The 114,212-nt window shown below is 70.9% G+C and carries 101 protein-coding genes and 2 pseudogenes; 58 read left to right on the top strand and 45 right to left on the bottom strand.

The window, feature by feature from the left end:
* The first annotated feature begins 51 nt into the window (after positions 1 to 51).
* Positions 52 to 687 (top strand): TetR/AcrR family transcriptional regulator C-terminal domain-containing protein, encoded by a 636-nt coding sequence (locus ABD366_RS24120; protein ID WP_411293646.1) that lies wholly within the window; start codon positions 52 to 54, stop codon positions 685 to 687.
* Positions 688 to 711: 24 nt separating this feature from the next.
* On the opposite strand, the gene ABD366_RS24115 is transcribed toward ABD366_RS24120, so the two are convergent.
* From ABD366_RS24115 to ABD366_RS24105, 3 genes are read right to left on the bottom strand one after another with little or no spacing between them, the layout of a single operon-like run.
* Positions 712 to 1,890, bottom strand: coding sequence for an acyltransferase family protein (locus ABD366_RS24115; protein WP_324767196.1), 1,179 nt, complete (start codon positions 1,888 to 1,890; stop codon positions 712 to 714).
* Complete coding sequence (locus ABD366_RS24110) at positions 1,887 to 3,233, bottom strand: polysialyltransferase family glycosyltransferase (RefSeq protein WP_324767194.1); 1,347 nt, start codon at positions 3,231 to 3,233, stop codon at positions 1,887 to 1,889. The genes ABD366_RS24115 and ABD366_RS24110 overlap by 4 nt, the downstream gene beginning before the upstream one ends.
* Entirely contained in the window at positions 3,233 to 4,207 is a 975-nt protein-coding gene (locus ABD366_RS24105) for a glycosyltransferase family 2 protein (RefSeq protein ID WP_324767193.1), read from the bottom strand. The genes ABD366_RS24110 and ABD366_RS24105 overlap by 1 nt, the downstream gene beginning before the upstream one ends.
* A 198-nt stretch (positions 4,208 to 4,405) precedes the next feature.
* Between ABD366_RS24105 and ABD366_RS24100 the strand changes: the two genes are divergently transcribed.
* The 14 genes from ABD366_RS24100 to ABD366_RS24035 all read left to right on the top strand — a co-directional run bounded on the left by ABD366_RS24100 (position 4,406) and on the right by ABD366_RS24035 (position 21,785).
* Entirely contained in the window at positions 4,406 to 5,746 is a 1,341-nt protein-coding gene (locus ABD366_RS24100; RefSeq protein WP_324767192.1) for a DUF6716 putative glycosyltransferase, read from the top strand.
* 44 nt (positions 5,747 to 5,790) lie between these two features.
* A complete protein-coding gene (locus ABD366_RS24095; RefSeq protein ID WP_324767191.1) occupies positions 5,791 to 7,095 on the top strand; it encodes an N-acylneuraminate cytidylyltransferase in 1,305 nt (434 codons plus the stop codon).
* 14 nt (positions 7,096 to 7,109) lie between these two features.
* Positions 7,110 to 8,051, top strand: coding sequence for an N-acetylneuraminate synthase family protein (locus ABD366_RS24090; protein ID WP_324767189.1), 942 nt, complete (start codon positions 7,110 to 7,112; stop codon positions 8,049 to 8,051).
* Between the two features lie 70 nt (positions 8,052 to 8,121).
* Entirely contained in the window at positions 8,122 to 9,150 is a 1,029-nt protein-coding gene (locus ABD366_RS24085) for a hypothetical protein (protein ID WP_324767188.1), read from the top strand.
* Between the two features lie 734 nt (positions 9,151 to 9,884).
* Complete coding sequence (locus tag ABD366_RS24080; RefSeq protein WP_324771873.1) at positions 9,885 to 11,033, top strand: Cmx/CmrA family chloramphenicol efflux MFS transporter; 1,149 nt, start codon at positions 9,885 to 9,887, stop codon at positions 11,031 to 11,033.
* 171 nt (positions 11,034 to 11,204) lie between these two features.
* Positions 11,205 to 12,467: an amidohydrolase gene (locus tag ABD366_RS24075; RefSeq protein ID WP_324771872.1), complete on the top strand. Its 1,263-nt coding sequence runs from the start codon at positions 11,205 to 11,207 to the stop codon at positions 12,465 to 12,467.
* Positions 12,468 to 12,688: 221 nt separating this feature from the next.
* Positions 12,689 to 13,750 carry a BMP family lipoprotein gene (locus ABD366_RS24070; RefSeq protein WP_324771871.1) on the top strand — a complete coding sequence of 354 codons (1,062 nt, stop codon included), beginning with the start codon at positions 12,689 to 12,691 and terminating at the stop codon, positions 13,748 to 13,750.
* A 225-nt stretch (positions 13,751 to 13,975) separates the two neighbouring features.
* Entirely contained in the window at positions 13,976 to 15,031 is a 1,056-nt protein-coding gene (locus tag ABD366_RS24065) for a BMP family lipoprotein (RefSeq protein WP_324771870.1), read from the top strand.
* A gap of 162 nt (positions 15,032 to 15,193) precedes the next feature.
* Entirely contained in the window at positions 15,194 to 16,933 is a 1,740-nt protein-coding gene (locus tag ABD366_RS24060; RefSeq protein WP_324771869.1) for an ABC transporter ATP-binding protein, read from the top strand.
* A gap of 5 nt (positions 16,934 to 16,938) precedes the next feature.
* On the top strand, positions 16,939 to 18,063 hold the full coding sequence (locus ABD366_RS24055; protein ID WP_324771884.1) for an ABC transporter permease: 1,125 nt from the start codon (positions 16,939 to 16,941) through the stop codon (positions 18,061 to 18,063).
* Positions 18,063 to 19,331 (top strand): ABC transporter permease, encoded by a 1,269-nt coding sequence (locus ABD366_RS24050; RefSeq protein WP_324771868.1) that lies wholly within the window; start codon positions 18,063 to 18,065, stop codon positions 19,329 to 19,331. The genes ABD366_RS24055 and ABD366_RS24050 overlap by 1 nt, the downstream gene beginning before the upstream one ends.
* Positions 19,328 to 19,717, top strand: coding sequence for a cytidine deaminase (locus ABD366_RS24045; protein ID WP_324771867.1), 390 nt, complete (start codon positions 19,328 to 19,330; stop codon positions 19,715 to 19,717). The genes ABD366_RS24050 and ABD366_RS24045 overlap by 4 nt, the downstream gene beginning before the upstream one ends.
* A gap of 117 nt (positions 19,718 to 19,834) precedes the next feature.
* Positions 19,835 to 21,112, top strand: a complete 1,278-nt coding sequence (locus ABD366_RS24040) for a thymidine phosphorylase (protein WP_324771866.1) — start codon at positions 19,835 to 19,837, stop codon at positions 21,110 to 21,112.
* An 85-nt stretch (positions 21,113 to 21,197) separates the two neighbouring features.
* A complete protein-coding gene (locus ABD366_RS24035) occupies positions 21,198 to 21,785 on the top strand; it encodes a Uma2 family endonuclease (protein ID WP_324771865.1) in 588 nt (195 codons plus the stop codon).
* A 1-nt stretch (position 21,786) separates the two neighbouring features.
* On the opposite strand, the gene ABD366_RS24030 is transcribed toward ABD366_RS24035, so the two are convergent.
* Positions 21,787 to 22,713, bottom strand: coding sequence for an AEC family transporter (locus ABD366_RS24030; RefSeq protein ID WP_324771864.1), 927 nt, complete (start codon positions 22,711 to 22,713; stop codon positions 21,787 to 21,789).
* Positions 22,714 to 22,837: 124 nt separating this feature from the next.
* Here ABD366_RS24030 and ABD366_RS24025 point away from each other — a divergent pair, with 124 nt between their 5' ends.
* On the top strand, positions 22,838 to 23,224 hold the full coding sequence (locus ABD366_RS24025; RefSeq protein WP_324771863.1) for an STAS domain-containing protein: 387 nt from the start codon (positions 22,838 to 22,840) through the stop codon (positions 23,222 to 23,224).
* On the opposite strand, the gene ABD366_RS24020 is transcribed toward ABD366_RS24025, so the two are convergent.
* Together ABD366_RS24020 and ABD366_RS24015 are read right to left on the bottom strand one after the other, a co-directional pair.
* Complete coding sequence (locus tag ABD366_RS24020) at positions 23,132 to 24,112, bottom strand: sigma-70 family RNA polymerase sigma factor (protein WP_324771862.1); 981 nt, start codon at positions 24,110 to 24,112, stop codon at positions 23,132 to 23,134. The genes ABD366_RS24025 and ABD366_RS24020 overlap by 93 nt on opposite strands.
* 153 nt (positions 24,113 to 24,265) lie before the next feature.
* A complete protein-coding gene (locus ABD366_RS24015; RefSeq protein ID WP_324771861.1) occupies positions 24,266 to 25,564 on the bottom strand; it encodes an MFS transporter in 1,299 nt (432 codons plus the stop codon).
* 62 nt (positions 25,565 to 25,626) lie between these two features.
* Between ABD366_RS24015 and ABD366_RS24010 the strand changes: the two genes are divergently transcribed.
* Positions 25,627 to 26,622: a LysR family transcriptional regulator gene (locus tag ABD366_RS24010; RefSeq protein WP_324771860.1), complete on the top strand. Its 996-nt coding sequence runs from the start codon at positions 25,627 to 25,629 to the stop codon at positions 26,620 to 26,622.
* Between the two features lie 46 nt (positions 26,623 to 26,668).
* Complete coding sequence (locus ABD366_RS24005) at positions 26,669 to 27,814, top strand: hypothetical protein (protein ID WP_324771859.1); 1,146 nt, start codon at positions 26,669 to 26,671, stop codon at positions 27,812 to 27,814.
* Here the strand turns inward: ABD366_RS24005 and ABD366_RS24000 are convergent.
* On the bottom strand, positions 27,804 to 28,562 hold the full coding sequence (locus tag ABD366_RS24000) for an alpha/beta hydrolase (protein WP_324771858.1): 759 nt from the start codon (positions 28,560 to 28,562) through the stop codon (positions 27,804 to 27,806). The genes ABD366_RS24005 and ABD366_RS24000 overlap by 11 nt on opposite strands.
* 124 nt (positions 28,563 to 28,686) lie before the next feature.
* Between ABD366_RS24000 and ABD366_RS23995 the strand changes: the two genes are divergently transcribed.
* Positions 28,687 to 29,820: an adenosine deaminase gene (locus ABD366_RS23995; protein ID WP_324771857.1), complete on the top strand. Its 1,134-nt coding sequence runs from the start codon at positions 28,687 to 28,689 to the stop codon at positions 29,818 to 29,820.
* Positions 29,821 to 30,028: 208 nt separating this feature from the next.
* The gene (locus ABD366_RS23990) at positions 30,029 to 30,388 is read left to right on the top strand and encodes an ATP-binding protein (RefSeq protein WP_324771856.1); all 360 of its coding nucleotides are present in this window, start codon (positions 30,029 to 30,031) and stop codon (positions 30,386 to 30,388) included.
* 74 nt (positions 30,389 to 30,462) lie between these two features.
* Here the strand turns inward: ABD366_RS23990 and ABD366_RS23985 are convergent, their stop codons facing one another.
* The 5 genes from ABD366_RS23985 to afsQ1 form a co-directional block, all read right to left on the bottom strand.
* Complete coding sequence (locus ABD366_RS23985) at positions 30,463 to 30,663, bottom strand: PspC domain-containing protein (RefSeq protein WP_324771855.1); 201 nt, start codon at positions 30,661 to 30,663, stop codon at positions 30,463 to 30,465.
* 79 nt (positions 30,664 to 30,742) lie between these two features.
* Complete coding sequence (locus ABD366_RS23980) at positions 30,743 to 31,285, bottom strand: VanZ family protein (RefSeq protein WP_324771854.1); 543 nt, start codon at positions 31,283 to 31,285, stop codon at positions 30,743 to 30,745.
* Between the two features lie 79 nt (positions 31,286 to 31,364).
* On the bottom strand, positions 31,365 to 31,967 hold the full coding sequence (locus ABD366_RS23975; protein ID WP_324771853.1) for a hypothetical protein: 603 nt from the start codon (positions 31,965 to 31,967) through the stop codon (positions 31,365 to 31,367).
* The gene (locus ABD366_RS23970; protein WP_324771852.1) at positions 31,964 to 33,577 is read right to left on the bottom strand and encodes a HAMP domain-containing sensor histidine kinase; all 1,614 of its coding nucleotides are present in this window, start codon (positions 33,575 to 33,577) and stop codon (positions 31,964 to 31,966) included. Before ABD366_RS23970 ends, ABD366_RS23975 begins: the two co-directional genes overlap by 4 nt.
* Entirely contained in the window at positions 33,574 to 34,251 is a 678-nt protein-coding gene (afsQ1, locus tag ABD366_RS23965; RefSeq protein WP_161300939.1) for a two-component system response regulator AfsQ1, read from the bottom strand. Before afsQ1 ends, ABD366_RS23970 begins: the two co-directional genes overlap by 4 nt.
* A gap of 214 nt (positions 34,252 to 34,465) precedes the next feature.
* Between afsQ1 and ABD366_RS23960 the strand changes: the two genes are divergently transcribed.
* Positions 34,466 to 35,224 (top strand): SigE family RNA polymerase sigma factor, encoded by a 759-nt coding sequence (locus ABD366_RS23960; protein WP_324771851.1) that lies wholly within the window; start codon positions 34,466 to 34,468, stop codon positions 35,222 to 35,224.
* A 202-nt stretch (positions 35,225 to 35,426) separates the two neighbouring features.
* Here the strand turns inward: ABD366_RS23960 and ABD366_RS23955 are convergent, their stop codons facing one another.
* Positions 35,427 to 36,056, bottom strand: a complete 630-nt coding sequence (locus ABD366_RS23955; protein WP_324771850.1) for a uridine kinase family protein — start codon at positions 36,054 to 36,056, stop codon at positions 35,427 to 35,429.
* Between the two features lie 145 nt (positions 36,057 to 36,201).
* Here ABD366_RS23955 and ABD366_RS23950 point away from each other — a divergent pair, with 145 nt between their 5' ends.
* Positions 36,202 to 36,603, top strand: a complete 402-nt coding sequence (locus ABD366_RS23950) for a hypothetical protein (protein ID WP_324771849.1) — start codon at positions 36,202 to 36,204, stop codon at positions 36,601 to 36,603.
* Between the two features lie 7 nt (positions 36,604 to 36,610).
* Here ABD366_RS23950 and ABD366_RS23945 read toward each other — a convergent pair whose 3' ends face one another.
* Positions 36,611 to 38,101 (bottom strand): MDR family MFS transporter, encoded by a 1,491-nt coding sequence (locus tag ABD366_RS23945; protein ID WP_324771848.1) that lies wholly within the window; start codon positions 38,099 to 38,101, stop codon positions 36,611 to 36,613.
* A gap of 36 nt (positions 38,102 to 38,137) precedes the next feature.
* A complete protein-coding gene (locus ABD366_RS23940; protein WP_324771847.1) occupies positions 38,138 to 38,731 on the bottom strand; it encodes an NADPH-dependent FMN reductase in 594 nt (197 codons plus the stop codon).
* A 133-nt stretch (positions 38,732 to 38,864) separates the two neighbouring features.
* On the opposite strand from ABD366_RS23940, the gene ABD366_RS23935 reads away from it, so the two are divergent.
* The gene (locus ABD366_RS23935) at positions 38,865 to 39,614 is read left to right on the top strand and encodes a TetR/AcrR family transcriptional regulator (RefSeq protein ID WP_324771846.1); all 750 of its coding nucleotides are present in this window, start codon (positions 38,865 to 38,867) and stop codon (positions 39,612 to 39,614) included.
* Between the two features lie 70 nt (positions 39,615 to 39,684).
* Here the strand turns inward: ABD366_RS23935 and ABD366_RS23930 are convergent, their stop codons facing one another.
* Genes ABD366_RS23930 through deoC form a run of 3 tightly spaced genes read right to left on the bottom strand, consistent with a single transcriptional unit; the run spans position 39,685 to position 43,080 of the window.
* On the bottom strand, positions 39,685 to 40,635 hold the full coding sequence (locus tag ABD366_RS23930; protein WP_411293791.1) for an aldehyde dehydrogenase family protein: 951 nt from the start codon (positions 40,633 to 40,635) through the stop codon (positions 39,685 to 39,687).
* Positions 40,628 to 42,064 carry an aldehyde dehydrogenase family protein gene (locus ABD366_RS23925; protein WP_324771845.1) on the bottom strand — a complete coding sequence of 479 codons (1,437 nt, stop codon included), beginning with the start codon at positions 42,062 to 42,064 and terminating at the stop codon, positions 40,628 to 40,630. Before ABD366_RS23925 ends, ABD366_RS23930 begins: the two co-directional genes overlap by 8 nt.
* Positions 42,065 to 42,117: 53 nt before the next feature.
* Positions 42,118 to 43,080, bottom strand: coding sequence for a deoxyribose-phosphate aldolase (deoC, locus tag ABD366_RS23920; protein ID WP_324771882.1), 963 nt, complete (start codon positions 43,078 to 43,080; stop codon positions 42,118 to 42,120).
* A 506-nt stretch (positions 43,081 to 43,586) separates the two neighbouring features.
* On the opposite strand from deoC, the gene ABD366_RS23915 reads away from it, so the two are divergent.
* Entirely contained in the window at positions 43,587 to 44,201 is a 615-nt protein-coding gene (locus ABD366_RS23915) for a PH domain-containing protein (RefSeq protein ID WP_324771844.1), read from the top strand.
* Between the two features lie 87 nt (positions 44,202 to 44,288).
* On the opposite strand, the gene ABD366_RS23910 is transcribed toward ABD366_RS23915, so the two are convergent.
* The 4 genes from ABD366_RS23910 to ABD366_RS23895 all read right to left on the bottom strand — a co-directional run bounded on the left by ABD366_RS23910 (position 44,289) and on the right by ABD366_RS23895 (position 48,952).
* The gene (locus tag ABD366_RS23910; RefSeq protein WP_324771843.1) at positions 44,289 to 45,485 is read right to left on the bottom strand and encodes a hypothetical protein; all 1,197 of its coding nucleotides are present in this window, start codon (positions 45,483 to 45,485) and stop codon (positions 44,289 to 44,291) included.
* A 158-nt stretch (positions 45,486 to 45,643) separates the two neighbouring features.
* Positions 45,644 to 47,284: a phospho-sugar mutase gene (locus ABD366_RS23905; RefSeq protein WP_324771842.1), complete on the bottom strand. Its 1,641-nt coding sequence runs from the start codon at positions 47,282 to 47,284 to the stop codon at positions 45,644 to 45,646.
* A 53-nt stretch (positions 47,285 to 47,337) separates the two neighbouring features.
* Complete coding sequence (locus ABD366_RS23900) at positions 47,338 to 48,162, bottom strand: purine-nucleoside phosphorylase (protein WP_324771841.1); 825 nt, start codon at positions 48,160 to 48,162, stop codon at positions 47,338 to 47,340.
* Positions 48,163 to 48,514: 352 nt separating this feature from the next.
* Positions 48,515 to 48,952 carry a gamma-glutamylcyclotransferase family protein gene (locus ABD366_RS23895; RefSeq protein ID WP_324771840.1) on the bottom strand — a complete coding sequence of 146 codons (438 nt, stop codon included), beginning with the start codon at positions 48,950 to 48,952 and terminating at the stop codon, positions 48,515 to 48,517.
* Positions 48,953 to 49,039: 87 nt separating this feature from the next.
* Between ABD366_RS23895 and ABD366_RS23890 the strand changes: the two genes are divergently transcribed.
* Both ABD366_RS23890 and ABD366_RS23885 read left to right on the top strand, forming a co-directional pair.
* Positions 49,040 to 50,488, top strand: a complete 1,449-nt coding sequence (locus ABD366_RS23890; RefSeq protein WP_324771839.1) for an NAD(P)H-quinone dehydrogenase — start codon at positions 49,040 to 49,042, stop codon at positions 50,486 to 50,488.
* Positions 50,489 to 50,675: 187 nt separating this feature from the next.
* Positions 50,676 to 51,635 carry a DeoR/GlpR family DNA-binding transcription regulator gene (locus ABD366_RS23885; protein WP_324771838.1) on the top strand — a complete coding sequence of 320 codons (960 nt, stop codon included), beginning with the start codon at positions 50,676 to 50,678 and terminating at the stop codon, positions 51,633 to 51,635.
* Positions 51,636 to 51,849: 214 nt separating this feature from the next.
* On the opposite strand, the gene ABD366_RS23880 is transcribed toward ABD366_RS23885, so the two are convergent.
* A complete protein-coding gene (locus ABD366_RS23880) occupies positions 51,850 to 52,437 on the bottom strand; it encodes a TetR/AcrR family transcriptional regulator (RefSeq protein WP_324771837.1) in 588 nt (195 codons plus the stop codon).
* A gap of 149 nt (positions 52,438 to 52,586) precedes the next feature.
* The gene (locus ABD366_RS23875) at positions 52,587 to 54,359 is read right to left on the bottom strand and encodes an acetyl/propionyl/methylcrotonyl-CoA carboxylase subunit alpha (protein WP_324771836.1); all 1,773 of its coding nucleotides are present in this window, start codon (positions 54,357 to 54,359) and stop codon (positions 52,587 to 52,589) included.
* Positions 54,360 to 54,721: 362 nt separating this feature from the next.
* Here ABD366_RS23875 and ABD366_RS23870 point away from each other — a divergent pair, with 362 nt between their 5' ends.
* Positions 54,722 to 55,198: a hypothetical protein gene (locus ABD366_RS23870; RefSeq protein WP_324771835.1), complete on the top strand. Its 477-nt coding sequence runs from the start codon at positions 54,722 to 54,724 to the stop codon at positions 55,196 to 55,198.
* Here the strand turns inward: ABD366_RS23870 and ABD366_RS23865 are convergent.
* From ABD366_RS23865 to ABD366_RS23850, 4 genes are all read right to left on the bottom strand, one after another.
* Entirely contained in the window at positions 55,170 to 55,781 is a 612-nt protein-coding gene (locus ABD366_RS23865; RefSeq protein WP_324771834.1) for a nucleoside triphosphate pyrophosphatase, read from the bottom strand. The two genes, ABD366_RS23870 and ABD366_RS23865, sit on opposite strands and share 29 nt — an antisense overlap.
* 81 nt (positions 55,782 to 55,862) lie before the next feature.
* A complete protein-coding gene (gene mmpB / locus ABD366_RS23860; RefSeq protein WP_324771833.1) occupies positions 55,863 to 55,997 on the bottom strand; it encodes a morphogenic membrane protein MmpB in 135 nt (44 codons plus the stop codon).
* 75 nt (positions 55,998 to 56,072) lie between these two features.
* Entirely contained in the window at positions 56,073 to 56,279 is a 207-nt protein-coding gene (locus ABD366_RS23855) for an acyl-CoA carboxylase epsilon subunit (RefSeq protein ID WP_324771832.1), read from the bottom strand.
* Positions 56,280 to 56,299: 20 nt separating this feature from the next.
* A complete protein-coding gene (locus ABD366_RS23850; RefSeq protein WP_324771831.1) occupies positions 56,300 to 57,910 on the bottom strand; it encodes an acyl-CoA carboxylase subunit beta in 1,611 nt (536 codons plus the stop codon).
* 139 nt (positions 57,911 to 58,049) lie between these two features.
* On the opposite strand from ABD366_RS23850, the gene ABD366_RS23845 reads away from it, so the two are divergent.
* The 5 genes from ABD366_RS23845 to hutH all read left to right on the top strand — a co-directional run bounded on the left by ABD366_RS23845 (position 58,050) and on the right by hutH (position 64,572).
* Positions 58,050 to 58,922: a biotin--[acetyl-CoA-carboxylase] ligase gene (locus ABD366_RS23845; RefSeq protein ID WP_324771830.1), complete on the top strand. Its 873-nt coding sequence runs from the start codon at positions 58,050 to 58,052 to the stop codon at positions 58,920 to 58,922.
* A 554-nt stretch (positions 58,923 to 59,476) separates the two neighbouring features.
* The gene (locus tag ABD366_RS23840) at positions 59,477 to 60,604 is read left to right on the top strand and encodes an adenylate/guanylate cyclase domain-containing protein (RefSeq protein ID WP_324771829.1); all 1,128 of its coding nucleotides are present in this window, start codon (positions 59,477 to 59,479) and stop codon (positions 60,602 to 60,604) included.
* Between the two features lie 40 nt (positions 60,605 to 60,644).
* Positions 60,645 to 61,448: an enoyl-CoA hydratase/isomerase family protein gene (locus ABD366_RS23835; protein WP_324771828.1), complete on the top strand. Its 804-nt coding sequence runs from the start codon at positions 60,645 to 60,647 to the stop codon at positions 61,446 to 61,448.
* A 342-nt stretch (positions 61,449 to 61,790) separates the two neighbouring features.
* Positions 61,791 to 62,957, top strand: coding sequence for a GGDEF domain-containing protein (locus tag ABD366_RS23830; RefSeq protein WP_324771827.1), 1,167 nt, complete (start codon positions 61,791 to 61,793; stop codon positions 62,955 to 62,957).
* 64 nt (positions 62,958 to 63,021) lie between these two features.
* Positions 63,022 to 64,572 (top strand): histidine ammonia-lyase, encoded by a 1,551-nt coding sequence (hutH, locus tag ABD366_RS23825; RefSeq protein ID WP_324771881.1) that lies wholly within the window; start codon positions 63,022 to 63,024, stop codon positions 64,570 to 64,572.
* Positions 64,573 to 64,679: 107 nt separating this feature from the next.
* Here hutH and ABD366_RS23820 read toward each other — a convergent pair whose 3' ends face one another.
* Complete coding sequence (locus ABD366_RS23820) at positions 64,680 to 64,997, bottom strand: hypothetical protein (RefSeq protein WP_324771826.1); 318 nt, start codon at positions 64,995 to 64,997, stop codon at positions 64,680 to 64,682.
* Positions 64,998 to 65,105: 108 nt separating this feature from the next.
* Here ABD366_RS23820 and ABD366_RS23815 point away from each other — a divergent pair, with 108 nt between their 5' ends.
* From ABD366_RS23815 to ABD366_RS23785, 7 genes and pseudogenes are all read left to right on the top strand, one after another.
* On the top strand, positions 65,106 to 65,444 hold the full coding sequence (locus ABD366_RS23815; RefSeq protein ID WP_324771825.1) for a hypothetical protein: 339 nt from the start codon (positions 65,106 to 65,108) through the stop codon (positions 65,442 to 65,444).
* 288 nt (positions 65,445 to 65,732) lie between these two features.
* A complete protein-coding gene (locus ABD366_RS23810) occupies positions 65,733 to 66,986 on the top strand; it encodes a L,D-transpeptidase (protein ID WP_324771824.1) in 1,254 nt (417 codons plus the stop codon).
* Between the two features lie 116 nt (positions 66,987 to 67,102).
* Positions 67,103 to 68,608: an ABC transporter permease gene (locus ABD366_RS23805; protein WP_324771823.1), complete on the top strand. Its 1,506-nt coding sequence runs from the start codon at positions 67,103 to 67,105 to the stop codon at positions 68,606 to 68,608.
* 27 nt (positions 68,609 to 68,635) lie between these two features.
* Positions 68,636 to 69,319, top strand: coding sequence for an ABC transporter ATP-binding protein (locus ABD366_RS23800; protein WP_324771822.1), 684 nt, complete (start codon positions 68,636 to 68,638; stop codon positions 69,317 to 69,319).
* A gap of 230 nt (positions 69,320 to 69,549) precedes the next feature.
* A pseudogene (locus ABD366_RS23795) lies at positions 69,550 to 71,032 on the top strand (ABC transporter permease).
* 52 nt (positions 71,033 to 71,084) lie between these two features.
* Positions 71,085 to 71,771, top strand: coding sequence for an ABC transporter ATP-binding protein (locus tag ABD366_RS23790; protein ID WP_324771821.1), 687 nt, complete (start codon positions 71,085 to 71,087; stop codon positions 71,769 to 71,771).
* 105 nt (positions 71,772 to 71,876) lie between these two features.
* The gene (locus ABD366_RS23785; RefSeq protein WP_324771820.1) at positions 71,877 to 75,233 is read left to right on the top strand and encodes a S8 family peptidase; all 3,357 of its coding nucleotides are present in this window, start codon (positions 71,877 to 71,879) and stop codon (positions 75,231 to 75,233) included.
* Positions 75,234 to 75,459: 226 nt separating this feature from the next.
* Here ABD366_RS23785 and ABD366_RS23780 read toward each other — a convergent pair whose 3' ends face one another.
* A complete protein-coding gene (locus ABD366_RS23780; protein WP_324771819.1) occupies positions 75,460 to 76,395 on the bottom strand; it encodes a helix-turn-helix transcriptional regulator in 936 nt (311 codons plus the stop codon).
* 118 nt (positions 76,396 to 76,513) lie between these two features.
* Here ABD366_RS23780 and ABD366_RS23775 point away from each other — a divergent pair, with 118 nt between their 5' ends.
* Complete coding sequence (locus ABD366_RS23775) at positions 76,514 to 77,557, top strand: NAD(P)-dependent alcohol dehydrogenase (protein ID WP_324771818.1); 1,044 nt, start codon at positions 76,514 to 76,516, stop codon at positions 77,555 to 77,557.
* Positions 77,558 to 77,685: 128 nt separating this feature from the next.
* Complete coding sequence (locus ABD366_RS23770; protein ID WP_324771817.1) at positions 77,686 to 78,033, top strand: DUF1330 domain-containing protein; 348 nt, start codon at positions 77,686 to 77,688, stop codon at positions 78,031 to 78,033.
* 36 nt (positions 78,034 to 78,069) lie between these two features.
* Here the strand turns inward: ABD366_RS23770 and ABD366_RS23765 are convergent, their stop codons facing one another.
* Both ABD366_RS23765 and ABD366_RS23760 read right to left on the bottom strand, forming a co-directional pair.
* On the bottom strand, positions 78,070 to 80,928 hold the full coding sequence (locus ABD366_RS23765; RefSeq protein WP_324771816.1) for a family 43 glycosylhydrolase: 2,859 nt from the start codon (positions 80,926 to 80,928) through the stop codon (positions 78,070 to 78,072).
* 370 nt (positions 80,929 to 81,298) lie between these two features.
* Complete coding sequence (locus ABD366_RS23760) at positions 81,299 to 81,676, bottom strand: ATP-binding protein (protein WP_324771815.1); 378 nt, start codon at positions 81,674 to 81,676, stop codon at positions 81,299 to 81,301.
* Positions 81,677 to 81,801: 125 nt separating this feature from the next.
* Between ABD366_RS23760 and ABD366_RS23755 the strand changes: the two genes are divergently transcribed.
* Both ABD366_RS23755 and ABD366_RS23750 read left to right on the top strand, forming a co-directional pair.
* Positions 81,802 to 82,665: a helix-turn-helix domain-containing protein gene (locus ABD366_RS23755; RefSeq protein WP_324771814.1), complete on the top strand. Its 864-nt coding sequence runs from the start codon at positions 81,802 to 81,804 to the stop codon at positions 82,663 to 82,665.
* A complete protein-coding gene (locus ABD366_RS23750) occupies positions 82,637 to 82,918 on the top strand; it encodes a DUF397 domain-containing protein (protein WP_324771813.1) in 282 nt (93 codons plus the stop codon). The genes ABD366_RS23755 and ABD366_RS23750 overlap by 29 nt, the downstream gene beginning before the upstream one ends.
* 28 nt (positions 82,919 to 82,946) lie before the next feature.
* Here the strand turns inward: ABD366_RS23750 and ABD366_RS23745 are convergent, their stop codons facing one another.
* Positions 82,947 to 83,552 carry a DUF4291 domain-containing protein gene (locus tag ABD366_RS23745; protein WP_324771812.1) on the bottom strand — a complete coding sequence of 202 codons (606 nt, stop codon included), beginning with the start codon at positions 83,550 to 83,552 and terminating at the stop codon, positions 82,947 to 82,949.
* Here ABD366_RS23745 and ABD366_RS23740 point away from each other — a divergent pair.
* Complete coding sequence (locus ABD366_RS23740; protein WP_324771811.1) at positions 83,551 to 83,838, top strand: helix-turn-helix domain-containing protein; 288 nt, start codon at positions 83,551 to 83,553, stop codon at positions 83,836 to 83,838. The genes ABD366_RS23745 and ABD366_RS23740 overlap by 2 nt on opposite strands.
* A 77-nt stretch (positions 83,839 to 83,915) precedes the next feature.
* On the opposite strand, the gene ABD366_RS23735 is transcribed toward ABD366_RS23740, so the two are convergent.
* The gene (locus ABD366_RS23735) at positions 83,916 to 85,016 is read right to left on the bottom strand and encodes a hypothetical protein (RefSeq protein WP_324771810.1); all 1,101 of its coding nucleotides are present in this window, start codon (positions 85,014 to 85,016) and stop codon (positions 83,916 to 83,918) included.
* Positions 85,017 to 85,073: 57 nt separating this feature from the next.
* On the opposite strand from ABD366_RS23735, the gene ABD366_RS23730 reads away from it, so the two are divergent.
* Entirely contained in the window at positions 85,074 to 86,246 is a 1,173-nt protein-coding gene (locus ABD366_RS23730; protein WP_324771809.1) for a cystathionine gamma-synthase, read from the top strand.
* Between the two features lie 22 nt (positions 86,247 to 86,268).
* Here ABD366_RS23730 and ABD366_RS23725 read toward each other — a convergent pair whose 3' ends face one another.
* From ABD366_RS23725 to ABD366_RS23715, 3 genes are all read right to left on the bottom strand, one after another.
* Positions 86,269 to 86,523, bottom strand: coding sequence for a hypothetical protein (locus ABD366_RS23725; RefSeq protein WP_324771808.1), 255 nt, complete (start codon positions 86,521 to 86,523; stop codon positions 86,269 to 86,271).
* A complete protein-coding gene (locus tag ABD366_RS23720) occupies positions 86,520 to 86,987 on the bottom strand; it encodes a sigma factor-like helix-turn-helix DNA-binding protein (protein ID WP_324771807.1) in 468 nt (155 codons plus the stop codon). Before ABD366_RS23720 ends, ABD366_RS23725 begins: the two co-directional genes overlap by 4 nt.
* A 76-nt stretch (positions 86,988 to 87,063) precedes the next feature.
* Entirely contained in the window at positions 87,064 to 87,552 is a 489-nt protein-coding gene (locus ABD366_RS23715) for a MarR family winged helix-turn-helix transcriptional regulator (RefSeq protein WP_324771880.1), read from the bottom strand.
* Between the two features lie 175 nt (positions 87,553 to 87,727).
* Between ABD366_RS23715 and ilvA the strand changes: the two genes are divergently transcribed.
* The 3 genes from ilvA (at position 87,728) to ABD366_RS23700 (ending at position 91,084) form a co-directional block, all read left to right on the top strand.
* Positions 87,728 to 88,969: a threonine ammonia-lyase gene (ilvA, locus tag ABD366_RS23710; protein WP_324771806.1), complete on the top strand. Its 1,242-nt coding sequence runs from the start codon at positions 87,728 to 87,730 to the stop codon at positions 88,967 to 88,969.
* Positions 88,970 to 89,237: 268 nt separating this feature from the next.
* A complete protein-coding gene (locus tag ABD366_RS23705; protein ID WP_324771805.1) occupies positions 89,238 to 90,230 on the top strand; it encodes an ATP-binding cassette domain-containing protein in 993 nt (330 codons plus the stop codon).
* A complete protein-coding gene (locus ABD366_RS23700) occupies positions 90,227 to 91,084 on the top strand; it encodes an ABC transporter permease (RefSeq protein ID WP_324771804.1) in 858 nt (285 codons plus the stop codon). Before ABD366_RS23705 ends, ABD366_RS23700 begins: the two co-directional genes overlap by 4 nt.
* A gap of 82 nt (positions 91,085 to 91,166) precedes the next feature.
* On the opposite strand, the gene greA is transcribed toward ABD366_RS23700, so the two are convergent.
* Together greA and ABD366_RS23690 are read right to left on the bottom strand one after the other, a co-directional pair.
* Positions 91,167 to 91,664, bottom strand: coding sequence for a transcription elongation factor GreA (greA, locus tag ABD366_RS23695; protein ID WP_324771803.1), 498 nt, complete (start codon positions 91,662 to 91,664; stop codon positions 91,167 to 91,169).
* 178 nt (positions 91,665 to 91,842) lie between these two features.
* Positions 91,843 to 92,244 (bottom strand): DUF4307 domain-containing protein, encoded by a 402-nt coding sequence (locus ABD366_RS23690; RefSeq protein ID WP_411293790.1) that lies wholly within the window; start codon positions 92,242 to 92,244, stop codon positions 91,843 to 91,845.
* 131 nt (positions 92,245 to 92,375) lie between these two features.
* On the opposite strand from ABD366_RS23690, the gene mca reads away from it, so the two are divergent.
* The 3 genes from mca (at position 92,376) to ABD366_RS23675 (ending at position 94,171) form a co-directional block, all read left to right on the top strand.
* Positions 92,376 to 93,257 (top strand): mycothiol conjugate amidase Mca, encoded by an 882-nt coding sequence (mca, locus tag ABD366_RS23685; protein WP_324771802.1) that lies wholly within the window; start codon positions 92,376 to 92,378, stop codon positions 93,255 to 93,257.
* Complete coding sequence (locus ABD366_RS23680; protein ID WP_324771801.1) at positions 93,250 to 93,498, top strand: hypothetical protein; 249 nt, start codon at positions 93,250 to 93,252, stop codon at positions 93,496 to 93,498. Before mca ends, ABD366_RS23680 begins: the two co-directional genes overlap by 8 nt.
* A gap of 88 nt (positions 93,499 to 93,586) precedes the next feature.
* Positions 93,587 to 94,171 (top strand): dihydrofolate reductase family protein, encoded by a 585-nt coding sequence (locus ABD366_RS23675; protein WP_324771800.1) that lies wholly within the window; start codon positions 93,587 to 93,589, stop codon positions 94,169 to 94,171.
* A gap of 1 nt (position 94,172) precedes the next feature.
* Here ABD366_RS23675 and ABD366_RS23670 read toward each other — a convergent pair whose 3' ends face one another.
* On the bottom strand, positions 94,173 to 97,379 hold the full coding sequence (locus ABD366_RS23670) for a tetratricopeptide repeat protein (RefSeq protein WP_324771798.1): 3,207 nt from the start codon (positions 97,377 to 97,379) through the stop codon (positions 94,173 to 94,175).
* A gap of 118 nt (positions 97,380 to 97,497) precedes the next feature.
* Here ABD366_RS23670 and ABD366_RS23665 point away from each other — a divergent pair, with 118 nt between their 5' ends.
* The 5 genes and pseudogenes from ABD366_RS23665 (at position 97,498) to ABD366_RS23645 (ending at position 106,118) form a co-directional block, all read left to right on the top strand.
* Positions 97,498 to 99,528 (top strand): thioredoxin domain-containing protein, encoded by a 2,031-nt coding sequence (locus ABD366_RS23665; RefSeq protein ID WP_324771797.1) that lies wholly within the window; start codon positions 97,498 to 97,500, stop codon positions 99,526 to 99,528.
* A gap of 194 nt (positions 99,529 to 99,722) precedes the next feature.
* Complete coding sequence (locus tag ABD366_RS23660) at positions 99,723 to 100,952, top strand: glycosyltransferase (RefSeq protein ID WP_411293792.1); 1,230 nt, start codon at positions 99,723 to 99,725, stop codon at positions 100,950 to 100,952.
* Entirely contained in the window at positions 100,949 to 102,574 is a 1,626-nt protein-coding gene (locus ABD366_RS23655) for a phospholipid carrier-dependent glycosyltransferase (protein WP_324771794.1), read from the top strand. Before ABD366_RS23660 ends, ABD366_RS23655 begins: the two co-directional genes overlap by 4 nt.
* Positions 102,571 to 103,728 (top strand): glycosyltransferase family 2 protein, encoded by a 1,158-nt coding sequence (locus ABD366_RS23650; protein ID WP_324771793.1) that lies wholly within the window; start codon positions 102,571 to 102,573, stop codon positions 103,726 to 103,728. Before ABD366_RS23655 ends, ABD366_RS23650 begins: the two co-directional genes overlap by 4 nt.
* Positions 103,725 to 106,118: pseudogene (locus ABD366_RS23645) on the top strand (galactose oxidase early set domain-containing protein). Before ABD366_RS23650 ends, ABD366_RS23645 begins: the two are co-directional and overlap by 4 nt.
* A gap of 40 nt (positions 106,119 to 106,158) precedes the next feature.
* Here the strand turns inward: ABD366_RS23645 and ABD366_RS23640 are convergent.
* From ABD366_RS23640 to trhA, 3 genes are all read right to left on the bottom strand, one after another.
* Positions 106,159 to 106,767 (bottom strand): TetR/AcrR family transcriptional regulator, encoded by a 609-nt coding sequence (locus ABD366_RS23640; RefSeq protein WP_324771792.1) that lies wholly within the window; start codon positions 106,765 to 106,767, stop codon positions 106,159 to 106,161.
* Between the two features lie 5 nt (positions 106,768 to 106,772).
* Complete coding sequence (locus ABD366_RS23635) at positions 106,773 to 108,338, bottom strand: MFS transporter (RefSeq protein WP_324771791.1); 1,566 nt, start codon at positions 108,336 to 108,338, stop codon at positions 106,773 to 106,775.
* A 123-nt stretch (positions 108,339 to 108,461) separates the two neighbouring features.
* On the bottom strand, positions 108,462 to 109,145 hold the full coding sequence (trhA, locus tag ABD366_RS23630) for a PAQR family membrane homeostasis protein TrhA (RefSeq protein ID WP_324771790.1): 684 nt from the start codon (positions 109,143 to 109,145) through the stop codon (positions 108,462 to 108,464).
* Between the two features lie 286 nt (positions 109,146 to 109,431).
* Here trhA and ABD366_RS23625 point away from each other — a divergent pair, with 286 nt between their 5' ends.
* A complete protein-coding gene (locus ABD366_RS23625) occupies positions 109,432 to 111,321 on the top strand; it encodes a phosphoenolpyruvate carboxykinase (GTP) (RefSeq protein WP_324771789.1) in 1,890 nt (629 codons plus the stop codon).
* Between the two features lie 242 nt (positions 111,322 to 111,563).
* On the opposite strand, the gene ABD366_RS23620 is transcribed toward ABD366_RS23625, so the two are convergent.
* Complete coding sequence (locus tag ABD366_RS23620) at positions 111,564 to 111,971, bottom strand: SCO4983 family protein (RefSeq protein ID WP_324771788.1); 408 nt, start codon at positions 111,969 to 111,971, stop codon at positions 111,564 to 111,566.
* Between the two features lie 130 nt (positions 111,972 to 112,101).
* Positions 112,102 to 113,313 carry a pyridoxal phosphate-dependent aminotransferase gene (locus ABD366_RS23615; protein WP_324771787.1) on the bottom strand — a complete coding sequence of 404 codons (1,212 nt, stop codon included), beginning with the start codon at positions 113,311 to 113,313 and terminating at the stop codon, positions 112,102 to 112,104.
* Positions 113,314 to 113,436: 123 nt separating this feature from the next.
* On the opposite strand from ABD366_RS23615, the gene ABD366_RS23610 reads away from it, so the two are divergent.
* Positions 113,437 to 114,057, top strand: a complete 621-nt coding sequence (locus ABD366_RS23610) for an alpha-ketoglutarate-dependent dioxygenase AlkB (RefSeq protein WP_324771786.1) — start codon at positions 113,437 to 113,439, stop codon at positions 114,055 to 114,057.
* The last annotated feature ends 155 nt before the right edge of the window (positions 114,058 to 114,212 follow it).

Here is a 114,212-nt window from a genome sequence, read left to right as displayed (position 1 = left end):
CCGAAGAAGGCCAGGCTCGACAAGGCGTACGTCGCCGACACCGCGCTCGACCTGCTGAACGACGTGGGCCTGGAGGGCCTGACGCTGCGCGCCATCGCCAAGGAGCTGAACGTGCAGGCGCCCGCCCTGTACTGGCACTTCAAAAACAAGCAGGCGCTGCTCGACGAGATGGCCACGGTGATGTTCCGCCGCATGACGGCGGCCGGAAGCGGGGTGGCGGGCGAGGCCGGGATCGAGGCCGGGGAAGGGATCGGCTACGAGCCGTCCGGCACCTGGCAGGAGTGGCTGACGCAGGGCAACCGGCAGCTGCGCGCCACGCTTCTGCGCTACCGCGACGGCGCGAAGGTCTTCAGCGGAACCCGGTTCACCGGGACCGACCACGGCGCCGGCCTCGAGGCGAACCTGCGCTTCCTCATCGACGCCGGATTCACCGCCGACCAGGCCGCCTGGGCGAGCTCGACGGCGTACATGTACACGCTGGGCTTCGTCACGGAGGAGCAGGGCATGCGGCCGTACCCGCCACAAGAGCCGCCGGCCATCGATGTCGCCGAGCGGGCGGAGCGGCTGGCCGCCTACCCGCTCGCCGCCGCCGCGGGCGGTCAGCTCTTCGCGGCGTACGACGAGCGGTTCGAGGAGGGGCTGCGCCTGATCGTGTCCGGCATCGAGGCGCGGTACGGGGTGCGCTGAGGGCCGACGGCTGCCCGCAGCGCGCTACGACGAGGCGTGCTGCGGCGTAGGCCGTCGGTTCAGGACCCGGCGCAGCAACGGCGTGGCCCACTTCTCGACGTAACGGTTCAGCAGCCAGGCGAGCGTCAGCATCACGGCGATCGTCCCGAGGAACGTGGCCCACGAGGGCAGTCCGGCGTGCTGGTGCAGGACCTCGATCGACACCCAGCCCAGATGTTCGTGCACCAGGTAGAAGGGGTAGGTCAGCGCTCCCGCGACGGTCAGCCAGCGCCAGTTCACCCGGTTCAGCAGGCCGGTCGCGATGGCCGCGACGGCCGCGAAGCCCGCTGTGACGATCGCGATGATGATCACCGGTTCGCGGTAGGAGAAGTACTCCGGATTCGGCTTGTGCCACAGCCCGGCCACCGCGTAGTGCTGTCCGATCGCCCAGCCGACCGCGACGATGCCCCAGGCCAGCACGTCGCGCCGGTCGCGGTGGACCAGGTACAGGCCGATGCCGCCGACGAAGAACGGGGCGTACTCCGGCATCAGGACGAGGTTGAGGAAGGGCTCGCCGGACGCGTCGGCGAGCGCCGCCGCCAGCGTCCATGCCGCGCAGAACAGCACGACGCGGTGACGGGTCACGCCTCGCAGCACGACGCACAGCGCGAACAGGGCGTAGAAGCGCAGTTCGACCCAGAGCGTCCAGCACACTCCGAGGACCCGGTCCGCGCCGAGCGGTTGCTGGAGCATGGTGAGGTTCAGCAGGGCGTCGCTCGGTGACACGGCGGCGTAGGCGACCGGCGGTAGCGCGAATATCAGCGTGACCAGAATGATGGCCGCCCAGTACGAGGGCATCAGACGGGAGACGCGGGACGCGAAGAACGACCGCAGAGGGCGTCCCCAGCCGCTCATGCAGATGACGAAGCCGCTGATGACGAAGAAGATCTGCACACCGAGCGGCCCGTACGCGAACCACTCGTGGACCGTGGGGAACTGGGTCTGCGGCGAGCTGCCCCAGGCCTTGGCGATGTCGCCGTCCCGGCCTCCGTAGTGGTACGCCGCCACCATCAGGGCGGCGATCAGCCGCAGCCCGTCCAGCGCGCGCAGGCGGCCCGTGCCCCTGACGGCGGGACCGGCGGGGGAGGGCAGCGTGACCCCCGTCTCCGGTGCGTCGGGCTGGTGCGACGGGGACCGGTCCATGGCCGGCGATGCGGTGTTCATCCCAGCGTCGCCCGCTTGATCCGTCGCGCCTGCCTGGCCACCCGCCGGACCGTCGCGTTGCGCGGGATGAATCCGAGCTGGGGCGGGACGCCGCCGGGCAGCGCCAGCGCGGTGAGCCTGCGGCGCTTGAAGTAGCGCCAGGTGCGGGGCGTGAGGTGCTGGGTGAGGTAACGCTCGGCCGCGGGGCGCAGGTTCGGGTAGATCTTGGGCTGCATCGCGAAGCCCAGCGCGGCGAGCAGTCCGGAGAGGTCGGCGTCCAGCGCCTGGGCGTGTACCGCCGCCTTGTCCGTCACCTCGGGCAGCAGCGCGTCGACGATCGTGACGGGGACGCGGTTGCTGTTCTGGTAGGGGGTGAGACGCTCCAGGAGCAGATCCGTGCCGGTCTGAGCCACCGGCAGCCCGTACAGCGAGGACGCGGTGAGCAGGGCGGTGGAGAAGCATCCGACGACGAGGGCCGGGCGCAGTCGCTGGAAGACGACCTCGGCGAGGACGGGGCGCTCCAGGACGGTCAGTTCGGCGCCGAGCCGCTCCGCCTCCTGCTCCAGGAGACGTGACCAGCGGGCGGGCGCGGTGGGGTGCGGCTTGAACACGATCTTGGTGTGGCCGAGCGCGAGGGCTCCCTCCAGCATCCGCAGATGCAGCTGCTCCTCCTCATCGGCGGTGAGGATGTCCAGTGCGGACAGGTACTGACCGAGGAGCAGGGCGGGGCGGTCCTCCGCGGCGACCTCCGGGAGGGGCAAGGTCTCCTCCGCGTCGCAGAGTTCGGCGAGAACCTTGGTGAACGTGTCGGTCGGTACGACCTCCGCCTCGACGTCGAACTCGGTGAGCAGCAGGGGCCGCAGCCCTGGCACCAGGTCGAGGTGGAGCAGCCGCCGGATCCGGGTCCCGACCAGAGGGTCGATCTTGAAGCGGGTCGGGCCGTAGCTCATCAGGCCGTCGGCGTACACGTCGACGGGGGCGCCCGGGAACACCTGGCACACCGCGAGTGAGGGGTTGACCTGGATGGATTCGACGGCCAGCTCCACCCGGTCGTCTCCCAGATCCCACAGCAGGCGCAGATACCGCTCGAACAGGACGGCGTCGTTCGGACGGGGCGACCAGCCGCCGGGGTGGAACGGATGGATCGCCTCGTTCCACGAGAGCACGCGGTCGAAGCGGTCGCGCAATTGCTCGAACCCGTCCATCTCGTCGAGGGCGGGCGTGAGTTCGGGCGTCGCGCTGTTGTTGCACACCAGCAGGATGCGCTGGTCGGCCGGGGCGAACCGGTCGGCGTCCAGGGCGGCGGCGAGCGTCGCGGCTCCGTAGAGGGTGGAGACGCTGAAGATCTGGGTCGTCCTGGTCATCAGGCTGCCACCTCCACCGGGGCGGGGCGGCGTCGCAGCCGTCGCAGCCGGGACGCGCGTTCGAGGTCCATGGTGTCGAGCGCTTCGTTGAGCAGATCCTGCGGCATGGACTTAAGTGCCGAGGCGCTCATCGAGCGCATTTTGCGGGCCACCGGCGGCTCGAATTTGTCAATGGTGTTCAGGTGGTGGGCAATGATGGCGCAATACGTCCGAATCACCTTCGGCAGGAATCGCTCCGCGTCCGGATCCTCGGACGTCTCCTTGATGACCTGGTTGAAGGAGGCGATGAAGTCGAGCTGCCGGGTGTCGCCGATCTGCGTCAGTGAGGTGCTGACCCCGCGGCGGTAGAAGATACCCAGCAGGTCGACGGCCGCGAAGGATTCGGCCTTGCGGTGCAGCCGCCAGATCCAGGGGCGGTCCTCGGCGGTGCGCAGATTCTCGGGGAAGTGCAGCAGCCCGTCGTCGGCGAGGCGGCGATGGTAGGCGCCGGCCCAGGAGTACGGGTAGTCGACAGGGGTCGAGCGGTCCGCCGGCAGGATCACCTCACGCGGCGAGACGACGGTGTTGCGCGGCCCCCAGGGGACGCGGTGGATCTCCCGCTGGTTACCGGTGCAGCGCACATGGTCGGTGCGCACGAAGTCGCAGCCCAACTCCTCGATCCTGCTCACGAGCTGGGAGAAGTACCCTGGCGCGACCCAGTCGTCCCCGTCCATGAAAGTGAGATACTCGCCGCGCGCCATGTCGATCGCCTGGTTCCGTGCGGCGGACACCCCCTTTTCCTCGCGTCTGACGTGGACGGAGCCGGGGAGGTCGAGCGCACCACGCTCGACGATCTCCTTGGTCCGGTCCGTCGAGCAGTCGTCGACGAGAATGAATTCGAAGTCGGAACGCGCATTCGCCCTCAGGCTTCTGAGGGCTGTCGGCGCGTATTGCTGCACGTTATAGAACGGCACGATGACGGAGAGCTTGACCACGTCCGTGACGTTAGGCGGCGGCCCGGCATTCGTCTTGACCGGCAACTTGATGCCAGGTGAACGACGTGTGGCGGGACCGTGAACCAGCCCCGCCATCGGGCATTTCCCGGGCTGATTCGCCATTCGTCGGTGTGCTGTTAACCGTTTGTTGCACTCGGGTTGGGCCGCGGCTCGAAATGCCTTCCTAACTTCGTCGTCGTGCCAGTAAGTACTCCCGAGCAACAGCAACAGCGGATCGCCGTGCTCGCAGACTCCGACACCCGATGGAAATGGGGCGCCCTCACCGCGGGCCGCCTCACCTCCGACCGGGCCGCCCGCGCCACCCTTGACGGGTTTCTGCTGCGGGGCCGGGCCACCCCGACCCCCCGCCAGCTCACCGAGGTCGGCGTGCGCGCCGACCGGCTGCGCGAGGTCACCGCGGTCGAGTTCCTGCGGGAGATGGAGCGCTCCGTACAAGGCGACGAGCCCGCCGCGTACGACGTGGTCGTCCTCGCCCTGGTGGGCGGCGCCGTCCAGGCCGTACTGCACGGACTCGCCCACGCCTGGCGCGGTGCGGCGAAGCGCCCCGTCGTCGTCACCGGCTACGTCGGCGTCGTCTACGAGAAGCTCGCCGACGGGCTGCTGCTGCGGCACGGCGCCGACGTGGTCCTCGCCAACTCCCGCTACGACGCGGAGCGTTTCCGCGCCGTGTACGAGGGGGTCGGCGCGGACGCCGCCTCGGTGACCGAGTGCGCGCTGCCGTTCCTCGGGGGCGACACCTACAAAGAGGCGCACGACCCGTACACGGTGGTCTTCGCGGCGCAGCCGTCCGTGCCGGACAGCCCGGCCGACCGGCTGTACCTGCTGGAGCGCCTGGTACGGCACGCCACGCTCCACCCCGAGCGCGAGGTACTGCTCAAGCTGCGCAGCAAGCCCGGCGAGCACACCACGCACATCGAGGAAGTGCCGTACCAGAAACTCGTCCAGCGGCTCGACCCGCCGCCCAACTTCCGCCTCGTGTACGGGAACATGGGTGAGGTCCTCGACCGTACGGACCTGCTGGTCACGGTCAGTTCCACGGCCGCCCTCGAGTCCCTGCACCGGCGCATCCCGACCGCGCTGCTCACCGACCTCGGGGTGCGCGAGGCGCTCGGCAACCACCACTTCACCGGCTCCGGCTGCCTCGTGTCCTGGGAGCAGCTCGACGCCGGCGCGCTGCCCGAGCCGGACCCCGAATGGGTGGCCCGGCAGGGCGTCGCCGCCGGGGGAGCGTCGTACGAGAGCGCCTTCGACGGCGCGCGTGCCAGGGTCGCCGCGCTCCTTGAGCGCGACCGGCCGCCGCTGACCCCGTACTACAGCCGCACCACCGCCCCCGGCTATCTGCCGCGCATCCTCGCCCGCCACCACCTGGCGCCCGACGGCAGCCCGCTGCCCGGCGCGCCCGCGGCCGACAAGGACCCCGGCGCCGTGCGGCAGATCGTCCGCCGGGCCGCCCGCGGCGCCTACCGGCACGGCGTGCAGCGCGTCGCCCCCGTCATCCGGCGGATGGGCGAGCTGTGACCCGGCGCCCGCGGAACCAACCGTCCTTCGAAGGAGACCCCCAGATGACCGACCCGGAAGCGGGACAGGCGACCCCGGTCCGCCGCGTCCTCGCCGTGATCCCCGCCCGCGGCGGCTCCAAGGGAGTACCGGCCAAGAACCTCGCCCCGGTCGGCGGCGTGCCCCTGGTGGCCCGCGCCGTCCGCGAGTGCCTCGCCGGCCGGCAGGTCACCGATGTCGTGGTCTCCACCGACGACGCGGCCATCGCGGCCGTCGCACGGGAGGCGGGCGCCGAGGTCGTCACCCGGCCCGCCGCCATCGCCGGTGACAAGGCCACCTCCGAGGCGGCCGTCCTGCACGCCATGGACGCGCACGAGGCGCTGCACGGCGCCGCCGTGGACGTGGTGCTGCTCGTGCAGTGCACCAGCCCGTTCATCGCCCGCGAGGACGTCGACGGGGTCGTCGCCGCGATCGTCGAGGGCGGCGCGGACAGCGCCCTGACCGTGGCCCCCTTCCACGGCTTCGTGTGGCGGGACGGCGACGACACGATCGACGAGGCGGGGGCCGTCGCCGCCGGACGGGCAGCCTCCCTCGGCGGCACCGACACCCTCGTCACCGAGGCGCCCGCGACGGGCGGCGGCTACGGCGTCAACCACGACAAGTCCTTCCGGCCGCGCCGCCAGGACCGCCCCCAGGACCTCCTGGAGACCGGCGCCGTCTACGCGATGGAGGCCACCGGCTTCCGCCGCCACGAGCACCGCTTCTTCGGCCGCACCGAACTCGTGCGCACCGACCCCGCGAAGCTGCTCGAGATCGACGACCCGCACGACCTGGCCCGCGCCCGCGCGCTGGCCCCCCTCTTCGACCAGCGCACGCTTCCGACGAAGGAAGACATCGACGCGGTCGTCCTCGACTTCGACGGCACCCAGACCGACGACAGGGTGCTGATCGACTCCGACGGACGGGAGTTCGTCACCGTGCACCGCGGTGACGGCCTCGGCATCGCGGCCCTCCGCAAGAGCGGCCTGCACATGCTGATCCTGTCCACGGAACAGAACCCGGTGGTCGCCGCCCGGGCCCGGAAACTCAAGATCCCGGTCCTGCACGGCATCGACCGCAAGGACCTCGCACTGAAGCAGTGGTGCGAGGAGCAGGGCATCGCGCCGGAGCGCGTGCTCTACGTCGGCAACGACGTCAACGACCTCCCGTGCTTCGCCGTCGCCGGCTGGCCCGTGGCGGTCGCGAGCGCCCATGACGTCGTACGCGGCGCCGCACGCGCGGTCACCACCCTCCCCGGTGGCGACGGCGCGATCCGAGAGATCGCCAGCTGGATCCTCGGTCCTTCTCTCGACTCCCTCGAAACCAAGTAAGGAACGCACCTCTCATGTCTGTTCTCAACTCCCGCCTCCGCACCTTCGGTTCGCGCACCGCCGGTCCCGGCCACCCCGTGTACATCACCGGTGAGATCGGCATCAACCACAACGGCGACCTGGACAACGCGTTCAAGCTGATCGACGTCGCCGCCGAGGCCGGCTGCGACGCGGTCAAGTTCCAGAAGCGCACCCCGGAGATCTGCACCCCGCGCGACCAGTGGGACATCGAGCGGGACACCCCCTGGGGCCGGATGACGTACATCGACTACCGCCACCGCGTCGAGTTCGGCGAGGACGAGTACCGCCAGATCGACGAGCACTGCAAGAAGCGCGGCATCGACTGGTTCGCCTCCCCGTGGGACACCGAGGCCGTCGCCTTCCTGGAGAAGTTCGACGTCCCCGCCCACAAGGTCGCCTCCGCCTCGCTCACCGACGACGAGCTGCTGCGCGCCCTGCGCGCCACGGGCCGCACGGTCATCCTCTCGACCGGCATGTCGACCCCGAAGCAGATCCGCCACGCGGTCGAGGTCCTCGGCTCGGACAACATCCTCATGTGCCACGCCACGTCGACGTACCCGTCCGTGGCCGAGGAGCTGAACCTCCGCGTCATCAACACCCTCCAGGCCGAGTACCCGAACGTCCCGATCGGCTACTCCGGCCACGAGACCGGCCTGCAGACGACCCTCGCCGCCGTCGCCCTCGGCGCCACGTTCGTCGAGCGCCACATCACCCTCGACCGCGCCATGTGGGGCTCCGACCAGGCCGCCTCCGTCGAGCCGCAGGGCCTCACCCGCCTCGTCCGCGACATCCGCACCATCGAGGCGTCCCTCGGTGACGGCGTCAAGAAGGTCTACGAGTCCGAGCTCGGCCCGATGAAGAAGCTGCGCCGCGTCGCGGGCGTCGTCGCCGAGTCGGAGATCGCCGTCGCCGCCGGCGAGCCAGTCGGCGTCTGAGCCTCAACTCCTCGGCGGTCCGGCGTGGTTGTCCACGCCGGGCCGCCTCGGCGTCCCTGGGGAGGGCCGCATGTCCAGCAGTACCCTGTGCTTCGTCGAGAGCCCGGTGCAGCTCCTCAACGTCCTGGAGTGGGCCCACCAGGACGGGGCGAAGGCGACCGTCGTGGTGCTCTCGCCCACCGACCCGATGACCCGCGGCCAGCTGCGCCGCATGGCCGAACTGGCCCGTGAAGAGGGTCATTCGGTGCGCTGGGAGGAAGCACGCGGTGGCGCGGGTGCCCCGTTCCAGACGATCGGCGGCCTCACGGGGGCGCTGCGCCGGGCCGACCGCGTCGTCATCGGCGACCCGTTCTCCCGCTACGTACAACTGCTGCTGATGATCACCCGCGCCCGCGACCTGGTCGTCGTCGACGACGGCACGGCCACGATGGAGTTCATCTCCCAACTCGCGCGCGGCGAACGGCTCGTACGCTGGCACCGGCGCGGTGGCCGCCCCGGCCCCCGCGACCTGGCGTTCGCCCCCGTCTCCGCCTCGGCCCGCCGCAGACTCACCCCACGGGCCGGCCGCAGAGCCGTGTCCGTGTCCGTGTTCACCTCCATGCCGGTGGACGAGGTGCCCGACGGGGTGACGGTCGCGGAGAACGACTACGCCTGGACCCGCGCCCGCTTCGGCCCGCCCCGCCTCACCCGCGGCGCCGACCTGGTCGGAACCTCCCTGGTGGAGACGGGCGTCGTCGACCTCGACCGCTATCTGGAAGCGGTCAGCGAGCTCGCCGCCGCGCACGGCGCCACCCGCTATTTCGCCCACCGCCGCGAGGCCGCCGACAAACTCCACCGCCTCGCCACCGAGACCGGCCTCGAAGTCGTCCGCCCCGACCTGCCGCTCGAACTCATCGCCCGCCGCGGCCCCATCGGCCGGACCATCCTCAGCTTCCCCTCGACGGTCGTGCACACCCTGCCGATCGCCCTCCAGGGCACGGGCGTGAAGGTCGCGGTCTGCGAGATCGACCCGGCCTGGCTCACCCAGGGCGTCTCCGACCACGCCCAGGGCTTCCTCGCGGGCATCGCGGGATCGGCGCGGGGAGTACGGCCGGTATGACACGGAGCGCGGCCCGCCGACCGGCATGGGGGAGCGGCGGCGCGCAGGCCTGCGGCCGGCACGGGGGAGCGGCGGCGCGCAGGCCCGTGGCCCGGCGACCGGCATGGTGCAGCGGCCAGGCCCGCGGCCCGGCGACCGGCACGGTGCAGTGACCAGTTCCGCGCCCCGGCGACCGGCACGGTGCAACGGCCAGGCCCGTGGTCCGGCGACCGGCATGGTGCAGCGGCCAGGCCCGTGGCCCGGCGACCGGCACGGTGCAACGGCCAGGCCCGTGGCCCGGCGACCGGCACGGTGCAACGGCCAGGCCCGTGGCCCGGCGACCGGCACGGTGCAGTGACCAGTTCCGCGCCCCGGCGACCGGCATGGTGCGGCGGACAGGTCTGTGGTCCGGCGACCGGCATGGTGCAGCGGCCAGGCCCGCCGCCCGGCGACCGGCACGGTGCAGCGACCAGGTCCGCGGCCCGGCACCAGCACAGCGCAGCGACCAGGCCCGCCGCCCGGCACCGGCATGACGCGGCGCGGGAAACCGTTGGCACCGCCCACCCCGCACCGCCTACGCTGCCCCCGTGAACACCCCCGAGTCCGACAGACTCCGGCCACCGGCAGCCGTCCGGTGGCCTTCTCCCGCGCCGCGTCGAGGCACCCCTTCCGGATCCCGCCTCCGCTGACGCCCGCCATCGCCCGGACTGCCGTACCGAGACCCCTCTCCTTCTCGTACGGTCACGGAGTCCGCTGTGCCTCTTCCGCTCTACCTGCTCGCCCTCGCCGTGTTCGCGCAAGGGACCTCCGAGTTCATGCTGTCCGGACTCGCCCCGGACATCGCCCGCGACCTGGGCGTCTCCATCCCCGCCGCCGGATCCCTCACGTCCGGCTTCGCCATCGGCATGATCGTCGGGGCGCCGCTGACGGCGGTGCTCGGGGCACGGCTGTCGCGCCGCGCGGCCCTCTTCGGCACCCTGTCGGTGTTCCTGCTCGTGCATGTGATCGGTGCCCTGACCAGCAGCTACGCCGTACTGCTCGGCACCCGCGTCGTCGCGGCGCTGGCCAACGCCGGGTTCCTCGCGGTGGCCCTCGCCACGGCCGCCTCCCTCGTCGCCCCGGACGCCAAGGGCCGAGCCACCTCGCTCCTGCTCGGCGGCACCACCCTCGCCTGCGTCGCCGGGGTGCCGGGCGGAGCACTGCTCGGCCAGCTCCTCGGCTGGCGCGCCGCGTTCTGGGCCGTGGCCCTCATCTGCGTACCGGCGCTCGTGGCGGTGGCCCGATCCGTTCCCGCGGCGGCCGGGGTGCACGGCAGCGTCCGCCGCGAACTGCGCGCCCTGCGCCGCCCCCGACTGCGGACCGTCCTCCTCCTCGGCGCCCTCGTGAACGGCGCGACCTTCTGTACGTTCACCTACCTCGCGCCGCTCGCCACCGAGGTGGCCGGGATCGACGCGGGCCGGGTGCCGGTGCTCCTCGCGCTGTTCGGGCTCGGCTCGTTCGCCGGGGTGAGTGCGGCGGGCCGGCTCGCCGACGCGCGGCCGGTGCCGGTCCTCGTGGGCGGCGGCACGGCGCTCCTGGCCGGCTGGGTCCTGTGCGCGCTCGCGGCGGGCAGCGCCCCGGCCCTCCTCGTCCTCGCCTTCGTCCAGGGCGCCCTGTCCTTCGCCGTCGGCTCCACGCTCATCGCACGGGCCCTGTACGCGGCGTCCGGCGCGCCCACCCTCGCCGGCGCCTGCGCGACAGCGGCCCTCAACGTGGGGGCCGCGCTCGGCCCCTGGGCCGGCGGAGCCGCGATCGACGGCGGCCTCGGCTACCGGGCGGTGCCGGGGATCAGCGCGGGACTGATCGCGGCCGCGTTCCTGGCAGCGGGCGCCGCGCTCGCCCTAGCCGGTCGGACCGGGCGGTGACCATACGCCGGAAAGCGGGTTCTCTCCCGGCCCGGGCACAGAAGGAAAGAGAGGTCATACCCCTTTTGTGCGATCGACATGCGCAGCACAGCCATATTTCTTACCCCAATCTGGCTGAACTTTTGTTGATCGAGGGTTAGTTGGTGCCGGGGTCGCCCTACCCTTCATGGGGTGAACCAGTTGACGTCCCGAGAGTCCGAGGCCGACCAGCCGGGGGAATCCGCCCCCGGCAGTGCGCTCCCGGGCGGCCTGCCCGAAGCCCTCCTTGCCGAACTCGTAGCCTTCCGGCGCGATCTTCACATGCACCCTGAGCTGGGCAATCAGGAGTTCCGGACGACCGCCGCGCTCAAGACCCGCCTCGAACTGGCAGGGCTGACGCCGCGCGTCCTCGGGATCGGCACCGGCCTCGTCTGCGACATCGGCACCGGTACGGAGACGGGGGAGTGGGAGGGCGGGCGCGGCATGCTCGCCCTGCGCGCCGACATCGACGCGCTGCCCATCCCCGACTCCAAGGTCGGCTGCGCGTACCGCTCCACCGTCCCGGACCGCGCGCACGCCTGCGGCCACGACGTGCACACCACGGTGGTGCTCGGCGCGGGCCTCGTCCTCGCCGAGCTGGACCGGCGCGGCGAACTCCCGCACCCCGTGCGGCTGATCTTCCAGCCCGCCGAGGAAGTGCTGCCCGGCGGCGCCGCCGACGCGATCAAGTGCGGTGCCCTCGAAGGCGTACGCAAGATCATCGCCGTGCACTGCGACCCGAAGGTCGACGCCGGGCGGATCGGTCTGCGCTACGGGGCCATCACCTCCGCCTGCGACCGCCTGGACGTCACCCTCGACGGGCCCGGCGGCCACACGGCCCGCCCGCATCTGACCACCGACCTCGTCACCGCCGTCGCCAAGGTCGCCACCGAGGTCCCGGCCGTGGTCGCCCGCCGCGTCGACGCCCGCTCGGGGCTCGTCCTCACCTGGGGCCGCATCGAGTCGGGCCACACGTGCAACGTGATCCCGCAGCACGCTGAGCTCTCCGGCACCGTCCGCTGCCTGGACCTCGACGCCTGGCGCGAGGCGCCGGACGTGGTGCACGCCGCGGTCCAGGAGATCGCCGACCTGTACCGGGCCAAGCCGGTGGTGAACTACGTGCGCGGAGTCCCGCCCGTCGTCAACGACCCGGCCGTGTCCGACCTGCTCCGGGACGCCATGACGGCCCGCCGTGGCCCGGACTCCGTCGAGGACACCCCGCAGAGCCTCGGCGGCGAGGACTTCTCCTGGTACCTGGAGCACGTCCCCGGCGCGATGGCCCGCCTGGGCGTCAAGTCCCCCCAGGACCGCACCACCCGCGACCTGCACCAGGGCGACTTCGACGTCGACGAATCAGCGATCAAGGTAGGAGTGGAACTCTTCACAGCGGCAGCGCTCCTGGACGCGCCGACCTGAGCCCCCGCGGCGATCGGCTCTTTCAAGCCCCTGCGGCGATTGAGCAGCGGGGTCCGGGGCAGAGCCCCGAGTCCTCAGCCCAGAGAGGCCCCCGCACACCAAGACAGGGAGAAACAAACGGATAACGGCGGAGCCGACCCGCTACCGCCCCCCTTCTACGCGCGTTACGCTCCGCCGAACTCAGCGCCCCACACGGCGTGTTGACGAAGGAGCGGTCCATCATGCGTCGATCCCGTACGTCCCGCCTCACGCACATAGCCGTGGCCGTCACCGGCCTCGCCCTCGCCGCCACCGCCTGCGGCGGCACCAGCGCCGACAAGGCGGGCGACGAGGCGAAGGACAGCAACCTCGGCCTGGCCATCTCCTACGACGTCGGCGGCCGCGGCGACCAGTCCTTCAACGACGCCGCGTACTCGGGCATGGTCAAGGCGGACAAGGAGTTCGGGTACAAGAGCGACGACCAGGAGCCCAGCGACGGCGAGAGCGACGCGGACAAGATCGCCCGCCTCAGCTCCCTCGCGAAGTCGGGCTACAACCCGGTCATCGGCGTCGGCTTCGCGTACGCGCCGGCCGTGAAGGCCGCCGCCGCGAAGTACCCGAAGACCACCTTCGGCATCATCGACGACTCCACGATCAACGCGAAGAACGTCGCGGACCTCGTCTTCAGCGAGGAGCAGGGCTCCTACCTGGCGGGTGTCGCGGCCGCGAAGGCGACGAAGTCGAACACCGTGGGCTTCGTCGGCGGGGTGGACGTGCCGCTGATCCACAAGTTCGAGGCCGGCTATACGCAGGGCGTGAAGGACACGAACAGCAAGGTCAAGGTCGTCACGCAGTATCTGACCGAGACCGCCGACGAGGGCGGCTTCTCCAGCCCGGACAAGGGCAAGACGGCCGCCGAGGCGCAGATCGAGAAGGGCGCGGACGTGGTCTACCACGCGGCCGGTCTCTCCGGTCAGGGCGTCATCCAGGCCGCCGCGGCGAAGAAGGTCTGGGCGATCGGTGTCGACTCCGACCAGTACAACCAGAAGCCGCTGGCCGCGTACAAGGCCTCCATCCTGACCTCCGCGACCAAGGACGTCGGCCGTGCCGTCTACGAGCTGGCCAAGTCGGTCCACGACAAGAAGCCGCTGTCCGGCGTGACCCGGTTCGACCTCAAGGCGGGCGGTGTCGGCATCACCGAGACCAACCCGAAGTACAAGGAGATCACCGGTCTCGCGGACGCGGTGGCGAAGGCGAAGCAGGACATCATCGACGGCAAGGTGACGGTGGCCACCAAGCCGTAGCCCGCACCCTCACCAGCACCGGGCGCGCCCCGGGTCCCCCGCGGATCCGGGGCGCGCCCCTGTGTCCGCCTGTATGTCCGCACAAGATCGCTTCCGGTCGCTTTCAGTACGGACGGATAACGGTCTGCCGGAGGGGGTTCAATGCGCGTTCTACGCGCGTTAATCTGCGGCGAAGCCAGCGCCGTCCGGTCCGTCGTCGGTGCTTGTACACAAGGAGCTCATCCCATGCGCCGGGTTTCCCGAATAGCGCTCGCAGGCACTGCGACCGTTGCTCTCGCCGCTTCCCTGTCCGCCTGTGGCGGCACCTCCAGCGACGCCGCAAGCAAGGAGAACGGCGGCAAGTCCAAGGGCGTCGCCATCGCGTACGACGTCGGCGGCCGCGGCGACCAGTCGTTCAACGACGCCGCGTACGAGGGCATGAAGAAGGCCGAGCAGGAGTTCGGCTACAAGGGCGAGGACCAGGAGCCGACCGACGGCGAGACGGACGCGGACAAGACCGCACGCCTTGTGTCCCTGGCCAAGGAGGGCTACAACCCGGTCGTGGGCATCGGTTTCGCGTACGCGCCGGCCGTGAAGGCCGCCGCCGCGAAGTACCCGAAGACCACCTTCGGCGTCGTGGACGACTCGCAGGTCCAGGCGGACAACGTCGCGGACCTCGTCTTCAGCGAGCAGGAGGCCTCGTACCTGGCCGGTGTCGCCGCCGCGAAGGCGACGAAGTCGAACACCGTGGGCTTCGTCGGCGGTGTGGACGTGCCGCTGATCCACAAGTTCGAGGCCGGTTTCGTGCAGGGCGTGAAGGCGACCAACGGCAAGGCCAAGGTCGTCACGCAGTACCTGACCGAGACCGCCGACGAGGGCGGCTTCTCCAGCCCCGACAAGGGCAAGACCGCCGCCGAGGCGCAGATCGAGAAGGGCGCCGACGTGGTCTACCACGCGGCCGGCCTCTCCGGTCAGGGCGTCATCGAGGCCGCCGCCACCGCGAAGGTCTGGGCGATCGGCGTCGACTCCGACCAGTACAGCCAGAAGCCGCTGGCCAAGTACAAGGACTACATCCTCACGTCGGCCACGAAGAATGTGGCATCGGCCGTGTACAACCTGGCCAAGTCGGTTCAGGATGGCAAGCCCGAGACCGGCGTCATCACCGGCGACCTGAAGTCGGGCGAGGTCGGTCTGGCCGACTCGAACCCCAAGTTCTCCGGTAACGATGCGATGCAGAAGGCGCTGAAGGCTGCCGAGACGGGCATCACCACCGGCAAGATCAAGGTCAACAGCAAGCCGTAACCACGCGGACATGAGTGGGGAACGGGGTGCGTACAGTCTCGGAAAACGGGACCTGTCCGCACCCCGTTCGCGGCGAGGTGCGGCCGGTCCCGGTAGGGGGACAGGGCCGCATCCCGCTCGCGGCGGGGCCAGCCTCCGCGTCGGACGGAGCGCACAACTCGAATGCGATTCGCCCGAATTGACCGGCTCGCGTCCACTTCGTACTGCCGTAGGGGCTCTACGCGTGTAGAAGGCCCCCGTCTCTCAGGAGAGTGCGCCATCAACGCGTCCAGCAGCCCGCCGGCCGTCGAACTGACCGGCATCACCAAACGCTTCCCCGGCGTCGTCGCCAACCACGACATCCACCTCACCGTCCACAAGGGCACCGTGCACGCCCTCGTCGGTGAGAACGGTGCGGGCAAGTCGACGCTGATGAAGATCCTCTACGGCATGCAGAAGCCGGACGAGGGCACTATCGCGATCGACGGCGAGGCCGTCTCGTACTCCTCGCCCGCCGACGCCATCGCGCGCGGCATCGGCATGGTCCACCAGCACTTCATGCTCGCCGACAACCTCACGGTCCTGGAGAACGTGGCGCTCGGCAGCGAGAAGCTGTACGGGATCGGGGCCCGCGCCCGCCGCAAGATCGTGGAGATATCCGAGCGGTACCACCTGAACGTGCGCCCGGACGTCCTCGTCGAGGACCTCGGCGTCGCCGACCGCCAGCGCGTCGAGATCCTCAAGGTCCTCTACCGCGGCGCCACCACCCTGATCCTCGACGAGCCGACCGCCGTGCTCGTCCCGCAGGAGGTCGACGCGCTCTTCGACAACCTGCGCGAGCTCAAGGCCGAGGGTTTGTCCGTCATCTTCATCTCGCACAAGCTCGGCGAAGTCCTCTCCGTGGCCGACGAGATCACCGTCATCCGGCGCGGCACGACGGTCGGCACGGCCGTCCCCGCCGAGACGACGCCCCGCCAGCTCGCCGAGCTGATGGTGGGCAGCGAGCTGCCGACGCCGGAGACCAGCGAGTCCACGGTCACCGACCGCCCGATGCTCAAGGTCAGCGACCTCACGGTCATCGACAAGGGCACGATCCAGCTCAGCAACCAGACCCCCGCGGGCATGCTGGCCTCCGAGACCGACCGCGCCGGCGTGAAGCTGGCCGTGGACAACGTCTCCTTCACCATCCACGAGGGCGAGGTCCTCGGCATCGCGGGCGTCGAGGGCAACGGCCAGACCGAGCTGATCGACGCGCTCATCGGCCTCGCCCACGCCGACGCCGGCACCATCGAGCTGGCGGGTGAGGAGATCACCCCCTGGGCCACCCGCAAGCGCCGCGAGCGGGGCATCGGGTACATCCCCGAGGACCGCCACCGCCACGGCCTCCTCCTGGACTCCCCGCTGTGGGAGAACCGGATCCTCGGCCACGTCACCGAGAAGCCGAACGCGCGCGGCGTGCTCATCGACATCAAGGCGGCGCAGGCCGACACGCGCCGCATCGTCGAGGAGTACGACGTCCGCACCCCCGGCATCGACGTCACGGCCGCCTCGCTGTCCGGCGGCAACCAGCAGAAGCTGATCGTCGGCCGCGAGATGAGCCACAAGCCCCGCTTCCTCATCGCCGCCCACCCGACGCGCGGCGTGGACGTCGGCGCGCAGGCCCAGATCTGGGACCAGATCCGCGAGGCCCGCCGCGAGGGCCTGGCCGTGCTGCTGATCTCGGCCGACCTGGACGAGCTGATCGGCCTCTCCGACACCCTCCGCGTGATCTACCGCGGGCGGCTCGTCGCCGACGCCGACCCGGCCACGATCACGCCGGAGGAGCTGGGTTCGGCGATGACGGGTGCGGCCTCCGGCCACCTGGAACACGTAGAAGAAGCAGCGGCGGCGGATGCGGCCCGGCAGTCGAAGGACGAGTCCTGATGGCCATGAAGAACAAGTTCGACAAGGAGCGGCTGCTCCTCGGCGTCTCGGGGCCGGTCATCGCCCTGCTGACCGCCGTCGTCCTGACGTCGATCGTGCTGCTCGCCTCGGGCAAGTCCCCGATCGAGCCGTACAGCATCATGTTCGAGCAGGCGACGTTCTCGGACGTGCAGGTCCTGATCATCAACCAGGCCGGCATGTACTACCTCGCCGCGCTCGCGGTCGCCATCGGCTTCCGCATGAACCTCTTCAACATCGGCGTGGACGGCCAGTACCGGCTCGCTGCCGTCGTCGCCGCGATCGTCGGCGCGAAGGTGGCGCTTCCGGGCTTCGCGCAGATCCCGCTGCTGATCGTCGTCGCGATGCTTACCGGCGCCATGTGGGCCGGTATCGCGGGCATCCTGAAGGTGACGCGCGGCGTCAGCGAGGTCGTCTCGACGATCATGCTGAACTCGATCGCGTCCAGCGTGATCGGCTACCTGTACCTGCCGGAGATCTTCGGCGTGCAGGTCGGCAACAACAAGACGACCGGCGTCATGCACGAGTCCGGCTGGTTCCCCGGCATCAACATGGGCGAGGGCGTCGGCGAGATCTACGGCTTCGTCGTCATCGCGGCCCTGCTCGGCGTCGCGTACTGGTTCGTCCTCAACCGCACCCGCTTCGGCTTCGACCTGCGCGCCACCGGCGCCTCCGAGTCGGCCGCCGCCGCCTCCGGTGTCGACGCCAAGCGCATGGTGCTGACCGCGATGCTCGTCTCGGGCGCGCTCGCCGGCCTCGCCGGTCTGCCGCTCCTGCTGGGCGACACGCACACGTACTCCCTCACCTTCCCGACCACGATCGGCTTCCAGGGCATCACCATCGCCCTCCTCGGCCGTAACTCGCCGGTCGGCATCGCCTTCGCCGCACTCCTCATCTCCTGGCTGGAGAAGGCCTCGCAGGAACTCGACCTGCGCGGCTACGACAAGGAGATCGCGGTGATCATGCAGGGCATCATCACCATCGCCGTCGTCGTCTCCTACGAGGCCGTACGGGTCTGGGGCCAGCGCCGCCAGCAGCGCCGGGTCGGCATCGAACTCGCCGCCGCAGCCGGTGAGAACACCAGCGAACTCAAGAAGGAGGTCGCTGCCTGATGAGCACGGCTACGGTCCTCGACAAGAAGCCCGCGTCGCCGCCCGCCAAGGGCGGCCGCCGCAAGCTGTCCCTGCCCGTCCTGATGATCGTCATCGCGGGCGTCCTGGCACTCACCTCCCTCGTCCGCATGATCACCGACGCGGACGGCATCACGAACGTCAGCCAGATGGCGACGGCCCTCCAGCTCGCCGTGCCCATCGGCCTCGCCGGTCTCGGCGGCCTGTGGGCCGAGCGCGCGGGCGTGGTCAACATCGGCCTCGAAGGCATGCTGATCCTGGGCACCTGGTTCGGCGCCTGGGCCGGTTACCAGTGGGGCCCGTGGGTCGGCGTGCTCGTCGGCATCATCGGCGGCGCCATCGGCGGTCTGCTGCACGCGGCCGTCACGGTCACCTTCAACGTGAACCACATCGTCTCCGGTGTGGCCATCAACATCCTCGCGCTCGGCGTCACCCGCTACCTCTCCAACTTCGCGTTCGAGGGCGTCGAGGGCGGCACGACGAAGCAGTCCCCGCCGGTCGACTCGCTCGGCACGATCACGGTCCCGGGCCTCTCCGACTGGCTGACGACCCTGAACGAGAAACACTGGTTCTTCGTCTCCGACCTCGCGGGACTCCTCGGCGGCCTGGTCACGGACCTCTCCCCGCTCACGCTCGTCGCGGTCGCGCTCATCCCGTTCACCTGGTGGGCGCTGTGGCGCACGTCGTTCGGTCTGCGCCTGCGCTCCTGCGGCGAGAACCCGGTCGCGGCCGAGTCGCTCGGCGTGAACGTGATCAAGTACAAGTACCTGGCCGTCATCATCTCCGGCGGCCTCGCGGGCCTCGGCGGAGCCTTCCTCTCGATCGTCGCGAACCCCTTCTACCTGGAGGGCCAGACGGCCGGTAAGGGCTACATCGGTCTCGCCGCGATGATCTTCGGCAACTGGATGCCGGGCGGACTCGCCCTCGGCGCCGGCCTGTTCGGCTACACCGACAGCCTCAAGCTGCGGGGCGGCACGGAGAACGTGCACGCGCTGCTCCTGCTCGTCGCCCTGCTCCTGGTGATCGGCGCCGTCTGGATGCTGGTCAAGAAGAAGTACGTCGCCGGTGTGGTCTGCGCCGTCGCCGCCGCGGGCATGGCAGCGTGGTACGCCACCACCGACGACGTGCCGACCCAGCTCGTCACCGCCACGCCGTACGTCGTCACGCTGCTCGTGCTGTCCTTCTCGGCCCAGCGACTGCGGATGCCGAAGGCGGACGGCCAGCCGTACCGGAAGGGGCAGGGCAAGTGACCGACTGGGACGCGCTGCGGGAAGCGGCCCGCGAGGCCATGTCCCGCGCGTACGCTCCGTACTCGGGCTTCCCGGTCGGCGCCGCCGCCCTCGTCGACGACGGCCGTACGGTCTCGGGCTGCAACGTCGAGAACGCCTCGTACGGGCTCGGACTGTGCGCCGAGTGCGGACTGGTCTCCCAGCTCCAGCTGACCGGCGGTGGCCGACTGACGCACTTCACCTGTGTCGACGGCAAGGGCGAGATCCTGATGCCGTGCGGCCGCTGCCGTCAGCTGCTGTACGAGTTCGGGGGCCGGGAGCTGCTCCTGGAGACGGCGTCGGGGGTGCGCCCGCTGGGCGAGATGCTCCCCGACGCGTTCGGCCCCGAGCACCTCGACTGGAAGTAACTGCCGGACGGCCCCGCCGAGTTGGCGGGGCCGTCTTACTCTGTTGGTTCTATGCGCGTAGAGTCGGCGCCTGCATATGACTGCACGTATGTGGGTCCGCTACTGGGAGGAAGTGCCATGGACGTCATCTCCGTCATCCGTACGAAGCGGGACCGCGGGCGGCTCAGCGACGCGCAGATCGACTGGGTCGTCGACGCGTACACGCGCGGCGAGGTCGCCGACGAGCAGATGTCGGCCCTGGCCATGGCCATCTTCCTGAACGGCATGGACCGCGCGGAGATCGCCCGCTGGACCGCGGCGATGATCAACTCCGGTGAACGGATGGACTTCTCGGTCCTTCCCCGCCCCGCCGCCGACAAGCACTCCACCGGCGGCGTCGGCGACAAGATCACGCTGCCGCTCGCGCCCCTGGTCGCGGCGTGCGGCGCGGCCGTGCCGCAGCTTTCGGGCCGGGGCCTCGGCCACACCGGCGGCACCCTCGACAAGCTGGAGTCGATCGCCGGCTGGCGCGCGGACATCTCCAACGAGGAGATGATGCGCACCCTGGAGGACGTCGGCGCCGTCATCTGCGCGCCGGGCAGCGGCCTGGCCCCCGCCGACAAGAAGCTCTACGCGCTGCGCGATGTCACGGCGACCGTGGACTGCATCCCGCTCATCGCCTCGTCGATCATGTCGAAGAAGATCGCGGAGGGCACGGGCTCGCTGGTCCTGGACGTGAAGGTGGGCACCGGCGCCTTTATGCAGGAGCTGGAGCAGGCCCGCGAACTGGCCCGCACGATGGTCGGCCTCGGCGCCGACCACGGCCTGCCGACGGTCGCCCTGGTGACGGACATGAACACCCCGCTCGGCCTCACCGCGGGCAACGCGCTCGAGGTCCGCGAATCCGTCGAGGTCCTCGCGGGCGGCGGCCCGGCCGACGTCGTCGAACTCACCCTCGCGCTCGCCCGCGAAATGCTCGACGCGGCGGGCCTCAAGGACGCCGACCCGGCGAAGGCCCTCGCCGACGGCTCCGCGATGGACGCCTGGCGCCGGATGATCGCGGCCCAGGGCGGCGACCCGGACGCGGCACTCCCCACGGCCCGCGAGACCCACGTCGTCACGGCGCCTTCCTCGGGCGTCCTCACCCGTCTCGACGCGATGGGCGTCGGCCTCGCCGCCTGGCGCCTCGGCGCGGGCCGCTCCCGCAAGGAGGACCCGGTCCAGGCCGCGGCCGGCGTCGAACTCCACGCGAAGCCCGGTGACACGGTGACCGCGGGCCAGCCCCTGCTGACCCTGCACACGGACACGCCCGAGCGGTTCGCCTACGCCCTTGAGTCGGTGGAGGGCGCGTACGACATCGCGGCGGCGGGGACGGACTTCTCGGCGGGCCCGATCGTGCTGGAACGTATCTCCTGACCCCGCCTGAACTGGGGATTCCTCGTACGGGTGAACGGGATCGGTGGACCGCCGCCGGTCCCGTTCACCGTGCTGCGGTGGGGCAATGACACGGAACGGAATGTGGCTCGCGCCCCGCGAAGGCGAGTGGGGCGACCTGGTCGACTTCTGGCAGTGCATGGAGTGGCCCGAGGGCAGCAGGGTGGAGATCGTCGAGGGCGTCGTCACGGTGACGCCGTCGGCCGCGCCCCCGCACCACTTCATCGCCGGGGACCTGCACAGGGCGCTGCACCAGGTCGCCCCCGCCGAGTGGGGCATCTACCAGAGGCTGGCCATCGCCGTTCCGTCGCGCTGGGGCATGTACCTGCCCGACGTGCTCGTCATGCCCGAAAAAGGGCCGCGGAGCGGCGGGTACTACGTCCCGGCGGACCACGCCGAGCTGGCCGTGGAGATCACGTCGCGCTCCGACGCCGTGCAGGAACGGGTCATCAAGCGTGACGCCTACGCCACCGCGGGCATTCCGCTGTATCTCCTGGTCGACCGCTTCGCTCCCGGCGGCCCGACGGTGACGCTCTACGGCGAACCGAGCGACGGCGCCTATCGTGTGCTGGCGGAGACGCCGTTCGGCGAGGCCGTCGAACTCCCCGCGCCCTTCGAACTCGCCGTCAGCACAAGCGACTGGCCCGTGCCCTGAGTCACCCCAACAACGCCGCCACCATCACCAACACCGGCACCGAAGCCATCGTCGACAGCAGGATCGACTCCCGGGCCAGACGCTCGCCCACCCCATAACGGCTCGCGTACGTGAACAGGTTCTGGGCCGCCGGAAGCGCCGACGTCACCACCACGTCCAGCAGCCGCTCACCGCGCAGGCCGAAGACGAACGACGCCAGCGCCCACGCCGCCACCGGCTGCCCCACCGCCTTCAAGGCCGTCGACAGCAGCACCGGCACCCGGTCCGCGCCCCGCCCGCCCGGCCAGGAACTCCCGCACAGCGATATCCCGAACGCGATGAGGATCGCCGGGACCGACATGTTGCCGATCAGTTCCAGCGGGTCGAAGACGGGGGAGGGGACCGTGAGGCCCGTCGCGGAGACCAGCACACCCGACAGCGCGCCGATCGCGATCGGGTTCCGGAACGGGGTGAGCAGCCGCTGCCCCCATGTCTGCCGTGTCCCGGACGCCTCCGCCAGGTCGAGGATCGTCAGGGCTATGGGCGTCACGACAAGCTGCTGGAAGAGCAGCACCGGCGCCACGAGCGAGGCATCACCGAGGACATACACGGCGATCGGAATGCCGAGATTCCCCGCGTTCACGTACGACGAGCACAGCGCGCCGACCGTCGTCCGGCCGACACCCCAGCCGCGTACGACACCCACCGCGATGAAGATCCCGGCCATCGCAGCCGTGGACAGCGCCGTGACCAGCAGGCTCGGCGACAGGATGAGGGACAGGTCCGCCTTGGACAGCATCGTGAACAGCAGCGCCGGAGTGGCCACATGGAAGGCCAGCTTGGTGAGGACCGCACGGCCGCCCTCGCCGAGATAACCGCGCCGCCCGATGAGATAGCCGACCCCGATGACGATGGCGATGACCGCGAACCCGTTGAGAACCCCTTGCACGGGCTCCACCCTCGGACGCGGAGTAACCGCAGGTCAACGTTGATCCACCACAACGTGACCCACTCCACGCCGCCGCACCCCGCCGGCCGCGATGAGTTCCGGCCGCACGCACGGTCTTGTCTGCGTGACTGCTTCCTCGTCCCCTCCCGTCGTGGTGGTCGCCGGGCCGGTCCGCCCGGGCGACGCGCCCCAGTTGTGCGACCGCGTCCGCTCCGCCCAGGAGAGCGTCCCGGGCACTGGTACGACCGTGATCTGTGATGTCTCCGGGGTGACCAGTACCGATCTCGTCACCGTCGACGCGCTCGCCCGCATGGGGCTCGCCGCCCGCCGGGGCGGGGGACGGATACGGCTGCGCGATCCGTCCCCCGAACTCGCTCTGCTGCTCACCCTCGCCGGACTCGCCGAGGCCCTGGGGTGCTCAGGCGGGCAGCCGGTCCGGGACCCCGAACAGCGGGAACCACCGCTTGCCGAGGTCGAGGAAGCAGTGGAAACCGGCGATCCGGCCGTCTGAGATCTCCAGGACCTGGATCGCCCAGGGCACGAACCCGCCGCTGTCCGGGTCCGGCTTGTAGTGGGCGAACGCCGGTGTCCCGTTCGCCGACACCGGCAGCAGACGCGAGCCCGCGCACTCGTGCCCGATCGTCGTCATGAAGCCCGTGATGTCCTGCGTGCCGCGCAGCCACAGGTCGAACGGCGGCATCGTCATGATGGCGTCCTCGGCGAGCAGCGCGGTCAGCGCCTTCATGTCGTACCCCTCGAACGCGGTCACGTAGCGCGCGAGGAGCTTCTGCTGCTCCTCGTCCAGCGCGTCCGCCGTCGCCGAGTCGGCGGGCGGCGCGTCCGCGAGGGTCGAACGGGCCCGCTGCAACGCGCTGTTGACCGACGCCACCGACGTGTCGAGCAGCTCGGCGACCTCACTGGCCTTCCACGCGAGGACCTCCCGCAGGATCAGCACCGCCCGCTGCTTGGCGGGCAGTTGCTGCAGCGCCGCGACGAACGCGAGCCGCACCGATTCCCGGGCCACCGCCGCCTCCGCCGGGTCATGAACCGTCGGCAGGACGCGCGCGTCCGGCATCGGCTCCAGCCACACATTGTCCGGGCGCGGCGTCAGCGCGGCCTGCGCGAGCGGCGCCGACGCCGTCAGGTCCATCGGCCGGGCCCGCTTGTTCCCCGCGTTCAGCGCGTCCAGGCACACGTTCGTCGCGATGCGGTAGAGCCAGGAGCGCAGCGAGGAGCGGCCCTCGAACTTGTCGAAGCTGCGCCAGGCCCGCACCATCGTGTCCTGCACGGCGTCCTCGGCCTCGAACGCCGAACCCAGCATCCGATAGCAGTACCCGGTCAGCTCGACCCGGTGCTTCTCCAGGTCGTCGAGTCCGGCCTTCGTCGCGGTGTCACTCATCGTCCAACGCCCCCATCGCCGCTGTGAGTCCCAGCACTCCGAAAGCTACCGCAGCCCACTGACAACGGCCCCCGGACCCGCGAAAAGCGCAGGTCGGGGAGTAGTTGGCGGAACCCGTGAGGCAGTTGTCCCGGATGGGGCCCGGGCGCGTACTCAGTGCGCGGCGACCGCCCCCACCGCGGTGCGGCGCTGCTGGACCCGGGCCGCGTACGTGCCCCACAGCGTGATCCCGACGACCCCGAGCACGGCCACGACCCCCAGGCCCACCGTGCCCGCCCAGCCGCCCGCGTGGAAGGCGACGGCGCCGACGGCCGAGCCGACGCTGGACCCGATGTAGTAGGCGGACTGGTACAGCGCGGACGCCTGCGCCCGGCCGTGCGTCGCGGTGTGGCTGACGGACGAGGACGCCGTCGCGTGCCCGGCGAAGAAGCCCGCCGTGATCAGGACGAGCCCGAGGAGGATGACGGGCAGGTGGGGCACGAGGGCGAGCAGCAGGCCCGCGGTCGTCGTGCCCGCCGCGAGGTAGAGGGTGCCGCGCCGCCCGAGCCGCGCGACCAGCTTGCCGGCCGCCGCAGAGGAGACCGTACCGACGAGGTACACGAGGAAGATCGAGCCGACGATGCCCTGCGGCAGGGAGAACGGGGCGGCCGTGAGCCGGTAGCCGATCACCGTGTACACCGCGCCGAACACCAGCATGAACAGTGCGCCGATGACGTACAGGCGGCGCAGCAGCGGGTTGGCGAGGTGGCTGCCGACGGTCCTGGCCAGGGCGCGGGGCCGCAGCGAACCCGGCGTGAAGTGGCGCGGCGCCGGCAGCAGCGTCCGGAACGCGGCGGCGCAGACCACCGCGATCACGCCGATGGTGCCGACGGCCGCCCGCCAGCCCCACTCCTGCGCGATCCAGCCGCCGATGACGCGGCCGCTCATGCCGCCGATGGAGTTGCCCGCGACGAACAGGCCGATGGCCGTGACCAGCGCCTTCGGCCGTACTTCCTCGGCGAGGTAGGCCATCGCGGAGGCGGGCAGACCGGCGAGGGCCGCGCCCTGGAGCACGCGCAGCCCGATCAGCACGCCGAGGTTCGGCGCGAAGGGGACGAGCAGGCCGACGGCGACGGCCACCGTCAGGGACGCCGTCATCAGCGTGCGCCGCCCGAACCGCTCGGACAGGGCGCTCAGCGGCAGCACGCACAGCGCCAGCGCGCCGGTCGCCCCGGACACCGTCCAGCTCGCCGCGCTCGCACTCGCCCCGAAATCGGCGGAGACGAGCGGGAGCAGCGCCTGCGTCGAATAGAGCAGGGCGAAGGTGGCGACCCCGGCGAGGAAGAGGGCGAAGCTCATCCGGCGGTAGCCGGGCCCGCCCGGGCTCATACGCGTATCGGCGGATTCGTCGGAAGTACGGGGGACGGCGACCGCGTCGGTGGAGACGGCCGCCCGGCTACTGGCAGCAGGCATGCCATGAACGTAGAGCTCCATGATTCATGCGTCCAATGCATGAACGCCCCATAATCGTTCCCATGGAGCATCAGCACAGGTCACGCCCGGCGCCGTCACGTACCAGTGACACAGAAGACATGTCGAGAGCCGTGTCGGGCGACGAGATCGTACGGCTGCTCGCCCCGCGGCTCGCCTACTTCGCGGGCGTCGCCCGCACCGAGCACGTCACCCGCGCCGCGCACGAGATGCAGGTCCCGCAGTCGACGCTGTCGCGCGCCATGGTGCGGCTCGAACACGACCTCGGCGTCGACCTGTTCGCCCGTCACGGCCGTACCGTCTCCCTCACCCCCGCCGGCCGCACCTTCCTCGCCTCGGTCGAGCGCGCGCTCGGCGAGGTGGAGAAGGCCGCCGAGTCGGTACGCGCCGACGCCGACCCCGAGTCCGGCAAGGTCGCCTTCGGTTTTCTGCACACCATGGGCACGGAGACGGTGCCGGGCCTGATCCGCGCCTTCCGCGCGGACCACCCCCGCATCCGCTTCAGCCTCGTACAGAACTACGGCGAGGCGATGCTGGAACGGCTGCGCGCCGGTGAGCTCGACCTCTGCCTCACCTCACCCGTACCGGACGCCCCGGGCCTGGTCGCCCGCCGCCTCGACGAACAGCGGCTGCGTCTCGTCGTCCCCGAGGACCACCGCCTGGCCGGCCGCAAACGGATCCGGCTCGCGGAGACCGCCGACGAGTCCTTCGTGACCCTCGAACCCGGCTACGGGCTGCGCCGCATCACCGACGACCTGTGCGCGGAGGCGGGCTTCACGCCCCGGATCGCGTTCGAGGGCGAGGAGGCCGAGACGCTGCGCGGGCTCGTCGCGGCGGGGCTCGGTGTGGCCCTGCTGCCGCCACCGGCCGTACCGCGCCCGGGAGTTGTGGAGCTGACGGTCACCGGACAGCGTGCGGTCCGCGAGATCGGCGTGGCCTGGCTGGAGGGCCACCCGGACACGCCTCCGGTGGCGGCGTTCAAGAAGTTCCTGCTGTCGCGGCGCGGGAAGCTCCTGCCGGAGCAGGCCTCCGCGGGGTGACCGATACTGGGGAGAGCGGGTGGGGCGGGGCCAGGGGGCGACGAGCGTGACGGATGTACCTGACGTGCCGGACGGGGCGGGACGAGCCGGTGGGAAGAAGCCGGGCGGTCAGGAGCGGCGTACCCGCCTGCTCGGCCGGATCGGTACGTCCCTGGTCCTGATCGGGCTCGTGCTGTTCGCCCTGGTGCCGTTCGCCGAGGCGGACAACCGGGCGTACGAGGCGGCGCCCACCTGCCCGGCCGGGCAGCGGGCCGACGGCTGCCGGGCGGTTCTCCCGGCGACCGTCGTGGACAAGGACACCGACACCGGCGGCAAGAGCGTCAAGTACTACCTGTACCTGCGCGAGACCGGAGGCCCGGCCGGGGGCGTACACCGGGTGCGCCTCCCCGACGACGAGCCCGTCTACGACCACGTGCACCGCGGCGACCGGGTCACAGCCACGTACTGGGGCGACGAGATCCGCGAGGTCAGGGCCGCATCCGGCACACAGAGAGCAGCGCTCTCGCCCGTGCACGACGGTCGCCTGCCCGGCACCTTCGCCGTGGTGGCCCTCGCGGCCGGGCTCGGACTGCTCTGGTTCTGGTGGTGGATGCGCTACCGGCCCGCTCCCACGGGGACGAAGCCGTCCTGGAAGCCCGGCGTCGGGCTCGTATGGGGTGTGCTCGTGGTGGGCTGCGCCCTCCCCGTCATGCTGCTGGGCGCCGACGACATCGCGGCGGGCCTGCGGTTCGCGGCCGTGGCCGCCCTCGTCTGCGTACCGCTGTCCGTCCTGCTGTGCTGGTGGGGGATGCGCCGCGTCCGCAGGGGCGTCGCGAAGCTCGTGCCCGTCGCGCCCACCGGGCGGCGCGTCCTGGGCGCGGTGGTGCACGGGGACGTGCCCTACAGCAGACCGGGTTACAGCTACCTCGTGGTGGGGGACGGGCCCCCGGTGGCCACCCCCGACCCGACGGGACACGTGGCCCTCGCCCCGCTCCCGGCGTCCCTCACGGTGCGGGGCGTACGCGAACCCGTCGTCGGCGACCCGCCGTTCGCCCTCGGCGGCCGGGGCGAGTACACCGTCGTCATCGAGTGCGAGGACGACGAGCGGGAGGTGCTCGTCTTCGTGGGGCGCAAGCACGCGCCGCGGGTCCTCGGCGCCCTGCTCCCGGCCGGTGCCACTCGACCGGTGCCCACCCGGCGGACTACCGGTTGAGCGACTGGCCGAACCCCGACGCCAGCGGCATCCGCAGCCCCAGCGGCGGCGGCGCCGCGAGCGCGTCCTGAAGAGGGCGGGAGAACGGGTGGCCGAACAGGGTGCCCAGCATGAAGTCGACGGCCAGCGCGGTGACTTCGGCGCGGTGCTGCGCGAGGCGGTGCCCGTCGGAGTGCACCTCGAAGCGGCACACGTCACGGTTGGCCTTCTTCGCCCGACCCGCGAGCCGGAACGACAGCTCCGGGTCGGTGCGACGGTCGTCGGTGCCGTGCACGATCAGCACCCGCCGCCCCGCGAGCTGCTTCACCGGTTCGGGGGTCAGGGCGACGTCGTCCTCGGGCAGCCAAGGGGCGAGCGCGAGGACCGAGTTGACGGCCGTGTGCCCGCCCGCGTGCAGGGCCGCCCGGCCGCCCATGTCGAGACCGGCGAGACAGACCGGCACGTCGCCGTAGCGGCGTACGACCTCGTCCGCGGCCCACTCGGCGTCCCGCGCCGCTCCGGCCTGCGCCCCGTTCCAGCCGCGGTAGCGGTAGTGCACGACATGCGTGACCAGGCCCTCGGCCCGGCCGGAGCGCGCGAGGCGGCGCGCGAGCGTGCGCACCGCCGCTGCCGCCAGGGGAGAGGGTCTGCGGGTGGACGTCTCCTCGCCCGGGGGCAGCAGCAGCACCACGCCGCCGACCGCCCCGGGCACGGGCCCGACCGCCTTGCCGAGCCTGGCCTCGCGGACCGGCGTCGCTTGCTGCTGCATGACAGAACAGTGTCAGAAGCACTGATGTACGCCACCCGTCCGCAGGGTCACTGTTGGGTATCGACGGATCACTTTCTCTTCACGAACAGAAGCGATCTACGCGCGTAGGAGTTAGAGTGCCGAGATGACGAGCCAGCCCATCGCGCACCCCGACACCCCCCAGGCGCCGACCCCGGAGCAGATCCGCCGCGCCCCCAAGGTGCTCCTGCACGACCACCTCGACGGCGGCCTGCGGCCCGGCACCATCGTGGACCTCGCGCGCGAGTCCGGCTACGGCAATCTGCCGGAGACCGACCCCGACAAGCTCGGCATCTGGTTCCGCGAGGCGGCCGACTCCGGTTCCCTGGAGCGGTACTTGGAGACCTTCGCCCACACCTGCGCCGTGATGCAGACCCGCGAGGCGCTCGTCCGCGTCGCCGCCGAGTGCGCCGAGGACCTCGCCGAGGACGGAGTCGTCTACGCCGAGATCCGCTACGCGCCGGAGCAGCACCTGGAGCAGGGCCTCACCCTCGAAGAGGTCGTCGAGGCGGTCAACGAGGGCTTCCGCGAGGGTGAGCGCCGCGCGAAGGCCAACGGACACCGCATCCGCGTGGGCGCCCTGCTCACCGCCATGCGGCACGCCGCCCGCGCCCTGGAGATCGCCGAACTCGCCAACCGCTACCGGGACCTCGGCGTCGTCGGCTTCGACATCGCCGGCGCGGAGGCGGGCTTCCCTCCCACCCGCCACCTCGACGCGTTCGAGTACCTCAAGCGCGAGAACAACCACTTCACGATCCACGCCGGCGAGGCGTTCGGCCTGCCCTCCATCTGGCAGGCCCTGCAGTGGTGCGGCGCCGACCGGCTCGGCCACGGCGTGCGCATCATCGACGACATCCAGGTCGCCGACGACGGCACGGTCAAGCTCGGCCGCCTCGCGAGCTACGTACGCGACAAGCGCGTCCCGCTGGAGATGTGCCCGTCGTCGAACCTGCAGACGGGCGCGGCCACTTCGTACGGCGAGCACCCGATCGGGCTGCTGCGCAAGCTGCGCTTCCGCGTCACGGTGAACACGGACAACCGGCTGATGTCCGGTACGTCGATGAGCCGCGAGTTCGAGCACCTGGCCGACGCGTTCGGCTACACGCTGACGGACTTCGAATGGTTCACGGTGAACGCGCTCAAGTCGGCCTTCATCCCGTTCGACGAGCGCCTCGCGATGATCAACGACGTCGTCAAGCCGCGCTACGCCGAACTGCGGGCGGAGTGGCTCTTCCGTTAGAGGGTCGGGTCAACATGGGGTTGACGGCGAGCGGAATCTCGCCGTCAACTCTCCGCCACCCCGCTCAGCCCACTTGACCTGCGATTCCTTCCTCCGGGACGGAGGGGGTCCCGGCAAGCGGGGCGAGGGTCGGCAGTAACTCATGGGTGATCTCGCGTGTTTGCCGGGCACGGAACCGCATCCCCCAGAACAAGGAACACAGGACCCCATGAAGCAGTCTGCTGCCAAGACCCTCGGTGTCGCCGTCCTCGGCGCCGCCTTCGCCGTCGCCGGTGCCGGTGCCGCGAACGCTGCCCCCGCCGCGCTGCCCGACGCCGCCGGTGCCGTCAACAGCCTGACCTCGGGCCTCCCCCTCGAGCAGGCGACCAGCTCGCTGCCCGCCGGTGGCGCCCAGGCCCTGGCCGGCGCGCAGAACGCCCTGGGCAACGGCCTGACCGCCGCCCAGCCCGTCGTCGAGAAGCTCACCGACGGCGGCGACCCGGTCAACGGGCTGCTCGGTGGCCTGCCCACCAACTCGCTGCCCACCCAGGGCCTGCCCGTCGGCGGCGGCCTGCCGGCCCTCGGCTGACCAAGCCCTCCGGCACACAGCAGGGGCGCACCCGCCGATCGCGGGTGCGCCCCTTCGCCGTGCCGCCGTCCGGGTCACCAGGCCTGGCGCGCCTTGTTCTCACCCGGGAGCAGGACCCACAGCGCGATGTAGAGCAGGAACTGCGGGCCGGGCAGCAGACACGACAGCAGGAAGATCACGCGCATCGTGGTCGCGGAGGTGCCGAAGCGCCGTGCCAGCGCTGCGCACACTCCGCCGATCATCCGTCCGTTGGTGGGGCGGGCCAGGGCGGTCATGGTGGGCTCCTTCGCGAACCTTCGTCGTGTGGTGCTTACGTATTCGAAGGTACGGCCGCGAACGGAGCGAAGCGTCAGCTCACGGGGCGACGCCGACCCTGGGAATCGTCGGGGTCGGACCCTGAGCCGGCTCCTGCTGGGGGAGGGGAGCGGCCTCGGCCCTGCGGCGGAGCCGGGCCCGCAGCGCGGGCACCACGGCGAGATGCGCGAGGGCCACGCCCACGGTGTTCAGCAGCAGCGAGTCGATGTCCACGACCTGTCCGGGGACCCCGGTCTGCAGCAGTTCGATGCCGAGCGAGATCAGCGCGCCCGCCGCGACCGTGCGCACCAGCGAACCCCACACGGAGACGGCGAGACGCCCGCCCGCGAGGGGCAGCAGCACGCCGAGCGGCGCAAGGAGAGCCAGGCCCTCGCCGATACGCTCGGCGCCCTGCCGCCAGCCGAGCGCCAGATCGGCCCGGATGCCGGCCAGCGGATGCAGGTTCGCGGCGCTGACCCAGGGCACGTCCAGAGGACGCAGCGCCACCCAGGCGACGAGCAGAAGATGCACGGCCAGGAAGACGAGTCCTGCCGTACGGAAGCGGATGACGGCCCCGTGGCCGTCCGAGCTGTGACGCTGCACGACCCCCTAGACGCCCGGGGTGGGAGGAACGGTTCCGGGGGGCCCGGGATGAGGTGGGTCACTCCGGGCGACCCCACGGTCAGCTCACCGTCTCGGCGGGGGCCGGTGCTATGCCGGGCCTGGCCTTCACCGCGTCCGAGCACTCGTACCCGCGCAGCGGGTCGTCGTCCGGGCCGCCGAGGACCACCCGGTCGCCGCTGTCCGTCATCATCTTGCTGTTCGCGAATGTGCAGACGATCTGGGCCAGGGCGTACGGCGACAGGTCGTCCGGCGGCGTGTTCAGGCGCAGGGCGTCCGCCGGTTCTCCGTCGCGCGGGCCCGAGACCTTCGTGCCGGCGGTGACGTCCGTGGTGTACCCGGCATCCTTCTCCTTGGCCGTCAGCGGCTCGGCCAGCTGCGCGATGAGCTGCTGGGCGACGTCGACCCGGTCGGAGGTCCGGTCGCGCCGCACGGTGACGGTCCGGTCGACCGTGACCAGCTGCGACGTACAGACCAGGAACACCTGCACGCCGAACTCACCGGCCGCACGGGCCTCCACCCCGTCCGCGCCCGACAGGGCGCAGCCCACGCGCGTGGGCGCCGCGCCGAACTCCGTGGGCACCTCCGTGGAGCGGATCCCGCACCCGGACAGCAGCACCGCCGTGAGCCCGAGCAGCCCGCACAGCCGTCCACGCAAGTTCACTTGGCGACACCGCCTTCCTGGGAGTCCTTGGCGTCGGTGGCGGCGCCGGGGGCGTCGTCGTCGCCCTCGCCGTCACCGGACCCGGGCAGCGGTGCGGCGTCCACCGGCAGCCGCAGCGTGAACACGGCGCCGCCGTCCGGCGAGTTCGCGGCGGTGATCTCGCCGCCGTGGACGTGCGCGTTCTCCAGCGCGATGGACAGGCCCAGGCCGCTGCCCTCCGACCGCGGCCGCGAGGCGCTCGCCTTGTAGAACCGGTCGAAGACGTGCGGCAGGACGTCCTCGGGGATGCCGGGACCGTGGTCCCGTACGGCGATGACCAGCTCGGCGCCCTCGTGCGGCTCCGTCGTCGTCACGGAGACGCGCACCGGGGAACCACCGTGCTTGAGGGCGTTGCCGATGAGGTTGGCGAGGATCACGTCGAGGCGGCGCGGGTCGAGGCGGACCAGGTTGCCGCGCTCGGCGTCGAGCTCGACGGCGTCCAGCCAGGCGCGGGCGTCGATGCAGGCGGTGATCTGGTCGGCGATGTCGACGGTGTCGACGACGAGCCGGGCGGTGCCCGCGTCGAAGCGGGTGACCTCCATCAGGTTCTCGACGAGGTCGTTGAGCCGGCGGGTCTCGCTGACGACGAGCCGCACCGCGGGCTCGATCATCGGATCGACGGATCCGGTCTCGGCGTCCAGCTCCTCCTCCAGTACCTCCGTGACGGCGGTGATCGCGGTCAGCGGCGTACGGAGCTCGTGCGACATGTCCGCGACGAACCGGCGCGAGGACTCGTCGCGCGAGGTCATGTCGGCGACCTTCTTCTCCAGGTTCTCGGCCGTCTTGTTGAACGTCCGTGACAGCTCGGCGAGTTCGTCGGTCCCCGAGACGCGCAGCCGCGTGTCCAGCTTGCCCTCGCCGAGCCGGCGCGCGGCGACGCCGAGCCGGTGCACCGGCTTGAGGACGGTCGTCGCGGCGGCCTGCGCGAGCAGCGCGGAGCCGATCAGCGCGAGCGCGGTGGCGATCCCGAGCGACCAGGCCAGGGAGTTGAGGTCCTTGGCCTCCGGTTCGAGCGACTTGAGCATGTAGCCGGTCGGCCCGCCGTCCACCTTCGCACCGCCCACCAGGTACGGCGTGTCGTCCTGCGTGGTCCGCTGCCAGTACAGGTGGTAGGCGTGCTTGTTGTTCTCGGTGACCGGCTGCTTCTCGGTCACCGCGTCCCGCAGCGAGCGCGGCACGTCCGCGACCGTGAAGGCGTCGAGATCCGAATTGCCCACCACCTCGCGGCCGTTCTCGTCCGTGCCGATGAGCAGCACGCTGAAGTGCTGGCTGCTGTCCGCCATCAGGTTCGCCGCGTGCTGCAACTCGCCCTGCGTGGGGTGCTCGGGCAGCACCGCCGCCCGGTTCTGCATCTCCTGCTGGAAGTCGCTGAGCGCCGAGTCCTGGGTCCGCGTCAGCACGGCCTCGCGGTTGAGCCAGTACGCGATCCCGGACGCGGAGACCGCCGCCGTCAGGGCGACGAGCGCGAACACCACGACGAGGCGCAGGCGCAGGCTGGTGAAGCGCAGACCGGCCGGTATCACCAGCTTCGCCGCGGTCCAGCCACGGTGCTTGTCGTGCGGCTCGGTCACTGAGGAGAGTCCAGCCGGTAGCCCACGCCGCGCACGGTACGGATCAGCGTCGGCGACGACGGCACGTCCTCGACCTTCGCGCGCAGCCGCTGTACGCAGGCGTCCACGAGCCGCGAGTCACCCAGGTAGTCGTGCTCCCACACCAGGCGCAGCAACTGCTGCCGGGACAGCGCCTGCCCGGGCCGGCGGCTCAGCTCCAGGAGCAGCCGCAGCTCGGTGGGGGTGAGCTGGAGGTCCTCGCCGTTCTTGGTGACGGTCATCGCGGCGCGGTCGATGACCAGGGACCCGAACGACGCCGCGTCGTTGGCCTCGCGCTCGCCGCGGCGCAGCACGGCGCGGATCCGGGCGTCCAGGACCCGGCCCTGCACGGGTTTGACCACGTAGTCGTCGGCGCCGGACTCCAGGCCCACGACCACGTCGATGTCGTCACTGCGCGCGGTGAGCAGGATGATCGGCAGCTGGTCCGTGCGCCGGATGCGGCGGCACACCTCGAACCCGTCGATGCCGGGCAGCATCACATCGAGGACGATCAGATCCGGCCGCTGCTCGCGCAACAGCTTCAGACCGTCCTCGCCGGTGGCAGCCGTGGCCACCCGATGACCCTGGCGGGTAAGGGACAGCTCCAGGGCCGTGCGGATGGCGTCGTCGTCCTCGATCAGCAACAGGGAAGGCACAAGCGCCATTCTGGCCCATCGGGGGCCTTTAGTTCGACCGTGCGAGCGCTCCCACACGCGACCCGCACAGCAGAAGGCCCTGTGACAGGTCTGTGACAGTCGACGGACACCGTCATGAAGTCACCCCGGCAAGCTTTTGGGCATCGCAGGGAAATACGGCGATGACGCAGGGAACGAATGACGGAAGTACCGGACTCCACGACGGGGGCGCGAGATGAACACGCTGCACAGCACCACATCAAACGCAGTTGTCACGCGCCTGCACGACCTGGGCCGTACGGAGCGTCACGAGAAGTCCGGTGCCGTGAGCGGGCGGGGGTGCGCTCGCGGCGCCGGGCGTCAGCACACCGTGTTCATGACGGTGGTTGACGCGCACGAGGCGGTGGCCGAGGGGGTGGCTCACGGGGGAGCCGCGTACAGGGAGGAATCGGGGGAGCAGCGTACGTCCCTGTCGGAGGCCGAGTTCACGGCCTACGTGCGGGAACGACGCGCCTCCCTGTACGCAACCGCCTACCACCTGACCGGTGACCGGTTCGAGGCCGAGGACCTGTTGCAGAGCGCGCTGTTCTCGACGTACCGCGCCTGGGACCGGATCAGCGACAAGGCCGCGGTCGGGGGCTACCTGCGCCGCACCATGACGAACCTGCACATCAGCGCGTGGCGCCGCCGCAAGCTGAACGAGTACCCGACCGAGGAGCTGCCGGAGACGGCCGGTGACACGGACGCGATGCGCGGCACCGAGCTGCGCGCCGTGCTGTGGCAGGCGCTGGCCCGGTTGCCCGAACTGCAGCGCACGATGCTTGTGCTGCGCTACTACGAAGGCCGTACCGACCCGGAGATCGCCGAGATCCTCGACATCAGCGTCGGCACGGTGAAGTCGAGCATCTGGCGGTCGCTGCGGCGGCTGCGGGATGACGAGGTCCTGAGCTTCGGCCGGGACCAGGAGGAGTGCTTCGGGGAGCTTGTCGCCTGAGGCGCCCCTGGGGGGGAACGGGGGCCCTGTTCGGGGGAGCGGGGCTGTTACGGGGGGTAGGAAGCGGGATCAGGAGGCCGGGGGGCCTTTCTGGTCCCGCTTCTTTTTGCGCCCACAGGGGCGGGGCTTCTGTCGCGTTCGCGCTCCCGGGTCGTCCGTGGCTGGTCGCGCAGTTCCCCGCGCCCCTGGGCCCCCTTGAGTCTCAGGCCCGCGCTTTGACGCAGCGGCCCGCTGCTGCCGCTGCCAGGCGGCCCAGGGCCTCTTCCTTGCCGCAGGGGTGGGCGCCGAGTGCTGACAGGCGGGCCACGATCCCCCGCTCCTCGCGCATCAGGCGCCAGCCGCGGCGCAGCAGGAACGGGACCGACTTGCGGCCCTCCTTCAGATCGCGCAGCAGGCGGCGGCGGAACGTCGTCGAGGGGCGGCCGCGCAGGCACAGCGCGTCGGCCAGCACGCCGAGTTCCCGGCAGCGCTCCACGATGTCGGCCGCGAAGATGCCCTCGGCGATGAAGAGAGGGGTGCGCTCGATGTCGAGCGTCGTCTCGCCCACCCGTGAGCTGGTGGCGATGGAGTAGACCGGGACGTTCGTACGCCCCGTCTCGCACAGAGCGACGATCGCGGCGAGCGCCGTCTCCGTGTCCCAGGACGCGGCCGAGTCCCAGTCGATGTCCGAACTGCCCGCCACGAGCGGCAGCGTCGGATCGTCGGCCTCCTTGTAGAAATCGTCGAGGCACAGCACGGGGAGCCCTGAGCGGGCGGCGAACGACGATTTTCCGGAGCCGGAGGGCCCTGCCAGCAGGACGACCCGGGTCGGTATCGGAGGATGCGAACTCACGAGAGACCAGTGTGCGGCATGGACGCCCCGGCGCCGAGCCCGCGTGGTGGTGATGTGGTACGCACCACGTCAACTACGCTTCGTGGTTCTGTTGTTACCCTACGTTCTGTTGTTACCCGAAGCGAGAGGCCCAGGCGTACCGATCATGGCCCGACACGCAGTCCGCAAGAACCCGATGCCGACCTCCGGCACCCGTCGCGCCCTGTTGCGTGTCGGCCTGACCGTGACCGCCGCCGGTGCGGCCGTCGCCGCGGGCGCCGTCACCGCGAGCGCCGCGCCGGTCGACGGGGGCGATCCCAGCTCTCCGGTCCGGGTCCTGACCGGGGCCCTCACCGCCGCGACCACGCACGGGCTCGGCCCCGTCAAGAACCTGCAGATCGACCCGCTGGCCGGCACCGGTGCCGACCCCCTGGACAACGCGGTGGGCACGCAGATCGCGGACTTCAAGCCGGTCAGCACCGCGGCGCTCACCGGCCCGCTGGCGACGGGCAGCTCCCTGTCCGAGCTTCCGGTCGTCGGCACCGTCGCGGGCGTCCTGCCCGGCTGATCCGGCGTCAGTCCTCGGGCGAGGGCGAGGGCGCGGGCGTGGGCGTGGTGCGCGTACGCAGGGGCACCTCGCGCACCGCCCACGCGACGGCGAACGCCAGCGCGCACAGCGCCGCCGTGCCGAGTGCCACGCCGTGCAGCCCGTCGACGACACTCGCCCGGAACGCCGCCGGCCGGGCCCCCTCCCGCACCCGGCCCGCGAACACCGAGCCGAGCACGGCCACCCCGAGGGACCCGCCGACCGTGCGCAACAGCGTCTGCGTGCCGCTGGCCGCCCCGATGTCCCGCGGCTCCGCGCTGTTCATGGTGATCAGCAGCGCGGGCTGCATCAGACAGCCGAGACCGGCGCCGAGGATCAGGGTGAGGGCGGAAGCGGCCCACGCCGCGGTCCCGGTGTCGAGCAGGAGCAAGGCCAGTGCGCCCACGGTCGCCAGCGCGCCGCCCGCGATCGGATAGAGGCGGTAGTGCCCGCCCGCGCTCACCCTGCGCCCGATCAGCAGCTGGACGGCCATCATGCCCAGCATCAGCGGGAGCAGCAGCAGCCCGCTCTGCGTCGCCGACATACCGCGTACGAGCTGCATGTACTGCGGGAGGTAGCTGGCGGCGGCGAGCATGGCCGCCCCGGAGGTGAAGCTCAGGACCTGCGCGACCGTGAAGTTCCGGTCGCGGAAGAGGCGGGGCGGGATCACCGGCTCGGCCGCGCGCCGCTCGGCCCGGACGAAGGCGGCGAGGGTGCCCGCCGAGAGCAGCGCAAGCCCCAGGATCTGCGGTGACGTCCAGGCGTACGTCGTGCCCGCCCAGCTAGCCAGCAGGGTCAGGGCGAGGATCGCCGCGGTGAGCAGTCCGGCGCCCGCGAGGTCGACTCGGGCCCGGATCCGTTCCGTACGGACCCGGACGCCGGTCGTGATGATGGCGAGGGCGAGGAGGCCGACGGGGATGTTGACGTAGAACACCCAGCGCCAGTTCAGCTGGTCGGTGAGGAAGCCGCCGATCAGCGGGCCGCCGATCATGGCCACGGGCAGCAGGACGCCGATGAGCGACTGCGAGCGGCCCGCCTCCGCCGGGGTCAGCAGGGTCCCGATGAGCGAGAGCGCCCCGACGAACAGGCCGCCCGCCCCGATCCCTTGCAAGGCGCGGAACGCGATCAGCTGCGCCATGTCCTGGGCGATGCCGCAGAGCACGGAGCCGACGAGGAAGACGGTGATGGAGGCGACGTAGCTGCCCTTGCGGCCGTAGAGGTCGCCGACCTTCCCCCACAGCGGCGTGGAGACGGCGGCGGTCAGCAGATACGCCGTCACCACCCACGACAGATGGGCGAGGCCCCCGAGATCGCCGACGATGATGGGCAGCGCCGTGCCGACGACCGTGCCGTCGAGCGTGCCGAGCACGATGCCGAGCAGCAGGCCGAGGATGACAAGGCGGGACGGTGCGGCGTCGCCCGGCGCGGGCGCGGGCGCGGGCGTGGCCGCGGGTTCGGTTCTTTCCGTACGAGTACTCATGCTTCCCCCTCTGTCTCGGCGCGTGGCGTCCGGCCGTCAGGCGGCGTACGGGCGGACGGACTTGGCGTCGCGCAGGGCGTGGGCCCACCAGGTGAGCTGTTCGAGCATGGCCTTCGCCGCGGTGTCCACGGCCGGGTCGTCGACGCGGCTGTCCGCCGTGAACGAGCCCCAGGCGTTGTGGAAGCTGACCGTGTTGCGGATGGTCATGGCGTTCAACTCGGCCATGACGAGGCGGAGTTGCTCGACCGCGCGCAGGCCGCCCGACAGGCCCCCGTACGACACGAACGCGATCGGCTTGCCGTGCCACTGCTCGTTGTGCCAGTCGATCGCGTTCTTCAGGGAGGCCGGGAAGCTGTGGTTGTACTCGGGCGTGACGAAGACGAAGGCGTCGGCGGCCGCGAGGCGCGGGGAGACGAGCGCGAGCGCCTCCAGGGTCTCTGCCGGAGCCTCCTGGCCGAACGCGGGCAGGACGGTGGGCAGCGGCGTCTCGGTGAGGTCGACGACGTCGGTGCGCAGATCGTCGCGCTGACCGAGGTGACCGGTGAGCCACTTGACGACCAGGGGTGCGAAACGGCCCTCGCGGGTGGAGCCGACGAGGACGGCGATACGGAGCGGAGTGCTGCTGGACACGGTGGACCCCCTGAGAGTGGTGGCGGCGCACGGTTGTGTACGCCGTATCTCTTGGCGTACAACGTACACATCAATGTGTACGGCGTCTACTGGGGATACGCTGTACACAACGTCGAGCGAGAGGGGTCGGGCCGTGGCGGCACGGAAGGAAGAGGACGGCAAGGGGGAGAGCCGGCTGGTCGAGCCCTCGCTCTGGGAACGCCTCGAGCGGCCCGCACCCACGCAGCGCGCCTCGCTGACGCTGGACCGGATCGCCGCGGCGGCCGTGGAGCTGGCCGACGAGGAGGGCGCGGCGGCCGTCACGATGCGCCGCCTCGCCACGAAGCTCGGGGTCGCGCCCATGGCCGCGTACCGGCACGTCTCGGGCAAGGGCGATCTGTGGGCGCTCATGTTCGACCGGGTCTCGGCCCAGCTCACCGTGGACGACGCGGTGGGGGACTGGCGCGAGGTGCTGCGGTCCTTCGCCCTGCAGACGCGCGACATGATGCTGCGGCACCCATGGCTGGGGCAGGTGCCGACGCCGCTGATCCAGCTCACCCCGGCCCGGATGGCCGTCGCGGAACGGCAGTTGAAGGCACTGGCCGGCCACGGTCTGGACACCGACTCGATGATGGCCGCGTTCCGTGCGGTCGGCGCGTTCGTGCACGGCGCGACGCAGTCGGAGATCGCACTGCGCGAGTACAAGCGGGAGAACGGCTGGGACAGCGGCGACGAGACCCGCCGGGCGCTCGCACCGCAGATGAACTACCTGATGGACACCGGCCGCTATCCCACGTACAGGAAGTACGGCCTCTCCGCGACGCGCAAGGATGACCCCGCCTGGGAGTTCGAGTTCGGCCTGGACTGCGTGCTCGACGGCATCGCGCAGCGCCTCGGGATCTGAGCGTGGGCAAGGGGGAGGCCCCGGCCCCTCCTGGACGGAGGTGGGGCCGGGGCCTCGGGCGTGGCTGCGGCTAGTACGAGGAGCCGGACGCGCCCAGCGAACCCGTCGGGTGCCAGACGGTCTTGGTCTCCAGGAACTGCGTGAGGCGGTCCGTGCCCGGGTCCGCGGCGAAGTCCTCCACAGGCTGTGGACGGCGGACGCGCTTCAAATTGTCCGCGGCGGCGATCTCCAGCTCCTTGGCGAGGGCCACGTCGGCGCCGGTGAGGTCGATGCCGTTCACGTCCTGGTGCGCGGCGAGCGACGGCGCGATCTCCGAGGCCTTGCCGGACAGGATGTTCACCACGCCGCCCGGCAGGTCGGAGGTGGCGAGCACCTCGCCGAGGGAGAGCGCCGGGAGCGGCGCCTTCTCGGACGTGATGACGACCGCCGTGTTGCCGGACGCGATGACCGGGGCGATCACCGAGACGAGGCCGAGGAACGACGACTCCTGCGGCGCGATCACGGCGACGACACCGGTCGGCTCCGGCGTGGAGAGGTTGAAGAAGGGGCCCGCGACCGGGTTGGCGCCGCCCACGACCTGGCCGATCTTGTCGGTCCAGCCCGCGTACCAGACCCAGCGGTCGATCGCCGCGTCCACGACGGCGGCCGCCTTCGACCTGCCCAGGCCCTCCGCCTCGGCGACCTCGCGCACGTACTGCTCGCGGCGGCCCTCCAGCATCTCGGCGACGCGGTAGAGGATCTGCCCGCGGTTGTACGCGGTCGCGCCCGACCAGCCGCCGAACGCCTTGCGGGCGGCGACGACGGCGTCACGGCCGTCCTTGCGGGACGACAGCGGCGCGTTCGCCAGCCACTTGCCGCTCTTCGCGTCGGTCACTTCGTACACCCGGCCGCTCTCGGAACGCGGGAACTTCCCGCCCACGTACAGCTTGTAGGTCTTGAGGACGGACAGTCGCACCGACTCGGAGTTCATCGTCTTCTCGGTCTTCTCGGCCTTCTCGGTCTTCCCGGACTTGTCAGACATCGAGGTAAGCCTCCAGGCCGTGGCGACCGCCCTCGCGGCCGTAGCCGGACTCCTTGTAACCGCCGAACGGCGAGGTCGGGTCGAACTTGTTGAACGTGTTGGCCCAGACGACCCCGGCCCGCAGCTTGTTCGCCACGGCGAGGATGCGCGAGCCCTTCTCCGTCCAGATACCGGCCGAGAGCCCGTACTGCGTGTTGTTGGCCTTGGCGACGGCCTCCTCCGGCGTGCGGAAGGAGAGCACGGAGAGGACCGGGCCGAAGATCTCGTCGCGGGCGACGGTGTGCGCCTGCGTGACGTTCGTGAACAGCGTCGGCGCGAACCAGTAACCGGACGACGGCAGTTCGCACGGCGCCGACCAGCGCTCGGCGCCCTCGGCCTCACCGGTCTCGGTGAGCGCGGTGATCCGGGCGAGCTGCTCCGCGGAGTTGATCGCGCCGATGTCGGTGTTCTTGTCGAGCGGGTCACCGAGACGCAGGGTACTGAGGCGGCGCTTCAGGCTGTCGAGCAGCTCGTCCTGGATCGACTCCTGGACGAGGAGGCGCGAGCCCGCGCAGCAGACCTGGCCCTGGTTGAAGAAGATGCCGGTGACGATGCCCTCGACGGCCTGGTCGATGGGGGCGTCGTCGAAGACGATGTTCGCGCCCTTGCCGCCCAGTTCGAGCGTGACCTTCTTGTCCGTACCGGCGACGGTCCGGGCGATCTGCTTGCCGACGGCCGTGGAGCCGGTGAAGGCCACCTTGTTCACGTCGGGGTGCGCGACGAGCGCGGCGCCCGCGTCGCCGTATCCGGGAAGGATGTTGACGACGCCCTTGGGCAGGCCCGCCTGGCGGCAGATGTCCGCGAAGAACAGGGCGGACAGCGGGGTCGTCTCGGCGGGCTTGAGCACGACCGTGTTGCCGGTGGCGAGCGCCGGGGCGATCTTCCACGCGAGCATGAGCAGCGGGAAGTTCCACGGGATGACCTGGCCCGCGACGCCGAGCGCCTTCGGGTTCGGTCCGTAGCCGGCGTGGTCGAGCTTGTCGGCCCAGCCCGCGTAGTAGAAGAAGTGCGCGGCTACGAGGGGGAGGTCCGCGTCCCTCGTCTCCTTGATGGGCTTTCCGTTGTCCAGCGTCTCCAGGACGGCCAGCTCGCGCGAGCGCTCCTGGATGATGCGGGCGATACGGAAGAGGTACTTGCCGCGCTCGGCGCCGGGCAGCGCCGACCATGTCTCGAACGCCTTGCGGGCGGCGCTCACCGCGCGGTTCACGTCGGCCTCGCCTGCCTGCGCGACCTCGGCGAGGACTTCCTCGGTGGACGGCGAGACGGTCTTGAAGACCTTGCCGTCGGCGGCCTCGGTGAACTCGCCGTCGATGAAGAGCCCGTAGGACGGGGCGATGTCGACGACCGAGCGGGACTCGGGCGCGGGCGCGTACTCGAATGCGCTGGTCATGGGCTTTGTCACGGGCTTTGTCACGGGCTTCGTCATGGGCTTTGTCATGGTGATCAGTCCACCGTCACGTAGTCGGGACCGGAGTAGCGGCCGGTGGCCAGCTTCTGGCGCTGCATCAGCAGATCGCTCAGGAGGCTGGAGGCGCCGAACCGGAACCAGTGGTTGTCGAGCCAGTCCTCGCCCACGGTCTCGTTCACGATCACGAGGAACTTGACGGCGTCCTTCGAGGTGCGGATGCCGCCGGCGGGCTTCACGCCGATCTGGACGCCGGTGGCCTCGCGGAAGTCGCGGACCGCCTCCAGCATCAGCAGCGTGTTGGCGGGGGTGGCGTTGACCCCCACCTTGCCCGTCGAGGTCTTGATGAAGTCGGCGCCGGCCAGCATGCCGATCCAGCTCGCGCGGCGGATGTTGTCGTACGTCGACAGCTCGCCGGTCTCGAAGATGACCTTGAGCCGGGCGGAGCCGGAGGCCTCTTTCACGGCGCGGATCTCCTCGTAGACCTTCATGTACTTGCCGGCGAGGAAGGCGCCGCGGTCGATGACCATGTCGATCTCGTCGGCGCCCGCGGCGACTGCCTCGCGGACGTCACCGAGCTTCACGTCGAGGGCGGCGCGGCCGGCCGGGAAGGCGGTGGCGACCGAGGCGACCTTGACGCCCGAGCCGGCGACGGCCTCCTTCGCGGTGGCCACCATGTCCGGGTAGACGCAGACGGCGGCGGTGCGGGGGGCGGTGCGGTCGGTGGGGTCGGGGTGGGCCGCCTTGGCGCCGAGGGCCCGGACCTTGCCCGGGGTGTCGGCGCCTTCGAGGGTCGTCAGGTCGATCATCGAGATGGCGAGGTCGATGGCGTACGCCTTCGCCGTGGTCTTGATCGAACGGGTCCCGAGCGCGGCGGCGCGGCCCTCCAGGCCCACCGCGTCGACGCCAGGCAGTCCCTGGAGGAATCGGCGCAGAGTGGCCTCGGAGGCGACGGCGTCGGTCAGCGCGTGGGGGTCGGCTGTCGCGGGTGCAGTGGGCATGGTCACGAGGGGAGCATATCTACGCGCGTAGCGGATGTATAGGTCCCGGGGTTCATTCAGGGGGCTGTGCGTTCGGCCACGACGTTCTTCGCACCCGGCGATGGCGCTCGGCCCCGGGGCTCCGCCCCGGCCCCCGCTCCTCAATCGCCGGAGGGGCTTGATTGGCCCATAGCGCCGGAGGGGGCGAGGTATCTGCGTCGCCGGGGAACATGGGCACCGCCAGGGGCGCGGGGAACTGCGCGCTCGGCCACGACGGGCGTGTCACCCGGCGACGAATACGCGACCCGGCCGCGCTCGACGGTACCCGGCGACGAACACGCGACCCGGCCGCGCTCGACGGTACCCGGCGACGAACACGCGACCCGGCCGCGCTGGACGGCACCCGGCGACGAACGCGCAACCCGGCCGCGCTCGGTGGCATCCGGAGTGCATCCCCCGGCCACACACACGGCCCCGCACAAGAGCACCCGGCAAAGCACAGCGCAGCGTCAGGCACAATCGGGGGCATGAGCAGCCGCCCCGTCACCTCCCCGGACCGGATCTACCGGTCACCCGCCGGCATCGCGGGCGGTGTCGTGCTGCTCGTTCTCGGGGCCTGGCTCGGCGCCGACGCCGTGATCAGCGGTACGGGCCGCACGCCGTGGCTGGCGCTCGCGGGGCTGCTTTTCGCGGTGCCGCTCGTCGTCGCGTTCACCATCCGCCCGGCCGTGTTCGGCAACGAGGACCGGCTGCGCGTGCGCAACCCCTTCCGCGTGATCACCCTGCCCTGGGCGACCGTGGCGAGCTTCCGCTCCGGGTACTCCAACGAGGTGTTCGACGAGGAGGGGACCAAGTACCAGCTCTGGTCCATCCCCGTCTCGATGCGGGCCCGCCGCAAAGCGCAGCGCCTCCCGCGACAGCGGCCGAGCCGTCGCGGCCAGGAGCCCACGGAGCAGGAGCAGGCACCGGTCGATCGGCGCGCCGTCGGCGACAAGTCCATGGACGAGCTGCGTGAGCTGTGCGAGGCCCGGGCGAAGGCCACCACGTCGAAGGGCGAGCCGAGCGTCCGCTGGGCCTACGAGATCATCGCCCCCGCCGCGGCCGGAGCGGTCCTGCTCGTCATCCTCGTCGCGCTGGGCTGAGGACCGCCTCGCATCAAGCCGCGCTCGCTCAGGGCGTACCGGCTCAGGGCACAGGGCGTGCCGGCTCAGGGCACAGGGCGTGCCGGCTCAGGGCGCGCTCGGCCAGACCAGAAGCATGTAGCCGCCGCAGTACGCCGCCCCGAGCGCCGCGCCCGTCACTCCGAGCACCAGGACCCGCCGCGACGCCCGCGCCAGCACCAGCGCAAGGGGAAGCAGCAGCGGGAAGGCCGGTACGAGGAAGCGGGCCCGGGAGAAGTAGACGCCGCCGCTGCCGAGCACGATCGCCAGCAGGACCCCGGTGAAGATCAGTAGGGGCAGCGGCTGGCGGTCCCCGAGCGAGAGCGCGTACAGGACGACGGACGCGAGCAGCGTCACCGTCACCATCACCAGGAAGAGCTCGGGCGTCGAGTCGTACGCGAGCAGGCTCCGGAAGGTGCGCAGCGTCTCCAGTCCGCCGTCCAGCTCGTTGCGCCACAGCCGCTGTACGGCGAAGTAGCCGTCCCAGCGCCCCAGGCGCAGCCCGACCCACCCCACGTATCCGAGCCAGCCCAGCGGCGCGAGCAGCGCGCCCGCGAGCACCCGCCACAAGAAGTGCCGGCGCAGCGCCGGCAGACCGCACAGGCCGACGGCCGCGGCGAGTGCGACGCCGGTCGGCCGGGTCAGCCCGGAGAGCGCCGCGAGGGTGCCCGCCCAGATCCAGCGGCCGGTCAGCACCGCGTACAGGGACCACGCCACGAACGCGGTGAACAGCGACTCGGTGTAGCCCATCCACTGGACGATGCCGACCGGGTAGCACGCCCAGAGGAAGGTGAGCAGGACACCCACGCGGCGCCCGTACAGCCGGTCCCCGACCGCGAAGATCCCCCAGGCGGCGAAGAAGGAGCAGACCGCCGCCAGGATCAGCCCCACGGTGGCGCGCGAGCCGGGTGTCACGACGGCCAGCGCCTTCACCAGGCACGGGTAGAGCGGGAAGAACGCGAGGTTGTTGGCGTCGTACTTGGTGCCGAGCGCGCGCTCGTAGCCGTGATCGGCGATGCCCAGGTACCACTTGGAGTCCCAGTCCGTGGCGAGCGCGGGCCAGATGCCGTGCCCCTCCTTGTGCGCCCAGACGCCGAAGACGAGCAGCACGAACGTGCGGACGGCCGCGTACGCGAACAGGGCGGGCGCCGCTCGCCGCAGGGCACGGACGGACCGCTCGCGCAGGTCCGTCGCGGGCCCCGGGGCCGGACGGGTGGGGCGTGCCTCGAGGAGGAGGGCGGCCTCGGTTGCGGCGGTCGGGGACACGTCGGCGGCTCCTGCGGGACGGGGGTGGCTGCGGGGGCAACGTTCCCGTCGCCCCCGGCCCCTGTCGCTCCGTGTTCCGTCAACCGCCCGGCAGGGATCACTCGTTCGAGTGCGCGCCCGCCCTGGAGTTGCCGGCCGCCCTGCTCAGGAGGCGCGGGTCAGATGCCCGCCGCCGCCGAGAGGTCCCGCTTGATCGAGGCGAGGAGGTCGGCGGCCTTCGCCCGTGCCGCGGGCAGACCGGCCCGGTCGGCGGCCGGCACCACGACCTCCAGGTAGCACTTCAGTTTGGGCTCGGTGCCGGACGGGCGGACGATGACGCGCGCGCCCTCCAGCGTGTAGCGCAGCCCGTCCGTGGGAGGCAGCCCGCCCGCGCCCGCGGAGAGGTCCTCGGCCCGGGTCACCGCGAGTCCGGCAAGGGCCGTCGGCGGCTGCTCGCGCAGGCGGCGCATGGCGTCCGCGATGACCGACAGGTCCTCCACGCGCACGCTCAACTGGTCGGTGGCGTGCAGCCCGTGGGCCAGGGCCAGGTCGTCGAGCGCGTCCAGGAGCGTACGGCCCTGCTCCTTGAGCTCGCTCGCCAGCTCGGTCACGAGCAGCGCGGCCGTGATGCCGTCCTTGTCGCGGACGCCCTCGGGGTCGACGCAGTAGCCCAGCGCCTCCTCGTAGCCGTAGCGCAGGCCCTCGACACGGGCGATCCACTTGAAGCCCGTCAGCGTCTCCTCGTACGGGAGGGAGGCCGCCTCGGCGATCCGGCCGAGCAGCGACGACGAGACGATCGACTCGGCGAGGACCCCCTGCACGCCCCGCTTCACGAGGTGCGCCGCGAGCAGCGCGCCCACCTCGTCACCGCGCAGCATCCGCCACTCGCCGCCGTCCTGGACGGCGACGGCGCAGCGGTCCGCGTCCGGGTCGTTGGCGATGATCAGATCCGGCCGCGCGGCACGGGCCGTCGCGAACGACAGGTCCATCGCGCCCGGCTCCTCCGGGTTCGGGAACGCGACGGTCGGGAAGTCCGGGTCGGGCTCGGCCTGTTCGGGCACGAGCACCGGCTCGGGGAAGCCCGCGCGCGCGAAGGCGGCGAGGAGCGTCTCCTTGCCGACGCCGTGCATCGCCGTGTAGACGGTGCGGGCCGTGCGCGGGGACCCGGCGGCCAGGACCGCGTCCGTACGCGCCAGATACGCGTCCAGGACCTCGTCCCCGAGGGTCTCCCAGCCCGACTCGGGGCGCGCCACGTCGTGCAGCGAGGCCACCGCGTCGATCTCGGCGGCGATCTCCGCGTCGGCCGGCGGCACGATCTGCGAGCCGTCGCCGAGGTACACCTTGTAACCGTTGTCCCGCGGCGGGTTGTGGGAGGCCGTGACCTCCACGCCCGCGACCGCGCCCAGATGCCGTATGGCGAAGGCGAGCACGGGCGTGGGCAGCGGACGCGGCAGTACGGCCGCGCGCAGCCCGGCGCCCACCATCACGGCCGCCGTGTCGCGCGCGAAGTCCGCCGACTTGTGGCGCGCGTCGTAGCCGATGACGACGACGCCGTCGGTCTGCCCCTCGGCCTTCAGGTACGCGGCGAGGCCCGCGGCGGCGCGGATGACCACCGCGCGGTTCATCCGCATCGGGCCCGCGCCCAGCTCGCCGCGCAGACCGGCCGTGCCGAACTGCAGCGTCCCGGCGAAGCGCTCACCGAGCGCGGCCACGTCCCCGCTGTCGATCAGCGCGGCCAGCTCCTCGCGGGTCTCCTCGTCGGGGTCCTCCGCCAGCCAGGTCTTCGCCCGGTCGAGCAGTTCGCTGCCTTGTACGGTCACGGTCGGCTTCCTTAAGACGTCGGCGTACCTACGGGTGCACGGATACCCGGGGCTCAGATCTTGGCGAGGACCTTGGTCAGCAGCTCGCCCATGCCGGCGGCGGAGTCGCGGCCGGCCTGGAGGACCTCTTCGTGGTTCAGCGGCTCGCCGGACAGACCCGCGGCCAGGTTGGTGACCAGGGAGATGCCGAGGACCTCCACGCCCGCCTCACGGGCCGCGATGGCCTCCAGGACGGTGGACATGCCGACCAGGTCGGCGCCGAGGACGCCGGCCATCCGGACCTCGGCGGGCGTCTCGTAGTGCGGGCCGGGGAACTGGGCGTACACGCCCTCCTCCAGCGTCGGGTCGATCTCCTGGCACAGCGCGCGCAGGCGCGGCGAGTACAGATCGGTCAGGTCCACGAAGTTGGCGCCGACGATCGGCGACGTGGCCGTCAGGTTGATGTGGTCGGCGATGAGGACCGGCTGGCCGGGGCGCATGCCCTCGCGCAGGCCGCCGCAGCCGTTGGTCAGCACGATGGTCTTGCAGCCCGCGGCGGCGGCGGTGCGCACGCCGTGCGCGACGGACGCGACCCCGCGGCCCTCGTAGTAGTGCGTGCGGCCCAGGAAGACCAGCGCGCGCTTCTCACCGACCTGGTACGAGCGGACCTTGCCGCCGTGGCCCGCCACGGCGGCACCGGTGAACCCGGGCAGCTCGGTGAAGGGGAACTCGGCGGCGGGCGCGCCCAGCGCCTCGGCGGCCGGCGCCCAGCCCGAGCCCATCACGAGGGCGACGTCGTGGGTCTCGGCGCCGGTGAGCTCGCGCAGGCGCGAGGCGGCGGCGTCGGCGGCGGCGTAGGGGTCGCCCTGGAGGATGTCCGGAGTAACAGATGCGTTCACGCGCTTGAGGGTAGCCGGTCAAGTCCTACGCGCGTAGATGACGAGCCCGACGGTATTGCGATCGTTGTCTTGTCGTTTCCGACGAAGTCGCTCCGCTGGGGGTGGCGGGACGGGGTGCGCCCTCGCGCCGCGGGTCGTGGGACCGTTGGCGGGTGCCGCTCCGTCGTGGCTGGTCGCGCAGTTCCCCGCGCCCCTGAAATGCAGGCGCTGCGCGCCGCATTTTCCCAATGAGATGCCGCGCCGAAGGCGCGCATCTCAGGGGCGCGGGGAACTGCGCGAAGCAGGACCACCGGCCGTCAGCCGCGTACGAATGCGCGGCCCGGCAGACAAATGGGCGAGACCCGGTCCAGCGTCAGCAGGGGCGCTTGCGCATCTCCATGACGTAATCGTGCGGGGCGCCCGCCGATTCCGCCGCGTCAGCGATCTCGCCCAGGTACCGCGCGGAGGGGAGACCGCCCTCGTACCCGTTCAGGACGTACAGCCAGGCGGGTTCCTCACCCTCCAGGGTGTCCACGCGCACCCGCATCCTCCGGTAGATGTCGAGGCCGACGCCCTCCCAGCGGTCCATCGACTCCTCGTCCATGGGGGCGATGTCGTACAGCGCGACGAAGACCTGGGACCGGGGCGCCTCCACGATCGTGGCCAGCGCACCCTCCCAGCCCATGTGTTCGCCCCCGAACGTCAGCCGCCAGCCTTGCAGCCACCCGGTCGCGCGCAGCGGCGAGTGAGGGGCGCGGCGCGTCATGAGCCGCGGGTCGAGATTGCCGGCGTACGCGGCGTAGAGCGACATGGGTCCGAGGGTACGGCAGTTGTCCCGCGCGCTCTGAGCGAAGTGCGTGCCACCCCGGCCGGGCGTCCCCTTACGCGGTGCGGGACAATGGGGTACGTGACTCGGATCGTGATCATCGGTGGCGGACCTGGCGGATACGAAGCGGCCCTGGTGGCCGCGTCGCTCGGCGCGGAGGTGACCGTCGTCGACTGCGACGGTCTCGGCGGTGCGTCGGTGCTGACCGACTGCGTGCCGTCGAAGACCTTGATCGCGACGGCCGAGGTGATGACGACCTTCGACTCCTCGTACGAGGAGCTGGGGATCATCGTCGAGGACGACACCCCGGACCCGGACAGCCCGGCCCGCGTCGTCGGCGTCGACCTCGGCAAGGTCAACCGGCGCGTCAAGCGGCTAGCCCTCGCCCAGTCCCACGACATCACCGCCTCCGTCACGCGTGCGGGCGCGCGCGTGCTGCGCGGCCGGGGCCGGCTCGACGGGCAGCAGGACCTGGACGGCTCCCGCAAGGTGATCGTCTCCGCCGCCGACGGCACCGAGGAGACCCTCACCGCCGACGCCGTGCTCATTGCCACCGGCGGCCACCCGCGCGAGGTGCCCGACGCGCAGCCGGACGGCGAGCGGATCCTGAACTGGACGCAGGTCTACGACCTGGACGAGCTCCCCGAGGAGCTCATCGTGGTCGGCTCCGGTGTCACCGGTGCCGAGTTCGCCGGTGCCTACCAGGCGCTCGGCTCCCGCGTCACGCTCGTCTCCTCCCGCGACCGCGTGCTGCCGGGCGAGGACCCGGACGCCGCCGCCGTCCTGGAGGACGTGTTCCGGCGCCGCGGCATGAACGTCATGGCGCGCTCCCGTGCCGCCTCGGCCAAGCGCGTGGGCGACCGCGTCGAGGTCACCCTGGCCGACGGCCGGGTCATCTCCGGCACGCACTGTCTGATGGCGGTCGGCGCGATCCCGAACAGCAGCGGAATGGGCCTGGAGGACGCCGGGGTCAAGCTCAAGGACTCGGGTCACATCTGGACCGACAAGGTCTCGCGCACGACCGCTCCCGGTGTGTACGCGGCCGGCGACGTGACCGGAATCTTCGCCCTCGCGTCGGTCGCCGCCATGCAGGGCCGGATCGCCATGTACCACTTCCTGGGCGACGCGGTGACGCCGCTGAACCTGAAGACGGTCTCCTCGAACGTCTTCACCGACCCGGAGATCGCCACGGTCGGTTACTCCCAGGCCGACGTGGACGCCGGCAAGATCGACGCCCGTGTCGTGAAGTTGCCGCTGCTGCGCAACCCGCGGGCCAAGATGCAGGGCATCCGGGACGGCTTCGTCAAGATCTTCTGCCGTCCGGGCACCGGGATCGTGGTGGGCGGCGTGGTCGTGGCGCCCCGCGCCTCGGAACTGATCCACCCCATCTCGATCGCGGTCGACAACAATCTGACGGTCGAACAGATCGCGAACGCGTTCACCGTGTACCCGTCTCTTTCGGGCTCGATCGCCGAGGTGGCGCGGCAACTGCACACGCGGAAGGTCGCCGAAGAGGGTTGAACCCGCTCCCTGCGGGGATCAACTGGCCACGGGTGACAGTGAGTTGCGGCCCGTGCTGATGGCATAGGCGCGACGGATAAACACCCGGGTCGTGCCTATACCACTCCCAGGGCAGTTGTGCGAACAGAACCTGTAATTCGGCGCAAACAGCTGAAAGCAGACGGTCGTTGGGGTTACTGTCAGTTTCGTGTTCGCTGCAGAACGTCGTCAATTGATCCTCGAAATGGTGCGGGCCAATGGAGCGGTATCGCTCCGGGAGCTCGCCCGCGTCGTCCAGACCTCTGAAGTGACCGTACGGCGGGACGTGCGCGCACTGGAGGCAGAAGGACTCCTCGACCGCCGACACGGCGGTGCGGTATTGCCGGGCGGATTCACGCGGGAGTCCGGCTTTCCGCAGAAATCACATCTCGCGACCGCTGAGAAGACGGCCATCGCCGATCTCGCCGTGGGTCTCGTCGAAGAAGGCGAAGCCATCGTGGTGGGCGCGGGGACGACCACGCAGGAGCTGGCCCGCCGGCTCGCGCGTGTGCCGGGCCTGACCGTCGTCACCAATTCCCTTCTGGTGGCCCAGGCGCTGGCTCATGCCAATCGCGTCGAGGTCGTCATGACCGGTGGCACTCTGCGGGGTTCCAACTATGCGCTGGTGGGCAGCGGGGCCGAGCAGTCCCTTCAGGGGCTGAGAGTCTCCCGGGCCTTCCTGAGCGGCAGCGGCCTGACGGCCGAGCGCGGGCTCTCCACGTCCAACATGCTTTCGGCATCGGTGGACCGGGCTCTCGTGCAGGCCGCGGCGGAGGTCGTCGTGCTCGCCGATCACTCCAAGCTCGGTACCGACACGATGTTCCAGACGGTACCTACGGACGTGATCACGCGCCTGGTGACCGATGAGCCGCCTGCGCATGATGACCGGGCCGCGACGGAGCTTCAGGCGTTGGCCGATCAGGGTGTGCAGATCGCTGTCGCCGGGGCGGGGCCGGCGTCCGCCGGGGGTGGTGATCCCGTCCCGGCGCGGCAGTCGCGCCGGGATGTGCCCCTGCCCGGCCAGCGCCGTCAGCAACTTCCCGGCGGGGGGCACCCGTTGCGGAGTGCGGCGGCCTTGGACGCGGCTCCCGAACGATCGGCCCGGGTGGCAGACCTCCGCCGCCGCTAGTCCCGCCGGGGGTTCGGAGGGCCTTGAATCGTGCCCCGTCAGGGGCGCGGGGAACTGCGCGCTCAGCCCCGACGAACCGGTCACCCGGCGACGGGCCGCGGGGCGCTGCCCCGGACCCCGCTCCTCAATCGCCGGAGGGGCTTGAATCGTGCCCCGTAAGGGGCGCGGGGAACTGCGCGACCAGCCGCGACGAAAGCCGCACCCGGCGACGGGCTCAGGAATGGCCCGCTGTGATGCCCCGCAGGGTCAGTCGCAGCAGGCGGTCGGCCAAGTCCGGGTCGGAGGGCGTCTCCTCAGCGGCCAGCGCAATCGCATTGGTCAGCTGAAGCAGATCCGCGATGGAGACGTCCTGGCGCACCGCGCCCGCCCCCTGGGCCCGGGTCAGCAGCGCCTGCCCCGCTTCCCGCATCGGCGAACTGCACCGGGCGAGAGCCGAACTCTCGTCCTGGGACGCCGACATGAGGGCCCGGGAAAGCCCCCGGTACTCACTCGCGTGCGTGATGATCTCGCGCAGCCAGGCCACCAGCGCCGAACAGGGCTGCGGGGCGTCGAGCAGCGCCCGGGAGCGGGCCAGCAGATCGTTCACCGCCTCCTCGAAGACGGCGCTCACCAGCGCGTACCGGTTCGGGAAGTGCCGGTACAGCGTGCCGATGCCCACGCCGGCGCCGCGCGCCACGTCCTCCAGGGACGCCCCCGTGCCGTGCTCGGCGAACGCCTTGCGGGCCTGGACGAGCAGCCGCTCGTAGTTGCGGCGCGCGTCCGCGCGCATGGGGCGGGCGCGGTACTCGGTGCCGGATGTCATCGGGCCTCCCTGGGCGTGCGCGGGGTCTTCAAGGATGCCTGATCGTGTCGCCGACCCGGTGCGGAGGGCGGGCCCACGGCCGGGGAACGCCGAAGCGCCCGTGGACCGGAGACCGGTCCGACGGGCGCTTCGTGCGGGCGGGTGCTGCCTCAGTCCTTGATCTCGCAGATCACGGCGCCGGAGGTGAGGGACGCGCCGATCTCGGCGGACAGGCCCTTGACGGTGCCTGACTTGTGCGCGTTCAGCGGCTGTTCCATCTTCATCGCCTCCAGGACGACGACGAGGTCGCCCTCCTGGACCTCCTGGCCCTCCTCGACGGCCACCTTGACGATGGTGCCCTGCATCGGGGAGGCGAGGGTGTCACCGGACGCGGCCGGACCGGACTTCTTGGCCGCCCGCCGCTTCGGCTTGGCGCCCGCCGCAAGACCCGTACGCGCGAGGGACATGCCCAGCGACGACGGGAGGGAGACCTCCAGGCGCTTGCCGCCGACCTCGACGACGATCGTCTCGCGGTCGCCGTCCTCCTCCTCGGCGTCCGCGCCACCCGGCTGATACGGCGGGATGTCGTTGACGAACTCGGTCTCGATCCACCGCGTGAAGATGGTGAACGGCTCGTCCGAGCCGGTCAGTTCCGGCGCGAACGCCGGGTCGGTGACCACCTTGCGGTGGAACGGGATGGCGGTGGCCATGCCGTCGACGTCGAACTCGGCCAGCGCACGGGCGGAGCGCTCCAGCGCTTCCTTGCGGGTGCGGCCGGTGACGATCAGCTTGGCGAGCAGCGAGTCCCAGGCCGGGCCGATCACGCTGCCGGCCTCGACGCCCGCGTCCAGGCGGACACCGGGTCCGGTCGGCGCGTCGAACGTCGTCACGGTGCCGGGCGCGGGCAGGAAGCCGCGGCCCGGGTCCTCGCCGTTGATCCGGAACTCGAAGGAGTGGCCGCGCAGGACCGGGTCGCCGTAGCCCAGTTCCTCGCCGTCGGCGATGCGGAACATCTCGCGGACGAGGTCGATGCCGGCGACCTCTTCGGTGACCGGGTGCTCGACCTGGAGACGGGTGTTGACCTCCAGGAAGGAGATCGTGCCGTCGGCGCCGACGAGGAACTCGACGGTGCCCGCGCCGACGTAGCCGGCTTCCTTCAGGATCGCCTTGGAGGCCGAGTACAGCTGCTCGACCTGGGCGTCGCTCAGGAACGGCGCCGGGGCCTCCTCGACCAGCTTCTGGTGGCGGCGCTGGAGCGAGCAGTCGCGGGTGGACACGACCACCACGTTGCCGTGGGAGTCGGCCAGGCACTGGGTCTCCACGTGCCGCGGCTTGTCCAGGTAGCGCTCCACGAAGCACTCGCCGCGGCCGAACGCCGCGACGGCCTCACGGACCGCCGAGTCGTACAGCTCCGGCACCTCTTCGAGGGTGCGGGCCACCTTCAGACCACGGCCGCCACCACCGAAGGCGGCCTTGATCGCGATCGGCAGGCCGTGCTCCTCGGCGAAGGCCACGACCTCCTCGGAACCCGACACCGGGTCCGGCGTACCGGCGACCAGCGGGGCACCCGCGCGCTGCGCGATGTGCCGGGCGGCGACCTTGTCGCCCAGGTCACGGATGGCCTGCGGCGGCGGGCCGATCCAGATCAGCTCCGCGTCCAGCACGGCCTGGGCGAACTCCGCGTTCTCCGACAGGAATCCGTAGCCGGGGTGAATGGCGTCCGCACCGGAGTCCTTGGCCGCCTGGAGCACCTTGGCGATGTCCAGATAGCTGGTGGCCGGGGTGTCACCACCCAGCGCGAAGGCCTCGTCGGCCGCGCGGACATGCGATGCGTCCCGGTCCGGATCGGCATAAACGGCAACGCTCGCGATCCCTGCGTCCCGGCACGCCCGGGCCACGCGGACAGCGATTTCGCCACGGTTGGCGATGAGCACCTTGCGCACGATGGCTCCCTCCTTGAAACAAGCCGAGTTTAGGGACTGCCGACACGGGCTTACGACCCGTCCCCGATGGTGAGCTTGCCCACACGGAGTGTCACTCGAGGCCCGCTCGGTCCGGGAAATCCCTTGTCCGACCTGGCTGTGCGGGATCCCTCGGAGCAACCCTAGCCGGGTGATGTGGGCAAGGTCTCTGTGAGACCGTGCTGCGGCCGGTCGGCATTCTTTGTGGAGTCCCTACGAATGGCCCAATGATTCTTTGCCCTCGGCAGACCCCTTGTCCGGAGGTTTACCCGTTAGTAGCGTTCGCGATGTCTCGAACCTACTCGGGGTAACCAACAAGTCGTAGGCGGAAGAGGGTGGGCCCGGTGGCACGGAGACCGGTGGCGTGGGTGGCCGCGATCGTGATGCTCGCGGAGGCGCTCGGGATCGTGTTGGTCAACTGGCTCCTGGGCACGGTCGTCGACCGGCAGGACATGTCGCTCGCCGGGCTCGACCCCCGGGCGATGTCCGTGGGCGCCTGGGTCGCGGGCGGGGTGTTCGGGATCTATCTGGCGGTGTGCGCGTTCGTGCTCGCGCGCGCCGCGGCCACCGACCGGTCGCCGGGCACCTTCGGGCGGATCCTGCTGATCAGCGCGGCCGTCGTGCACGGCCTGCTCGGCGCGTTCTCCGTCGGCCTGCTCGGCTGGCCCGCCTTCGTGCTGATGATGGTCGTCCTCGCGCTGATCGTGCTGACGCTGGTGGCCTACGACCGCAGGGACCACGCCGGCCCGGCCGGTGACGGCAAGGGCGCCGCGGCCCCGCCGGTTCCGCCCGCTAGCTCGCCGGAGCCCACAACTCCGTGATGCCGACGCCCAGTTCGGCGAGGAGACGGCGCAGCAGGGGCAGCGAGAGACCGATCACATTGCCGTGGTCGCCGTCGATGCCCTCGATGAACGGGGCCGAGCGGCCGTCGAGCGTGAACGCACCCGCGACGTGGAGGGGTTCGCCGGTCGCCACGTACGCGGCGATCTCCGCGTCGCTCGGCTCGCCGAACCGGACGACCGTGGAGGCCGTGGCGGAGGCGTAGCGGCCGGACGCGGTGTCGTACACGCAGTGGCCGGTCTGCAAGGTGCCCGCACGGCCGCGCATGGCCTTCCAGCGGGCCGTGGCCTCCTCGGCGTCGGCCGGCTTGCCGAGCGCCTCGCCGTCCAGGTCGAGCACCGAGTCGCAGCCCACGACGAGGGCGCCCTGCGCCTCGGGCAGCGCGGCGACGACGGACGCCTTGGCCTCCGCGAGGGCGAGCGCGAGCTCGGCCGGGGTGGGGGCCGTCACGGCGTCCTCGTCGACCCCGCTGACGATCACCTCCGGCGCGAAACCGGACTGCCGCAGCAGGCCCAGGCGGGCGGGGGACTGGGAAGCGAGGATGAGGCGGCGCGCGGCTGTCATGCCGGCCAGCGTAGGCGAACCGATCGCCCCCGCAGGACGCTCCGTTCCACGGGACGCTGTCCTTCGCGGAACACTCACCTGCTACATGACGCCCAGGCCCACCATCACCATCGCCAGGAACATGGCGAGAGCCACCACGAGACCCGCGCGGCGCAGCATCTCCTGCGTTTCGCGGAGCTCCTTCGGCGGCTCGTTCTCGGGATCTGACCACAGCACACTTCGATACTGCGGCGCACACGCGCGGAGCGCCTGAGTACGCGTACTCAGGCGCTCCGGTGCACAGGGACCGGTTCAGGCGGGCCAGTACGTGCGGGACCAGCTCGTCGGGCCCGGGGTCGGCAGGCGGCGCCGGGCGATACGGGAGGGATCGGCCCACGCGTCCCGCTCCGCCGCGGCGGCCGGGGCGTCGGACGCGGCCGCGGCGCGGGCCTGGACCACCGCCAGTGCGGCGGCCAGCTCCTCGGGGGTCGGATTGCCCCGTACGACCTTGATCATCATCGGCGATGGCTCCCGGCGGTCTAGAGGGGGATGTTGCCGTGCTTCTTCGGCGGCAGCGACTCACGCTTCGTACGCAGCTGACGCAGACCCTTGACGACGTGCGCCCGGGTGTCGGAAGGCAGCACCACGGCGTCGATGTACCCGCGCTCGGCCGCCGTGTACGGGTTGAGGAGGGCGTCCTCGTACTCCTGGATGAGGCGCGCCCGCGTCGCCTCTACGTCGTCGGCGGCGGCCAGCGTCTTGCGGTGCAGGATGTTCACCGCGCCCTGCGCGCCCATGACGGCGATCTGCGCGGTCGGCCACGCCAGGTTCAGGTCGGCGCCCAGGTGCTTGGAGCCCATGACGTCGTACGCGCCGCCGAACGCCTTGCGCGTGATGATCGTGATGAGCGGCACCGTCGCCTCGGCGTACGCGTAGATCAGCTTCGCGCCGCGCCGGATGATGCCGGTGTGCTCCTGCTCGACGCCCGGCAGGAAGCCCGGCACGTCGACGAAGGTCAGGACTGGCACGTTGAAGGCGTCACAGGTGCGGACGAACCGGGCGGCCTTCTCGCTCGCGTCGATGTCCAGGCAGCCGGCGAACTGCATCGGCTGGTTGGCGACGATGCCGACCGGGTGGCCCTCGACGCGGCCGAAGCCGGTCAGGATGTTCGGCGCGAACAGCGACTGCGTCTCGAAGAACTCGGCGTCGTCCAGGACGTGCTCGATCACCGTGTGCATGTCGTACGGCTGGTTCGCGCTGTCCGGCACGATGGTGTCGAGCTCGCGGTCCTCGTCCGTCTGCGTCAGGTCCGCCTCGTCGGGGAAGGCGGGCGGCTCGCTCAGGTTGTTCGACGGCAGGTACGACAGCAGCGACTTGACGTACTCGATCGCGTCCTTCTCGTCGCCCGCCATGTGGTGCGCGACACCGGACTGCGCGTTGTGCGTCCGCGCGCCGCCCAGGTCCTCGAAGCCGACGTCCTCACCGGTGACCGTCTTGATGACGTCGGGCCCGGTGATGAACATGTGGCTGGTCTGGTCGACCATGACGGTGAAGTCGGTGATCGCGGGGGAGTACACGGCGCCACCGGCACAGGGGCCGACGACGAGCGAGATCTGCGGGATGACACCGGACGCGTGCGTGTTCCGGCGGAAGATCTCGCCGTACATGCCGAGGGCCATGACGCCCTCCTGGATCCGGGCGCCGCCCGAGTCGTTGATGCCGATGACCGGGCAGCCCGTCTTGAGGGCGAAGTCCATCACCTTCATGATCTTCTGCCCGAAGACCTCGCCGAGCGCACCGCCGAAGACGGTGAAGTCCTGCGAGAACACCGCGACGGGCCGGCCGTCGACCGTGCCGTACCCGGTCACCACGCCGTCGCCGTACGGCTTGTTGGCGTCCAGGCCGAAATCGGTGGAGCGGTGCCGCGCGAACTCGTCCAGCTCGACGAAGGAGTCCTCGTCGAGCAGCAGCGCGATGCGCTCACGCGCCGTCAGCTTGCCCTTGGCGTGCTGCTTCTCGACGGCGCGCGCGGAACCCGCGTGCGTCGCCTCGTCGATCCTGCGCCGCAGATCCTCGATCTTGCCCGCGGTGGTGTGGATATCGGCGCTCGGGGACTGTGGCGCCTTCTGGGGATCTTCCAACTCGGACATCGGGATGCGGCTCCCTGCCTGACTCGACGCTGCTCACGGGGACGGTGTACGGGGAAACTAAGTGGGGCTACTGACTCGTAGGGTAGTGGCGCGAATACCGTTCGGCAGTGCGGTGTTTGCCACACCTAGGCTGGGTTGCATGACGCCGCGAGATGGTTCAGACGCGCACGACAACCGCTGGTCCGACCTGGACCGGCCGCCCCTGGGAGCGGCCGGACTGCGCCGCTCCCTCGTCCGGGGCGAGGGACTCTGGTCGTCCGTGGAGGTGGTGCCCCGTACGGGGTCGACCAACACGGACCTGGTGGAGCGGGCCGCGGCCGGTTCCGCGCAGGAGGGTGCCGTGCTCGTCGCCGAGGAGCAGAGCGCGGGGCGCGGACGCCTGGACCGCCGCTGGTCGGCTCCGCCGCGCTCGGGGCTCTTCTTCTCCGTCCTGGTCAAGCCCGGCGAGCACGAGGTGCCGGTCGAGCGCTGGGGCTGGCTGCCGCTGCTCACCGGGGTCGCCGTCGCCACGGCCCTGTCCTCCTCCGCCGGTGTCGACACGGCGCTGAAGTGGCCCAACGACCTGCTTGTCACCGTCGGCGGGGAGGAGCGCAAGGCGGGCGGGATCCTGGCGGAGGCCTCCGGCGGGGGCGGGGTCGTCATCGGGGTCGGGCTCAATGTGTCGCTGCGGGCGGACGAGCTGCCCGTACCCGGGGCGGGGTCGCTGGCGCTGGCCGGGGCGAAGGTGGTGGACCGGGAGCCGGTGCTGCGGGCCGTCCTTCGGTCCTTCGAGCGGTGGTACGTGGAGTGGTGTGCGGCGGAAGGCGACCCCGGGTTGTCCCGGCTCCAGGAGACGTATGCGGCGGGGTGTGCCACGTTGGGGCGGTCTGTGCGGGCGATTCTGCCGGGGGCGCGGGAGGTTGTGGGGGAGGCGGTTGCCGTCGACGGGGACGGGCGGCTCGTGATCGCCCCCGCGGAGGGGGAGCGGGTGTCCGTCGCCGCGGGTGACATCGTCCACCTACGCCCGGCGTAGGGCTGGCCGCCGGCTCTGGGTGATCCGGGTTGCCCGGGGTTCTTCCGCGCAGTTCCCCGCGCCCCTGGGGAGGTGTCGTGTCTGCGGGTCCGGTGGGGGCTGGTCGCGCAGTTCCCCGCGCCCCTGAGATGCGCACTTCGTGCGCCATCTACCGGGCGCGCGCCCCCTGGAGCCGCGGCGAAGCCGCAAGCTCCAGGGGCGCGGGGAACGGCGCGAGAAGCTCCACCGGCGGGAGGATGGCGAACGTTTTGGGGGCGCGGGGAACTGCGCGACCAGCCCCCACCTGCCCGCGGATGTCGAACCTCCCTAGGGGCGCGGGGAACTGCGCGATCAGGCCCCACCGGCCTGCGGATGTTGAAATTCCCCGGGGCGCGGGCTGCCCTCGGCGGCCCGGGGACACACAGGTGTCCCGGGGCACGGGCGACTGGCCGGGGTTCGTGTCAAGCGGCGTTCACGCAACACTCGCCCGGAACGGAGTGACGTGGCGCACAGACGCTGCCGTAGAGTTGAGCCCGGTCGATACCTGACCGTGGCAGATCGGAAGGGCAGCAGGCGTGACCGTCGACGACTCGGGCTCCGGCACGGGCACCCCACCCGACCCCGAGAAGCCGGAGGGGGAAGGGGACGAGCAGGACGCGGCGGACCCCCTCGCGCTCCGGCTCGAACAGCTGATCCTCGGGGCCGAGCGCCGCTACACCCCGTTCCAGGCGGCCCGCAGCGCCGGCGTCTCCATGGAACTGGCTTCAAGGTTCTGGCGGGCCATGGGCTTCGCCGACATCGGGCAGGCCAAGGCCCTGACCGAGGCCGACGTACTGGCGCTGCGGCGACTGGCCGGTCTCGTCGAGGCCGGGCTGCTGAGCGAGGCCATGGCGGTGCAGGTCGCCCGGTCGACGGGGCAGACCACCGCTCGGCTCGCCGAGTGGCAGATCGACTCGTTCCTGGAGGGCCTGACCGAGCCCCCGGAGCCCGGCATGACCCGTACCGAGGTCACGTATCCGCTGATAGAGCTTCTGCTGCCCGAGCTGGAGGAGTTCCTCGTCTACGTGTGGCGGCGCCAGCTCGCCGCGGCGACCGGCCGCGTCGTGCAGGCCGGTGACGACGAGGAGATGGTGGACCGGCGGCTCGCGGTCGGCTTCGCGGACCTGGTCGGGTTCACGCGGCTGACCCGCCGCATGGAGGAGGAGGAACTCGGCGAACTCGTCGAGGCCTTCGAGACCACCGCCGCCGACCTCGTCGCCGCGCACGGCGGACGGCTCATCAAGACGCTCGGCGACGAGGTCCTGTTCGCCGCCGACGACGCGGGCATCGCCGGGGAGATCGCGTTGCGGCTCATCGAGACGATGAGCAATGACGAGACGATGCCGGAGCTGCGCGTCGGCATGGCCTTCGGGACCGTCACGACGCGCATGGGCGACGTGTTCGGCACGACCGTGAACCTGGCGAGCCGGCTCACGTCGATAGCGCCGAAGGACAACGTGCTGGTCGACGGCGCCTTCGCCGAGGAGCTGATCCGCACCACCGAGGCGCCCGCCTCCGAGGCCGAGGCCGCGGCCGCCGCGGAGAAGGCGAAGGAGCAGGGCGAGGAGCCCCCCTCGTACCGGTTCGCGCTCCAGCCGATGTGGCAGCGGCCCGTCCGCGGCCTCGGCATCGTCGAACCCTGGACGCTGACCCGGCGCACCTGACATCTTGACGGTTAACTGGCGTTAACCGGAAGGGTGGACCATGGGTGATGAGCAGCGGTTCGGGGACTTCGTGGCCGTACGGCGCCACGAGCAGGGGGTCGTCGCCGAGGTGGTGCTCGACCGGCCCAAGGCCATGAATGCCGTCAGCAGCGACATGGCCCGTTCCATCGGCGCCGCGTGCGAGGCGCTGGGCGGCGACCGGGACGTACGGGTCGTCGTCCTCACGTCCAGCAGCGAGCGCGCCTTCTGCGTCGGCGCCGACCTCAAGGAGCGCAACTCCTTCTCCGATGCCGAGCTGGTGCGTCAGCGGCCCGTCGCCCGGGCTGCGTACACGGGCGTGCTCGACCTGCCGATGCCGACCGTCGCCGCCGTGCACGGGTTCGCGCTCGGCGGCGGTTTCGAACTCGCGCTCGCCTGCGATCTGATCGTGGCCGACGCGAGTGCCGTCGTGGGCCTGCCCGAGGTGTCGGTGGGGGTGATCCCCGGCGGTGGCGGTACGCAGCTGCTGCCGCGCCGGGTCGGGGCCGCGCGGGCCGCCGAGTTGATCTTCTCGGCGCGGCGCGTCGAGGCCGCCGAGGCGGGGCGGCTCGGCCTTGTGGACCAGGTGGTGGCGGCGGGGCAGGACCGTGCCGAAGCGTTGGCGCTCGCCGCCCGGATCGGTGCCAACTCCCCGGTCGGGCTGCGGGCCGCCAAGCGGGCGCTGCGGCTCGGGCACGGGCTTGATCTGCGGGCCGGTCTCGAGGTGGAGGACGCGGCCTGGCGGTCGGTGGCGTTCTCGGGGGACCGGGCGGAGGGTGTTGCCGCGTTCAACGAGAAGCGCGAGCCGCGGTGGCCGGGTGAGTGATCCCGGGGCCTCCTGGTGGCCGGGGGCCTTGGGAGGTGCGTCGTCTGCGGGCCGGTGGGGGCTGGTCGCGCAGTTCCCCGCGCCCCTGGGCAGTTCTGTGTCCACCGGCCGGTGGGGCTTCTCGCGCAGTTCCCCGCGCCCCTGAGATGTGCACTTCGTGCGCCATCTCATGGCCGGGGCTGCGGCGAAGCCGCATGCCCCTAGGGGCGCGGGGAACTGCGCGACCAGCCACGACGAGAGCCGCACCCACCAGCAGGCCCCCTGACGGGACGTCGCCGTCCCTGGATACGGACGGCCGAACTGAAGTCACCGTAATGTCGGTAAAGTCCCTAACCTGGGCTAATGGGAGACGATGTCCGGCTGCGCGCCGTGGTGACGCTCGCGCAGGGCATGGCCGCTGCGCAGAGCCCGCGCGAGTCCTGGCGGGCGGCAGCCCTCGGCGCATGCCACGCGCTGTCCGGGAGTTTCGCCGCCCTGTCCGTGTGGGAGCGCGAGCGCGGCCGGCTGCGGGTCCTGGCCAACGTCGGCGAGCGGGCCGATGGGGAGGAGGAGTTCCCCGAGGGCGAGGCGTACCCGGTGCACCGCTTCCCGGAGATCACCGAGTTCCTGCACGAGCGGTGGGCCGGCGGCGGTGAGCCGGACGCCTGGGTCGAGACGGCCGACGGACCTGTCGAGCGCGCCGGGTACTGCCACCAGCGGGTCGCGGCGCTGCGCCGCCGCAAGCGCGGCTGCTGCGTCGTCGCGCCGATCGTGCTGCACGGCCGGGCCTGGGGCGAGCTGTACGTGGCGCGGCCGGCCGGGGCGCCCGTGTTCGGGCCGGGGGACGCCGACTTCGCGACCGTCCTGGCCTCTGTGGTCGCGGCCGGGATCGCACAGACCGAACGCCTCGAGGAGGCGCGGCGGCTCGCCTTCACCGACGCCCTGACCGGCCTCGCCAACCGGCGCCTGGTCGACATACGGCTCGACGAGGCCGTGGAGCGGCACGCCGCCGAGGGCATCGTCGTCAGCCTCGTCGTCTGCGATCTGAACGGGCTCAAGCGGGTCAACGACACCCTCGGGCACGCCATCGGCGACCGGCTCCTGGAGCGGTTCGGTTCGGTGCTCTCGCTGTGCGGGGCGATGCTGCCGGGGGCCCTCGCGGCGCGGCTCGGCGGGGACGAGTTCTGCCTGCTGGCCGTGGGCCCCACCGCCGACGAGGTCGTCCGCGTAGGGGAAGAGGTGTGTTCCCGGGCCGCCGAGATGGAGATCGGAAACGGGGTCGCCTGCGGCATCGCCTCGACCGGCGACCCCATCGGCGAGGTGAGCAGCGCCCGGCGGCTGTTCCGGCTCGCGGACGCCGCGCAGTACCGGGCGAAGGCGCTGCGTGCCGCGAAGCCGGTGGTGGCCGGGCGGGGCGGCGGGCTCGACGACCCCGTCGTACGGCTCGCCGACTCGCCGCCGCCGGTCCCCGGCGAACGGCGCCGGATCCGCGGCAGAGAACCGGGCCCGCCGGGGGAACTCCGGGAGTAAGGGGTCCTCCCCGACCTCGGTCGTGACATCTTCGGATTCACTGTGTACGTTCCTGAATATGGATATGCACACTGTGGTGGTGGGGGCAGCCGGGGTCACCGCTGCCGATGTGATCGCCGTGGCGCGCCGTGGCGCCCGGATCGAACTCTCCGATGAGGCTGTGGGCGCGCTGGCCGCGGCCCGCGGGGTCGTTGACGCGCTGGCCGCGAAGCCGGATCCGGTCTACGGCGTCTCCACCGGGTTCGGCGCGCTCGCCACCCGGCACATCGGTCCCGAACTGCGCGCGCAGTTGCAGCGCAACATCGTGCGGTCGCACGCGGCGGGCATGGGCCCGCGCGTCGAGCGCGAGGTCGTGCGCGCGCTGATGTTCCTGCGCCTGAAGACCGTCTGCTCCGGGCATACCGGCGTGCGGCCCGAGGTCGCGCAGACCATGGCCGACGTCCTGAACGCCGGGATCACACCGGTCGTGCACGAGTACGGGTCCCTCGGCTGCTCCGGCGACCTCGCCCCGCTCAGCCACTGCGCGCTCACCCTGCTCGGCGAGGGCGACGCGGAAGGGCCCGACGGGGTCGTGCGGCCCGCCGGGGAACTGCTCGCCGCGCACGGCATCGCGCCCGTCGAACTGCGCGAGAAGGAGGGGCTCGCCCTCCTCAACGGCACGGACGGCATGCTCGGCATGCTCTTCATGGCCCTCGACGACCTGGACAACCTTTATAAGGCCGCGGACGTGACGGCGGCCCTGTCCCTGGAGGCGCTGCTCGGCACGGACAAGGTCCTCGCGCCCGAACTGCACGCCATCCGGCCGCACCCCGGCCAGGCCGCCAGCGCCGCCAACATGCTCGCCGTACTCGCCGGTTCGGGCCTGACGGGCCATCACCAGGACGACGCGCCGCGGGTGCAGGACGCGTACTCCGTGCGGTGCGCCCCGCAGGTAGCGGGGGCCGGGCGGGACACCATGGCGCACGCGCGCCTGGTCGCCGAGCGGGAGCTGGCGGCGGCCGTCGACAACCCCGTGGTGCTGCCCGACGGCGCCGGCGGCGGGCGCGTGGAGTCCAACGGCAACTTCCACGGCGCGCCGGTCGCCTACGTGCTCGACTTCCTGGCCATCGCCGCGGCCGACCTGGGTTCGATCGCCGAGCGGCGCACGGACCGGCTGCTCGACAAGAACCGTTCGCACGGCCTCCCGCCGTTCCTCGCGGAGGACGCCGGGGTCGACTCGGGCCTGATGATCGCCCAGTACACGCAGGCCGCGCTGGTCAGCGAGATGAAGCGGCTCGCCGTGCCGGCGTCCGCGGACTCGATCCCGTCGTCGGCGATGCAGGAGGACCACGTCTCGATGGGCTGGTCGGCCGCGCGGAAGCTGCGGACGGCCGTCGACAACCTCACGCGGATCATCGCCGTGGAGCTGTACGCCGCCACTCGGGCGATCGAGCTGCGGGAGGGCCTGGAGGCCGCGCCGGCGTCGCGGGCGGTCGTCGCCGCCGCGCGCAAGGCCGGGGTCGAGGGGCCGGGACCCGACCGGTTCCTGGCGCCGGATCTCGCCGCGGCGGACGCGTTCGTACGCAGCGGGGCCCTGGTCGAGGCCGTCGAGACGGTGACGGGGCCGCTCGCGTAGGTCAAAGATCGGTGGAGCGGGCGCACTCGGATCGTGCGCGTGCGGTTCGGTGGTGCACCGTGGGGTGCGGCGTCTCCCGGTCCGGGTGGCGCCGTACCCCACGCGCGTCAGATGGGCGCCTCCAGGGAGCGGCCCCGGCGGACCGAGTACGCCACGAAGCCGACACCGAGTCCCAGGAACGCCGAGCCGCCGACCACGTAGGGCGTCGTGTCGAACGTCCCCGTGTCGGCCAGTCTGAGCTGCTGCTCGGACTGGGTGTCCACCGCGGTGGACACCTGGCTGCGGTCGGTACTGGTCGTGCTGACGGTGCTGGTGGTGTCGCTGGTGTGCTCGGGGGTAGCGGTGGCATTGGGGACGAACCACAGGGCGGCCAGGAGGGTCCCGGCGGCGGTGGCGGTGAACAACGATCGACGTGCGGCGGACACGGAAGCGATCCCCCTTGTGGCGCTGGCGAATTGGCCGTGTGTGCCGATGTTAGTGAAAGGGGCGGGTCACGGAAAGTCACAGGTGCAACGGGTCGTACGCTCCGGCGTATGAGCACTGATGAGACGTCACGTTTTGTTCGCCTGAAGGTGGAATTGGTCCTGGAGATCGCCGACGGGGAGGCGCTGACCGGGGCCGCGCTCCAGCGCGTCGCCGAGGACGAGGCGATGCCCGGCGAGGAGCGCGCGCACGCAGAGCACGCCGTGCAGGAGGACGAGGCGGAGGCCGTCGCGTACCTCGTGGACCCGTTCGACCTGGTCGGCGACGTGCCGGGGGCCGAACTCGTGCAGGCCTCGTGGTCCAGCGAGCAGGTCGACTACGACCCCGATTCGCCGGACTGGGACCTCGACGAGGATGATGCCGGGGAGGACGGCGAGGAGCGCGCGTAGCGGCTGACGGATCGGGACACCCCGGGCGGCAACCGCTGCCCGGGGTTTTGTCGTCCAGCAGGGGGAGATACGCAAGTGGGGCGGGCGGCCCACGAGGGGGCCGTTACCACCGGTGCGCCTGTGGTCACCGCCTCCTCGGACGTGGCATCCCCCACATCGGGGCCTTTTGGGAACGGGTTCAACCACTCACTGCGTTATTGATGATTGAGGGGAACTCCTGTGTTCCCTCATGACCGGTCTCGGGGCAGTCGGGGAAGTCGGAATTCGGCGACTATGGAGAAGCGTGTGATGACGGACGGTAAGCGGCGCAAGGGTCTGATGGCCGCGTCCGCTGTGCTCGGCGGTGTGCTGGTGCTCTCTGCGTGCGGCGGGGGCGACGACTCGGCCGGCTCGTCGAGTGGCAAGAAGGACTCGTCCCAGGCGCAGGCGGACGAGGCCGCGGCGAAGAAGACCTCGCAGGCCGAGATCGAGATCGCCCCGAAGGACGGCTCCGACAACGCGAGCATCAACAACGCGGCGAAGGTCACGGTGAGCAAGGGCACGCTCACCGAGGTCACGATGACCACGGCCGACGGCACCGCGGTCGCCGGGCAGATATCCGCCGACAAGAAGAGCTGGAAGCCCACGAACCAGCTCGACCGGGCGACGACGTACAAGATCGCCGCCACGGCGAGCGACTCGGAGAACCGCGTGGCGCACGAGAACGCGTCGTTCACCACGGTCTCCCCGACCAACAGCTTCATCGGCAACTTCACGCCCGAGGACGGCTCGACCGTTGGCGTCGGGATGCCCGTGTCGATCAACTTCGACAAGGCGATCACGAACAAGTCGGACGTGCAGTCCCACATCAAGGTCTCGTCGAGCAGCGGCCAGGAGGTCGTCGGCCACTGGTTCAACGGCAACCGGCTCGACTTCCGCCCCGAGGACTACTGGCAGGGCGGCTCCACTGTCACCCTCAAGCTCGACCTCGACGGCGTCGAGGGCGCGAGCGGCGTGACCGGAGTCCAGCAGAAGACCGTCACCTTCAAGGTCGGGCGCAACCAGGTCTCCACGGTCGACGCGAAGACCAAGACGATGACCGTCACCCGCGACGGCAAGACGGTCAAGACCATCCCGATCTCCGCCGGTTCGCCCGAGAACAAGACGTACCAGGGGCAGATGGTGATCTCCGAGAAGTTCAAGGAGACCCGGATGAACGGCGCGTCGGTCGGCTTCACCGACGACGACGGCAAGGGCGAGTACGACATCAAGGACGTGCCGCACGCGATGCGTCTGTCGAACTCCGGCACGTTCATCCACGGCAACTACTGGGGCGCCAAGTCCATCTTCGGCTCCGCCAACACCAGCCACGGCTGTGTCGGCCTGGCCGACGCCAAGGGCGCGAACGACTCCAGCACGCCCGGCGCCTGGTTCTACAACAATTCGATGATCGGCGACGTCGTCGTCGTGAAGAACACCGGTGACAAGACCGTCGCTCCGGACAACGGCCTCAACGGCTGGAACCTGAGCTGGGCGGACTGGAAGGCCGGTTCGGCCGCCTGATCCCTCCCCCTCGTTTCTTAAGCAACCCCCGGTACGCGGTGCGTACCGGGGGTTACTTATGAAGACCGCATGCAACTCACAGCTCAGTGCCAAGCTGCGTCCTTACTGTCCGCCTCATGTTCTTCACCTACCTCAGGCGTGAATTGAGACGGCGCCGGAAGGCCGCCCTCGTCGTCGCCTCCGGGCTCGCGCTCGGCATCGCGCTTGTCATCACGGTCACCTCGGTCTCCGCCGGGATGAAGCAGGCCCAGAGCAAGGTCCTCGAATCGCTCTACGGCCTGGGCACCGACATGACCGTCACCAAGGCGGCCGAGGCGCCGTCGAAGAGCGGCTCCGGCGACCGGCCCAACTTCACGTTCGACGCCAAGGGCGACGACGACAGTGACGACGGCGATACGGAGCAGTCGACCGACCGCGTCATGACGGCCGGCGGCCAGACCCTCAAGTCGTCGCTGGTCAGCGAGGTCGCCGGGCAGCAGGGCGTCGGCTCGGCGACCGGTGCGCTCCAGCTCGGCGTCATGAAGGTCTCCGGCTCCTTCACCCAGGGCAAGGCGACCACCGGCTCCGGTTCTGGCTCCGGTTCTGCCGAGGGCGGTCAGCCGGGCGGTCAGGGCGGCGGCGGGGGCGGTCAGGGCGGTGTGCAGGGCGGTGGCGCCGACTTCGACGTCAACTCGTACTCCGTCTACGGCATCGACGTCGCGCACCAGGGCCTCGGACCGCTCTCCACCATGGAGATCACCAAGGGCCGGACCTTCAAGGCGTCCGAGACGAACACCAAGGTCGCCGTCCTCTCGAAGTCCTACGCCAAGGAGAACTCCAAGACCGTCGGCTCCACGCTCACCATCAACAAGGTGAAGTACGAGGTCGTCGGCATCGCCCAGGCGAGCAGCAGCGACTCGACCGGTGACGTCTATCTGCCGCTGAAACAGGCCCAGACGCTCGCCGACGCCGAGAACAAGGTCTCCACGATCTACGTGAAGGCGACCGACTCGAAGCAGATCGACACCGTCAAGGCGACCATCACCAAGAACATCTCGGGGACCACCGTCACCACGTCCTCGGACCTCGCCGACTCGGTCTCCGGTTCCCTGTCGACCGCCTCCGACCTGGCGTCCAGCGTCGGCAAGTGGTTGTCGGTCGTGGTCCTCGCCGCGGCCGTCCTGGTCGCCGCGCTGCTCACGTCGTCGGCCGTGTCGCGGCGCGTGCGGGAGTTCGGCACGCTCAAGGCGCTCGGCTGGAAGTCGGGCCGCGTCACCCGGCAGGTCGCCGGTGAGGCCATCGTCAACGGGCTCATCGGCGGCGCCCTCGGCATCGCGCTCGGCCTCCTCGCCGCGTACGCCGTCACGGCCTTCAGCCCGACCCTCACCGCGCAACTCGGCTCCGGCGGCGGGCAGTCGGGCGGCGGGCCCGGTGGCGGCGGTGGCGGTATGGGCGGCGGGCCCGGTGGGGGTGGCCAGGCCGCCGCGAGCACCGTCGATGTCGCCCTGTCCGCGCCGGTCAGCCTCTCCACCCTCGCGCTCGCCGCGGTGCTCGCCATCGGCGGCGGTCTGATCGCCGGCGCGTACGGCGGCTGGCGGGCCTCGCGGCTGCGGCCGGCGGATGCGCTGCGCCGCGTCGAATAACCCCGACTTTTCAAAAAGGAGTTCCCCATGTACGAGTTGCGCGGCGTGACCAAGCAGTACCGGCGCGGCAAGGAGACCGTCGACGCCCTGCGCGGCATCGACCTGACGGTGGCCGACGGGGGCCGGCTCGTCATCCAGGGCCCCACGGGCGGCGGCAAGTCGACGCTGCTCCAGATGCTCGGCGGCCTCGACCGGCCCACCGCGGGCAGCGTCGTCCTCGACGGGGTCGACCTCGCGACGCTGACCGAGGCCAGGCTGACCCGGGTGCGCAGCGACAAGATCGGCATCATCTTCCAGTCCTTCAACCTCATCCCGACGCTGACCGCGCAGGAGAACGTGGAGACGGCTCTCGTGCCGCTCGGCCTGAAGGTCGCCGAGCGGCGTGAGCGGGCCGCGGAGGCGTTGAAGTCGGTCGGGCTGGGGGAGCGGCTCTCGCATCTGCCGTCGGAGATGTCCGGAGGCCAGCAGCAACGTACGGCCATCGCGCGGGCGTTGGTGAAGAACCCGAAGGTGCTGCTTGCCGATGAGCCGACGGGGAACCTTGACGAGTCGACCCGGGACGAGATCATGGATGTGCTTGAAGGGTTGTGGCGGGAGCATGGGCTGATGTTCATCATGGTCACGCATGACTCTGCGTTGGCCAGGCAGGCGCCTCGGGTGGCGACCCTTCGTAAGGGGCTGATCTCTGTGGCGGAGAAGGCCGTGGCCTGACACATTCCGGAGGGCGCTGGTGCGCGGGTTTCGGGGCTCTGCCCCGGACCCCGCTCCTCAAGCGCCGGAGGGGCTTGATTTTCCCGGACCGGCTGGTGGTCCCGTAAGGGCATGGGATTGCGGGTCTCATCCTGTTCTCATCCGGGCCTCACGCAACCCTTACAGCGCCCCCATACGTTTCGCTGGTCCTGTCAGTGCCCCAGGTCGGGGCCGTCACCCGCGAGGCTTCGATGTTCTTCACCTATCTCAGGCGTGAGCTGCGCCGGCGCAGAAAGGCGGCGCTCGTCGTCGCCTCCGGGCTCGCTCTCGGAATCGCGCTCGTCATCGTGGTCAACTCCGTGTCGTCCGGCATGAGTCAGGCCCAGGACAAGGTCCTGCAGTCCCTGTACGGGCTGGGTACGGACATGACCGTCACGAAGGCCGCCGCCGCGCCGAAGGAGGGTGAGACCGGGCGGCCGCGCTTCAACTTCGACGCGAAGGACAGCGACTCGGACGACACGGAGCAGAGCACCGACCGCGTGATGGTGCAGGGGTTCCAGACCCTCGCCTCCTCCACCGTCACGAAGGTCGCGCGGCAGCAGGGCGTCGACGACACCGTGGGCGGTCTGAGCCTTCAGGTGATGAAGGTCAGCGGGCAGTTCACGCGCGGCCAGTTCAAGCAGGACCAGCAGCAGAGCCAGCAGGGGCAGGGCGGGCCCGGCGGCGGTCAGGGTGGCGGCTCCGGGCAGCCGCAGGGCCGGGTCGAGGGGGGGCGGTGCCAACTTCGACGTCAACTCGTACTCGGTCTTCGGCACCGACGTCACGAAGCAGAACCTCGGGCCGCTGACCTCCTCGAAGATCACCAAGGGGCGGGCCTTCAAGACCTCCGAGACGGACGCCAAGGTCGTCGTCGCCGATGCCTCGTACGCCAAGGAGAAGAAGCTCGCCCTCGATGACAACGTCACCGTCAAGGGCACGAAGTACAAGGTCATCGGTATCGCGACGCCCGACAGCGGGGACGCCGCGGCCAATCTGTATCTGCCGCTGAAGCAGGCCCAGACGCTCGCCGACACCGCGGACAAGGTGACGACGGTGTATGTGAAGGCGGCGGACTCGCAGCAGATCGACGCGGTCAAGTCGACGATCCAGAAGAACATCAGCGGCACCACCGTCACCACGTCCGCCGATCTCGCCGACACCGTCTCGGGTTCTCTGTCCACCGCCTCGAACCTCGCCTCGAACGTCGGCAAGTGGCTGTCGATCGCGGTCCTCGTCGCCGCGTTCCTCGTGGCGGGTCTGCTCACGTCGTCGGCCGTGTCGCGGCGCGTGCGGGAGTTCGGCACGCTCAAGGCGCTCGGCTGGAAGTCGGGCCGGGTGACGCGCCAGGTCATCGGTGAGGCCGTCGTCAACGGGCTGATCGGTGGCGTCCTCGGTATCGCCGTCGGCCTCGCGGGCGCCTACGCCGTCACCGCCATCAGCCCGACCCTCTCCGCGCAGCTCGGCGGCAGCGGAGGCGGCGGGGGCATGGACGGCGGCCCCGGCGGCGGAGGCGGCATGATGCGCCAGGCCGCCAGTGGCAAGACCCTCGACATCGCGCTCAGCGCCCCGGTCTCCGCGACCACCATCGCCCTCGCGGTCGGCCTGGCCGTCGCGGGCGGGCTGATCGCCGGCGCGTTCGGCGGCTGGCGGGCCTCGCGGCTGCGCCCCGCGGACGCGCTGCGCCGCGTCGAGTAGCAGCAGCCCTGCACCGGCACCCAACCCCCCTTCGTATCGCAGGAGTTGCACCATGTACCAGCTCAGAGACGTCACCAAGCAGTACCGGCGGGGCAAGGACACCGTCGACGCGCTCGCCGGTATCGACCTGACCATCGGCGACGGCGACCGGCTCGTCATCCAGGGCCCCACCGGCGGCGGCAAGTCGACGCTGCTCCAGATGCTCGGCGGCCTCGACCGGCCCACCGCGGGCAGCGTCGAACTCGACGGCACCGATCTGGCCAAGCTTCCCGAGGCCCGGCTCACCAAGGTCCGCGCCGAATCCATCGGGTTCGTGTTCCAGTCCTTCAACCTGATCCCCACCCTGACCGCGCAGGAGAACGTCGAGACCGCGCTCGTGCCGCTCGGCCTCAAGGGCGCCGACCGGCGCGAGCGGGCCGCCGAGGCGCTCAAGTCGGTCGGTCTCGGGGAGCGGCTCTCGCATCTGCCCTCGGAGATGTCCGGTGGTCAGCAGCAGCGCGTCGCCATCGCGCGGGCCCTGGTGAAGAACCCGAAGGTGCTGCTCGCCGACGAACCGACCGGCAACCTCGACGAGTCCATGCGGGACGAGATCATGGACGTACTCGAAGACCGGTGGAAGGAGCACGGGCTGACGTTCATCATGGTCACCCACGACTCGGCGATAGCACGGAAGGCGCCGCGACTCGCCACGATCCGCAAGGGTCGGATCAAGGTGACCGAGAACAGCACCGCCCGCTGACGCAACCCGCGCCTCCGCGCAACCTGTGGCCCCTCTGTGTGCTCTCTTACGCAGGGGGGCCGATCGCGGTCCCCGATCGGTGAACCACCGTCACCTGGGGGAAAGTTGCTCAGACAGGGACAGAACCGTACGCATCGCGTCGCGGCGGTCGTCTCCGCGGCCGCCGTCGTCGCGCTGGTCGCAGGACTGACCGTCCCGGCGGCCGCCGCGCCCACGGCCGCCGCCGCGCACCCCGGCCAGAACCTGAAGCCGAGGACGCACGTCACACTCATCACCGGCGACCGCGTCGCGCTCGACGCGAAGGGCAAGCCGGTCGGGCTCCAGCGCGCCGAGGGGCGTGCGCACATACCCGTACAGATACGCAAGATCGCCGGTCACACGTACGTGGTGCCGGCCGACGCGCAGCGGCTCGTCTCCGACGGCAAGCTCGACCGGCGGCTCTTCGACGTCACCGAGCTGTCCAAGGCCTCGTACACCAAGGCGCAGCGCACCGGCCTCAAGGTCATCGTCGGCTATCAGGGCGCGGCCAAGACGGCCAGGGCCGAGGTGCGCGACGCCGGGGACACCACGGTGCGGCGCAGCCTCAAGACGCTCAACGCCGACGCGCTCAGCACGCCCAAGGACGACGCGGGCAAGCTGTGGGACGCGGTGACGAACGGCAAGGGCGCCACCGCCGCCGGAGTCAGCCGCATCTGGCTCGACGGCCTGCGCCGGGCGAGCCTGGACAAGTCCGTGCCGCAGATCGGCGCGCCCAAGGCGTGGGCCGCCGGGTACGACGGCAAGGGCGTCAAGATCGCCGTCCTGGACACGGGCGTAACCGCCACGCACCCCGACCTGAAGGGTCAGGTCGTCGAGGAGAAGAACTTCTCGACGGCCGCCGACGCCACCGACCACTACGGTCACGGCACGCACGTCGCGTCCATCGCGGCCGGTACGGGCGCCCAGTCGGGCGGCAAGTACAAGGGTGTCGCGCCGGGCGCCAAGCTGCTGAGCGGCAAGGTCCTCGACGACGACGGTTTCGGTGAGGACTCCGGCATCCTCGCCGGTATGGAGTGGGCGGCCGCGCAGGGCGCCGACGTCATCAACCTCAGCCTCGGCGGCGGCGACACCCCGGAGATCGACCCGCTGGAAGCCCAGGTCAACAAGTTGTCGGCGGAGAAGGGCGTCCTCTTCGCCATCGCCGCGGGCAACGAGGGGCCGCAGTCCGTCGGTTCGCCCGGCAGCGCCGACGCGGCGCTCACCGTCGGCGCCGTCGACGACCAGGACAAGCTCGCCGACTTCTCGTCCACCGGGCCGCGCGTCGGCGACGGCGCGATCAAGCCGGACGTGACCGCGCCGGGCGTCGACATCACGGCTGCCGCGGCCCCGGGCAGCGTCATCGCCAAGGAGGTCGGCGAGAACCCCGCCGGGTACCTCACGATCTCGGGTACGTCGATGGCGACACCGCACGTCGCGGGCGCCGCGGCGATCCTCAAGCAGGAGCACCCGGACTGGACGTACCAGGAGCTGAAGGGCGCGCTCGTCGGCTCGACGAAGGGCGGCGCGTACACGCCGTTCGAGCAGGGCAGCGGCCGCATCCAGGTCGACAAGGCCATCACGCAGTCCGTCTTCGCGCAGAACGTGTCGGTGAGCTTCGGCGTCGCGCAGTGGCCGCACACCGATGACAAGGCGATCACCAAGAAGGTGACGTACCGCAACACCGGCACCGAGGCCGTCTCCCTCGACCTCAAGGTGTCCGCCACCGACCCCAAGGGGCAGGCCGCCCCGGCGGGCTTCTTCAAGCTGGGCGCCACGAAGGTGACCGTCCCCGCGGGCGGCACCGCCGACGTCTCCCTGACGGCCGACACCAAGCTCGGCGGCACCGTCGACGGCGCGTACTCCGCGTACATCGTGGCGAGCGGCGGCGGGCAGTCCGTGCGCACGGCGGCCGCGGTGGAGCGCGAGAGGGAGTCCTACGACGTCACGCTCCAGCACATCGGGCGTGACGGGCAGCCCCAGTCGACGTACCTGACCGACCTGTTCGGGTACACGGGCGCGGCCGAGAACGAGGTGTTCTCCGCGCCGCAGACCGCCTCCGGCACGGTGAAGCTGCGGGTGCCCAAGGGCACCTACGTCGTGGACGGGCTGCTGGCCAAGGACCTGGAGGAGTTCAAGGGCGGCGTCGACTGGATCGTGCAGCCCAAGCTCGACGTCACCAAGAACCTGACGCTGACGCTGGACGCCCGGAAGACGAAGGCCGCCGACATCACGGTGCCGGACGCCGCAGCGAAGCCGCGCAGCGCGATGGTCGACTACGCCTACGACCCGGCCCTGGTCGGCCTCGGCGTCATGTCCGACTCGTTCGCGAACATCCGCATGGCGCCGCTCGGCGGTGCCGTGAGCAGCGGTCTGACGCAGAACTGGTTCGGGCAGTGGACCAAGGGCGATGCCGCCGAGTACGACGTGGTGACCAGCGCCCAGGTCAAGCAGGTCCAGGGCGCCAAGGTGAAGCACTTCAAGGCGTCCGAACTGGCCACGGTCACCAACAAGCTGGGCGCCCCGGCCGCCGGCAAGACCGGCGCGATCGGCGTCAGCGGGCTGCTGCCGGAGGACGGCCTGTTCGGGCTGCCCGTCGAGCAGAAGCTGCCCGGCACCCGCACGCTGCACCTGTCGACCGGCGACCGGGTCCAGTGGGGTCTGGACTTCACGCAGTACTCGGGCAAGGACGCGGAAGGCTTCCCGGTCTCCGACGCCTACTACACGCTCGGCAACCCGCAGACGTTCACGGCGGGCAAGAGCTACGCGAAGACGTTCAACACGGCCGTGTTCGGGCCGCGCGTCGGCGGCGAGTACGGCCTGTTCCGCGAGGGCAACGACCTGTACGGGTACCTGCCGCTGTTCGCCGACGGCCAGACGCACGCGGGCTCGTCGGACTTCACCTCGGCGGCCACGACGCTCTACCGCAACGGCACCAAGATCGGCTCGGGTGCCGACGCGCTGTTCGGGGACCAGAGCTACCAGGTCCCGGCCGCCGACGCCGCGTACAAGCTGACGACGTCGGTCAAGCGTGACGCGAAGGTGGCGGGCGCCTCCAGCCGGATCGACGCGACCTGGACGTTCCGCTCCAAGAAGCCGGCCGATCTCGTGCAGCTCCCGGCGTCCGGCGCCCGGTTCGCCGCGGCCGTCGACCTCGACAGCAAGGTCCCCGCGCACTGGCTGCAGACCTTCCCGGTCACGGTCCAGGGCGCGGCCGCGGGCAGCAACCTCAAGTCCCTTGCCGTGTACGTCTCCTACGACAGCGGCAAGAACTGGCGGAAGGTCGACGTGAAGAAGGGCAAGATCACCGTCAAGAACCCGTCCGCGGGCAAGTCGATCTCGTTCCGGGCCAACATCACCGACAAGAAGAACAACACGTCGTCGATCTCGATCTACGACGCGTACTACGGCAAGGGGCCCAAGCCGGCGCCTCACGCTACGCGCTGACGTAGCGGGCGGCCCGTCCTGGCTGAGGTTGGCCCGGGCGGGCCGTTCCGTCTTTTGAGCGTCTGTGGCGCTTCTCGAGCTCCGTCCGGGGCACCTCAAGCCCCGCCTTGCGGACGAGAGGCAGCGGGGTCCGGGGCGGAGCCCCGTGGCCTTCGCGCCGACCCGGCCGAGGTGTCATGGGCGGGTGCGCCACCGTCGTGGCTGGTCGCGCAGTTCCCCGCGCCCCTCAGCGGGGCGCTTCGCTCCCCGCCCGGATGGCGTCCGCCCCCCAACTGGCCAGCAACCGCAACGCCTCCGCCGACGGCGACCCCGGCTCCGCGTGGTACACCGACAGAAACTGCCCATCGTCATCCGGCAAGTGCAACGTCTCGTACGCGAGCGTCAGCTCACCGACCAGCGGATGCCGCATCCGCTTCACGCCGTGGCCCTTCTCCTTCACGTCGTGCGTGGCCCACAGCTTCCTGAACTCCTCGCTCTTGACGGAGAGTTCCCCCACGAGCGCCGACAGCTCGGGGTCGTCCGGGTGCTGCCCCGCGTACAGCCGCAGGTAGCTGACCATGTCGGACGCCTTCTGCTCCCAGTCCCGGAACAGCTCCCGGTAGTCCGGGTTCAGGAACGTCAGCCGCGCCCAGTTGCGCTCGCCGGCCGGCATCGCGCCCCAGTCCCCGAAGAGGGCCGCCGCCATCCGGTTCCAGGCGAGGATGTCCGAGCGCGGCCCGCCGATGTAGGCGGGCACGCCCTCCATCGAGTCGACGAGCTGCTGGAGCGCCACCCGCGCCTGCTGCCGCCGGGGCGCCCGGTGCCGCTTGCGCTGCTGCTTCGGCTTGGCGAGGTGGGTCAGATGCGCGTGCTCCGTCTCGCTGAGGCGCAGGGCGCGCGCGATCGCGTCGAGCACCTCCGCCGACACATTGCGCCCGTTGCCCTGCTCCAGGCGTGTGTAGTACGCCACGGAGACCCCGGCCAGCTGCGCCAGCTCCTCGCGCCGCAGCCCCGGCACCCGCCGGTGGCGCCCCATCGAGGCGATCCCCACGTCCTCGGGCTGGAGACGGGCCCGCCGGGTGCGCAGGAACTCACTCAGCTCGGCCCGCTGGTCGAGACCGTCGGACGGGGCGGGGCCGTCGGACGGGGCGCGGCCGTCGGGGTTGTCCGGGTTGTCGTCCATGCTTGCCAGTATTCCCGTTCCTACGCCCCGCAGCCTGACCCCGTCAGTGGTAGGACCGCTGGACGTACGCAAAGCGGTGACCTGGGCGAATACCTTCGTAGCAGGCACGCTGGATTGCATGACCACGACTGTTGCCGCATACGCCGCGCCCAGCGCCAAGGCTCCGCTGGAGCGCACCACCATCGAGCGCCGCACGGTCGGCGAGCACGACGTACTGATCGATATCAAGTTCGCCGGAATCTGCCACTCCGACATTCACCAGGCCCGTGAGGGCTGGGGCGAGGCCATCTTCCCGATGGTGCCCGGCCACGAGATCGCCGGTGTCGTCTCCGAGGTCGGCTCCGGTGTGACGAAGTTCAAGGTCGGCGACCGCGTGGGCGTCGGCTGCATGGTCGACTCCTGCGGCGAGTGCGAGCCCTGCCGCAGCGGCCAGGAGCAGCACTGCGTCCGCGGGAACGTCGGCACGTACAACTCCGTCGGCAAGGACGGCGAGCCCACCTACGGCGGCTACTCGCAGAAGGTCGTCATCGACGAGGCGTTCACTCTCCACATCCCCGAGGGCATCTCCCTCGACGTGGCGGCCCCGCTGCTCTGCGCCGGCATCACCACGTACTCCCCGCTCAAGCACTGGGGTGCGGGCCCCGGCAAGAAGGTCGCCGTGGTCGGTCTCGGCGGCCTCGGCCACATGGGTGTCAAGATCGCGCACGCCCTCGGCGCGGAGGTCACCGTCCTGTCGCAGTCGCTGCGCAAGAAGGACGACGGCCTGAAGCTGGGCGCGGACCACTACTACGCCACCAGCGACGACCAGACCTTCAAGGACCTGGCGGGCACCTTCGACGTCATCCTCTCCACGGTGTCGGCGCAGGTGGACTTCGGCGCGTACCTGAGCCTGCTCAAGACGGGCGGCGCCCTGGTGAACGTCGGCGCCCCCGAGGAGCCGATCTCCCTGAACCTGTTCTCCCTCATCGGCGGCAACAAGACCCTCGCCGGTTCGATGATCGGCGGCATCGCCGAGACCCAGGAGATGCTCGACTTCTGCGCCGAGCACGGCATGGGCGCCGAGATCGAGCTGATCGAGGCCAGCCAGGTCAACGAGGCGTACGAGCGCGTCCTGAACTCGGACGTGCGGTACCGCTTCGTGATCGACGCGGCGACGATCTGACCCTCTGGGTCTTACCCGGTAGGTATCTGACCCTCCCGGTATTACCCGGCTGGTAATCGACGCCCTCCTCGGGCTCCGGCAAGGTGACTTGTGCAGTCACACCCGCCGGACCCGAGGAGGGCTTCGTCATGACCGCCTACGCGATAGCCGTACTGCGCCCGAACGCCGCCCCGCCGCACCCCGACGTCCTGGAGTACATCGAACGCGTACAGGGCACCTTCGCGCCGTACGGCGGCCGCTTCCTCTCCCACGGAAAGAGAAGCGAGTACGTGGAAGGGGAGTGGCTCGGCGATCTGGTCATGGTCGAGTTCCCCGGCCTGGCCCACGCCCACGAGTGGTACGCGTCCCCCGCCTACCAGGAGATCCTGCCGCTGCGCACCGAGCACATCCCCGGGGAGATGATCTTCCTGGAGGGCGTGCCGGGCGACTACGACGCGGGGCGGACGGCGGCGGCGATGCGCTCCGCCGCCTCGTAGGACCGGTCCTCGTAGGACCCGTCCTCGTAGGACCCGTCAGGGAATTCGCCGCGGCCGTACCCCTTCCAGCGTCGGCACGACCGGCCGCATCAGCCCGTCCTTCCCGAACGTCACCCGGTCGATGGTGGTCTCGCGATGCGTGCCGTCACCGTCGGGGAGGGCGAACCGGTGGTAGCAGATGTACCAGTCGTCGGTGCCGGGCACCCGCAGGACCGAGTTGTGCCCGGTGCCGACGATCCCCCGGGACGGATCCTTGCTGAGGATGATCCCGCGGTAGGTGAACGGCCCGTACGGCGTGGTGGACGTGGCGTAGCCGACCCGGTAGTTCTCGCTGCGGGTGTCGTCGATCGAGTACGTCAGGTGGTAGAGGCCCTTGCGCCGGACCATGAAGAGCCCCTCGCGGAAATCGTCGAGTCCCGTGATCCGACGGGCGGCCGAGGGCTCGTAGGACACCATGTCGTCGTTGAGCGGGGCCACCCATGCCGAGCCGTTGCCCCAGTAGAGGTACGCCTGTCCGTCGTCGTCGGTGAAGACGGCCGGGTCGATGGCCTGCCCCTGGCCGTCCGGGTTGGCCGCGATCAGGACCTTGCCGCTGTCGGTGAACGGGCCGGTGGGGGAGGTGGCGGTCGCGACGCCGATCTTCGCCTCGGCGCAGTAGTAGAAGAAGTACCGGCCGTCGCGCTCGGCGATGGTGGGCGCCCAGGCGCGGGACTCCGCCCAGCTCACGTCCTTGCCGAGGTCGAGGATGACACCGCGGTCGGTCCAGTCGACCAGATTCTTCGACGACCAGACGCTGAAGCGGGTGCCGCTCCAGCCGTCGAACCCGTCCGTGGTGCTGTAGAGGTAGTAGGTGCCGCCGAAGGCAACGATGTTGGGGTCGGCGTGGAATCCGGGCAGCACGGGCGTACGCAGCTCGGCGGCCGACACCTTCCATCGCCTCTTCGCGCCGTCCGCCGAGGTGACCGTGTACGTCACCGCAATGCGCAGGTCGGTCCGCCGTCCGCTCGCCGGGCTGATCCGTGCGCCGGGCGCGAGCGTGAACTCCGGTCGCAGGCGCCGGAGATCGGTGCCGGGCTCGACCGGCAGGACGACCGTCCCGCCGACCCCCTCCACGACGGCCGGAACGGCGAGCCCCCGCACCTCCACGTCCCGGATGCGCGTCGCGTTGGCGGGCAGCGCGGCGATCTCGTCGGCCGACAGTGCCCTGTTGTACAGGCGGACGTCCCGCAGCCGGCCCTTCAGCGTGCGGTCCGAGGTGTACTGGGATCGGCCCAGGTAGTTGGCGGTGGTGCGGCCGCCGCCGATGTCCGAGGGCAGCAGGGTGACGGCGGTGTTGCGCGCGACGACGGCACCGTCGAGGTGGAGGAGGGCGGTGGCGCCGTCGACGGTGTACGTGACGTTGACCCAACGCCCGCGCGGAAGCCCGCTGTTGGCGTTGACGCCCTGCTCCTTGCTCCAGTTTCCGTCCGACAGTGCGGCACGGAAGCCGTCGTCGGCGCTGCCGCCGGTCGCGAAGAGGTACCCGTCGCCGTGGCCCGTGGACGAGTCGGTGTTGCCGAACCCGTACAGGAAGTACGGCGTCTGCTGGTCCGCCTCCACCCACACATCGGCGGCCACGGTCACGGCGTCCACCCCGGCCAGCATGTTCTCGGGCAGCGCGATGTGCCCGCCGGCCCCGCAGAGCACGAGTGCGCCGTCGGCCCAGCGCGCGTCACCGGTGGCGGTGCCGTGGTAGCCGTGCCCGGAGACGTCCTCGGCGTTCGCTGTCAGGGGCCAGTGCGCGACGAGCCCGTTCGCGTCGGCGAGCACGGGCGCGAGGCCCCACTTCGCCTCGATCCGCGCGTACTCGTCACGGGTGACGGGGAGGACGGTGCCGTGCCGGGGCGCTGACGGCAGCCGGTACTCGGCGGCTTCGGTCCAGACGCCGCCAACCAAGTCACGGCTCTCAAAGGGGATGTAGCCGCCCCCGGTGTAGTCGTCGACGAACAGAAACCACTTCTCTTCACTGTTGGACTTGAAGACGAGCGGCCCCTCGCCCTGCGCCATGGCGCCGCTGCCGATGCACTCGGAGACCATCTCCCAGTCCGTGTCCAGCAGGTCGGTCGCCCGCTCCTGGAGGATGAACTTCCCGCACGCCGACTGGGACGCCGACCGCTCGTCCTTGGTGAACCGGTAGTACGTCCCGTCGTGCGCGATGACGGTGGAGTCGATGACGGAGTACCCGGGGTCGTTCCACACTTGGGCCTCGCTGAACGTCACGAAGTCCGTGGTCGTCGCGTACAGCATGCGGTTGTACGTGTTCCCGGTGTGCTCCGGGTCGTTCGCGGCGTACACCTTGGACGCCCAGAAGACGACGTACGCCTTCAGCTCCGTACTCCAACAGGCCTCCGGCGCCCAGGTGTTGCCGGCGGTCTCCGGTGACACCTGGACCGATCGCGGCTCGGACCACCGCACCAGGTCGTCCGACTCCCACACGATGATCGACCGGCTGCCGTGCCGCTGGACGTAGTCCCAGCCGGCCCCGCCGTTGATCTTCAGGTCGGTGGCGATGAGGAAGAACCTGTCCCCCTCGGGCGACCGGATCACAAAAGGATCGCGTACGCCCTTGTCGCCGAGGGAGGAGGTGAGGACGGGCCGCCCGCCGTTCAACTCCCGCCAGTGCAGGGGGTCGTTGCCCTTGCTGAGCGCCAGATGGATCTGCTCACCGTCGGCGGTGCCCTCGCCGGTGAAGTAGACGAAGAGGTATCCGTCGTAGGCGGCGTTCTCGGCCTTCATCGTGGTGGCGTGCGCCGGGGAGGCCAGGGCGGAGGCTCCCAGCGTGAACGCTCCGGCGACAAGAAGGTGCCGCCGGGACAGGGCGGCGGCAGACGGACGGGATATTCCGTTACGGGGCATGGGTGGAGTGAAGAAGTCCGGGACGACCCGGGTCAAGAACTTGAACACAGATCGGTCCGAAAACTCGAAGGGTGGTCGGCATGTCGAACGTCATTGGTGGGCGAATCGGCAGGTACGGGACCTGACTCGGCTGTCTCGATGGCGCGGCGGTAGTAGGGACGGGTGGGGGGGAGGTGGCTTACGTCCACGGTGCGGGCCTCCGCGGCTTCGCGGGCGTACGGGCTGCGAGGTCGGCGTCGTTGTGCCGGTTCGGGAGGCGGCGTCTCCGCGGCGCGCGGGGCTGCGTGGCGTCCGCGAGGCTTGCGGCGCGTGCCGGTGCCCGGCAGAAGCAGCGCGAGGACGGCCGCGGCAGCCGACGCGAGGAGGCCCGTCATGGCGATCCCTCCGCGGCCAGCTCGCACCACACCGTCTTGCCGCGTACTCCCTGCTCCACGCCCCATCTCAGCGCGAGCGCCCCGACAAGCGTCAGCCCACGGCCGCACTCGTCGGTCAACGAGGCGTGCAGAAGTACGGGCAGGGCGCGCGGATCGGGGTCGGTGACCTCGACGCGGGTGGTGCCGTCGGCGGTGGCATGCACGCGTACGGATACGGGCGTCCCGTCACCTAGGTGGTCGAGGACGTTGGTCAGCAACTCCGTCGCGCAGAGGCGTACTTCGTATCTGTGGGCGTGGAGGTGTCGGCGGACTTCGGGTACGGATGCGGGGGTTGCGAGCAGATCGAGAGCGAGGGCGGTGGGGTGGGCAGGCATGAACGGGTCACCTTCTTGAGCGCTCTGTGACGAATCGCTCACACTGTGACGTCACGCTCCGTACCGTGAACAGGGTTTCAAGTACGCAGCACGAACTGCGGAAGCCCCCCACATGGCGGTGAGCGATGGCACGACGCAAGGACATCGACGGCTCGATGAGCGTCCCGACCTTCTACGGCAAGGAGCTGAGGTGGAAGAGGGAGGCGGCAGGGCTCTCCCTGGAGGAGCTGGTCGAGGGCAGCTTCTACGGAAAGTCGCACCTCAGCGACATCGAGCGCGGGGAGCGACGCATGCCGCTGGAACTGGCCCAGCATGTGGATCAAGTCCTGGATACGGATGGGTTCTTCGCGCGGTGTTGTGAGGATGTGGGCAAGGCGCGAAGGGGGCCGCATGCGGCGTACTTCCAGCAGGCATTGGACGCGGAGCAGCACGCGGAGGTCATCGAGCTGTGGTCTGCAAGCACCCTCCCGGGGTTGCTTCAGTTGGCGCCGTATGCGCGGGCCTTGGTGCTCGCAGCCCACCCCATGGCAGACGACGCCTGGATCGAGGAGAAGGTCTCGGCCCGCCTGGCCCGGGCCCGTCTCCTCGATGCCGACCACGGCGCCCCCGAGTACTGGGCGGTCCTGCACGAATCGCTGCTTGCTGACCCGGTTGTCCCGCCGACTGAAATGGCCGCACAGCTCGATCACATCGCGGAGTTGGCCCGCCGCCGCCGGATCGTTCCGCAAATTGTCTTGCGGAAGAGTGGGCCGTACCCCCTCATGGCCGCGTCCATCATGCTCATGGCCTTCGTCGACGCGCCGCCGCTCGTCTACACGGAGGCTTCGTACAGCGGCAACACCACGGACGATCCGGCCCTCGTGAAGCAGTATCGAAAGGCATACGATCGGCTCAGGGCCGTCGCGCAGGCACCGGACGTGTCCTTGGTCATGATCGAGGCAGCGGCAGAGGAATACCGAAATGGCAAGCAGCCGAATCGACTTGAGTGACGCGCTCTGGTTTAAGAGCAGCTACAGCAACGGCGACGGCGGCGAATGCGTAGAGGTCGCCCGCAACTTCCCCGGCGCCGCCGGTTGGCGCAAGTCCAGCCACAGCAACGGCGACGGCGGCGACTGCGTAGAGGTCGCCGACGGCACCCCCGGCATCGTCCCGGTCCGGGACAGCAAGAACCCCACCGGCCCCGTCATCGTGATCGCCGGGACAGCCTGGTCCGCGTTCATCGCAGAGGTGAGCGCGCGCTGAGCGGCACGTATCGAGCATCCCGGGGCCATCAGCCAGCCGACGAGACCAAATGCGCCGTCAGCCGCTCGTGCCCCGGATACACCCGCTCCGCCGGAAGAAGCTGGGCCGCAGAGTCACCGTCCCCCGCCGCGACCAGCCCCCGCACCTCACGCGCAAGCGGCGTGACATCCGTGACGGAGACCAGCCACTCCTCCGCGTACAGCCGCACGGCCTCCCCGGACAGCCCGAGTTGGAGTGACCGGTGGGGGAGGGGCTGCAGCCGCAGATCGCGTTCGGGGTCCCACTGCACACGAGCCGGCGCCTGTCTCAACTCCCGCTTCCAGGCGGCCTGATCGGCATGCACCCCGCGCGTGTAACTCGACAGGCACGCATGGCGCACCGCCCATTCGAAGCCGCCGCGGTCGATCTCCAGGGCAAGCACGACCTCCTGCCCCTCCTTCGTACCCCAGCCGCAGCGGTACATCATCCACAGGAAGGAGGGCTTGATCCACGTCATCCGGCCGCGCTTCCAGACGGCGGGGAAGCGCCCGTCCCGCGCGGCCGGCAGCCCGATCTCGGGCCGGTACGCCTGGTAGACGGTGACGGTGGAGTCCGTGAACCGGGCGCGGATCTCGTGGCGGGGCGTTGCTGTCATGGCTGACAGGGTGCGTGCCAAGGAGGAGGGGCCGCCACCGATTAACCCGCGTACACAGGCCGCCGAGGTCCGCGCCCACCGCCTCACCGACATCCGTAAGCGCCAGCACGTCACGCAGGTCCATCTCGCCAAGCTCATCGGCGTCACGCGGGGGCGTATTTCGCAGATCGAGAACGGCGGATTGGAACGCGCCGAGGTCGAGACCCTCGCCGCCTATGTGACCGCCCTAGGTGGGCGCCTCAAGCTCGTTGCCGGCTTCGGAGACGAATCCCTCGTCCTCGGCTGACCCCGGAAGAAGATCGACCCCCGGTGTGAAATCCGGGGGTCGTCGTGTGTCCGGAGGAGCCCCGGGCCGCCGCAGGCTCAGTGCCGCAACGTAGCCGGGCTCCCCCCGTTCGCCTCGTACCCCGCAACCGCCAGCGCCCGGTACACCGCATAAGACGCCGCCGGATCCTCCTCCGACGTCCACGGGATCGCCCCGACATGCCCGTCCACGCGGACCAGCTGCTGCATCGCCTCGGACCACCGCTCGCCGCGGACCAGGAAGAAGACCAGCAAATGACGTACGTGGGCGAGCATCGGGTCGTCGGGGCGGGCGGCGGAGACCGCGAAGAGGGCGCCGTGCAAGGCCTTGGAGACGACCTCGCTCTCGTAGAAGCCGCGCACGAGATTCAGGTCGGGCATGTGCTCGTACAGCGCGAAGAGGGGGAGCGCGGCGAGCAGGGAACCGCGCGGGGCGCGTGCGGCGGCCGCCTCGGCGAAGGCGAAGGCCTCGTCGCGCGAGCCGTGCCACTTCTCCGTCCAGTAGCGCAGACCCGCGAGGTGCGCGCCCATATGACCGGGGGCCGTGTCGAGGATCTTCAGCCACAGCTGCTCGAACTCGGACTGGGAGTAACCGAGGCCGCGCGCGACCGCGAGGTGCGTGATGTGGGGGACCGGGTCGCCGGGGGCGAGGAGAGCCGCCTGTTCGCACGCGGCCCGCGCCTCCTCCAGGATGATCCGCTGCTCGTCCGGCGTCCCCCCGCTGCGCCAGGCCTGCTGCACCAGGAACTCGGCGAAGACCTGCGCCCCGCCCGCGTCCTTGGGCTGCTGCGACCGCCACGCGTGCAGCCACCCGGCGCCGAGGCGCGGCGTCTGCGCCAGCTCGATGGCGGCGGCCCCGGCGATCGCCTGGACGCGCTCCCACCGGGTCTCGGTCTCTTTGCCGGTCCCGGCCAGCAACTGCGAAGCGGCCGTGAAATCCTGATTGCGCTGGACGACGGCCATCACGTTCAAGAGGTCCTGGTCGGGGCCCGGAAGGCGGACATCCAGCTCCTCCTGACGGACGAAGCCGTAGTTCGCCGGGTCCGCGGCGTCCGGCGACCCCGGGGCGACCTGACGGATCCCGCCCCCGCCGCCGCGCCGACGCAGCATCACCACCCAGGCGATCATCAGCACGGCCATCAGGACCCAGAGAATTCCCATGCCTTCAAAGTTAACCGAGGCGGCCGGGACGCCGCGGCGGCACTACTCTCGGGGCACATGAGCGACACCCACAGCCACAACGGCGCCCCCCGCGGGTTCGAGACGACCGCCATCCACGCCGGGAACACGGCCGACCCCGTCACCGGCGCCGTCGTCCCGCCGATCTACCAGGTCTCCACGTACAAGCAGGACGGCGTCGGCGGCCTGCGCGGCGGCTACGAGTACAGCCGCAGCGCCAACCCGACCCGCACCGCCCTGGAGGAGAACCTGGCCGCGCTCGAAGGCGGCCGACGCGGCCTCGCCTTCGCCTCGGGCCTCGCCGCCGAGGACTGCCTGCTGCGCGCGCTGCTGAGCCCCGGCGACCACGTGGTCATCCCGAACGACGCGTACGGCGGTACGTTCCGCCTCTTCGACAAGGTCGTCTCGCGCTGGGGCGTGGAGTGGTCCGTCGCGGATACGAGTGATGTCGAGTCCGTGCGCGCCGCGATCACCCCGAAGACGAAGGCCGTCTGGGTCGAGACGCCCTCGAACCCGCTGCTCGGCATCACCGACATCGCCGCCGTCGCCCAGGTCGCCCGCGAGGCCGGCGCCCGCCTCGTCGTCGACAACACCTTCGCCAGCCCCTACCTCCAGCAGCCCCTCGCGCTCGGCGCGGACATCGTCGTGCACTCGATGACGAAGTACATGGGCGGCCACTCGGACGTGGTCGGCGGCGCCCTCGTCGTCAACGACCAGGCCCTCGGCGACGAACTGGCGTACCACCAGAACGCGATGGGCGCGGTGTGCGGCCCGTTCGACGCCTGGCTCGTCCTGCGCGGCATCAAGACGCTGCCCGTACGCATGGACCGGCACAGCGAGAACGCCACCCGCGTCGCCGAGATACTCGGCCGCCACCCGCGCGTCACCAAGGTCCTCTACCCGGGCCTGCCCGAGCACCCGGGCCACGAGATCGCCGCCAAGCAGATGAAGGCGTTCGGCGGCATGGTGTCGTTCCAGGTCGAGGGTGGCGAGGAGGCGGCGGTCGAGGTCTGCAACCGCGCCAAGCTGTTCACGCTCGGCGAGTCCCTGGGCGGCGTCGAGTCCCTCATCGAGCACCCGGGCCGCATGACACACGCCTCCGTCGCGGGCTCGCTCCTCGAAGTCCCCGCCGACCTCGTCCGTATCTCCGTGGGCATCGAGTCGATCGACGATCTGCTGGCCGACCTCCAGCAGGCGCTCGACAACAAGTAACTCCCCGCTTAAGTAAGGGAGTTCACCAGCCGGTCAGTGGGGGAGTCGTCGTGTCGGGCGGCTCCACCCACGGCCGCGCCATCGTCGCCCACACCGTGAACGCCACCACCGCCGCGCACAGGACGAGCCACACCACACGCGACGCGATCCGCCGGCGCCGCAGCGCACGGCCGCCCCTGCGCATCGCGTCCGCGCACAGCTCGGCAGGCACCGCCGGCGGCGGCGCGGCATCGAGCACCGCACGGACCGTCGCCTCCTGCCGCTGCTGAAGGCTCATGCCGGTGCCGCCGCGGGCGCCGGGCCGCGCGGCGGATGCAGGACGAGGGCCATCGCGCGCGCGTGCAACGTCCGTACGCGCTCCAGGGGCAGCCCGAGCAGCGCCGCCACCTGCTCCTCGCCGACACCTTCGAACAGCCGCAGCACCAGGACCAGCCGCTCCTGCGGCGTCAGATGCCCCAGCACTCCGCCGCCCCCGCGGTGCCGGTGCCACACCCCGCGCGCGAAGCGGACGCCTAGTTCCTTACGGGCGCAGTCGTAGGGATCCTCACCCCGAAGACGGTCCCAGGAGGCATACGTACGGGCGAGAGCGGCCGTGAGGAGCTTTCGCGCGCGCGGGTTGTCGTCGTGCGGCTCCGCCGTGAGCAAGGTCGCGGCATGCAGCAGCCGCCCTGCCGCGCCCGCGACGAACGCCTCGAACTCCCGGGCCCGGCGGGCGTTCCTGGACGCCTGCCGTTCGCGCACGCTTCATATGAGGCCTGCCGCGGCCCCCTGGTCAAGAGGCGGGAGCCGTGGCGGTGCGCGGCAGGCCCCGGGAGCCTCAGGAGTCGGAGGCGGGGGCCGGCTGGCCCGACTGGCGTGCGGACAGGGCACTGTTGAAGCGCGTGAGGAGCGCACAGAACTGCTCGCGCTCCTGCGGCTCCCACTCCTCCGTCAACTGCGCCATCAGTTCCCGCCGGGATGAGCGCACCTCGTCGAGGCGGGACAGACCGCGAGGCGACAGCTGGAGCACGACTGCACGGCCGTCCTCGGGGTGCGAGGTGCGCTTGACGAGACCCGTGTCGACGAGCGGGGCGACCTGCCGGGTCACCGTCGAGGAGTCGATCCCCATGCTCGACGCGAGCGCCTTGACGCCCATCGGGCCTTCCTTGTCGAGGCGGTTGAGCAGCAGATACGCGGCACGGTCCATCGAATTGCGCACCTGTCCGACCCCGCCGAGCCGGGTCTGTTCGGCGCGACGGGCGAAGACCGCCACCTCGTGCTGGAGCGTTTCGAGGAGTCCGGGGTCGCCTGCGGTCGTCATGTCCATCGTTTCCTGTGGTGTGGGCATGGCCGGGGGCTCACTTCATGCGTGGATGGTGGATTGCACTGGATTGGGGCACAGGGTACGCGGCGAAAGCGCTGGCCGTACCTGCGCTGCGCAATCCGGTCTCGGAGCGTGAACATCCCGAGAGACGTACGCCGTGAGCTGCGAGACTTCGGTCATGAGCTACAACGCGTCTGACTCCTTGCCGCGCCCTCTGCCCGCCGTGACCCTCGACGACGTACGCGGCGCCCAGAAGATGCTGTCCGGTGTGGCGCGGATGACGTCCATGGCCCACAGTCACCACCTGTCCCAGCTGGTCGGCACGCCGGTCCACCTCAAGTGCGAGAACCTCCAGCGGACCGGATCCTTCAAGCTGCGGGGCGCCTACGTGCGCATCGCGGGGCTGCTGCCGGAGGAGCGGGCCGCCGGAGTGGTCGCCGCGAGCGCGGGCAACCACGCGCAGGGCGTGGCCCTCGCCTCCTCACTCCTGGGCGTGCGCTCCACGGTGTTCATGCCCGTCGGCGCGCCCCTGCCGAAGGTCGCCGCGACCCGGGACTACGGCGCCGAGGTGCGGCTGCACGGCCAGGTGGTCGACGAGACGCTCGCCGCCGCGCAGGAGTACGCGCGCGAGACCGGCGCCGTCTTCATCCACCCCTTCGACCACCCGGACATCGTCGCCGGTCAGGGCACGCTCGGCCTGGAGATCCTGGAGCAGTGCCCGGAGGTGCGCACCATCGTCGTGGGCGTCGGCGGCGGCGGACTCGCGGCCGGGATCGCCGTCGCGGTGAAGGCCGTACGCCCCGACGTGCGGGTGATCGGCGTCCAGGCGGAGGGCGCGGCCGCGTACCCGCCCTCGCTGAAGGCCGGCCGGCCCGTCTCCTTCCCGCAGCCGGCGACCATGGCCGACGGCATCAAGGTGGGCCGGCCCGGCGACGTCCCCTTCGCACTCGTGCGGAACCTGGTCGACGACGTGCGTACGGTCTCGGAGGACGCCCTGGCCGGCGCGCTGCTGCTCTGCCTGGAGCGCGCCAAGATGGTCGTCGAACCGGCGGGGGCGAGCCCGGTGGCGGCGCTGCTGAGCGAGCCGGAGAGCTTCGAGGGCCCGGTCGTCGCGCTGCTCTCCGGGGGCAACGTGGACCCGCTCCTGATGCAGCGCGTCCTCACCCACGGCATGGCCGCCGCGGGCCGCTATCTCTCGCTGCGCCTGCGGCTGACCGACCGTCCCGGCGCCCTGGCCTCGATCCTCGGGGTGTTGTCAGTGGCGGACGCTAACGTGCTCGACGTGAGCCACGTGCGGACCGATCCGCGACTGGGGCTCACGGAGGCGGAGGTGGAGCTGCACCTGGAGACCAAGGGTCCCGCGCACTGCACCGAGGTCAGGACCGCGCTGCGCGAGGCCGGCTACACGGTCATCGACTGACGCGCGGACACCGCTCAAGGCTGACGCGGACCCGTTCACGGCTGACGCGGACCCGCTACGGCCGGACTGCGGAAAACCGGTTGAGGAAACGCGATACATCGCGATACCGTGTGGGCCGCCTCACAGCTCGCCGGGCGCCATCTTCCGGGTCGCCGGGCATCACCCTCCCAAAAAATCTAGACTTTCTCCACATAAAGCACTCCACGCGCAGCCGCACAGCTAGGCACCACCTCGGTAGACCGGTCACTCATCACCCATGGGGGAACCAATGCCAGGCGCCATCTACGCCGAAGGTCTGGTCAAGACCTTCGGCGACGTAAGGGCTCTGGACGGCGTCGATCTCGACGTACCAGAAGGCACCGTCCTGGGCCTGCTCGGACCGAACGGAGCGGGCAAGACCACGGCGGTCCGCTGCCTGACGACGCTGCTCACGCCGGACAGCGGCAAAGCTGTCGTCGCGGGTATCGACGTACTGAAACATCCGAACGAGGTACGGCGCTCGATCGGCCTGTCCGGCCAGTTCGCCGCGGTCGACGAATATCTGACAGGCCGCGAGAACCTGCAGATGGTCGGCCAGCTCTACCAGATGAAGGCCAAGGAGGCGAAGGCCCGGGCGGTCGAACTGCTCGACCGGTTCAACCTCGCGGACGCCGCCGACCGCCCCTCCAAGACCTACTCCGGCGGCATGCGCCGCCGCCTCGACCTCGCGGCAGCGCTCGTCGTCTCGCCGCCCGTCATGTTCATGGACGAGCCGACCACCGGCCTCGACCCGCGCAACCGGCAGCAACTGTGGGAAGTGATCCAGGAGTTGGTGGCCGGCGGCACGACGCTGCTGCTCACCACGCAGTACCTGGAAGAGGCCGACCACCTGGCGCACGACATCTGCGTCGTCGACCACGGCCGCGTCATCGCCCGCGGCACCTCCGACCAGCTCAAGGCACAGACCGGCGGCGAGCGCGTCGAGGTCGTCGTGCACGAGCGGGAGCACATCGACACCGCCCGCCAGGTCCTGGCCGGCTTCGGCAAGGGCGAGGCCACCGTCGAGCAGCACACCCGCAAGCTGACCGTCCCGGTCACCGGCGGCGCCAAGCTGCTCGCCGAGGTGATCCGCGAGCTCGACGCCCGCGGCATCGAGATCGACGACATCGGCCTGCGCCGCCCCACCCTGGACGACGTGTTCATCTCCCTCACCGGTCACCTGGCCGAGGAGACGACGGAAGACTCCGCCGAGCCGGAGCAGGCCGAGGAGGCCCGGAAATGAGCGCCGTCACCCACTCCGTGCGCGCCCCGCGCGCAGCGGGCGGCATCGGGCAGTCCGTCCGGGACTCCCTGGTCGTCGCCAAGCGCAACCTGATCCGGATGACGCGGATCCCCGAGATGCTGCTCTTCGGCGTCATCCAGCCGGTGATGTTCGTGGTCCTCTTCACCTACGTCTTCGGCGGCTCCATGAGCGTCGGCGGTTCCACCGACCCCGACATCTACAAGAACTTCCTGATGGCGGGCATCTTCGCCCAGACCGTCACGTTCGCCACGGCGGGCTCCGCCGCGGGGATCGCCGACGACATGCAGAAGGGGCTCGTCGACCGCTTCCGGTCGCTCCCCATGGCCCGCGGCGCGGTCCTCACCGGCCGCACCGTCGCCGACCTCGTGCAGACGTCCATCACGCTGCTCGTCCTCGCGATCGTCGCCCTGCTCGTCGGCTGGCGCACCGGCACACCGGACCCGACCAACGCCGCAAGGATCCTCGGCGGCTTCGCGCTCCTGCTGCTTCTCGGGTACGCGTTCACCTGGATCGGCGCACTGATCGGCCTGTCCGTACGGACCCCGGAGGCGGCGACCTCGGGCGGCATCATCTGGCTGTTCCCGGTGACGTTCATCTCGAACGCGTTCGTGGACACCGGCATGATGACCCCCTGGCTCCGCCACGTCGCCGACTGGAACCCCTTCAGCGCGACCGTGCAGGCGTGCCGGGTGCTCTTCGGCAACCCGGGCGTCTCGGAGTCCTCGGCGTGGCCCATGCAGCACCCCGTATGGGCGTCACTGCTCTGGTCCGTCCTGATCATCGTCGTCTTCCGCACCCTCGCGGTCCGCAAGTACCGCAACGCGGCGTCCTGACCCGGGCCCGCCGCCCCCGCCGGACACGACGAGGCCCCGGAGCGGATCCGCTCCGGGGCCTCGTCGTGTGTCACCGAAGACGTCAGCCGTTGTACGGCTCCGCCGTCAGGACCTTGACCGACGCGAGCTTGCCGTTCGGCAGTTCGTACTGGGCGTCCTCGCCGACCTTCTTGCCGTTCACGCCCGTGCCCAGCGGCGACTGCGGCGAGTACGTCTCGATGTCGGAGCTCGCGTACTCGCGGGAGGCGAGCAGGAAGCTCATGGTGTCGTCCTCGTCGCCGTCGAAAGCGATCGTGACGACCATGCCGGGCGCGACGACCCCACTCGCGGCGGGCGCCTCACCGACCTTCGCCTTCTCCAGGAGCTGGGTCAGCTGGCGGATGCGGAGCTCCTGCTTGCCCTGCTCCTCCTTGGCCGCGTGGTACCCGCCGTTCTCGCGCAGGTCCCCCTCCTCGCGCGCAGCCGCGATCTTCTGCGTGACTTCCTCGCGCGCGGGACCAGACAGGTACGCCAGCTCGTCCTTGAGCTTGGTGTACGCCTCCTGCGTCAGCCAGGTGACGTCTTCGCTGGTCTGGGTCACAGGTCGCTCCTCGTAGGTACTGGGAATACAAAGCATCGCCCTACCCAGAAGGATGTTCCCTCACGGGTGGGCGAAACCACGAGCCTAACAATTCAGCGGTCGAAGGGGGAGGACATATGGCACCAGATTTCCGTCGACGCAGGTCAGCGCCGAGGTTCTGGGGCTGAAGGGGCGCGAGTCACTCGGCGTGACAGCCGAGAAGCTCCGCGGTCGTGCCCTGGCCCGTCGTGCGCAGCGTGACGACCTTGTCGATCCGCTCCTCGTGCTGCGTGAAGCGGAAGTCGGCGCGGCCCACCTCGGCACCGTCCGCGCTCTGCGAGCGGACCGTGCAGTAGCCGCTCGCACCGGCGTCCTTGCGGATCTCCAGATGCACCTGGACGCTGTCGGCCCGCGTCTTGAAAGCGATGACCTCACCGCTGAACTTGTTGCCCACGACGTAGTACCAGCCGAACCAGCACATCATCGCGGCGAACAGCGCCCCCAGGACGATCGCGGCGATCTTCAGCTTCCGGTCCGCGCGGGCGTCGGCCGAGCGCGACGACCCGTAGCGGCCCTCGGGCAGCTGCTGCACGGCGCTCATCAGCCAGTTCCTCTCGCCTCGCCCGCCAACATCCGGGCGCCGGAATTTTCCGCCCCCCCGGTTCGGTCACTATAGAAGCGCCCATTGCGCCGAATAACACCAGGGCGCCTTAATTCACCGAGGATCTTGTCTTGACTGAGCAGCTGCGACTGATGGCCGTTCACGCCCACCCCGACGACGAGTCGTCCAAGGGCGCGGCCACCATGGCCAAGTACGTGTCCGAGGGGGTGGACGTGCACGTCGTGACCTGCACGGGAGGCGAGCGCGGCTCCATCCTCAACCCGAAGCTCCAGGGCGACAAGTACATCGAGGAGCACATCCACGAAGTACGCCGCAAGGAGATGGAGGAGGCCCGCGAGATCCTCGGCGTCAAGCAGGACTGGCTGGGCTTCGTCGACTCCGGGCTGCCCGAGGGCGACCCGCTGCCGCCGCTGCCCGAGGGCTGCTTCGCCCTGGAGGACGTCGATCACGCGGCGGGCGCCCTGGTGCGCCAGATCCGCTCCTTCCGTCCGCAGGTCATCACGACGTACGACGAGAACGGCGGGTATCCGCACCCCGACCACATCATGACCCACAAGATCTCGATGGTGGCCTTCGACGGAGCGGCCGACGCGGAGAAGTACCCCGAGGACGAATTCGGCCCGGTCTTCCAGCCGAGCAAGCTCTACTACAACCAGGGCTTCAACCGGCCGCGCACCGAAGCGCTGCATTACGCCATGATCGAGCGGGGCCTGGAGTCGCCCTACGCGGACTGGCTGAAGCGTTTCGACGAGTTCGACCGGGTCGAGCGCACGCTGACCACGCACGTGCCGTGCGCCGAGTTCTTCGAGATCCGCGACAAGGCGCTGGTCGCGCACGCCACGCAGATCGATCCGGACGGCGGCTGGTTCCGCGTCCCGATGGAGATCCAGAAGGAGGTCTGGCCCACCGAGGAGTACGAACTGGCGAAGTCGCTCGTCGATACCTCCCTCCCCGAGGACGACCTCTTCGCGGGCGTCCGTCACAATGCCTGATGTGACATCGAATCTGGCAATGACCCATCTCGTCCCCCTTGCCGCGCAGGAGGTCGACGAGAACAAGGTGACTCCGGGTGTGCTCGGCTTCATCGTCTTCGCGGTGATGGCTCTCGCCGTCTGGGGCCTGATGAAGTCGATGAACCGGCACATGGGCAAGGTCGACTTCAAGGAGAAGGCGGGCGCCGGCGCCGAGCCGGTCGCCGCGACCGACTCCGCCAAGGCGTCCGACCGCTCCTAGCGGTCCCCGACCTAGCGGTCCCCGACCCGCCCGGCAATCCCCGGGCGCGCTCGCGATGAGTTTCGCGGGCGCGCCGGGTCGTACAGGTATGAGCCCTGTACTGATGCACGCGGTCGTCTCCGTGGACGGTTTCATCGCCGACGCCGAGGACCAGGTCGGACCGCTGTTCGACTGGTACGGCAACGGGGACACGCCGCTCGGCGACGGCGGCGGTTTCCGGATCTCCAAGACGTCCGCCGACTACACCCGGCCCATGTGGGACAGCCTCGGCGTGACGATCATGGGCCGGCGCCTGTTCGACCTCACCAACGGCTGGGACGCGAAACCGCCGGCCGGCGAGCACGTCGTCGTGGTCTCGCACCGGCCCCGCCCCGCCGACTGGCACCCCGAGGCGTCGCACTACCACTTCGCCGACGACGTGCCCGAAGCCGTCGCCCGCGCCAGGGAACTCGCGGGCGAACGGTCCGTGGCGATCACCGCGGGCTCCATCGGCGGCCAGGCCTTCGCGCTCGGCCTCGTCGACATCGTGGCCATGGACGTCGCCCCCGTCTTCTTCGGGTCGGGCCGGCGCTACTTCGGCGCGGCGGACGGACAGCGGCTCCTGGAGGACCCGCACGTGGTCATCCAGGGCGACCGGGTGCTGCACCTCCAGTACCGGGTACGCAAGGCGTGACTCACTGCGCCGTCGGCTCGACCACCCCCATCACATCCCGCGCATGCCGGTTCGGCACCATGCCCAAGCGCCAGGCCTGCCAGCCCGCGTCCAGCTCCACCCCGCGTTCGAGCAGCAGCCCGTACGCGCCGATGTAGTCCTCGAGCTTGCCGTCGCGGGTGGGGTGGGCGGTGCGGCCGAGCTGGGACAACTCCTCCTGCGCGACCGCCGCGCCGACCTCCGAGCCGCCCGGCGAGGCGTAGGGGAGCAGCGTGCAGCGCAGGAACGTGGCCCAGTCCTCACCCCGGCGGTCGCCGTAGGACGCGAAGAGGACGGCCGCCTCCTCGCACAGCGTCATCGCCTGCTGGAGGCGGGCGTTGCCCGCGTCGACGACCGCCAGCTCCAGGCACGTCCACGCCTCACCGTGCGCGACGCCGATGCGCTGGAAGTCGGCGCGCGCGTCCACCAGCAGCTGACGGGCGAACCCCGAGTTGCGCAGCGAACCCGTCTGCGCCGCCCGCTGGTCCCGGGTGACCCGCGCCGAGTGGTGGCGGGCGCACGCGAGCCCGTAGACGTCCCGCATCCGGGAGAACATCGTGCGTGAACGTTCCAGCTCGCGGACCGCCTGGTCGAGGTTGCCCGTCTCCTCCAGGGCCTGGCCCAGGTAGTAGTACGTCCAGGCCTCCCCGCGCGCGTCCTCGTTGTCGCGGTGCCGGGACACCGCCTGGCGCAGGCCGTCGACCGCCGCCGACGCGTCGCCGTCGACGAGGCGGGTCCGCGCGAGCTGGGTCAGCGCCCACGCCTCACCGCGGCCGTCCCGCGTACGGCCGTACAGATCGAGGGCCGAACGGAGCTCGGCGTCGGCCCGCGGCAGGTCGCCCATGCGCAGACGCAGCTGCCCGAGCTGGAAATGGGCCCACGCCTCGCCGTGCAGCGACTCGTTCTCCCGGTGCAGCGCGAGCGCGTCCGTGAGCAGGGCCAGGGACTCGCGGACATGGGCGCGGTCGCGCTCTACGGCCGCCAGCGCGTGCAGCGTCCAGCCGCGGTCACCCCGCGTCTCCGGCGTCGTCTGGAGATCCAGCGCCTCCCGCAGCTTGGCGGTCGCCTCGCCGAGCTGACCCTGGTGGTGCAGGGTGATGCCGAGCGAGCACAGGGCACGGGCCTCGCCCGCCCGGTGGTGGGCCTCGCGGTACAGATCGACCACCGAGGACAGCGTCGTCCGCGCCTTGTCGAGCTCGCCGAGCTGGCGGGCCGCGATACCCGTGCGCCACTGGACCGAGCGCACGAGCAGCCCCTGGTCGATGGCCTGCGTCAACTCGCTGATCTCACCGAGGCGGTAGAGGTCGCCGCGCAGCAGGCAGTAGTCGCAGAGCGCGCCCAGCAGACCGAGGACCGCGTCCTGGTTGACACCCTCCGCGTGCCGCAGCGCCGCCGTGATGAAGCTCGACTCGTCGTCCAGCCAGCGCAGCGCCGCATCCAGCGATGTGAAACCGTGCGGGCCCGGCTGCCCGGCCCGCGTCGACATGTTGCCGTCGACCAGGCGGATCACCGAGTCGGCGAGCTCCGCGTAGTTCTGGATGAGGCGCTCCTGCGCCGCCGCGCGCTCGGCCGGCTCCTCCTCGTCCGCGAGACGCGCCTGCGCGAAGGAGCGGACCAGGTCGTGCAGCCGGTAGCGGCTGCCGCGGACATGGTCGATGAGACCCGCGCGCGACAGGGCCGTCAGATGCCGGCCTGCCTCCGGCTCGCCCGTGGCGAGCAGCGCCGCCGCGGCCGCCGCGCCGAGCGAGGCCCGCCCGGCGAGCGCGAGCCGGCGCAGCAGTTTGCGGGCCGCGTCCGACTGGTCGGTGTAGCGCAGCCACAGGACACGCTCCACCGGCTCCACGGGCCCGTACGCACTCAGATCCGCCGCCAGCTGCCGGGTCGTGCGCGGGCCGATCGCCGAACCCGCGATGCGCAGCGCCAGCGGGAGCCCGCCGCACAACTCCCGTACCTCGTCGGCCGATTCGGCGTCGTAGGGGCCGCTCGCGTCCTCCGCGGCATCCCGCAGCAGCTCCTCCGAGCCCGCCGCGTCCAGCGCCTCGACCGGCAGCTGGTGGACCCAGGCCGGGGTCGACTCGGCGAGTTCGAGCGGTTTGCGCGCGGTGACCACGACGAGGCTGTCCGAGCGCTCGGGGATCAGCGTGCGCACCTGCTCGGCGTCGTCGGCGTCGTCCAGGACGATCGTCACCGGCAGCCCGGTCAGATGCTGGTGGTACAGCTCGCTCAACCGCCTGGCCTGCTGGTCCGGCGACGAACGCTCCCGGAACAGCAACTGCTCGCGCGGCGCGCCCAGCCGGTTCAGCAGATGCAGCAGCGCGTCCCGCGTCGACAGCGGCGCCGCGTCCGCCCGGTCCCCGCGCAGGTCCACGACGCAGGCCCCGCGGAACTGGTCCCGCAGCTCGTGCGCCGCCCGCACCGCCAGCGTCGTACGTCCCGAACCCGGCGCCCCGTGCAGCACCACCACCGTCGGCCGCGTCTCCGTACTGGCCCGCGCCGCGTGCACCCACTGCGCGATCCGCGCCATGGCCACCCGCCGCCCCGCGAACGGCCCTTCCGGCACCGGCAGCTGACCGAACGACTGCTCGAGCACGCTCCGCCGCCGCGCCGCCGCGCTCTTGTCGGTCCGCCGCGCTCCCGGCCCCGCCGTCTTCTTCGTCGTACCGGTACTGGCCGCGAGCACCCGCTGCTGGTCCAGGAACGGCCGGATGCCCCGCACCTCGAGTGCCGTCAGCCACTGGAGCCGCAACTGCTCGGGCCCGCCCGGCTGGTTCAGCGCACCCGCGCTGCGGCTCGCCGCCGGCAGATGCGACGCGGTCACCTTGGCGACGGTGGCGGCGGCCCCGATCACGGCCACCGCCACCCCGGTGCCCACGGCGACTCCGGCGCCCGCCCCGAACGCCAGATCGGCCACGACCGCGGTGACGGCCCCGACCCCGGCCACCATCAGCGGCGTCGACCCGCCCTCCTTGGCGAACCGCTCCCCGAACGTCATCTGCCCCGCCGCGGACTCGTCCAGGGCCCGCGTGTACGCCGCGTACTCCTCGGCGGCGGTCTGCTCCATGGCGTCGAGCGCGCCCTTCGCCCGCGACAGCAGCACGCTCCCGTCCGTCCGCCCGCCCGAACGCCTGACCTCTTCCTCGACGGCCCGGGCCAACAGCCTCTCGGCCTCGGCCCGATGGCTGTCCCGCATCTTCGGTCCCCCTCCGGTGGCGACAGTTTCGGGTCAAGTGTCCTGCGTATGGGGTGAAGGCGCGAGGGGCCCGGCGATCAAAGACACGACCGTGGCGGGCATGGGTGAGGATGGAGACATGCCGAACCGACTGGCCCATGAGACGTCCCCCTACCTCCTCCAGCACGCCGAGAACCCGGTGGACTGGTGGCCCTGGTCGGCCGAGGCCTTCGCGGAGGCGCGGCGCCGGGGGGTGCCGGTGCTGCTCAGCGTCGGGTATTCGAGCTGCCACTGGTGCCATGTCATGGCGCACGAGTCCTTCGAGGACGACGCCACCGCCGCCGTCATCAACGACAACTTCGTGAGCGTCAAGGTCGACCGCGAAGAGCGCCCCGACGTCGACGCCGTCTACATGGAGGCCGTTCAGGCCGCCACCGGGCAGGGCGGCTGGCCCATGACCGTGTTTCTCACGCCGGACGCCGAGCCGTTCTACTTCGGTACGTACTTCCCGCCGGAGCCCCGGCACGGCATGCCGTCCTTCACCCAGGTCCTTGGCGGCGTCCGCGACGCGTGGACGGGTCGGCGGGACGAGGTCGCCGAGGTCGCCGCGAAGATCACCGCGGATCTCGCGGGGCGGGAGCTGTCCTTCGGGGACGCCCAGGTCCCCGGCGAGGAGGAGCTGGCGCAGGCGCTGCTCGGGCTGACGCGGGAGTACGACGCGACGTACGGCGGGTTCGGGGGCGCGCCCAAGTTCCCGCCGTCGATGGTGATCGAGTTCCTGCTGCGGCACCATGCGCGGACCGGTGCCGAGGGCGCGTTGCAGATGGCGCTCGACACGTGCGAGCGGATGGCGCGCGGCGGGATCTACGACCAGCTCGGGGGCGGGTTCGCGCGGTACTCCGTGGACCGCGAGTTCAAGGTGCCGCACTTCGAGAAGATGCTCTACGACAACGCGCTGCTGTGCCGCGCCTACGCGCATCTGTGGCGATCGACGGGCTCGGAGCTCGCCAAGCGCGTGGCCCTGGAGACGGCCGACTTCATGGTGCGTGAACTGCGTACGAACGAGGGCGGGTTCGCGTCCGCGCTGGACGCGGACAGTGAGGACCCGGCGAGCGGCAAGCACGTCGAGGGTGCCTTCTACGTGTGGACGCCGCGGCAGTTGGAGGAGGTGCTCGGCGCGCAGGACGGTGCTGTCGCCGCCCGGTACTTCGGTGTCACCGAGGAGGGGACCTTCGAGGAGGGCGCCTCGGTGCTGCAACTGCCGCAGGCGGACGAGGTGTTCGACGGGGAGCAGATCGAGCGGATCCGGCAGCGGCTGCTGGCCGCGCGCGCGGAGAGGCCCGCCCCCGGCCGGGACGACAAGGTGGTCGCCGCGTGGAACGGCCTCGCCATCGCGGCACTCGCCGAGACCGGCGCGTACTTCGGGCGGCAGGACCTCGTGGACGCCGCCGTGGCCGCGGGCGATCTGCTGGTGCGGCTGCACATGGATCCGCTGGCGCGGATCTCGCGTACCAGTAAGGACGGGCAGGTCGGCGGTAACAGTGGAGTGTTGGAGGACTACGCCGATGTCGCCGAGGGGTTCCTCGCGCTCGCTTCCGTGACCGGTGAGGGCGTGTGGCTGGAGTTCGCCGGGTTCCTGCTCGACCACGTCCTCGACCGGTTCGTGGACCGGGAGAGCGGCGCCCTGTACGACACGGCCGTGGATGCCGAGCAGTTGATCCGGCGGCCGCAGGACCCGACCGACAACGCCACTCCGTCCGGCTGGACCGCCGCGGCCGGGGCCCTGCTCTCGTACGCCGCGCACACCGGGTCCGAGCCGCACCGTACGGCGGCGGAGCGGGCGCTGGGCGTCGTGAAGGCGCTGGGCCCGCGCGCGCCGCGGTTCATCGGGAACGGGCTCGCGGTCGCGGAGGCGCTGCTCGACGGACCCCGCGAGATCGCCGTGGTCGGCGAGGTGGGCGGGCGGATGCACCACACCGCGCTCACCGGGACCGCGCCCGGCGCCGTCGTCGCGGCGGGCCCGGAGGGCAGTGGCGAACTTCCGCTGCTCGCCGACCGGCCGCGTGTCGGGGGCGAGGAGACCGCGTACGTGTGCCGGCACTTCGTGTGCGACACGCCCGAGACGGACGCCGACCGGCTGAGCCGGATCTTGTCCGAAACGCAGCATTAACAGACTGAACAAGGGAGTTGATGCAACGGTCTCCCCACTTTCACAGATTCCCCATATCCTCGCTGCATCGGTGGGGCGGGCGTGGCTGCTTGCCGCGCCTGGGGGATCTGGGGGGATCTGTTTTGCTAGCGACCGATACCGGCGCTGTGCTCAGCGCTGCTCTCGTAGCGGCCATATCACTGGCCCTGTTCTGGATGGCCGCCTTCACCCTGTGGTGGCAGATGCACGCCTGGCGCACGCCGGAAGTGCTGGCCTCCACCCGTTTCGACAGCCCGGACGACCACGGCGGGCTGTCCTTCTCGCTGCTGCTGCCCGCGCGGCACGAGCAGGCCGTGCTCGACCACACCATCCAGCGGCTGCTCGAATCGGGCCACCGCGCCTTCGAGATCATCGTCGTCGTCGGCCATGACGACCCGGAGACCGCGGACGTCGCCGAGAAGGCCGCGGCGCGCGACCCGCGGGTACGCGTCGTCGTCGACACGCACGCGAAGAAGAACAAACCGAAGGCGCTCAACACCGCGCTGCCGTACTGCCGCGGCGACGTCGTCGGGGTCTTCGACGCCGAGGACCAGGTCCACCACGACCTGCTCACCCACGTCGACCACGCCTTCCGGGCCACCGGCGCGGACGTCGTGCAGGGCGGCGTCCAGCTGATCAACTTCCACTCCAGCTGGTACAGCCTGCGCAACTGCCTGGAGTACTTCTTCTGGTTCCGCTCGCGCCTGCACCTGCACGCCCAGAAGGGGTTCATCCCGCTCGGCGGCAACACCGTCTTCGTCCGCACCGGGGTGCTCAGGGAGGCGGGTGGCTGGGATCCGAACTGCCTCGCCGAGGACTGTGATCTGGGCGTGCGCCTGTCCAGCGTCGGCAAGAAGGTCGTCGTCGCCTACGACTCGGACATGGTGACCCGGGAGGAGACCCCCGGCACGCTCATGTCCCTGCTGAAGCAGCGCACCCGCTGGAACCAGGGCTTCCTCCAGGTCTACCGCAAGAAGGACTGGAAGCAGCTGCCCACCGCCCGGCAGCGGCTGCTCGCCCGGTACACGCTGATGACGCCGTTCCTGCAGGCGTTCACCGGCCTGATCATTCCGCTGAACGCGGCCGTTGCGCTCCTCATGGACGTGCCCGTCGGCATCGCCTTCATCACCTTCCTGCCCGCCGTCACCGCCTTCGTGACCTTCGTCTTCGAGGTCGTCGGACTGCACGACTTCGGCAAGCAGTACGGGCTCAGGGTGCGCCTCACGCACTATCTGAAGCTCATCGTGGGCGGGCCGTTCTACCAGGTGCTCCTCGCCGGGGCCGCGATCCGTGCCGTCTGGCGCGAGCAGCGCGGGCACGGCGACTGGGAGCTGACCAGTCACACGGGCGCCCACCTCGAAGAGGTCCGCGCGAGCGCACCGGACCGAGAGGACGTTCCCGCGTGACCGCGACGCTTCCCGCGGCGCGTGCCAAGCACGCCGCCGCGCGGCCCACCCGTGTCCCCGCCCGCCTGCGGACCCCGCAACGCGCTGTCCGGTTCCGCAGCTCCCCGGCCGATCTGGCCCTGTGCGGGGTGCTGCTCGCGGCCATCGTCCTCGTGCAGGGCTGGAACATCGCCGGCTACCCGAACTTCAGCGACGACGAGGGCACCTACCTCGCCCAGGCCTGGGCCGTGCAGCAGGGCGAGGGCCTGGCGCACTACACGTACTGGTACGACCATCCGCCGCTCGGCTGGTTCCAGTTGGCCGCCGTCAGCTGGATCCCGTCGCTCGTCGACCCGTCGGCGATGACGGTCGGCACGATGCGCCTGGTCATGCTCGGCGTCAGCGCCGTGAGCGCGGTCCTGCTGTACGTGTTCGCGCGGCGGCTGCGGCTGCCGATGTGGGCGGCAGGGCTGGCGATGGCGCTGTTCGGGCTCTCGCCGCTGTCGGTGGTGCTCCAGCGGGAGATCTTCCTCGACAACATCGCCGTGATGTGGCTGCTGCTCGCGTTCTGCCTGGCGGCGTCCCCGAGCCGGCATCTGTGGCACCACTTCGCGGCCGGGCTCGCGGCGGCGACGGGCGTGCTCAGCAAGGAGACGATGCTCGTCCTGCTGCCCGCGCTGCTGGTCACGATGTGGCGGCACGGGCACCCGGCGACCCGCAAGTTCGCGCTGACCGGCGCGATCACGGCGTGCGCGCTGGTCGGCTTCTCCTATCCGCTGTTCGCCCTGCTGAAGGGCGAGCTGTTCCCCGGCGACGGGCATGTCTCCCTGTGGGACGGCATCGCGTACCAGATGAGCCGGCCGGGGTCCGGTTTCATCCTCGACACGGACACCGGCTCGTACGGTGTGCTGCACTCCTGGCTGTACTACGACAAGGTGCTGGTGGTCGGCGGGCTCGCGGGCGCCCTGTTCCTGCTGGCCGTGCTGCGCTGGTCGGTCTCGGCGCGGGCGCTGGCCGGCCCGGCCCTGGCGGTCGCCGTCCTCGCCCTGGTCGCGCTGCGGCCCTCCGGCTATCTGCCCGCGATGTACATCGTGCAGGCCCTGCCCTTCCTGGCGCTCGTGATCGCGGGGGCGGCGGCGAGCGTGGTCCACGCGCTGGTGCTGCGAGGGCCTGCCAGGGTGCCGGCCGGGGTCCGCCTCACGGCGGTCGCCGTCCTCGCCGCCTGCGCCGCCGGGTTCGTCGTGCCCCGCTGGTACGAGGGGGACCGCACCGCCATGACCACCGACGCCAACGCGCCCTACCGCGGTGCCGCCGCCTGGATGGCGAAGGAGGTGGCGGACCCGGCGTCCACCCGGGTCCTCGTCGACGACGCGCTCTGGCTCGACCTCGTGCACGCGGGGTACGAGCCGGGGCTCGGCGCCATCTGGTTCTACAAGGCGGACCTCGACCCGGCCGTCACCAGGACGATGCCGCACGGCTGGCGCGACCTCGACTACGTCGTCGCCTCGCCGACCGTGCGCCGGGACGCCGCCGAGCTGCCGGGCGTCAGGGCCGCGCTGCGGCACTCGGAGCCGGTCGCCACGTTCGGCACCGGCGAGGACCGCATCGAGATCCGCCGCATCCAGGAAGGCGGGACACGATGACCCTCCCCGAGTACGGCACCGAGGCCGGGGCACGCCTCGAAGGCGCGGGGGTCGCCGAACCCGGCGCCGTCACCGTCGTCGTGCCGACCTTCAACGAACAGGACAACGTCGCGGAGCTGCTGCGTCGCATCACGGAGGCGGTGCCGGGCCGGCTGCCCTGCGAGGTCGTCTTCGTCGACGACTCCACCGACTCCACGCCCCGCGTGATCCGGGAGCTCGCCCAGGACTGCCCGTTCCCGGTGTCGGTCCTGCACCGCGACGAACCGGCCGGCGGCCTCGGCGGCGCCGTCGTCGAGGGCATCAAGGCCGCCACCTCCGACTGGGTCGTGGTGATGGACGGGGACCTCCAGCATCCGCCGTCCCTCATACCGGAGCTGGTGGCGCGCGGCGAGGCCGACGGCGCCCAGCTCGTCGTCGCCAGCCGGTACGTGAAGGGCGGCAGCCGCGCCGGTCTGTCCGGCGGCTACCGGGTCGCCGTCTCACGCGCCTCGACCTGGCTCGCCAAAGGGCTCTTCCCGCGCGGGCTGAGCGGCGTCAGCGACCCGATGAGCGGCTTCTTCGCGATCCGCCGCGCGGCCGTACGGACGGAGGGGCTCAGGCCCGACGGCTACAAGATCCTGCTCGAACTGGCGCTGCGAGACGGCCGGTTGAGGGTCGCCGAGACGCCCTTCGTGTTCCAGGAGCGGTTCGCGGGCGAGTCCAAGTCGAGCCTCAGAGAAGGCCTGCGGTATCTGCGCCATCTGGTCGAGCTGCGTACGGCGTCGGCCATGGCCCGCATGGTGGTCTTCGGCCTCATCGGCCTGACCGGCTTCGTCCCCAACCTCCTTGCCCTGTCCGCCCTCACCGGCGCGGGCCTGCACTACCTGCCCGCCGAGGTCCTCGCCAACCAGGCGGGCGTCGTCTGGAACTTCCTGCTCATCGAGGGTCTCCTCTTCCGCGACCGGCGCCGCCACCGGCACTGGGCCGACCGCACGGCCCGCTTCGCGCTGCTCGCCAACGCGGATCTGGTGCTGCGGATCCCGCTGATCGCCCTGTTCGTACAGGAGTGGGGGCTCGCGGCGCTGCCCGCGACGGCCCTCGCCCTCGTCACCACGTTCGTGCTGCGCTTCGCGGGGACCGAGGCGCTGGTTTACGCAAGGAGAGCCGCCGCATGAGACTGACCCGAAGGACGGCGCTCGCGGGGGTGACGGCGCTGGCCGCCTCGCTCCTGATGGCCGTGCCGCAGCCCGCGTCCGCCGCCAACCTCATCAAGAACGCCGGCTTCGAGACGGCCGGCACGGGCGTCATGCCGGCGTGCTGGGAGCAGTCCGGCTGGGGCGACAACGACTTCACGTTCACGACGACCGGCGACGCGCACAGCGGCGGCAAAGCCATGAAGGTGGAGCTGACCCGCCGCGTCGACGGCGACCGCAAGGCGCTCATCACCGAGTCGGACGAGTGCGCGCCGCCCGTCACCGTCGGCAAGCAGTACGACCTGGGGCTCTGGTACCGGACGACGACACCGGACGCCTCGCTCACCCTGTTCCGGCACGACAAGACGGCCGGCTGGCAGTACTGGACCGACCTCAAGACGCTGGATATGAGCGCGGGTTGGGCGCAGGCGAGTGTGCGGACGCCGGAGGTGCCGGCCGGCACCGACCGGATCAGCTGGGGCGTCTCCGTCTACGGCACCGGCTCGGCGACCACCGACGACTACACGATGGAACAGGTCACGGACCCGGTACCGCCCGCCGGGTGCACCGGCACCGCCGAGGAGTGCGCGAACGGCAGATAGGACGTGCTGCCCACGCAGAACCCGGTCCGCTCCATGCACTCGGTCGTCCTGCACAACGGCAAGATCCTGCTGATAGCGGGCTCCGGCAACAGCGAGGAGATGTTCGAGGCGGGCACGTTCACCTCGGCGGTCTACGACCCCGAGAAGGGCACGTACAAGCAGATCCCGACGCCCAAGGACATGTTCTGCGCGGGCCATGTGCAGCTCGCCGACGGCCGCGTCCTGGTGATGAGCGGCAACAAGGCGTACCCGGCGAAGGACGGCTCCCACGGCTACGAGGGCTACAAGGACTCGTACCTCTTCGACCCGGCGACCGAGACGTACAGCAAGACCAACGACATGGCCGACGGCCACTGGTACCCGTCGGCGACCGTCATGGGCAACGGGGACGTGATGTCGTTCGGCGGGCTGCGCGAGGACTCCACGGGGTCCGTCACCGCGGAGCGCTGGGACGCCGCGACCGAGCAGTGGCTGCCCAACTGGAAGGTCAACCAGACCTGGTCGTACTGGGGCCTGTACCCGTCGATGATCCTGATGCAGGACGGCCGCCTCTTCTACTCCGGCAGCCATGTCTTCGGCAACGGCACACCCGGCACCGGCTCCTCGGTCTACGACTACGACAAGAACACGATCACCGACGTGCCGGGGTTGCGGAGCAAGGACGAGCGCGACCAGTCGGCGAGCGTGCTGCTGCCTCCGGCGCAGGACCAGAAGGTCCTCACGATGGGCGGCGGCAACATCGACTCCAACCCGGAAGCCGGCCGTCTCGTCGACATCATCGACCTGAAGGAAGCGGCACCGAAGTACGTCGCCGGGCCCCAACTCCCGCAAGGGACGGTCGACTTGGGCGCCGGCCCGCAGGCCCAGACCGGCAACCAGGGCAAGATGTACCTGTCCGCGGTCCTGCTCCCCGACGGCAAGGTCCTGGAGACCGGCGGCGCCCTCCACAACCGGGCGAACCCGGTCTACGAGTCCTCGATCTTCGACCCGGCGACCACGACGTTCGACCCCGTCGCCCCGGACCCCGAGGCCCGCGGCTACCACTCGTCCGCGTTCCTCCTCCCCGACGGGCGCGTCATGACGACCGGCGACAACCCGGGCAACGGCAGCTGGAACCACAACGTGTCCATCTACACGCCTCCGTACCTGCTCAAGGGCGAGCGCCCGTCGATCACCTCCGTCATCGACAAGGAGTGGAAGTACGGGGACACGCAGCGCATCTCCGTCGACCGGCCGATCGCCAAGGCCGAGCTGATCCGCCCGGCCGCGGTCACGCACTCCTCCGACCCGAACCAGCGCTACGTGGACCTGCCGCTCTCGGTGGACGGCAACAACGTCGACCTGAACGTCACGTCGAACCCGAACTTGGCGCCGCCCGGCTGGTACATGCTCTTCGGCGTCGACGCGAACGGGGTGCCGTCGGTGGCCCAATGGGTGCACCTCACCGGCCCGACGTCACCGGCCGCGACCTCCGCCGACGCCCACGTCCACGACTTCGCCTCCGACCTGACGGCGGAGCCGAAGACGAAGCGCGCCACACGCGACTCGGCCCCCGTCAGCCCGGCGGTCTCTGGTTGCGACCGGCACTACGGCTCCGTCAACGTGTGCGTGCCGACGGTCTTCCCCGCCCAGGTGAAACGGACCACGGCCGCGCGGTGCGCCTGGCTGTCACAGCAGGAGTACGGCCGGCTGAAGGTGAACGGCCGGGACGACCCGGCCCGGCTCGACCCGGACAAGGACGGCCTCGCCTGCGGAAAGGGAGACAGATGAGGGCTGTTCAGCGACCCGCTGCGAGGGGGCGTCCCCGCTCCTACAGCCCGCCGCGCAGGGTGTCCAGGGCCCGTACCGCCAGCTCACGCAGGTCACCCTCGTGGTCGTGCTCGGCCCAGTACATCGTGGCCTCCATGAGGGCGCCGACCACCGACATCGCGTAGACCCGGACCTCCAGGTCGTCGGCCTGGCGGCCGGTGCGCTCGGCGAGGACGCGGCACACCATCTGTCCGGTGACCGACATCGACTCCATCATCCGGCTGCGTACCGCCGGCACCTCCACCTGGAGCCGGGTGCGCAGCCGGGACACCTCGGGGTCGTCGCTGCCCAGCGCGAGGTCCAGGCTGCGGTCGATGACGTGCCGCAGGGAGTCGATGATCGACTCGTCGGTGGGCCGTGCCCGCAGCTCCCGCTCGAGGATCGGGTCGAACTCGTCGGTGAGGACGATGTCTTCCTTGGTCGGGAAGTAGCGGAACACGGTGGACGGCGAGACCTCGGCGGCTTCGGCGATCTGCTCGACGGTCGTCGCGTCGTACCCCTGGTCCATGATCAGGCGGTACGTCGCCTCGCGGATCGTCATGCGGGTCTTGAGCTTCTTGCGTTCCCGGAGTCCGAGTCCGGCTTCCGGGGTCTGTGCTGAGGCGGCCATGACCGTCATTGTCCGGCATCCGCGCTGACGGGGGCCACCTCCGTACCGGACATGGCGCTCGGCCCAGGGAGTGCGGGGCCGGGCATCAGGGCCGCCGTCAGGACCGCGGCGACCAGCGCCGTGATGCCGATGACGACCAGGGCCAGGTTCATGCCGTGCAGATACGCGGCGTCGGCGGAGGCCGCGAGAGCCCGGTCGCCGAGCCGGTCCGCGACCACATGGGCGCCGATCACCGAGTCCCGTGCCGCGTCCGCCGCCGCGCCGGACACACCGGCCGTGCTCAGCCGGGCCGTGTACGCGCCCGCTATGAGAGCGCCGAGCAACGCGACGCCGAGTGCGCTGCCGGTCTGGCGCACCGTGCTCAGCAGACCGGAGCCGCGGCCCGCCTGGTCCTTGGGCAGTGTCGCGAGGGCGCCGCCCATCGCGGGAATCATGGCGAAGGCGAACCCGACCCCGGCGATCGTCAGCCACAGGGCCGTGAACCCGTATCCGGAGCCGACGGTGGTACGCGCCCCGAGGAACCCGGCGAACGCGAGGACGACCAGCGCCACGCAGATCACCGACCGCGCCCCGAACTTCACGACGAGCGGCTGCGCGAGCTTCGCGGCGGCCAGCATCCCGGCCAGCAGCGGGATCATCCGCAGCCCGGTGCCGAGCGAGTCGGTGCCGAGCACGGCCTGGAGGTACTGCGGCAGCACGAACATCAGGCCGGCGAGCACGAACATGCCGAGCGTCGCGACGAGCGTGTGGGTGAGGAAGCCACGGTGGGCGAGGAGCGTGAGGTCGAGCATGGGACGCGAGCTGCGCCGCTCGCGCAGGACGAGCGCGCCGAGCAGCAGGACGGCCGCCGCGAAGGCGCCGAGCACGACCGGGTCGGTCCAGCCCTTCGCGGGGCCCTCGATGATCCCGTAGATCAGGGCGCCGAGGCCGAGCGCGGTGAACACCGTCGAGACGATGTCGACCTTGGGCGCCGCCGGGTCCTTCGTCTCCGGCAGCAGGAGCAGGCAGGCGGTGATGCCGAGGGCGACCATCGGCACGTTGATCACGAAGACGGAGCCCCACCAGAAGTGGTTCAGCAGCCAGCCGCCGAGGATCGGTCCCAGCGGCATGCCGAGCGCGGACGCCGCGGAGATCATGCCGAGGGCCTTGGTCTGCTCGTCGCGCGGGAAGAGCGAGGGCAGTACGGAGAAGGCGAGCGGCATCACGAAGGCGCCGCCGACGCCCATCAGGGCGCGGGCCACGATCACCCAGGGCACGTCGGTGGCGAGGGCGCCCACGACGGACGCCGCGAGGAAGACGCCGAGTCCGCCGATGAGTATGCGGCGCCGCCCGAAGCGGTCGCCGAGCAGTCCGGCCGGGAGCATCAGCGCCGCGAACACCACCACGTAGGCGTCCGCCATCCACTGCTGCTGGCCGGTGGTGGCGCCCAGCCGCTCGGTGATCGTGGGGAGCGCCACGTTCAGGATCGTCATGTCGAAACCGAGCACGAGCATGCTCGCGACCAGGGCCCCGAGGGCCCACCAGCGCCGGGGATCCAGGCGCAGCTCAACCTGCTGAGTGACGGTAACCATGAATTGATAGTAGCTGTCACTTCATGGCGACTGTCAATATACATTCACTCTCACGTGTGAGTGGGCGCGAAAAAGGGCCGCGGCTGGGGAGCCGCGGCCCTGCGTGGAGGGGGAGTGGGGGCGTCAGGAGTGCTGGTAGGCCACCAGGGAGATGCCGACGTAGTGCACGGCGAACGCCGCGAGGGTGAGCGAGTGGAAGACCTCGTGGAAGCCGAACCAGCGCGGCGAGGGGTTCGGCCGCTTGATGCCGTAGATGACACCGCCCGCGCTGTAGAGGAGCCCGCCCACGATCACCAGGACGAGCACCGCGACGCCGCCTTCCCGCATGAAGTCCGGCAGGAAGAAGACCGCCGCCCAGCCCATCGCGATGTAGCAGGGGGTGTAGAGCCAGCGCGGGGCGCCGACCCAGAAGACCCGGAAGGCGATGCCCGCCGCAGCGGCTACCCAGATGCCCCACAGCAGCGTCTCGCCCTTGGAGCCGGGCAGCAGCAGCATGGTCAGCGGCGTGTACGTGCCCGCGATGATCAGGAAGATGTTCGCGTGGTCGAGCCGGCGCAGGACACCGTCCGCACGCGGCCCCCAGTTCCCCCGGTGGTAGAGCGCGCTCACACCGAACAGCAGGCAGGCCGTCAGGACGAAGATGCCGCAGGCCACGCGCCCGCGCGTGGAGTCGGCCAGGGCGGTGAGGAAAATGCCGGCGACGAGCACGGCCGGGAACATGCCCGCGTGCAGCCAGCCGCGCAGTTTCGGCTTCAGCGAAGAGGGTTCTGGGATGGGGATTTCGGGCTGCTCCGCGGCGACGCTCATGGCCTTCATCGTACCTACGGGACCGTAGGCGGTGGATATGGGCAGTGTCAGTTCTCACCGGGGGTTAACCCGAAGTCCTGATCGATAAGCCCCCGCGGCCGAGTGGCGATGCTCACGTCGCTCAAGTGTGAGGCCCCCTGGACAGATGGGCGAAACGGATCGATGATCATATGAGTGCGGTCGGCACCGGATGAGCGCTCGCTGGGATCCAGTGGACGGGAGGCGCAGCGTCCGGGTCGCAGCCCCCACGGGGCAACCAACACAACACCCTCATTTAGGAGCGATCGTGGCGCGCGACATCGCGGCTCCCCCCTCCCGGACCGATACAGCCCCGGTTCTCACCCTCCCGAGCGACCACCTCCCCACCGAGAACCTCCCGACCGAGCACCAGGAACTGATCTCGTGGGTCAACGAGATCGCCGAACTGACCCAGCCGGACCGTGTGGTCTGGTGCGACGGCTCCGAGGCCGAGTACGAGCGGCTTGCGGAGGAACTCGTCACCAAGGGGACCTTCAAGAAGCTCGACCCCATCAAGCGCCCGAACTCCTACTACGCCGCCTCCGACCCGACCGATGTCGCGCGGGTCGAGGACCGGACGTTCATCTGCTCCGAGAAGGAGGCGGACGCGGGCCCCACGAACCACTGGAAGGCCCCCGCCGAGATGCGGGAGATCTTCCGGGGCAACGAGGGGAACGGGGGGATCTTCCGCGGCTCCATGAAAGGCCGGACGATGTACGTCGTCCCCTTCTGCATGGGCCCGCTCGGCTCGCCGCTGTCCGCGATCGGCGTCGAGATCACCGATTCGGCCTACGTCGCCGTCTCCATGCGCACGATGACCCGGATGGGCCGGCCCGTCCTGGACGAGCTCGGCACCGACGGCTTCTTCGTGAAGGCCGTGCACACGCTGGGCGCCCCGCTCGCCGAGGGCGAGGCGGACGTGGCGTGGCCGTGCAACTCCACGAAGTACATCTCGCACTTCCCCGAGGACCGTGAGATCTGGTCCTACGGCTCCGGCTACGGCGGCAACGCCCTGCTCGGCAAGAAGTGCTACGCCCTGCGCATCGCCTCCGTCATGGCCCGCGACGAGGGCTGGCTCGCCGAGCACATGCTGATCCTCAAGCTGACGCCGCCGCAGGGGGAGTCGAAGTACGTCGCCGCCGCGTTCCCCTCCGCGTGCGGCAAGACCAACCTCGCCATGCTGGAGCCCACGATCTCCGGCTGGACCGTCGAGACGATCGGCGACGACATCGCCTGGATGCGGTTCGGCGAGGACGGCAGGCTCTACGCGATCAACCCCGAGGCCGGTTTCTTCGGCGTCGCGCCCGGCACGGGTGAGCACACCAACGCCAACGCGATGAAGACGCTCTGGGGCAACTCCGTCTTCACGAACGTCGCGCTCACCGACGACAACGACGTCTGGTGGGAGGGCATGACGGAGGAGACCCCGGCCCACCTCACCGACTGGAAGGGCAACGACTGGACGCCCGAGTCGGGCGTCCCCGCGGCCCACCCCAACGCCCGCTTCACCACCCCGGCCGCGCAGTGCCCGATCATCGCGCCCGAGTGGGAGGACCCGAAGGGCGTACCGATCTCGGCGATCCTGTTCGGCGGCCGGCGCGCGTCCGCGGTCCCGCTGGTGACCGAGTCCTTCGACTGGAACCACGGCGTCTTCCTCGGCGCCAACGTGGCCTCGGAGAAGACCGCCGCCGCCGAGGGCAAGGTCGGCGAGCTGCGCCGCGACCCGTTCGCGATGCTGCCCTTCTGCGGCTACAACATGGGCGACTACATGGCCCACTGGGTGAAGGTGGCGGAGGGCAAGGACGCCGCCGAGCTCCCGAAGATCTACTACGTCAACTGGTTCCGCAAGGACGCGAAGGGCCGCTTCGTGTGGCCCGGGTTCGGTGAGAACAGCCGCGTCCTGAAGTGGATCGTGGACCGCCTCGACGGACGGGCGGAGGGTGTCGAGACCCCGATCGGCATCCTTCCGGCCAAGGGCTCCCTGGACACGAACGGCCTCGATCTTGCCGAGGACGACCTGGAGTTCTTGCTCACCGTCGACAAGGAGGTCTGGCGCGAGGAGGCTGCGCTGGTACCCGAGCATCTCAACACCTTCGGCGCTCACACGCCGGTGGAGTTGTGGGACGAGTACCGGAAGCTTGTGCAGCGACTCGGCTAGGCCGGACCTGAATCGGGCCCCCGCACAATGGCGTGCGGGGGGCGATTCGCGCCCTTAAAAGGCGCGGGGAACTGCGCGCTCAGCCACGAAAAGGCCGCAGACGCGACTGCTCGTACATGAGCAGTTGCGTCCGCGGCTTTTCGTGGGTTGCTCGCGCCCACGCGGGGGAGCCGCATATCGATACAGCCCCGCGCCCCTATGCGGCTCTGCGGCGGAGCCGCATATCGACACAGCCCCGCGCCCTAGGCGGCTATCAAGCGGCCGGCGTTGGCGTGGTACTCCATGCGGCGGGCGGCCAGGATCGCGGCCGCTGTATCCGCCCGGGATGCCGCAACGACCAGCGCCCGCCCGGCAAGCGCATGCGCCCGCTGGTGGAGAGCGGCGACATGCGGCTCGTGCACGGCGGCGGCCACGGTCGAGCGGACCGGCGGGTGCCCGCCCCGAAGCCGGCTGATCTGAGCGGCCAGCTCACCCGCGGCGGCGTCCAGCTCCGGGTCCCCGGCGGCGAGCCGGAGCTCGTCGGTCAGGGCGAGCAGCGCCGACAGGTGTCCGGCGAGCTGGATGTCCAGCTCCTCCTCGCGGGAGCGGTGCGGGAAGTCGCTGTCGGCCGCCATCGTGTGGACCGACTTGGTGCGGATCGGCTCGTACATGGAAGGCCTCCAGGCAACGGACAGGTAGTTACTTGGCCTCCATCGTACCTTAGATCCTGTCTAATTTAGAACCTGTCCAAAGAAGCGGCGCGGGGGGTGGGGCCGGGGCGCGGCGGTGAGGGAGGGGTGGTCACCGCTGCCCGTACCCGTCCAGGAAGTTCCCGATCCGGGTCACCGCCTCGGTCAGCTGCCGCGTCGAAGGCAGGGTCACGACGCGGAAGTGGTCCGGCTCCGGCCAGTTGAACCCGGTGCCCTGCACCACCATGATCTTCTCGGCGCGCAGCAGATCGAGCACCATCTGCCGGTCGTCCTTGATCTTGAAGACCTTGGGGTCGAGGCGCGGGAAGAGGTAGAGCGCGCCCTTGGGCTTGACGCAGGTGACGCCGGGAATCTGCGTGAGCAGGTCGTAGGCGACATCGCTCTGTTCCTTCAGGCGGCCGCCCGGAAGCACCAGATCCTTGATCGTCTGGCGGCCGCTGAGCGCCGCGACGACCCCGTGCTGACCCGGCATGTTCGCGCACAGGCGCATGTTCGCGAGGATCGTCAGGCCCTCGATGTACGACTCCGCGTGCGCGCGCGGACCGGAGATCGCCATCCAGCCGACGCGGTAACCCGCCACCCGGTACGCCTTCGACATGCCGTTGAAGGTGAGGGTGAGCAGGTCCGGGGCGATGGCGGCGGTCGGGGTGTGCGTCGCGTCGTCGTAGAGGATCTTGTCGTAGATCTCGTCGGAGCAGACGAGGAGGTTGTGGCGGCGGGCGATGTCGGTGAGGCCGCGCAGCATCTCGTCGCTGTAGACGGCGCCCGTCGGGTTGTTCGGGTTGATGATGACGATCGCCTTGGTGCGGTCGGTCACCTTGCGCTCGATGTCGGCGAGGTCCGGCATCCAGTCCGCCTGCTCGTCGCAGCGGTAGTGCACGGCGGTGCCGCCGGAGAGTGAGACGGCGGCGGTCCACAGCGGGTAGTCGGGAGCGGGGACGAGCACTTCGTCGCCGTCGTCGAGGAGCCCCTGCATCGCCATCACGATCAGCTCGGATACGCCGTTGCCGATGAAGACGTGCTCGACGTCGGTCTCCACGCCCAGGGTCTGGTAGTGCATCATCACCGCGCGGCGGGCGGCGAGCAGGCCCTTGGCGTCGCCGTAGCCGTGCGCGTCGCCGACGTTGCGGAGGATGTCCTCCAGGATCTCCGGGGGGCACTCGAAACCGAACGCCGCCGGGTTGCCCGTGTTCAGCTTCAGGATCCGGTGGCCGGCTGCTTCCAGCCGCATCGCCTCCTCGAGCACCGGGCCCCGGATCTCGTAGCAGACGTTGGCGAGCTTGGTCGACTGGATGAGCTGCATGGTCCGACCTTACGGCCGGGTTCCCGGGCGGCGCCCTCTGTTCTGCCGGGTGAGATGGGACACGATGGGCAGCTGGGAGGCCGTGTTCGAGCGTTTGTTCTATTCATTCGCTACGCTGGAACCATGCTTCAGGGATCCCTCTTCGACCAGGCCGAGGAGACCGCGCTCGGCGCCCTCGCCGGGGTGCGGCGCACCGTGCTCGGGGCCGGGGCCTGGATCGACGTACTGCCGGGCTGGCTGAGCGGCGCCGACGCACTGTTCGAACACCTCGCGTCCGGCGTCCCGTGGAAGGCCGAGCGGCGGCAGATGTACGAGCGGGTCGTCGACGTGCCGCGGCTGCTGAAGTTCTACGGGGCCGGCGAGCCGCTGCCGCACCCCGTGCTCGGCACCGCCCGCGACGCCCTCTCCGCGCACTACGCCGAGGAACTGGGCGAGCCGTTCACGACGGCCGGGCTCTGCTTCTACCGCGACGGGCGCGACAGCGTCGCCTGGCACGGGGACCGGATCGGGCGCGGCGACCGCGAGGACACCATGGTCGCCATCGTCTCGGTCGGGGCGCCGCGCGATCTGCTGCTCCGGCCGCTGGGCGGCGGCGCGCCGACCGTGCGCAGGCCGCTCGGGCACGGCGACCTCATCGTGATGGGCGGCTCCTGCCAGCGGACCTGGGAACACGCGATCCCCAAGTCGGCGCGGGCGACCGGGCCCCGGATCAGCATCCAGTTCCGGCCGCACGGGGTGCGGTGAGGGGGGCTCGTCCGCCGGGTGCGGGTTGCATTGTGGCTGGTCGCGCAGTTCCCCGCGCCCCCGAAGACGTCGTTCGTCCGCGGCCCCGGTGGGGCTTCTCGCGCAGTTCCCCGCGCCCCTGGAGCATGCGGCTTCGCCGCAGCCCCATGGGGCGC

Source organism: Streptomyces kunmingensis, from assembly GCF_039533535.1.
Taxonomy (GTDB): Bacteria; Actinomycetota; Actinomycetes; order Streptomycetales; family Streptomycetaceae; genus Streptomyces; species Streptomyces kunmingensis.
The sequence above is the reverse complement of the archived record's forward strand: the minus strand, read 5'-3'. Positions and strand labels throughout refer to the sequence as shown.

Excerpts from the sequence above, each read along its gene's own strand:
- ABD366_RS23650 (WP_324771793.1), top strand. The coding sequence starts at position 102,571 with ATGACCCTCCCCGAGTACGGCACCGAGGCCGGGGCACGCCTCGAAGGC.
- ABD366_RS23985 (WP_324771855.1), bottom strand. The coding sequence starts at position 30,663 with ATGACCGCCCTGGCCCGCCCCACCAACGGACGGATGATCGGCGGAGTG.
- ABD366_RS23845 (WP_324771830.1), top strand. The coding sequence starts at position 58,050 with ATGACGCCGCGAGATGGTTCAGACGCGCACGACAACCGCTGGTCCGAC.
- ABD366_RS23765 (WP_324771816.1), bottom strand. The coding sequence starts at position 80,928 with ATGCCCCGTAACGGAATATCCCGTCCGTCTGCCGCCGCCCTGTCCCGG.
- ABD366_RS23705 (WP_324771805.1), top strand. The coding sequence starts at position 89,238 with ATGCCAGGCGCCATCTACGCCGAAGGTCTGGTCAAGACCTTCGGCGAC.
- ABD366_RS23660 (WP_411293792.1), top strand. The coding sequence starts at position 99,723 with ATGGCCGCCTTCACCCTGTGGTGGCAGATGCACGCCTGGCGCACGCCG.
- ABD366_RS23640 (WP_324771792.1), bottom strand. The coding sequence starts at position 106,767 with ATGGCCGCCTCAGCACAGACCCCGGAAGCCGGACTCGGACTCCGGGAA.
- ABD366_RS23730 (WP_324771809.1), top strand. The coding sequence starts at position 85,074 with ATGAGCGACACCCACAGCCACAACGGCGCCCCCCGCGGGTTCGAGACG.
- ABD366_RS23855 (WP_324771832.1), bottom strand. The coding sequence starts at position 56,279 with ATGATGATCAAGGTCGTACGGGGCAATCCGACCCCCGAGGAGCTGGCC.
- ABD366_RS23880 (WP_324771837.1), bottom strand. The coding sequence starts at position 52,437 with ATGACATCCGGCACCGAGTACCGCGCCCGCCCCATGCGCGCGGACGCG.
- ABD366_RS23850 (WP_324771831.1), bottom strand. The coding sequence starts at position 57,910 with ATGTCCGAGTTGGAAGATCCCCAGAAGGCGCCACAGTCCCCGAGCGCC.
- ABD366_RS24050 (WP_324771868.1), top strand. The coding sequence starts at position 18,063 with ATGAGCACGGCTACGGTCCTCGACAAGAAGCCCGCGTCGCCGCCCGCC.
- ABD366_RS24040 (WP_324771866.1), top strand. The coding sequence starts at position 19,835 with ATGGACGTCATCTCCGTCATCCGTACGAAGCGGGACCGCGGGCGGCTC.
- ABD366_RS23740 (WP_324771811.1), top strand. The coding sequence starts at position 83,551 with ATGGCTGACAGGGTGCGTGCCAAGGAGGAGGGGCCGCCACCGATTAAC.
- ABD366_RS23770 (WP_324771817.1), top strand. The coding sequence starts at position 77,686 with ATGACCGCCTACGCGATAGCCGTACTGCGCCCGAACGCCGCCCCGCCG.
- ABD366_RS23890 (WP_324771839.1), top strand. The coding sequence starts at position 49,040 with ATGGGGTACGTGACTCGGATCGTGATCATCGGTGGCGGACCTGGCGGA.
- ABD366_RS23675 (WP_324771800.1), top strand. The coding sequence starts at position 93,587 with ATGAGCCCTGTACTGATGCACGCGGTCGTCTCCGTGGACGGTTTCATC.
- ABD366_RS24035 (WP_324771865.1), top strand. The coding sequence starts at position 21,198 with ATGACACGGAACGGAATGTGGCTCGCGCCCCGCGAAGGCGAGTGGGGC.
- ABD366_RS23620 (WP_324771788.1), bottom strand. The coding sequence starts at position 111,971 with ATGTACGAGCCGATCCGCACCAAGTCGGTCCACACGATGGCGGCCGAC.
- ABD366_RS23750 (WP_324771813.1), top strand. The coding sequence starts at position 82,637 with ATGGCAAGCAGCCGAATCGACTTGAGTGACGCGCTCTGGTTTAAGAGC.
- ABD366_RS23915 (WP_324771844.1), top strand. The coding sequence starts at position 43,587 with ATGAGCAGCCGCCCCGTCACCTCCCCGGACCGGATCTACCGGTCACCC.
- ABD366_RS24010 (WP_324771860.1), top strand. The coding sequence starts at position 25,627 with ATGGAGCATCAGCACAGGTCACGCCCGGCGCCGTCACGTACCAGTGAC.
- ABD366_RS23670 (WP_324771798.1), bottom strand. The coding sequence starts at position 97,379 with ATGCGGGACAGCCATCGGGCCGAGGCCGAGAGGCTGTTGGCCCGGGCC.
- ilvA (WP_324771806.1), top strand. The coding sequence starts at position 87,728 with ATGAGCTACAACGCGTCTGACTCCTTGCCGCGCCCTCTGCCCGCCGTG.
- trhA (WP_324771790.1), bottom strand. The coding sequence starts at position 109,145 with ATGAGCGTCGCCGCGGAGCAGCCCGAAATCCCCATCCCAGAACCCTCT.
- ABD366_RS23680 (WP_324771801.1), top strand. The coding sequence starts at position 93,250 with ATGCCTGATGTGACATCGAATCTGGCAATGACCCATCTCGTCCCCCTT.
- ABD366_RS23665 (WP_324771797.1), top strand. The coding sequence starts at position 97,498 with ATGCCGAACCGACTGGCCCATGAGACGTCCCCCTACCTCCTCCAGCAC.
- ABD366_RS23755 (WP_324771814.1), top strand. The coding sequence starts at position 81,802 with ATGGCACGACGCAAGGACATCGACGGCTCGATGAGCGTCCCGACCTTC.
- ABD366_RS23925 (WP_324771845.1), bottom strand. The coding sequence starts at position 42,064 with ATGACCAGCGCATTCGAGTACGCGCCCGCGCCCGAGTCCCGCTCGGTC.
- ABD366_RS23895 (WP_324771840.1), bottom strand. The coding sequence starts at position 48,952 with ATGTCGCTCTACGCCGCGTACGCCGGCAATCTCGACCCGCGGCTCATG.
- ABD366_RS24095 (WP_324767191.1), top strand. The coding sequence starts at position 5,791 with ATGACCGACCCGGAAGCGGGACAGGCGACCCCGGTCCGCCGCGTCCTC.
- ABD366_RS23810 (WP_324771824.1), top strand. The coding sequence starts at position 65,733 with ATGACGGACGGTAAGCGGCGCAAGGGTCTGATGGCCGCGTCCGCTGTG.
- ABD366_RS24000 (WP_324771858.1), bottom strand. The coding sequence starts at position 28,562 with ATGCAGCAGCAAGCGACGCCGGTCCGCGAGGCCAGGCTCGGCAAGGCG.
- ABD366_RS23800 (WP_324771822.1), top strand. The coding sequence starts at position 68,636 with ATGTACGAGTTGCGCGGCGTGACCAAGCAGTACCGGCGCGGCAAGGAG.
- ABD366_RS23760 (WP_324771815.1), bottom strand. The coding sequence starts at position 81,676 with ATGCCTGCCCACCCCACCGCCCTCGCTCTCGATCTGCTCGCAACCCCC.
- ABD366_RS23780 (WP_324771819.1), bottom strand. The coding sequence starts at position 76,395 with ATGGACGACAACCCGGACAACCCCGACGGCCGCGCCCCGTCCGACGGC.
- ABD366_RS24115 (WP_324767196.1), bottom strand. The coding sequence starts at position 1,890 with ATGAACACCGCATCGCCGGCCATGGACCGGTCCCCGTCGCACCAGCCC.
- ABD366_RS24085 (WP_324767188.1), top strand. The coding sequence starts at position 8,122 with ATGTCCAGCAGTACCCTGTGCTTCGTCGAGAGCCCGGTGCAGCTCCTC.
- ABD366_RS23835 (WP_324771828.1), top strand. The coding sequence starts at position 60,645 with ATGGGTGATGAGCAGCGGTTCGGGGACTTCGTGGCCGTACGGCGCCAC.
- ABD366_RS23735 (WP_324771810.1), bottom strand. The coding sequence starts at position 85,016 with ATGGGAATTCTCTGGGTCCTGATGGCCGTGCTGATGATCGCCTGGGTG.
- ABD366_RS24060 (WP_324771869.1), top strand. The coding sequence starts at position 15,194 with ATGCGATTCGCCCGAATTGACCGGCTCGCGTCCACTTCGTACTGCCGT.
- ABD366_RS23775 (WP_324771818.1), top strand. The coding sequence starts at position 76,514 with ATGACCACGACTGTTGCCGCATACGCCGCGCCCAGCGCCAAGGCTCCG.
- ABD366_RS23635 (WP_324771791.1), bottom strand. The coding sequence starts at position 108,338 with ATGGTTACCGTCACTCAGCAGGTTGAGCTGCGCCTGGATCCCCGGCGC.
- ABD366_RS24065 (WP_324771870.1), top strand. The coding sequence starts at position 13,976 with ATGCGCCGGGTTTCCCGAATAGCGCTCGCAGGCACTGCGACCGTTGCT.
- ABD366_RS24110 (WP_324767194.1), bottom strand. The coding sequence starts at position 3,233 with ATGACCAGGACGACCCAGATCTTCAGCGTCTCCACCCTCTACGGAGCC.
- ABD366_RS23745 (WP_324771812.1), bottom strand. The coding sequence starts at position 83,552 with ATGACAGCAACGCCCCGCCACGAGATCCGCGCCCGGTTCACGGACTCC.
- ABD366_RS23995 (WP_324771857.1), top strand. The coding sequence starts at position 28,687 with ATGACGAGCCAGCCCATCGCGCACCCCGACACCCCCCAGGCGCCGACC.
- ABD366_RS24015 (WP_324771861.1), bottom strand. The coding sequence starts at position 25,564 with ATGCCTGCTGCCAGTAGCCGGGCGGCCGTCTCCACCGACGCGGTCGCC.
- deoC (WP_324771882.1), bottom strand. The coding sequence starts at position 43,080 with ATGCCCACTGCACCCGCGACAGCCGACCCCCACGCGCTGACCGACGCC.
- ABD366_RS24090 (WP_324767189.1), top strand. The coding sequence starts at position 7,110 with ATGTCTGTTCTCAACTCCCGCCTCCGCACCTTCGGTTCGCGCACCGCC.
- ABD366_RS23690 (WP_411293790.1), bottom strand. The coding sequence starts at position 92,244 with ATGAGCGCCGTGCAGCAGCTGCCCGAGGGCCGCTACGGGTCGTCGCGC.
- ABD366_RS23990 (WP_324771856.1), top strand. The coding sequence starts at position 30,029 with ATGAAGCAGTCTGCTGCCAAGACCCTCGGTGTCGCCGTCCTCGGCGCC.
- ABD366_RS23865 (WP_324771834.1), bottom strand. The coding sequence starts at position 55,781 with ATGACAGCCGCGCGCCGCCTCATCCTCGCTTCCCAGTCCCCCGCCCGC.
- ABD366_RS23950 (WP_324771849.1), top strand. The coding sequence starts at position 36,202 with ATGGCCCGACACGCAGTCCGCAAGAACCCGATGCCGACCTCCGGCACC.
- hutH (WP_324771881.1), top strand. The coding sequence starts at position 63,022 with ATGCACACTGTGGTGGTGGGGGCAGCCGGGGTCACCGCTGCCGATGTG.
- ABD366_RS23945 (WP_324771848.1), bottom strand. The coding sequence starts at position 38,101 with ATGAGTACTCGTACGGAAAGAACCGAACCCGCGGCCACGCCCGCGCCC.
- ABD366_RS23725 (WP_324771808.1), bottom strand. The coding sequence starts at position 86,523 with ATGAGCCTTCAGCAGCGGCAGGAGGCGACGGTCCGTGCGGTGCTCGAT.
- ABD366_RS23715 (WP_324771880.1), bottom strand. The coding sequence starts at position 87,552 with ATGGACATGACGACCGCAGGCGACCCCGGACTCCTCGAAACGCTCCAG.
- ABD366_RS23930 (WP_411293791.1), bottom strand. The coding sequence starts at position 40,635 with ATGTCTGACAAGTCCGGGAAGACCGAGAAGGCCGAGAAGACCGAGAAG.
- ABD366_RS23805 (WP_324771823.1), top strand. The coding sequence starts at position 67,103 with ATGTTCTTCACCTACCTCAGGCGTGAATTGAGACGGCGCCGGAAGGCC.
- ABD366_RS23700 (WP_324771804.1), top strand. The coding sequence starts at position 90,227 with ATGAGCGCCGTCACCCACTCCGTGCGCGCCCCGCGCGCAGCGGGCGGC.
- ABD366_RS24055 (WP_324771884.1), top strand. The coding sequence starts at position 16,939 with ATGAAGAACAAGTTCGACAAGGAGCGGCTGCTCCTCGGCGTCTCGGGG.
- ABD366_RS23610 (WP_324771786.1), top strand. The coding sequence starts at position 113,437 with ATGCTTCAGGGATCCCTCTTCGACCAGGCCGAGGAGACCGCGCTCGGC.
- ABD366_RS23960 (WP_324771851.1), top strand. The coding sequence starts at position 34,466 with ATGAACACGCTGCACAGCACCACATCAAACGCAGTTGTCACGCGCCTG.
- ABD366_RS23815 (WP_324771825.1), top strand. The coding sequence starts at position 65,106 with ATGAGCACTGATGAGACGTCACGTTTTGTTCGCCTGAAGGTGGAATTG.
- ABD366_RS24070 (WP_324771871.1), top strand. The coding sequence starts at position 12,689 with ATGCGTCGATCCCGTACGTCCCGCCTCACGCACATAGCCGTGGCCGTC.
- ABD366_RS23790 (WP_324771821.1), top strand. The coding sequence starts at position 71,085 with ATGTACCAGCTCAGAGACGTCACCAAGCAGTACCGGCGGGGCAAGGAC.
- ABD366_RS23830 (WP_324771827.1), top strand. The coding sequence starts at position 61,791 with ATGGGAGACGATGTCCGGCTGCGCGCCGTGGTGACGCTCGCGCAGGGC.
- ABD366_RS24020 (WP_324771862.1), bottom strand. The coding sequence starts at position 24,112 with ATGAGTGACACCGCGACGAAGGCCGGACTCGACGACCTGGAGAAGCAC.
- ABD366_RS23615 (WP_324771787.1), bottom strand. The coding sequence starts at position 113,313 with ATGCAGCTCATCCAGTCGACCAAGCTCGCCAACGTCTGCTACGAGATC.